General features: G+C 71.0%; 104 protein-coding genes and 2 pseudogenes (2 of these 106 only partly in view). 53 read left to right on the forward strand and 53 right to left on the reverse strand.

Features of this window, described 5'->3' with window-relative positions; all coding sequences use genetic code 11:
* The 7 genes in view from OG407_RS43625 to OG407_RS43655 are tightly spaced (at most 60 nt apart) and all read left to right on the forward strand, a layout consistent with a single transcriptional unit that may run on beyond the window.
* Nucleotides 1-333, forward strand: partial view of a sugar ABC transporter ATP-binding protein gene (locus tag OG407_RS43625; protein ID WP_405866124.1) — the final stretch only. The gene continues 1173 nt to the left of window position 1, outside the view; only the last 333 of its 1506 coding nucleotides appear in the window; its start codon lies off the left edge, out of view; its stop codon occupies nt 331-333.
* Nucleotides 326-1354 carry an ABC transporter permease gene (locus OG407_RS43630; RefSeq protein ID WP_405866126.1) on the forward strand — a complete coding sequence of 343 codons (1029 nt, stop codon included), beginning with the start codon at nt 326-328 and terminating at the stop codon, nt 1352-1354. The genes OG407_RS43625 and OG407_RS43630 overlap by 8 nt, the downstream gene beginning before the upstream one ends.
* 60 nt (nt 1355-1414) lie before the next feature.
* Nucleotides 1415-2755 (forward strand): L-fuconate dehydratase, encoded by a 1341-nt coding sequence (locus OG407_RS43635; RefSeq protein ID WP_405866128.1) that lies wholly within the window; start codon nt 1415-1417, stop codon nt 2753-2755.
* Complete coding sequence (locus OG407_RS43640) at nt 2752-3507, forward strand: SDR family NAD(P)-dependent oxidoreductase (RefSeq protein WP_405866130.1); 756 nt, start codon at nt 2752-2754, stop codon at nt 3505-3507. Before OG407_RS43635 ends, OG407_RS43640 begins: the two co-directional genes overlap by 4 nt.
* A complete protein-coding gene (locus tag OG407_RS43645; RefSeq protein WP_405866132.1) occupies nt 3504-4493 on the forward strand; it encodes an aldo/keto reductase in 990 nt (329 codons plus the stop codon). The genes OG407_RS43640 and OG407_RS43645 overlap by 4 nt, the downstream gene beginning before the upstream one ends.
* Complete coding sequence (locus tag OG407_RS43650) at nt 4490-4804, forward strand: L-rhamnose mutarotase (protein WP_405866134.1); 315 nt, start codon at nt 4490-4492, stop codon at nt 4802-4804. The genes OG407_RS43645 and OG407_RS43650 overlap by 4 nt, the downstream gene beginning before the upstream one ends.
* Nucleotides 4801-5640, forward strand: a complete 840-nt coding sequence (locus tag OG407_RS43655) for an amidohydrolase family protein (protein WP_405866136.1) — start codon at nt 4801-4803, stop codon at nt 5638-5640. The genes OG407_RS43650 and OG407_RS43655 overlap by 4 nt, the downstream gene beginning before the upstream one ends.
* On the opposite strand, the gene OG407_RS43660 is transcribed toward OG407_RS43655, so the two are convergent.
* The gene (locus OG407_RS43660) at nt 5628-7049 is read right to left on the reverse strand and encodes a lipase maturation factor family protein (RefSeq protein ID WP_405866138.1); all 1422 of its coding nucleotides are present in this window, start codon (nt 7047-7049) and stop codon (nt 5628-5630) included. The two genes, OG407_RS43655 and OG407_RS43660, sit on opposite strands and share 13 nt — an antisense overlap.
* Before the next feature lie 157 nt (nt 7050-7206).
* Here OG407_RS43660 and OG407_RS43665 point away from each other — a divergent pair, with 157 nt between their 5' ends.
* From OG407_RS43665 to OG407_RS43675, 3 genes are all read left to right on the forward strand, one after another.
* On the forward strand, nt 7207-8553 hold the full coding sequence (locus tag OG407_RS43665) for a DUF6777 domain-containing protein (protein WP_405866140.1): 1347 nt from the start codon (nt 7207-7209) through the stop codon (nt 8551-8553).
* Between the two features lie 68 nt (nt 8554-8621).
* Complete coding sequence (locus OG407_RS43670; RefSeq protein WP_405866142.1) at nt 8622-10688, forward strand: SpoIIE family protein phosphatase; 2067 nt, start codon at nt 8622-8624, stop codon at nt 10686-10688.
* A gap of 46 nt (nt 10689-10734) precedes the next feature.
* On the forward strand, nt 10735-11598 hold the full coding sequence (locus OG407_RS43675; RefSeq protein ID WP_405866144.1) for an Fpg/Nei family DNA glycosylase: 864 nt from the start codon (nt 10735-10737) through the stop codon (nt 11596-11598).
* Here the strand turns inward: OG407_RS43675 and OG407_RS43680 are convergent, their stop codons facing one another.
* Nucleotides 11599-12315 (reverse strand): SDR family oxidoreductase, encoded by a 717-nt coding sequence (locus OG407_RS43680; protein ID WP_405866146.1) that lies wholly within the window; start codon nt 12313-12315, stop codon nt 11599-11601.
* A 104-nt stretch (nt 12316-12419) separates the two neighbouring features.
* On the opposite strand from OG407_RS43680, the gene OG407_RS43685 reads away from it, so the two are divergent.
* Nucleotides 12420-13241 (forward strand): helix-turn-helix transcriptional regulator, encoded by an 822-nt coding sequence (locus OG407_RS43685; protein WP_405866148.1) that lies wholly within the window; start codon nt 12420-12422, stop codon nt 13239-13241.
* Here the strand turns inward: OG407_RS43685 and OG407_RS43690 are convergent.
* From OG407_RS43690 to OG407_RS43700, 3 genes are all read right to left on the reverse strand, one after another.
* Nucleotides 13228-13878 (reverse strand): zf-HC2 domain-containing protein, encoded by a 651-nt coding sequence (locus OG407_RS43690; RefSeq protein WP_403586355.1) that lies wholly within the window; start codon nt 13876-13878, stop codon nt 13228-13230. The two genes, OG407_RS43685 and OG407_RS43690, sit on opposite strands and share 14 nt — an antisense overlap.
* Nucleotides 13879-14017: 139 nt before the next feature.
* The gene (locus OG407_RS43695; RefSeq protein WP_405866150.1) at nt 14018-14539 is read right to left on the reverse strand and encodes a hypothetical protein; all 522 of its coding nucleotides are present in this window, start codon (nt 14537-14539) and stop codon (nt 14018-14020) included.
* Nucleotides 14540-14694: 155 nt separating this feature from the next.
* The gene (locus OG407_RS43700; protein ID WP_033279046.1) at nt 14695-15240 is read right to left on the reverse strand and encodes a sigma-70 family RNA polymerase sigma factor; all 546 of its coding nucleotides are present in this window, start codon (nt 15238-15240) and stop codon (nt 14695-14697) included.
* A gap of 223 nt (nt 15241-15463) precedes the next feature.
* On the opposite strand from OG407_RS43700, the gene OG407_RS43705 reads away from it, so the two are divergent.
* Nucleotides 15464-16606 (forward strand): CapA family protein, encoded by a 1143-nt coding sequence (locus OG407_RS43705; protein ID WP_405866152.1) that lies wholly within the window; start codon nt 15464-15466, stop codon nt 16604-16606.
* Between the two features lie 9 nt (nt 16607-16615).
* Here the strand turns inward: OG407_RS43705 and OG407_RS43710 are convergent, their stop codons facing one another.
* Nucleotides 16616-17101, reverse strand: coding sequence for a MarR family winged helix-turn-helix transcriptional regulator (locus OG407_RS43710; RefSeq protein WP_403586368.1), 486 nt, complete (start codon nt 17099-17101; stop codon nt 16616-16618).
* Nucleotides 17102-17159: 58 nt separating this feature from the next.
* On the opposite strand from OG407_RS43710, the gene OG407_RS43715 reads away from it, so the two are divergent.
* Complete coding sequence (locus tag OG407_RS43715; RefSeq protein WP_405866155.1) at nt 17160-17996, forward strand: alpha/beta fold hydrolase; 837 nt, start codon at nt 17160-17162, stop codon at nt 17994-17996.
* Between the two features lie 475 nt (nt 17997-18471).
* On the opposite strand, the gene OG407_RS43720 is transcribed toward OG407_RS43715, so the two are convergent.
* On the reverse strand, nt 18472-18933 hold the full coding sequence (locus OG407_RS43720) for a universal stress protein (RefSeq protein WP_405866157.1): 462 nt from the start codon (nt 18931-18933) through the stop codon (nt 18472-18474).
* A 90-nt stretch (nt 18934-19023) separates the two neighbouring features.
* Here OG407_RS43720 and lysX point away from each other — a divergent pair, with 90 nt between their 5' ends.
* Together lysX and OG407_RS43730 are read left to right on the forward strand one after the other, a co-directional pair.
* Complete coding sequence (gene lysX, locus OG407_RS43725) at nt 19024-22296, forward strand: bifunctional lysylphosphatidylglycerol synthetase/lysine--tRNA ligase LysX (protein ID WP_405866159.1); 3273 nt, start codon at nt 19024-19026, stop codon at nt 22294-22296.
* 91 nt (nt 22297-22387) lie between these two features.
* Nucleotides 22388-23230 (forward strand): polysaccharide deacetylase family protein, encoded by an 843-nt coding sequence (locus tag OG407_RS43730; protein WP_405866161.1) that lies wholly within the window; start codon nt 22388-22390, stop codon nt 23228-23230.
* A gap of 30 nt (nt 23231-23260) precedes the next feature.
* Here OG407_RS43730 and OG407_RS43735 read toward each other — a convergent pair whose 3' ends face one another.
* The gene (locus OG407_RS43735) at nt 23261-23932 is read right to left on the reverse strand and encodes a class F sortase (RefSeq protein WP_327399548.1); all 672 of its coding nucleotides are present in this window, start codon (nt 23930-23932) and stop codon (nt 23261-23263) included.
* 332 nt (nt 23933-24264) lie between these two features.
* On the opposite strand from OG407_RS43735, the gene OG407_RS43740 reads away from it, so the two are divergent.
* Nucleotides 24265-24771 (forward strand): hypothetical protein, encoded by a 507-nt coding sequence (locus OG407_RS43740; RefSeq protein WP_328675962.1) that lies wholly within the window; start codon nt 24265-24267, stop codon nt 24769-24771.
* A 94-nt stretch (nt 24772-24865) separates the two neighbouring features.
* Here the strand turns inward: OG407_RS43740 and OG407_RS43745 are convergent, their stop codons facing one another.
* The 3 genes from OG407_RS43745 to OG407_RS43755 all read right to left on the reverse strand — a co-directional run bounded on the left by OG407_RS43745 (nt 24866) and on the right by OG407_RS43755 (nt 27032).
* Nucleotides 24866-25414 (reverse strand): hypothetical protein, encoded by a 549-nt coding sequence (locus tag OG407_RS43745; protein ID WP_328675961.1) that lies wholly within the window; start codon nt 25412-25414, stop codon nt 24866-24868.
* A 222-nt stretch (nt 25415-25636) separates the two neighbouring features.
* Nucleotides 25637-26401: a DUF4239 domain-containing protein gene (locus OG407_RS43750; RefSeq protein WP_405866164.1), complete on the reverse strand. Its 765-nt coding sequence runs from the start codon at nt 26399-26401 to the stop codon at nt 25637-25639.
* Between the two features lie 16 nt (nt 26402-26417).
* The gene (locus OG407_RS43755) at nt 26418-27032 is read right to left on the reverse strand and encodes a hypothetical protein (RefSeq protein WP_405866168.1); all 615 of its coding nucleotides are present in this window, start codon (nt 27030-27032) and stop codon (nt 26418-26420) included.
* 271 nt (nt 27033-27303) lie between these two features.
* Between OG407_RS43755 and OG407_RS43760 the strand changes: the two genes are divergently transcribed.
* The 4 genes from OG407_RS43760 to OG407_RS43775 all read left to right on the forward strand — a co-directional run bounded on the left by OG407_RS43760 (nt 27304) and on the right by OG407_RS43775 (nt 32466).
* Complete coding sequence (locus tag OG407_RS43760) at nt 27304-28266, forward strand: SCO0930 family lipoprotein (protein ID WP_405866170.1); 963 nt, start codon at nt 27304-27306, stop codon at nt 28264-28266.
* Nucleotides 28267-28607: 341 nt separating this feature from the next.
* On the forward strand, nt 28608-29420 hold the full coding sequence (locus OG407_RS43765; RefSeq protein ID WP_405866172.1) for an SAM-dependent methyltransferase: 813 nt from the start codon (nt 28608-28610) through the stop codon (nt 29418-29420).
* Entirely contained in the window at nt 29417-31552 is a 2136-nt protein-coding gene (locus OG407_RS43770; RefSeq protein WP_403586402.1) for a putative bifunctional diguanylate cyclase/phosphodiesterase, read from the forward strand. Before OG407_RS43765 ends, OG407_RS43770 begins: the two co-directional genes overlap by 4 nt.
* 134 nt (nt 31553-31686) lie before the next feature.
* Nucleotides 31687-32466, forward strand: coding sequence for an SDR family NAD(P)-dependent oxidoreductase (locus OG407_RS43775; protein ID WP_405866174.1), 780 nt, complete (start codon nt 31687-31689; stop codon nt 32464-32466).
* 225 nt (nt 32467-32691) lie between these two features.
* Here OG407_RS43775 and OG407_RS43780 read toward each other — a convergent pair whose 3' ends face one another.
* Nucleotides 32692-33573, reverse strand: a complete 882-nt coding sequence (locus OG407_RS43780; protein WP_405866176.1) for a LysR family transcriptional regulator — start codon at nt 33571-33573, stop codon at nt 32692-32694.
* 120 nt (nt 33574-33693) lie between these two features.
* On the opposite strand from OG407_RS43780, the gene OG407_RS43785 reads away from it, so the two are divergent.
* From OG407_RS43785 to OG407_RS43810, 6 genes are all read left to right on the forward strand, one after another.
* Nucleotides 33694-34365, forward strand: coding sequence for a succinate dehydrogenase (locus OG407_RS43785; protein ID WP_403586959.1), 672 nt, complete (start codon nt 33694-33696; stop codon nt 34363-34365).
* Between the two features lies 1 nt (nt 34366).
* Complete coding sequence (locus OG407_RS43790) at nt 34367-36319, forward strand: fumarate reductase/succinate dehydrogenase flavoprotein subunit (RefSeq protein ID WP_405866178.1); 1953 nt, start codon at nt 34367-34369, stop codon at nt 36317-36319.
* Entirely contained in the window at nt 36316-37065 is a 750-nt protein-coding gene (locus tag OG407_RS43795; protein WP_405866180.1) for a succinate dehydrogenase/fumarate reductase iron-sulfur subunit, read from the forward strand. Before OG407_RS43790 ends, OG407_RS43795 begins: the two co-directional genes overlap by 4 nt.
* Before the next feature lie 214 nt (nt 37066-37279).
* Nucleotides 37280-38053 carry a GNAT family N-acyltransferase gene (locus OG407_RS43800; RefSeq protein WP_327399536.1) on the forward strand — a complete coding sequence of 258 codons (774 nt, stop codon included), beginning with the start codon at nt 37280-37282 and terminating at the stop codon, nt 38051-38053.
* Nucleotides 38053-38985 (forward strand): lysophospholipid acyltransferase family protein, encoded by a 933-nt coding sequence (locus OG407_RS43805; RefSeq protein WP_405866182.1) that lies wholly within the window; start codon nt 38053-38055, stop codon nt 38983-38985. Before OG407_RS43800 ends, OG407_RS43805 begins: the two co-directional genes overlap by 1 nt.
* 120 nt (nt 38986-39105) lie before the next feature.
* Nucleotides 39106-40236, forward strand: a complete 1131-nt coding sequence (locus tag OG407_RS43810) for an alanine--tRNA ligase-related protein (protein WP_405866184.1) — start codon at nt 39106-39108, stop codon at nt 40234-40236.
* A gap of 49 nt (nt 40237-40285) precedes the next feature.
* Here the strand turns inward: OG407_RS43810 and OG407_RS43815 are convergent, their stop codons facing one another.
* Nucleotides 40286-42664, reverse strand: coding sequence for an ATP-binding cassette domain-containing protein (locus OG407_RS43815; protein ID WP_405866186.1), 2379 nt, complete (start codon nt 42662-42664; stop codon nt 40286-40288).
* Nucleotides 42665-42798: 134 nt separating this feature from the next.
* On the opposite strand from OG407_RS43815, the gene OG407_RS43820 reads away from it, so the two are divergent.
* Nucleotides 42799-45270, forward strand: a complete 2472-nt coding sequence (locus OG407_RS43820) for an ATP-dependent Clp protease ATP-binding subunit (protein WP_405866188.1) — start codon at nt 42799-42801, stop codon at nt 45268-45270.
* A gap of 34 nt (nt 45271-45304) precedes the next feature.
* On the forward strand, nt 45305-46327 hold the full coding sequence (locus OG407_RS43825; RefSeq protein WP_405866190.1) for an alcohol dehydrogenase: 1023 nt from the start codon (nt 45305-45307) through the stop codon (nt 46325-46327).
* On the opposite strand, the gene OG407_RS43830 is transcribed toward OG407_RS43825, so the two are convergent.
* The 3 genes from OG407_RS43830 to OG407_RS43840 all read right to left on the reverse strand — a co-directional run bounded on the left by OG407_RS43830 (nt 46317) and on the right by OG407_RS43840 (nt 48036).
* Complete coding sequence (locus tag OG407_RS43830; RefSeq protein ID WP_405866192.1) at nt 46317-47312, reverse strand: LLM class flavin-dependent oxidoreductase; 996 nt, start codon at nt 47310-47312, stop codon at nt 46317-46319. The genes OG407_RS43825 and OG407_RS43830 overlap by 11 nt on opposite strands.
* Before the next feature lie 42 nt (nt 47313-47354).
* Nucleotides 47355-47525, reverse strand: coding sequence for a 50S ribosomal protein L32 (rpmF, locus tag OG407_RS43835; protein WP_328675944.1), 171 nt, complete (start codon nt 47523-47525; stop codon nt 47355-47357).
* Nucleotides 47526-47613: 88 nt separating this feature from the next.
* The gene (locus OG407_RS43840) at nt 47614-48036 is read right to left on the reverse strand and encodes a (2Fe-2S) ferredoxin domain-containing protein (RefSeq protein ID WP_403586435.1); all 423 of its coding nucleotides are present in this window, start codon (nt 48034-48036) and stop codon (nt 47614-47616) included.
* A 72-nt stretch (nt 48037-48108) separates the two neighbouring features.
* Between OG407_RS43840 and OG407_RS43845 the strand changes: the two genes are divergently transcribed.
* Entirely contained in the window at nt 48109-48600 is a 492-nt protein-coding gene (locus OG407_RS43845; RefSeq protein WP_405866195.1) for a hypothetical protein, read from the forward strand.
* 21 nt (nt 48601-48621) lie between these two features.
* Here OG407_RS43845 and OG407_RS43850 read toward each other — a convergent pair whose 3' ends face one another.
* From OG407_RS43850 to egtA, 5 genes are all read right to left on the reverse strand, one after another.
* On the reverse strand, nt 48622-48837 hold the full coding sequence (locus tag OG407_RS43850) for a dodecin (RefSeq protein WP_328675941.1): 216 nt from the start codon (nt 48835-48837) through the stop codon (nt 48622-48624).
* 94 nt (nt 48838-48931) lie between these two features.
* Nucleotides 48932-49894, reverse strand: a complete 963-nt coding sequence (egtD, locus tag OG407_RS43855; RefSeq protein WP_405866197.1) for an L-histidine N(alpha)-methyltransferase — start codon at nt 49892-49894, stop codon at nt 48932-48934.
* The gene (gene egtC, locus OG407_RS43860; protein ID WP_405866199.1) at nt 49891-50670 is read right to left on the reverse strand and encodes an ergothioneine biosynthesis protein EgtC; all 780 of its coding nucleotides are present in this window, start codon (nt 50668-50670) and stop codon (nt 49891-49893) included. The genes egtD and egtC overlap by 4 nt, the downstream gene beginning before the upstream one ends.
* Nucleotides 50670-52010 (reverse strand): ergothioneine biosynthesis protein EgtB, encoded by a 1341-nt coding sequence (gene egtB, locus OG407_RS43865; RefSeq protein WP_405866201.1) that lies wholly within the window; start codon nt 52008-52010, stop codon nt 50670-50672. The genes egtC and egtB overlap by 1 nt, the downstream gene beginning before the upstream one ends.
* Nucleotides 52007-53317, reverse strand: coding sequence for an ergothioneine biosynthesis glutamate--cysteine ligase EgtA (gene egtA, locus OG407_RS43870; RefSeq protein WP_405866203.1), 1311 nt, complete (start codon nt 53315-53317; stop codon nt 52007-52009). The genes egtB and egtA overlap by 4 nt, the downstream gene beginning before the upstream one ends.
* Nucleotides 53318-53597: 280 nt before the next feature.
* On the opposite strand from egtA, the gene OG407_RS43875 reads away from it, so the two are divergent.
* A complete protein-coding gene (locus OG407_RS43875) occupies nt 53598-54422 on the forward strand; it encodes a TIGR02452 family protein (protein ID WP_405866205.1) in 825 nt (274 codons plus the stop codon).
* Between the two features lie 27 nt (nt 54423-54449).
* Here the strand turns inward: OG407_RS43875 and OG407_RS43880 are convergent, their stop codons facing one another.
* The 4 genes from OG407_RS43880 to OG407_RS43895 form a co-directional block, all read right to left on the reverse strand.
* Nucleotides 54450-54896 (reverse strand): type II toxin-antitoxin system PemK/MazF family toxin, encoded by a 447-nt coding sequence (locus OG407_RS43880; RefSeq protein ID WP_405866207.1) that lies wholly within the window; start codon nt 54894-54896, stop codon nt 54450-54452.
* A 62-nt stretch (nt 54897-54958) separates the two neighbouring features.
* Nucleotides 54959-56440 carry a flotillin family protein gene (locus OG407_RS43885; protein ID WP_405866209.1) on the reverse strand — a complete coding sequence of 494 codons (1482 nt, stop codon included), beginning with the start codon at nt 56438-56440 and terminating at the stop codon, nt 54959-54961.
* Nucleotides 56441-56583: 143 nt separating this feature from the next.
* A complete protein-coding gene (locus tag OG407_RS43890) occupies nt 56584-56802 on the reverse strand; it encodes a hypothetical protein (protein WP_234444330.1) in 219 nt (72 codons plus the stop codon).
* A gap of 26 nt (nt 56803-56828) precedes the next feature.
* Nucleotides 56829-58250, reverse strand: coding sequence for an amidase (locus OG407_RS43895; RefSeq protein WP_405866211.1), 1422 nt, complete (start codon nt 58248-58250; stop codon nt 56829-56831).
* Between the two features lie 248 nt (nt 58251-58498).
* Here OG407_RS43895 and OG407_RS43900 point away from each other — a divergent pair, with 248 nt between their 5' ends.
* Together OG407_RS43900 and OG407_RS43905 are read left to right on the forward strand one after the other, a co-directional pair.
* Nucleotides 58499-59887, forward strand: coding sequence for a glycoside hydrolase family 43 protein (locus OG407_RS43900; RefSeq protein ID WP_405866213.1), 1389 nt, complete (start codon nt 58499-58501; stop codon nt 59885-59887).
* A 78-nt stretch (nt 59888-59965) separates the two neighbouring features.
* The gene (locus OG407_RS43905; protein WP_405866215.1) at nt 59966-61225 is read left to right on the forward strand and encodes a glucarate dehydratase family protein; all 1260 of its coding nucleotides are present in this window, start codon (nt 59966-59968) and stop codon (nt 61223-61225) included.
* Here the strand turns inward: OG407_RS43905 and OG407_RS43910 are convergent.
* From OG407_RS43910 to OG407_RS43930, 5 genes and pseudogenes are all read right to left on the reverse strand, one after another.
* On the reverse strand, nt 61198-62613 hold the full coding sequence (locus tag OG407_RS43910; RefSeq protein WP_405866217.1) for a Fic family protein: 1416 nt from the start codon (nt 62611-62613) through the stop codon (nt 61198-61200). The two genes, OG407_RS43905 and OG407_RS43910, sit on opposite strands and share 28 nt — an antisense overlap.
* Before the next feature lie 61 nt (nt 62614-62674).
* Nucleotides 62675-63988, reverse strand: coding sequence for an MFS transporter (locus tag OG407_RS43915; protein ID WP_405866219.1), 1314 nt, complete (start codon nt 63986-63988; stop codon nt 62675-62677).
* Nucleotides 63989-64295: 307 nt separating this feature from the next.
* Nucleotides 64296-64427 carry a hypothetical protein gene (locus OG407_RS43920; RefSeq protein ID WP_405866221.1) on the reverse strand — a complete coding sequence of 44 codons (132 nt, stop codon included), beginning with the start codon at nt 64425-64427 and terminating at the stop codon, nt 64296-64298.
* A 27-nt stretch (nt 64428-64454) separates the two neighbouring features.
* Nucleotides 64455-65114 (reverse strand): carbohydrate ABC transporter permease, encoded by a 660-nt coding sequence (locus tag OG407_RS43925; protein WP_405866223.1) that lies wholly within the window; start codon nt 65112-65114, stop codon nt 64455-64457.
* Nucleotides 65115-65181: 67 nt separating this feature from the next.
* Nucleotides 65182-65648: pseudogene (locus OG407_RS43930) on the reverse strand (substrate-binding domain-containing protein); the annotation flags it as partial.
* 114 nt (nt 65649-65762) lie between these two features.
* Here OG407_RS43930 and OG407_RS43935 point away from each other — a divergent pair.
* The gene (locus OG407_RS43935; RefSeq protein WP_405866225.1) at nt 65763-66602 is read left to right on the forward strand and encodes a BTAD domain-containing putative transcriptional regulator; all 840 of its coding nucleotides are present in this window, start codon (nt 65763-65765) and stop codon (nt 66600-66602) included.
* Here OG407_RS43935 and OG407_RS43940 read toward each other — a convergent pair.
* The 6 genes from OG407_RS43940 to OG407_RS43965 all read right to left on the reverse strand — a co-directional run bounded on the left by OG407_RS43940 (nt 66556) and on the right by OG407_RS43965 (nt 74859).
* Nucleotides 66556-67617, reverse strand: a complete 1062-nt coding sequence (locus OG407_RS43940; protein WP_405868910.1) for an MsnO8 family LLM class oxidoreductase — start codon at nt 67615-67617, stop codon at nt 66556-66558. The genes OG407_RS43935 and OG407_RS43940 overlap by 47 nt on opposite strands.
* 2 nt (nt 67618-67619) lie before the next feature.
* Nucleotides 67620-68888, reverse strand: a complete 1269-nt coding sequence (locus OG407_RS43945) for an MFS transporter (protein ID WP_405866227.1) — start codon at nt 68886-68888, stop codon at nt 67620-67622.
* A complete protein-coding gene (gene lanKC, locus OG407_RS43950) occupies nt 68885-71644 on the reverse strand; it encodes a class III lanthionine synthetase LanKC (RefSeq protein ID WP_405866229.1) in 2760 nt (919 codons plus the stop codon). Before lanKC ends, OG407_RS43945 begins: the two co-directional genes overlap by 4 nt.
* A gap of 106 nt (nt 71645-71750) precedes the next feature.
* Complete coding sequence (locus OG407_RS43955) at nt 71751-71873, reverse strand: hypothetical protein (protein ID WP_365299204.1); 123 nt, start codon at nt 71871-71873, stop codon at nt 71751-71753.
* Nucleotides 71874-71976: 103 nt separating this feature from the next.
* Nucleotides 71977-73581 (reverse strand): purple acid phosphatase family protein, encoded by a 1605-nt coding sequence (locus tag OG407_RS43960; RefSeq protein ID WP_405866232.1) that lies wholly within the window; start codon nt 73579-73581, stop codon nt 71977-71979.
* Nucleotides 73582-73668: 87 nt separating this feature from the next.
* A complete protein-coding gene (locus OG407_RS43965) occupies nt 73669-74859 on the reverse strand; it encodes an MFS transporter (protein WP_405866234.1) in 1191 nt (396 codons plus the stop codon).
* 132 nt (nt 74860-74991) lie between these two features.
* Here OG407_RS43965 and OG407_RS43970 point away from each other — a divergent pair, with 132 nt between their 5' ends.
* On the forward strand, nt 74992-76071 hold the full coding sequence (locus tag OG407_RS43970) for an AraC family transcriptional regulator (RefSeq protein ID WP_405866236.1): 1080 nt from the start codon (nt 74992-74994) through the stop codon (nt 76069-76071).
* Nucleotides 76072-76117: 46 nt separating this feature from the next.
* On the opposite strand, the gene OG407_RS43975 is transcribed toward OG407_RS43970, so the two are convergent.
* Genes OG407_RS43975 through OG407_RS43985 form a run of 3 tightly spaced genes read right to left on the reverse strand, consistent with a single transcriptional unit; the run spans nt 76118 to nt 79727 of the window.
* Complete coding sequence (locus OG407_RS43975) at nt 76118-77530, reverse strand: aldehyde dehydrogenase family protein (RefSeq protein ID WP_405866238.1); 1413 nt, start codon at nt 77528-77530, stop codon at nt 76118-76120.
* Nucleotides 77527-78408, reverse strand: coding sequence for an SDR family NAD(P)-dependent oxidoreductase (locus OG407_RS43980; RefSeq protein ID WP_405866240.1), 882 nt, complete (start codon nt 78406-78408; stop codon nt 77527-77529). Before OG407_RS43980 ends, OG407_RS43975 begins: the two co-directional genes overlap by 4 nt.
* Complete coding sequence (locus OG407_RS43985) at nt 78405-79727, reverse strand: flavin-containing monooxygenase (RefSeq protein WP_405868912.1); 1323 nt, start codon at nt 79725-79727, stop codon at nt 78405-78407. Before OG407_RS43985 ends, OG407_RS43980 begins: the two co-directional genes overlap by 4 nt.
* 462 nt (nt 79728-80189) lie before the next feature.
* Here OG407_RS43985 and OG407_RS43990 point away from each other — a divergent pair, with 462 nt between their 5' ends.
* Nucleotides 80190-81152: an SMP-30/gluconolactonase/LRE family protein gene (locus tag OG407_RS43990; protein WP_405866242.1), complete on the forward strand. Its 963-nt coding sequence runs from the start codon at nt 80190-80192 to the stop codon at nt 81150-81152.
* Between the two features lie 62 nt (nt 81153-81214).
* Here the strand turns inward: OG407_RS43990 and OG407_RS43995 are convergent, their stop codons facing one another.
* Entirely contained in the window at nt 81215-82846 is a 1632-nt protein-coding gene (locus OG407_RS43995; RefSeq protein WP_405866244.1) for an MFS transporter, read from the reverse strand.
* A 147-nt stretch (nt 82847-82993) separates the two neighbouring features.
* Here OG407_RS43995 and OG407_RS44000 point away from each other — a divergent pair, with 147 nt between their 5' ends.
* Nucleotides 82994-83989 (forward strand): Lrp/AsnC family transcriptional regulator, encoded by a 996-nt coding sequence (locus OG407_RS44000; protein WP_405866246.1) that lies wholly within the window; start codon nt 82994-82996, stop codon nt 83987-83989.
* Between the two features lie 109 nt (nt 83990-84098).
* Here the strand turns inward: OG407_RS44000 and OG407_RS44005 are convergent, their stop codons facing one another.
* The 3 genes from OG407_RS44005 to OG407_RS44015 form a co-directional block, all read right to left on the reverse strand.
* Nucleotides 84099-85439 carry a jacalin-like lectin gene (locus OG407_RS44005; RefSeq protein WP_405866248.1) on the reverse strand — a complete coding sequence of 447 codons (1341 nt, stop codon included), beginning with the start codon at nt 85437-85439 and terminating at the stop codon, nt 84099-84101.
* 298 nt (nt 85440-85737) lie between these two features.
* Nucleotides 85738-86829, reverse strand: a complete 1092-nt coding sequence (locus OG407_RS44010) for a helix-turn-helix domain-containing protein (protein ID WP_405866250.1) — start codon at nt 86827-86829, stop codon at nt 85738-85740.
* Nucleotides 86830-87117: 288 nt separating this feature from the next.
* Complete coding sequence (locus tag OG407_RS44015) at nt 87118-88095, reverse strand: alpha/beta hydrolase (RefSeq protein WP_405866252.1); 978 nt, start codon at nt 88093-88095, stop codon at nt 87118-87120.
* A gap of 208 nt (nt 88096-88303) precedes the next feature.
* Between OG407_RS44015 and OG407_RS44020 the strand changes: the two genes are divergently transcribed.
* Together OG407_RS44020 and OG407_RS44025 are read left to right on the forward strand one after the other, a co-directional pair.
* Nucleotides 88304-89260 carry a TerC family protein gene (locus tag OG407_RS44020; RefSeq protein ID WP_405866254.1) on the forward strand — a complete coding sequence of 319 codons (957 nt, stop codon included), beginning with the start codon at nt 88304-88306 and terminating at the stop codon, nt 89258-89260.
* A gap of 98 nt (nt 89261-89358) precedes the next feature.
* A complete protein-coding gene (locus tag OG407_RS44025) occupies nt 89359-90240 on the forward strand; it encodes an LLM class F420-dependent oxidoreductase (protein ID WP_405866256.1) in 882 nt (293 codons plus the stop codon).
* 80 nt (nt 90241-90320) lie between these two features.
* Here the strand turns inward: OG407_RS44025 and OG407_RS44030 are convergent, their stop codons facing one another.
* The gene (locus tag OG407_RS44030) at nt 90321-90884 is read right to left on the reverse strand and encodes an NADPH-dependent FMN reductase (protein ID WP_405866258.1); all 564 of its coding nucleotides are present in this window, start codon (nt 90882-90884) and stop codon (nt 90321-90323) included.
* A gap of 103 nt (nt 90885-90987) precedes the next feature.
* Here OG407_RS44030 and OG407_RS44035 point away from each other — a divergent pair, with 103 nt between their 5' ends.
* On the forward strand, nt 90988-91668 hold the full coding sequence (locus tag OG407_RS44035; protein WP_405866260.1) for a TetR/AcrR family transcriptional regulator: 681 nt from the start codon (nt 90988-90990) through the stop codon (nt 91666-91668).
* A gap of 20 nt (nt 91669-91688) precedes the next feature.
* On the opposite strand, the gene OG407_RS44040 is transcribed toward OG407_RS44035, so the two are convergent.
* Together OG407_RS44040 and OG407_RS44045 are read right to left on the reverse strand one after the other, a co-directional pair.
* Nucleotides 91689-92828 (reverse strand): FAD-dependent oxidoreductase, encoded by a 1140-nt coding sequence (locus OG407_RS44040; protein WP_405866262.1) that lies wholly within the window; start codon nt 92826-92828, stop codon nt 91689-91691.
* A gap of 32 nt (nt 92829-92860) precedes the next feature.
* Nucleotides 92861-93535, reverse strand: a complete 675-nt coding sequence (locus OG407_RS44045) for a TetR/AcrR family transcriptional regulator (protein ID WP_405866264.1) — start codon at nt 93533-93535, stop codon at nt 92861-92863.
* Nucleotides 93536-93675: 140 nt separating this feature from the next.
* Here OG407_RS44045 and OG407_RS44050 point away from each other — a divergent pair, with 140 nt between their 5' ends.
* Complete coding sequence (locus OG407_RS44050) at nt 93676-94710, forward strand: LacI family DNA-binding transcriptional regulator (RefSeq protein WP_405868914.1); 1035 nt, start codon at nt 93676-93678, stop codon at nt 94708-94710.
* Nucleotides 94711-95379: 669 nt separating this feature from the next.
* On the forward strand, nt 95380-96816 hold the full coding sequence (locus tag OG407_RS44055; RefSeq protein ID WP_405866266.1) for a benzaldehyde dehydrogenase: 1437 nt from the start codon (nt 95380-95382) through the stop codon (nt 96814-96816).
* A 40-nt stretch (nt 96817-96856) separates the two neighbouring features.
* Here the strand turns inward: OG407_RS44055 and trxA are convergent, their stop codons facing one another.
* Nucleotides 96857-97243, reverse strand: a complete 387-nt coding sequence (trxA, locus tag OG407_RS44060; protein WP_033278987.1) for a thioredoxin — start codon at nt 97241-97243, stop codon at nt 96857-96859.
* A gap of 122 nt (nt 97244-97365) precedes the next feature.
* Between trxA and OG407_RS44065 the strand changes: the two genes are divergently transcribed.
* Nucleotides 97366-98796, forward strand: coding sequence for a dihydrolipoyl dehydrogenase family protein (locus OG407_RS44065; protein WP_405866268.1), 1431 nt, complete (start codon nt 97366-97368; stop codon nt 98794-98796).
* 36 nt (nt 98797-98832) lie between these two features.
* Here the strand turns inward: OG407_RS44065 and OG407_RS44070 are convergent, their stop codons facing one another.
* Nucleotides 98833-99477: a peptide deformylase gene (locus OG407_RS44070; protein ID WP_405866270.1), complete on the reverse strand. Its 645-nt coding sequence runs from the start codon at nt 99475-99477 to the stop codon at nt 98833-98835.
* Nucleotides 99478-99648: 171 nt separating this feature from the next.
* Between OG407_RS44070 and OG407_RS44075 the strand changes: the two genes are divergently transcribed.
* Nucleotides 99649-101040 (forward strand): PepSY-associated TM helix domain-containing protein, encoded by a 1392-nt coding sequence (locus OG407_RS44075; RefSeq protein ID WP_405866272.1) that lies wholly within the window; start codon nt 99649-99651, stop codon nt 101038-101040.
* Nucleotides 101041-101109: 69 nt separating this feature from the next.
* On the opposite strand, the gene OG407_RS44080 is transcribed toward OG407_RS44075, so the two are convergent.
* Genes OG407_RS44080 through OG407_RS44090 form a run of 3 tightly spaced genes read right to left on the reverse strand, consistent with a single transcriptional unit; the run spans nt 101110 to nt 102435 of the window.
* Entirely contained in the window at nt 101110-101457 is a 348-nt protein-coding gene (locus OG407_RS44080) for a tetratricopeptide repeat protein (protein WP_033278983.1), read from the reverse strand.
* A gap of 49 nt (nt 101458-101506) precedes the next feature.
* Nucleotides 101507-101950, reverse strand: a complete 444-nt coding sequence (locus OG407_RS44085) for a MarR family winged helix-turn-helix transcriptional regulator (protein WP_405866275.1) — start codon at nt 101948-101950, stop codon at nt 101507-101509.
* The gene (locus OG407_RS44090; protein WP_405866277.1) at nt 101947-102435 is read right to left on the reverse strand and encodes a MarR family winged helix-turn-helix transcriptional regulator; all 489 of its coding nucleotides are present in this window, start codon (nt 102433-102435) and stop codon (nt 101947-101949) included. The genes OG407_RS44085 and OG407_RS44090 overlap by 4 nt, the downstream gene beginning before the upstream one ends.
* Nucleotides 102436-102595: 160 nt before the next feature.
* On the opposite strand from OG407_RS44090, the gene OG407_RS44095 reads away from it, so the two are divergent.
* Entirely contained in the window at nt 102596-103561 is a 966-nt protein-coding gene (locus OG407_RS44095) for a pirin family protein (protein ID WP_405866279.1), read from the forward strand.
* 634 nt (nt 103562-104195) lie between these two features.
* Here the strand turns inward: OG407_RS44095 and OG407_RS44100 are convergent.
* Complete coding sequence (locus tag OG407_RS44100) at nt 104196-104390, reverse strand: transposase family protein (protein ID WP_405866281.1); 195 nt, start codon at nt 104388-104390, stop codon at nt 104196-104198.
* A 430-nt stretch (nt 104391-104820) separates the two neighbouring features.
* Here OG407_RS44100 and OG407_RS44105 point away from each other — a divergent pair, with 430 nt between their 5' ends.
* Nucleotides 104821-105372, forward strand: coding sequence for a hypothetical protein (locus OG407_RS44105; RefSeq protein ID WP_405866283.1), 552 nt, complete (start codon nt 104821-104823; stop codon nt 105370-105372).
* A gap of 122 nt (nt 105373-105494) precedes the next feature.
* On the opposite strand, the gene OG407_RS44110 is transcribed toward OG407_RS44105, so the two are convergent.
* Nucleotides 105495-105617, reverse strand: coding sequence for a hypothetical protein (locus OG407_RS44110; protein WP_405869008.1), 123 nt, complete (start codon nt 105615-105617; stop codon nt 105495-105497).
* A 117-nt stretch (nt 105618-105734) separates the two neighbouring features.
* Here OG407_RS44110 and OG407_RS44115 point away from each other — a divergent pair.
* From OG407_RS44115 to OG407_RS44150, 8 genes and pseudogenes are all read left to right on the forward strand, one after another.
* Nucleotides 105735-105863: pseudogene (locus OG407_RS44115) on the forward strand (pirin family protein); the annotation flags it as partial.
* Nucleotides 105864-106094: 231 nt separating this feature from the next.
* A complete protein-coding gene (locus OG407_RS44120; RefSeq protein WP_405866285.1) occupies nt 106095-107378 on the forward strand; it encodes an ROK family protein in 1284 nt (427 codons plus the stop codon).
* A 111-nt stretch (nt 107379-107489) separates the two neighbouring features.
* Entirely contained in the window at nt 107490-108926 is a 1437-nt protein-coding gene (locus OG407_RS44125) for an aldehyde dehydrogenase family protein (RefSeq protein ID WP_405866287.1), read from the forward strand.
* Nucleotides 108899-109588: a ThuA domain-containing protein gene (locus OG407_RS44130; RefSeq protein WP_405866289.1), complete on the forward strand. Its 690-nt coding sequence runs from the start codon at nt 108899-108901 to the stop codon at nt 109586-109588. The genes OG407_RS44125 and OG407_RS44130 overlap by 28 nt, the downstream gene beginning before the upstream one ends.
* Before the next feature lie 293 nt (nt 109589-109881).
* Complete coding sequence (locus OG407_RS44135; RefSeq protein ID WP_405866291.1) at nt 109882-110283, forward strand: hypothetical protein; 402 nt, start codon at nt 109882-109884, stop codon at nt 110281-110283.
* Between the two features lie 581 nt (nt 110284-110864).
* On the forward strand, nt 110865-112172 hold the full coding sequence (locus OG407_RS44140) for an ABC transporter substrate-binding protein (protein WP_405866293.1): 1308 nt from the start codon (nt 110865-110867) through the stop codon (nt 112170-112172).
* A 140-nt stretch (nt 112173-112312) separates the two neighbouring features.
* Nucleotides 112313-113242 carry a carbohydrate ABC transporter permease gene (locus OG407_RS44145; protein WP_405866295.1) on the forward strand — a complete coding sequence of 310 codons (930 nt, stop codon included), beginning with the start codon at nt 112313-112315 and terminating at the stop codon, nt 113240-113242.
* Nucleotides 113239-114124: the 5' portion of a carbohydrate ABC transporter permease gene (locus tag OG407_RS44150; RefSeq protein ID WP_405866297.1), read on the forward strand. Its footprint extends 17 nt past the window's final position; the window shows 886 of its 903 coding nt (coding positions 1-886); the start codon lies at nt 113239-113241; its stop codon lies off the right edge, out of view. Before OG407_RS44145 ends, OG407_RS44150 begins: the two co-directional genes overlap by 4 nt.

The following is a 114124-nucleotide window of genomic DNA, read 5'->3' on the forward strand; positions in this document are numbered from 1 at the left end:
ACCGAGGGCCCCGAACAGCCCGTCTCGGACCTGTCCGGCGGCAACGCGCAGAAGGTCGTCATGGCCCGCGCGCTGGCCTCCGATCCGAGGCTGCTGGTCCTCATCAACCCCACCGCGGGCGTCGACGTGAAGTCCAAGGAGTCACTGCTCGCCCGCATGGACAGCGCCCGCGACGACGGCACCGCCGTGCTCGTCGTCTCCGACGAACTCGACGACCTGCGGCGCTGCGACCGCGTCCTCGTCCTCTTCCACGGCCGTGTCGTCGCCGAGCACCCGGCGGGCTGGCGCGACCACGAGCTGATCGCCTCCATCGAAGGAGTGGACCATGGCTGACACCAAGGCGGCCCCGCCGCTCGCCGCCCCACGCGTCACCGGGGCGGGCTCGGCCCGGACGGTCCTGCTCCGCCGGGCCCGTGAACTCGCCCTCGTACCGGCCCTGTTGGTGCTCCTGGTGCTCGGCGCGATCGTCAACGACTCGTTCCTCACCGAACGGAACCTGATCTCCATCCTGGGCGCCTCCGCCGCGCTCGCGATGGTGGTCCTCGCCGAGTCGCTGATCCTCATCACCGGCAAGATCGACCTGTCGCTGGAGTCGGTGGTCGGCATCGCGCCCGCCATCGGCGCCCTGCTGGTCCTGCCGACCGCCGAGTCCGGCTGGGGCACGGAATGGTCGGCCCCGCTCGCCCTCGTCGCGATCCTTGTCGTGGGCGGGATCATCGGCGCCTTCAACGGCATCCTCGTCGTGAAGTTCAAGCTCAACGCCTTCATCGTCACCCTCGCCATGCTGATCGTGCTGCGCGGTCTGCTGGTCGGCGCCACCAAGGGCAAGACGCTGTTCGGCATGCCCGACTCCTTCTTCACCCTGGCCACCAGCACGTTCCTGAACGTCCCGATGTCGGTGTGGCTGGCGGCCATCTGCTTCGCGATCGCCGGGTTCGTGCTCAAGTACCACCGCGTCGGCCGCGCCCTCTACGCGATCGGCGGCAACCAGGAGGCGGCCCGCGCGGCCGGCATCCGCGTCGACCGAATGCTCCTCGGGGTCTCCGTCGTCGCCGGCGTCCTCGCCTCGGTGGGCGGCATCATGCAGACCGGCTACGTCGGCGCGATCAGCGCCAACCAGGGCAACAACATGATCTTCACCGTGATGGCCGCCGCGGTCATCGGCGGCATCAGCCTCGACGGCGGCAAGGGCACCATGTTCGGCGCCCTAACGGGCGTACTCCTCCTCGGAGTCGTCCAGAACCTCCTCACTCTCGCCCAGGTCCCGTCCTTCTGGATCCAGGCCATCTACGGCGGGATCATCCTGGTCGCCCTCATGATCGCCCGCGTGACGACCGGCCGCGCCCAGGACTGACCCACCGGCCTCCGGCACCCGCACGGCACCGGATCCCTGTTCCCGACCGAAAGGCCCTCCGTGTCCCCGACCCCCGCCCGCGTCATCGCGGTCGACACCTACGACATCCGTTTCCCCACCTCGCGCGAGCTCGACGGCTCCGACGCGATGAACCCGGACCCCGACTACTCGGCCGCGTACGTCGTGCTGCGCACCGACGCGGCCGACGGGCACGAGGGGCACGGGTTCTCCTTCACCATCGGGCGGGGCAACGATGTCCAGGTCGCCGCGATCGACGCGCTGCGGGACCACGTGATCGGCCTGTCCGTGGACCAACTCTGCGCGGATCCCGGGACGTTGAACCGCGAGCTGATCGGCGACAGTCAACTCCGCTGGCTGGGGCCCGAGAAGGGCGTGATGCACATGGCGATCGGCGCCGTGATCAACGCGGCCTGGGACCTCACCGCCAAGCGCGCCGGCAAACCGCTGTGGCAGCTCCTCGCCGACGCCGACCCCGAATGGCTCGTCGGCCAGATCGACTTCAGGTACATCACGGACGCGCTCACCCCGGCCGAGGCCCTCGACCTCCTGCGCCGCGGCAGGGCGGGCGCGGAAGGCCGCAGGAACATCCTGCTGGAGCGCGGCTTCCCCGCCTACACCACCTCCCCCGGCTGGCTCGGGTACGACGACGAGAAACTCACCCGGCTCGCGGTGCAGGCCGTCGCCGACGGCTTCCGGCAGATCAAGCTGAAGGTCGGCGCGGACCTCGACGACGACATCCGCCGTTGCCGGGTGGCCCGTTCGGTGGTCGGCCCCGACATCCGGATGGCGATCGACGCCAACCAGCGCTGGGACGTGGCCGAGGCGATCCGCTGGACCAAGGCACTCGCCGAGTTCGACCCGTACTGGATCGAGGAACCCACCAGCCCCGACGACGTGTTGGGCCACGCCACGATCCGCGCGGCCGTCGCCCCGGTCAAGGTCGCCACCGGCGAACACGTCCAGAACCGCATCGTCTTCAAGCAGTTGCTCCAGGCCGGCGCCCTCGACATCCTCCAGATAGACGCGGCCCGCGTCGGCGGCGTCAACGAGAACCTCGCGATCCTGCTGCTCGCCGCGAAGTTCGGCATCCCCGTCTGCCCGCACGCGGGCGGGGTCGGACTGTGCGAACTCGTCCAGCATCTCTCGATGTTCGACTACCTCGCCGTCTCCGGGACCACCGACGACCGCGTCATCGAGTACGTCGATCATCTGCACGACCACTTCCTCGATCCGGTGGTGATCCGCGAAGGTCACTACATGGCACCCAGCACACCCGGGTTCTCGGCCACCATGCGGCCCGAGTCCATCGCGCGCTACACGTTCCCCGGCGGCACCTTCTGGGCCGCCGACCTCGACCGCCAGAAGGGACACGCGGCATGACCGACTTCGAGGGCCTCAAGGTCCTGGTCACCGGAGGCGCCTCCGGCATCGGCCGGGCCACCGCCGAACTCCTCGCCGAACGCGGCGCGTCGGTCGCGGTGCTCGACCTCGACCCCTCCGGCGTCGAGAAGCCGCTGCTCGGCTACCGCGCCGACGTCACCGACGACGCCTCCGTACGCCAGGCCGTGGCCGCCGCCGTCGCCGACCTCGGCGGACTCGACGTGGTGGTCAACAACGCGGGCATCGGCGCGCAGGGCACCGTGGAGGACAACGACGACGAGGAGTGGCACCGCGTCTTCGACGTGAACGTTCTCGGCATGGTCCGCGTCGCCCGCGCCGCGCTCCCGCATCTGCGCGAGTCCTCCCACGCGGCGATCGTCAACACCTGCTCCATCGCGGCCACGGCCGGACTGCCCCAACGCGCCCTGTACAGCGCCACGAAGGGCGCCGTGTACTCCCTCACCCTCGCCATGGCCGCCGACCACCTCCGCGAGGGCGTCCGCGTCAACTGCGTCAACCCCGGTACGGCGGACACCCCTTGGGTCGGCCGACTCCTCGACTCGGCCTCCGACCCGGCCGCCGAGCGCGCCGCCCTGGCCGGCCGTCAACCCTCAGGACGCCTCGTCTCGGCAGCCGAAGTCGCGGGCGCCATCGCCTACTTGGCGAGCCCGCTGTCCGGCGCCACCACCGGCACGTCGCTCGCCGTGGACGGCGGCATGCAGGGCCTGCGGCTGCGGCCGGTGGGCCAGTGAGCGCCCTCGGGGCGAGCGGGGTCGAGGTCAGCGGGCTGGGCTTCGGCGGCGCCGCGATCGCCAACCTGTACACCGAGGTGAGCGACGACCAGGCACACCAGGCCGTCAACACGGCCTGGCAGCAAGGCATTCGCTACTTCGACACCGCACCGCACTACGGCCTCGGGCTCTCCGAGCGGCGCCTGGGTGCGGCCCTGCGCGAGCACCCGCGCTCGTCGTACACGATCTCCACCAAGATCGGACGGCGCCTGGAACCCGTGGAGACGGCGACCGGCGACGACCTCGCCAACGGCTTCGCCGTGCCTGCGACTCAGCACCGCGTGTGGGACTTCAGCGCCGACGGAGTACGCCGCACCCTGGACGCCAGCCTGGAACGGCTCGGCCTCGACCGCGTCGACGTCGTCTACCTCCACGACCCCGACGACCACGCCGAACAGGCCTTCCGCGAGGGCTATCCGGCCCTGGAGAAGCTCCGCGCGGAGGGTGTCGTCGGGGCGATCGGCGCGGGCATGAACCAGGCCGAGATGCTCACCCGGTTCGTCCAGGACACGGACGTGGACGTGGTGTTGTGCGCGGGCCGCTACACCCTGCTCGACCAGAGCGCCCTCGCCGAACTGCTCCCGGCCGCCGTCGCACGCGGCAAGTCGGTGGTCGTCGGCGGGGCCTTCAACTCCGGTCTGCTGGCGGACCCGAAGCCGGACGCGACGTACAACTACGCCCAGGCACCGGCGGAGTTGCTGGACCGCGCCCTGCGCATGAAGGCCGTGGCCGAGCGGCACGGCATCACCCTGCGCGCCGCCGCCCTGGCCTTCTGCGCGGCCCACCCGGCCGTGGCGAGTGTCCTGGTCGGCGCCCGGTCGGAGGCCGAAGTACGGGACTGCGCCGAGCAGTTCGCCCTCCCCGTGCCCGCCGCGTTCTGGCAGGAACTGCGGGACGCGGGCCTCCTGCCGACGGACGCCCCCGTCCCCACCCAGGAGCCGTCATGAGAGTCGCCCTGCACACCAAGGTCCGCCCCGACCGCATCGCCGAGTACGAGAGCGCCCACCTCGACGTCCCCAAGGAACTCACCGCCGCGATCCGCGCCGCCGGTGCCACCTCCTGGACGATCTGGCGCAGCGGCACCGACCTCTTCCACGTCCTGGACTGCGACGACTACGCCCGCCTGCTCGCCGAGTTGGACCAGCTCCCGGTGAACGTGGCCTGGCAGGCCCGCATGGCGCAGCTCCTCACCGTGGTGCACGACTACTCCGGCGAGGGCGCCGACGCCGGCCTGCCCGTCGTGTGGGAGCTGCCATGACCGTCGACGCCCACCACCACGTCTGGGACCTCTCGGTCCGCGACCAGGACTGGATCACCGGCCCCGAACTCCAGCCCCTGCGCCGGGACTTCACCGTCACCGACCTCGCACCCGAGGCCCGGGCGGCCGGCGTCGACCGGACCGTCCTCGTCCAGACGATCACCGTCGCCGAGGAGACCCCGGAGTTCCTCGCCCTCGCCGACGCGCACGACCTGATCGCCGGAGTCGTCGGCTGGACCGACCTCACCCGCCCGGACATCACCGACGAACTGGCCCGCCTGCGCGAACTCCCCGGCGGCCACTACCTCAAGGGCATCCGCCACCAGGTACAGGGCGAGCCCGACCCGAACTGGCTGCTGCGCCCGGACGTGCGCCGAGGCCTGACGGCAGTCGCCGACGCGGGACTCGTCTACGACCTGCTGGTCCTGCCCCACCAGTTCCCGGCCGCCGTGGAGGTGGCCGCCGCCCTTCCCCAACTCACCCTCGTTCTCGACCACTTGGGCAAACCACCCATCGCCTCGGGGCAGTTGGAACCCTGGGCGACCTCCGTGCGCTCCCTCGCCGCGCTCCCCAACACGTACTGCAAACTGTCCGGCCTGGTCACGGAGGCCGACTGGAAGACCTGGAGCACGGAGGACCTCCACCCCTACGCGGACACCGCACTCGACGCCTTCGGCCCGGGCCGCCTGATGTTCGGCTCGGACTGGCCGGTCTGCACGCTGGCGGCGACGTACGGCCAAGTAGCGGATGCGGCGGGTGAGTTGACGGACGACCTCAGTGCGGCCGAACGCGCAGAGGTCCTCGAAGGCACGGCCATCCGCGTCTACGGCCTCTGAGTATCCGCCGCCAACCGCGTCGGCGGCAGGTACTCCCGCACGAACGTCCGCTCCCAGCACGCGCCCGTCTCCCGCAACTCCCGCCAGCTCGTGTAGCGGTAGCGGAAGAGACGGGCGCGGACGAAGTGCGGCGGTGCGTCGGGCGGGAACGGGGAGCGGCGCAACAGCCGTAGCGTGTCCCGGTCGTTCTCCAGGAGGCGTTCCACCAGGGCGCCGAACCACGGGTCGGCGTAGCGGGGGGAGAGGGCCGCGAACCACATCATCCAGTCCAGCCGCAGATGGTACGGCGCGAACTGGCGTGGCCAGCGCCGCGGATCGCCCGGCTTGCCCCTGAACTCGTACTCCCGCCAGTCGGAGTCCTCGCGGGGTACGGCGTCCGTCGTGCCCTCGACCACCACCTCGTGGCGGATGCGGCTGACGGTGCCGAACGCGCCGTAGGAATTGACCAGATGGAGCGGGTCGAAGGAGCGGTTCATGATCTGGCGGCGGGAGATCATGTTGCGGACCGGGCGGTGGCTGAGCCGGAGCAGGAGGGCCGCCACGGCGAGGACCACGACCTCGTACCAGAGGGGTGGGTCCTGCACGGGCGGTGGTGTGTGCGGGAACCGGATCGCGGAGAGGGCCAGCACGATCGTGATCCAGTTCAGCCAGGAGAAGTTGCCGGACAGGACCAGCCACAGCTGGGTGGCGATCATCAGGGACGCGGCGGCCGTCGCGATCGGCTGAGGGGTGAACAGCAGCACGGGGATGATGAGTTGGGTGACGTGGTTGGCCGCGACCTCTACCCGGTGCAGTGGTCGGGGGAGGTGGTGGAAGAACCAGCTCAGCGGGCCCGGCATCGGCTGTGTCTCGTGGTGGAAGTCCAGGCAGGTCAGCTTCCGCCAGCAGGCGTCGCCGCGCAGCTTGATCAGGCCCGCGCCGAACTCCACCCGGAACAGGATCCAGCGGAGCAGGAACAGCACCACGACCGGCGGGGCCACCTCGTCGTTGCCGAGGAAGACGGCGAGGAAGCCGACCTCCAGCAACAGTGACTCCCAGCCGAACGCGTACCAGGTCTGGCCCACGTTGACGATCGACAGGTACAGCACCCACGGCACCAGCCACAGCAACATCCCGGCCCAGAGCGGGAGTTGGGAGTCGAGCCCGGCCGCGAGCGCTGCCGACACCGCGCAGCCCGTCCAGGCGCAGGCCGCGAAGAAGCGGTCCGTGTAGTGGAGTTGGAAGATGCCCGGGGCCTGGCGGAACGGCGTCCGGGAGAGGAGGCGGGGGACCGGCAGCATGCCGCGTTCGCCGATCAGCGCGCGGAACTGGCGGGCCGCCGTGAGGAACGCGACCAGGTAGACGCCGGCCAGAGCCCGCTGGAAGACCAGTCGGCTCAGCCAGTAGTCGGGTGCGGTGAACCATGCCATGGCCGTGCGTTCCTCCCTCCGTCGTCGCGCCTGACACGCTTCGTCGTCACGCCTGAAAAGGCCTTCACTCTCCGTGTTTCATGCCTCCGGTTGCGTAACCCAAGTGAGTGAAGCAGACAATAGTGGCGAATCACCCGGCTTGAGGCGGGAGAGCACGGTGCGCATATCCACCGGAACCATCGCCACTGCCTGCGCGCTCTCGGCGACGCTCCTCGTCGCCGGGTGCGGCGGCGACGGCGGCAAGGACACGAAGTCGAGCGGCGAGGTCTTTCTGCAGCCCGTCGCGGCACAGGGCCCCGACCCCTTCACGGACTCCACGGCCACCGCGCCGAGCGTCCCACCACGGGTCACCCGAACGCCGCAGTCCACACCTCGGAAGTCTCCGCCTCCGCGGGTGACACCCACGGGGACCGTGTCCATGCCCTCCGGCCGTATGCGTTCCGTCTCCGGCGCCACGCCCGGCCTGTACGGCGGGACCGCGCGGACGGGCAGTTGTGACGTCGAGCGGCAGATCTCCTATCTCACCCGCGACCAGGCCAAGGCCCGTGCCTTCGCGCAGGCCGAGGGGATCTCCCCGGGCGGGATCCCCGGCTATCTGCGCGGGCTGACCTCGGTCGTGCTGCGTGCCGACACCCAGGTCACCGATCACGGGTTCCGGGACGCTCGGGTGACCGGGTTCCAGTCGGTGCTGCAGTCCGGTACCGCCGTGCTCGTCGACAACCGGGGCGTGCCCCGGGTCCGCTGCGCCTGCGGCAACCCGCTCAAGGCGGGCGCTGCGAGCCAGGGTGCGATGGCTGACAACGGGCGGTCCTGGTCCGGGTTCCGGCCCGCCGAGGTGGTCGTGGTGACCCCGGCGCCGCAGGTGATCACCAACATCACGATCATCAACATCGTCGACAACACGTGGATCGAACGGCCCCTCGGTCATCGCGGGCCCCATCACGACCACGTCGTACCCCGGCCGCCGCACGTGACGCCGACGCCGACACCGTCCCGTACGGGTCCGTCGCCGCGACCGCACGACAGCGGGGCCAGTGCCTCGCCCGGCGACACGAGTCCGTCGCCGAGCAGCAGCGCGAGTACGTCCCCGGGCATCTCTCCGAGCGACGAGAGCGTGTCCCCGAGCGACGGCCAGAGCCCTGCCCCGGAGAAGTCCGCCACCGACTGTGTCACCCCGACCGTCACGGTCACCCCGGGCGCGACCGGCAACGCACCGGGCGAGGCACCCTCCCCGGGGCCCACCGACTGCCCCGCCGCCACCGTCACGGCGACCCCGACGACCAGCCCGCCCGGCAGCACGTCCACGCCCTCGCCGCGCGGAGCTACCCCGAGCGCCGAGGCGCCCTCCGCGTCGGAGCCCTCCCAGGGCCAGGACTCCCCGGACGAGATCGGTCCGCCGAGCGTGCCGGAGACCCCTGACCTGCCCGACGGCGGCGGGCTGATCCCCGACGACACCACCACCGGCAGCATCTTCGACAGCCCCACGAACGTGTTCGACGGCTGACCGGACAGGTGCCGCCGTAGCGCTCGGACAAGTCGAAGAATCGGGCAAATCCTGGCAAGGTGGGCCGCATGGTTGATCGGGGAGCGAGCGCCCTGTCACTCCCGGACGACTGGCCCGCCCACCCGGACCCGATCCTGGCGCTCAACCGCATGGGCAGCTTCGACTGGGACCTGGACAACGGCCTGTTCCACATGGACGCCCAGGCCCACGAGGTCTTCGACCTGCGCCCCGACGAATACGACGGCCGCCCCGAGTCACTGGCGATCCGGGTACCGCCGCCCGAGGGCTACCGGCTGGACGGGCTCGTCTCCCAGGCCCTGAAGGACGGCAGCGAGAACTACGGCGCCTACTTCCGGATGCGGCTGCGCGACGGCACCCTGCGCTGGACCCACACCCAGGGCTACATCCGGCGCGACGAGACGGGCCGCCCGCGCCGGATCATCGGCATCGTCCGGGACGCCACGCGGGAACTCGCCGAGAGCGCGGCCCGCCGTGAGCAGGCCGCCCAGGACGCTGCACTGCGCCGGCAGACCAACGTCGTGCAGCTCACCACCGCCGCCCTCGCGCACGCCCGGACCGTCCAGGACGTGATCGACGTCCTCAGGGACACCCACGGTCTCGTCCACCTCGGCGCGACCAGACTGATCATGGGGCTGGTCGAAGCCGGCCGTATCCGCCTGGTCGCCGAGGGAAGCGTCGTGCCCGGCCGGGATGTCATCCGGATCGACGAGCCGTACCCGATGGCGGACGTCGTACGGACCCTCAGCCCGGCGTTCATCGAGTCGCCGGAGGAGTTCGCCGAGCGGTACCCGCTGCTGTGGCAGCACATCACCGATCTGCACATCACCGCGGCCGCCTATCTGCCGCTGATCGCCCAGGCCCGGCCGATCGGCGCGATGGGGCTGCTCTACAACGACCGGAGCGGGTTCAGCGCCGACGAGCGTAATGTGCTCGTCGCGCTGGGCAGCAGCATCGCGCAGAGCCTCCAGCGCGCCATGTTCTACGAGCAGGAGAAGGACCTCGCGCAGGGTCTTCAGCAGGCGATGCTGCCGCGCGCGATCCCGAGCGTCCCGGGCGCCGATGTCGCCGTCCGCTACCGGTCCGCGAAGCTCGGGCGGGACATCGGCGGTGACTGGTACGACCTGATCCCGCTGCCGGGCGGGCGGGTCGGCGCGGTCATCGGCGACGTCCAGGGGCACGACACGCACGCCGCCGCCGTCATGGGGCAACTGCGCATCGTCCTCAAGGCGTACGCCGCCGAGGGGCACACCCCGGCCACCGTGATGGCCCGCGCCTCCGTCTTCCTCCACGAACTCGACACCGAGCGCTTCGCCACCTGCCTCTACGCCGAGGTCGACCTGTCCACCGGAGTGGTGCAGGTGGTCCGGGCCGGTCATATCGACCCGCTCGTGCGGCAGTTGGACGGGACCAGCCGTCGGATGACCGTCGTCGGCGGGCTGCCGCTCGGGCTGTCCGCCGAGTTCGGGCGGCTCGAATATCCCGTCTCCACCATCGAACTCGACCCCGGCGAGACCCTGTTGCTGTGCACCGACGGCCTCGTCGAACAGCCCGGGGCCGACCTCGACGACGGCATGCAGACCCTCGCCGCGCTCATCGCCTCCGGCCCCGACGACGTACACGACCTCGCCGATCTGCTCATCGACGTGGCCGAGGAACGCGGCGGCGAGGACGACGTGGCGCTGCTCCTGCTGCGCCGGCGCGGGCTCGACGCCCCGCAGCCCGGCGGGCGGCTCCAGCAGCATGTGGCCCCCGGCGACTCCGAGGCCCTCACCGAGGCGCGGCACATGATCCGGGCCGCGGTCCGCGCGTGGGGCGCGGGCGAGCGTTCCGACGAGGTGGAGCTGGTCGCCGACGAGCTGATCACCAACGCGCTGATGCACACCGAGGGCTCCGCGATCGTCACCCTCAGGGTCCTCAACGGCACCGAACGGCGGCTGCGCGTCGAGGTCGAGGACTCCTCCAGCGCCCTCCCGCGCCGCCGTGAGGCGGGCGAGAACGGTGTCTCCGGGCGCGGCCTGCTCCTCGTCGACCTGCTCACGGACGTGTGGGGCGTGGAGGCGCGCGGCAGCGGCAAGTGCGTGTGGTGCGAGTTCCTCTTCCCGGACCGCACCTGATCCGGCACGACCTGACCCCACGGGCCGCTGATGGCACCCTGGACGTATGCCGGAACTCCCCGAGGTCGAAGCGCTGAAGGACTTCCTGACCGAACACCTCGTCGGCCACGAGATCGTACGGGTGCTGCCCGTCGCCATCAGCGTCCTGAAGACGTACGACCCTCCGCCCACCGCGCTGGAGGGACACGAGGTGGTGGCCGTGCACCGTCACGGCAAGTTCCTGGACGTCGAGACGTCCGACGGCCCGCACTTCGTGACCCACCTCGCCCGCGCGGGCTGGCTGCACTGGAAGGACCGCCTCCCGGACGGCCCGCCCCGCCCCGGCAAGGGCCCCCTCGCGCTCCGCGTGGCCCTGGAGACGGGCGAGGGCTTCGACCTCACGGAGGCGGGCACCCAGAAGCGCCTCGCGGTGTACGTCGTCGCCGACCCGCAGGAGGTCCCGGGCGTCGCCCGCCTGGGCCCCGACCCGCTCGCCGACGACTTCGACGAGACACGCTTCGCCGCACTCCTGAAGGACGAACGCCGCCAACTCAAGGGCGCCCTGCGCGACCAGATCCTGATCGCCGGGGTGGGCAACGCGTACAGCGACGAGATCCTGCACGCGGCGAAGATGTCCCCGTTCAAGCTCGCGGCATCCTTGACCCCCGCCGAGACGCACACGCTCTACGAGGCCCTGCGCACGACTCTCAAGGAGGCCGTCGAACGCTCCCGAGGCGTGGCGGCAGGCCGCCTGAAGGCGGAAAAGAAGAGCGGCCTGCGCGTCCACGGCCGCACCGGCCGGCCCTGCCCGGTCTGCGGCGACACCATCCGTGAGGTCTCCTTCAGCGACTCGTCGCTCCAGTACTGCCCGACGTGCCAGACGGGGGGCAAGCCGCTGGCGGACCGGCGGATGTCGAAACTGCTCAAGTAGCTACCAGGGCACCCCCGTCCCGTCCCACGACAGGAACCGCCCCGTAGGCCCGTCGTCCCCCAGCAACGCCAGATCCACCGCCCCCCGCGCCGCCTCCGCCGGATCCCCGGCGCTCGCCGCAGCCCGTGCGTTGAGGTCCGTCGCCCGTAGTCCCGGGGCCAGCGCGTTCACCTTGAAGCCCGCTGCCGCGAGGGACTGGGCGTAGAAGAGGGTCAGGGCATTGAGGGCCGACTTGGACGAGCGGTACGCGGCGCCCGCCCCCGCGTGGAGGGCGAACTCGCGGTCCGGGTCGGCGCTCCAGGTCAGGGAGCCGGTGCCGCTGGACACGTTCACGATGCGGGGGTGCGGGGAGCGGCGCAGGGCCGGGAGGAAGGCGTTGGTGACGGCCAGGACTCCGAAGACGTTCGTCTCGTAGGTGCGGCGGAAGTCGTCGAGGGTCGCCTCGGGTGCGGGGCTGCCGCCGGCCATGATGCCCGCGTTGTTGACCAGGACGTCCAGGGCGTTCACCTGCCGTGCCGCCGTCGCGATGCTGTCGGGGTCCGTGACGTCGAGGGTCAACAGCCTTGCGCCGCCGCCCAGTTCCTCGACGGCCCGTTCGCCCCGGCCTGCGTCGCGCGAGCCGACGTAGACCGTGAAACCCTCGGCTACGAGCAGGCGGGCGATCTCCTTGCCGATGCCCTTGTTCGCGCCGGTGACCAGTGCTGTGGAATCGTTCATGAGGACGACGATTCCGCAGCCGAGGCCGCCGAACCAGGGACAACCGATCCCTGGCAGCCGGAGAGCGGGCAGAAGGTGGCGGCCGGCTGTCGGAGGGAGGCACCGTGAGCGGCAAGCAGGAGCTGGCCCGATTTCTGCGGGGGCGGCGGGAGTTGCTGGTGCCCGCCGATGTGGGGTTGGCCGGTGAACCGTCCCGGCGGACCCTCGGGCTGCGGCGGGAGGAGGTCGCCGAGTTGGCCCACATGTCCGTCGACTACTACGCCCGTCTGGAGCAGGGGCGCGGGCCGCGTCCGTCACCCCGCATCCTCGACGCCCTCACGGGAGTGTTCCGGCTGACCCCGGCCGAGCGGACCCATCTGTTCCGGCTGGCGGGGACGCAGGTGACGCCGCTCGCCGCGCCGGTGCGGACCGTCCGGCCGCATGTGGCCGCCCTGTTGAGCCGTATCCCGGACACGGCGGCCATCGTCACCGACGCCACCTACGACGTCATCGCCTGGAACCCGCTGGCGGGTGCCGTCCTCGGCGGCGATCTCGACGCGCGGCCGAACCTGGCGCGTCGGCGGTTCCTGGGGCGGCCCCAAGAGAGCTCCAGCGCCGAGGAGTTCGGCGACATCGTGGTGTCCCGGTTGCGGCGCGCCGCCGACCGCTACCCCTACGACCCGGGACTCGCCCGTCTGCTGGCCGAACTGCGCGCCGGGAGCGAGGAGTTCAGGGCGATCTGGGAGACCGACCCCGTGCACGCCCCCGGCCACCGCACCAAGACCCTCACCCACCCGGAGGCGGGCCGGCTCCGGGTGAACTGCGATGTGCTCACCGTCCCGCACGACGACCAGCAGGTCGTCTTCGTCACCGCGGACCCGGGGACCCCCTCCGCACGGGCCCTGCGGCAACTCGCCGCCGCGGGACGGGACTTCAGTGCGAGGTGAGCCGTACCAGCCGCTGTCCGTCGGCCGTCCGCACGTCGTAGTGGTCGATCTCGGCGGGGTGCATCGCCGAGCCCCCCTGCATCGTGATCATCGTCGCGTCGTGCTCGGGCACCATCCAGCTCGTCACGGTCTGCTCGGAACCGTCGCGGCCGACGACCACGAGACGACAGGAGCGAGGGCCCGCACCGTCCTTGATCTTCAGGGACACATCACTGCCGTAGTTCTCGTTCGCGGCCGTGACCTGCGCCCACACGCCCGACTTGGCGTCGGTCGCCGTGAGTTGCACGGCACCGTCGCCGTGCGCGGCGAGGGTCGCCACCGCGGGACCGCCCACGGCGAACACCACCGAGGCGGCCACGGCGTACAGAAACCGCCGCCGTCCGGCCCGATGGCGCGTGGCCACCTCGCCGAGCAGCCGGTCCAGTAGCCGCGGACCGGGTTGTGCCATGGGGTGCACAGAGCGCGGCGTCGCACGCCGGTACAGCATCAACTGCCGTGAGGCGGGACCGAATTCGGTCACATGAGCCGCGCAACTGGTGCACTCCATGAGGTGATCCTCGAAGCGGAAGGCGTCCGCCTCGTCCAGCACGCCGAGCGCGTACGCGCCGACGTCGCGATGCCTTTCCAGGGACCTCATGCCGAATCCTCGTGCCGTTAGGTGCGGGTGGGGTTACTCCTTGCTCCCATCGGTACGCACCAGACAGTCGAATCACTCAAGGCACACAGAATCCCAAGCAACTGATTCGGAGCGGTCGGGCCCCCGGATTGGTCCCATCTCAAAAAAGATGGATGGCGAGATGGCCGAGCGGCAGACCCAGCTGCCAGGCGGGCGTCCAGACCTTCGGCCCGTCGTCCTCACCGGCCACCGGACCGCCTCCCGGCCCCGGTACCGCGTCCAGGTCCGGCGCGAGCAGTTCGGTCTCCTCCAGCCAGCGCCAGGCGGCCTCCGCGAGCGCCAGGTCCGGTGCGTCCGCGCCGGATGCGGCGGCCTCGGCCGTCAACCTGGACATACGTTCGGCGACCCAGTCCTGCCACGGCTGGTCGTACGCCGTGAGCGAAAGCCAGGTCTCCAACTGGGTCACCACACGGATACCGGACAACTCGCCGTCCGTGTCGGACAGGAAGATGGTCAGCGCCAGCGCGTCCCGACCCGCGCGGAACTCGAAGGACGTCGGCGGCATCAGGTCGCCGGTCCGCAGCAACTCGTCGGCGATGTACTCGGCGTACAACCACGCCATGGGGACGGTGAGTTCACCGCCACCGGTGCCGTCCGTGCTCTCTTGACCTCTGTGCAGCATCCCTTCCTGCCTTCCTCCGGTGCGTGCGCGTCGCCCGGCCCGGGGCTCCGTCAGGAACCCCGGGCCCCCCAGTCCGGAACACGGATGAGGACAGCCGATTACTCAACCGGGTTCGGGGCAAGGCGCTTTACGGAGGTTTGACCAATGGATTGGTTTCACCGCAGGTCGGCCGCATAACCCGGAAGCACCCGGCGAAGGGCGCGCAGCGCGTAGTACGCGCGGGACTTCACCGTACCGGGCGGAATCCCGAGGGCCGCCGCGGCCTCCGCCACACTCGCCCCGTGGAAATACACCAGCACCAGGACTTCCCGGTGCTCCGGAGTGAGTGTCTTCACAGCCTCCCGCACATCGAGCGTCGCCGCCGACCGTTCCGCGTGATCGGCACAGACGCGTGCGTTCTCCAGCACCGCGTCCCCGACCTCCGGCGGTCGCGCCTGCCGGGCCCGGCGCGCGTCGATGGCGAGCCGCCGGCCCACCGTCAGCAACCACGGCCGTACGGACTCGAAGGCGTCGGCGCGCAGCGCCTCGGGGTGCTGCCAGGCCCGGACGAGGGTCTCCTGGACGAGGTCCTCGGCGCGCTGGCGGTCGCCGTCGCAGAGCCGGAGCAGCAGCGCGAAGAGCGGCCTGCCGTGCTCGCGCTGCAGTGCGGCGAGCTCGTGCTCGGCGGTCGTTCCGTCTCTGAGCGTGGGTCCGGCCGTCATGGCCGTATGGCATCGCAGGGGGGCGTTCGGGGACAGGGGGCGCACGAGGGGCTTGCGGCGGACGGTCGATCGCGTCGACGAACGGTGCGACGAACGGTCCGCGTCACCGGGCGATCCGCCGCACGCGCACACCGGACGGGTCATCAGAGGCCGGAAGTCGTTTGCGGGGGCGGTGAAGTTCATACCTATTGGTGGGTAAATATGACCACAGTGGGGTGAATTGATGATCGCACGCAGACAGCAGGTGGCCCTCGCCGTCGCCGGCCTTCTCACCGCGGCCGCCGCCTGCCAGGCCCAGCACCACGACTCCAAGGCGTCCGGCCGCCCGGCGCCCCCCGCCGCCCGCGGCTTCACCCTCGTCGCCGCCGGTGACATCCTCCCGCACAGCGCCGTCATCGACCGTGCCCGCTTCGACGCCGGCGGCACCGGTTACGACTTCCGGCCGATGCTCGCCGCGGTCCAGCCCCTCGTCTCCCGCGCCGATCTGGCGCTGTGTCACGTCGAGAGCGTCTACGGCGACTCCGCCACCGGCACCGCGGCCCTCACGTCCCCGCCCGAGGCGGCCCAGGGCCTCGCCGCGACCGGCTACGACAGCTGCTCGACCGCGTCCGACCACAGCCTCGACCAAGGCACCGTCGGCATCCAGCGCACCCTCGACGCCCTCGACCGCGCGGGCGTACGGCACGCGGGAACAGCGCGCACCGACGCCGAGGCGCGCACGGTCACCCTGCTGCGCGCCGGTCCGGCGAAGGTCGCCCACCTCGCCTACACCGCCGACACGAACGGCGTCCCGCTCCCGCCGGCCGAGCCCTGGGCCGTCAACCTCCTCGACCCCGCCCGCGTCCTCGCCGACGCCCAAGCCGCCCGCCGCGCGGGCGCCGACGTGGTGGTCGTCTCCCTGCGCTGGGGCACGGCGGGCCAGAACGCCCCCGACCCGCAACAGCTCGCGCTCGCCAGGGAACTCACCGCCGCCCGCGCCGACGGCCGCCCGGACATCGACCTCGTCCTCGGCACCCAGGCCCACACCCCGCAGGCGTACGAGAAGGTCAACGGCACCTGGGTCGTCTACGGGCTCGGCGACCAGATCACCGGCGAGATGTACGACAACGCGGGCACCCAGGACCCCGGCGGCAACCTGAGCACCCTCGGCCGCTTCACCTTCGTACCGCCCGCCCGGCCCGGAGGGCGCTGGGAGGTGACGAAGGCGGAGTTCGTCCCGCAGCTGTTCGACATCGACGCCGGCCGGGTCGTCGACATCAACCAGGCGATCGGCCAGGGTGCCGACCTGACCGGCGACCGCGACCGCGTCCGCGAGGTGGTGCTGAGCCGGGGCGCGGCGAAGGACGGGCTGGTGATGGGGAAGTAGCCCCGGGGATCAGTCGACGTCGACGTGCGCGAAGGTCTCCAGCATCTGGGCGAGCACCTTCGCGCAGGCGCGGACGTCGGCCTCCGTCAGCTCGCCGCCGACCTGGCGCATCAGGTAGTGCTCGCGGCCCAGCACGTCGGCGACGGTCGAGCGGCCGGTGTCGGTCAGCCGGATCAGGGAGGACCGCTGGTGTGCCGGGTTCGGCACGCTCTCGACCCAGCCGTGCGCCGCCGCGTCGTTGACCATGCGCTGCACGAACTGCCGGCTCAGCGCCTGGTCGCGGCCCATCTGAGGAACCGTCATGGGTCCGTGCAGGCGCAGCAGGTTCAGGACGGCGCGTACGCCCGCGGACACGCCCTCGACCGGTTCGGCCTGCTCCACCTTGCGCGCCGCGCGCCGGTAGAGCGGGCCGACGAGGTCGAACACCTCGGTGAGGCGGTGGCCGAGTTCGTCGGGGGAGAGGGGAGCGGGAGCCGGGGGAGGGGAGTCGTTCACGGCCTCATCATGACACCTGGGTTGCCAAATCCATGCCCAAGATGACACCTTGGTTGTCATGACAGCTGCTTCGGAACTGAGCTTCTTCGCATCTGCCGACGGGGACCTGGCCTACCGCGACGTGGGCACCGGCGACCCCGTGGTCCTCCTCCACTCCGGCTTCGCCGACCACCGCGTCTTCGACGACCAACTGCCGTCCCTCGCCGCCGACTTCCGCGTCATCGCGCCCGACATCCGGGGCCACGGCTTCTCGGCCAACGCGAGCGGGCCGTTCCGCTGGGCCGACGACCTGGCGGGTCTCCTGCGCCACCTGGACCTCGGCCCCGCGGTCCTGGTCGGCCTCTCCATGGGCGCGGGCGTCGCGACCGACACCGCGCTGGAACACCCTGAACTGGTCCGCGCGATCGTCGTCAGCGGCGGCGGCACCAGCGCGTTCGAGTACCAGGACCCCGAGCTGCTCGAACACACGGCCCGCGCCGGGCAGTTGCTCGCCACCGGCGACATCCCGGGCTGGCTCGACCAGTTCACCCAAGGCGTGGCGGGCCCGCGCCGAACGGTGGCCGAAGTCGCCCCGTCCGTCATCCGCCGCCTGCGCGAACTGACCGCCCACACGATCTCCAAGCACACCCCGGGCGAGAAGGACTGGTACGTCCCCCTGACCGACCCGTGGTCCGGCGTCCCCAAGCTGGACGTCCCGGTCCTCGCGATCCACGGCGCCGCCGACTGGCCCGACAGCATCGCCATGGCGGAACGCCTCGCGCGGACGGTCCCGAACGGCCGCTCCACGACCATCGAAGGCGTCGGCCACTACCCGAACATGGAGAAGCCGGAGCGCTTCAACGAGATCCTGATGGACTTTCTCGGCGCGCTCCGACAGAGCGAGGCGGAGGGCTGACCACGGCACAACGGCCGACGGCTACGGCATCACCGCCTGGCTACGCACGGCCGCCGGTGGCTACGGCGTCACCGCCCGGCTCCGGCCCATCGCCACCGGCTATGGCACTACCGCCGGCGGTTACGGCGTCCCCGCCGGGCTGCGGCACGGCCGTCGGCGGCTTGGACGTCACCGCCCGGCGAGCGCTCCACTTCACCATCTACGGCACGGCCGCCGGCGGGCAGGGGGTCACCGCCCGGCCAACGCCCCACCTTCACCATCTTCGGCACGGCCGTCGGCGGCTTGGGCGTCACCGCCCAGCCACCGCTCCGCCCCCACCGGCTACCGCACGACCGCCCGGCGGTTACGGCATCACCGCCGGGCCACGGCACCACCGTCACCGGCTACGCGGTCACCGCCCGACGATCACCGGCGACCACCCCACCCCCACCGGTGACGCCACCACCGTCACCGGCCACCGCCCGACCGCCGGAGGCTACGGCACCACCGTCACCGGCCACCGCCCCGCCTTCACCAACCGCACCGCCACCGAGCCGATGATCCGGTGCCCCGCCTGCTCCGAGGCGCCCACGATGACCGCGTCGGCCTTGAGTTCGTCGGCCGCCTTGACCAGGCCGCCGTAGGGGTCGCCGCGGAACGTGTGGAATTCCCAGCGGACGTCGAATATCCCCTTCACGCGCTCGGTCTCGTGGCGGATCTGGGCGACGAGGTTCTCGGCGATCTCGTCGGTCGTGTCGGCGACCGGTGCCCCCATGGCCGCGCCCGCCGCCAGCACCGGCTGCACGTACACGAGGGCGAGCAGCGCGCCCTGCCGCCTGGCCAGGCCCGCCGCATAGGACGCGGCCCGGAGGGAGGAGTCGGAGCCGTCCACTCCGGCCACGATCACCTTGGGCCCGTCCGTGCCCCGCTCGAACTGGGTTGAGTGCTGTTCCGTCACGGCCGTGAGGTTATCGGAACCCGCAGGTCCTGAACCCGCCCGGGAGCGCTCGACGGGCGCGCCGCCCGCCCTGTTCCTACAGTCGGAATCATGACTGCCACGGTGGAGGCCGCCAGGCCCAAGGACACCAAGGGTCCGATACGGCCGCCCGGCAACGGGTTCCTCGGCCGGGTGCCGGAGGGTTTCGCGACCTTCTTCGGCGCCCTCGGCCTGCTCTGCGTCCTGCTCGCGTTCATCGCCCCGCTGCGCCGCGTGCTGCGCCCGGTGGTCCGCTTCCTCGACCTGCTGATCGTCCCCGTCAGCGCCAACCTCGCCTACGCCGTCTTCCTCTTCCTGCTCGCCGCCGCGACCGCCGCCCGCAAGAAGATCGCCTGGTGGCTGGTCGTCGTCTACCTCGGCCTGCTCGTCCTGACGGACATCCTCGGCGTGGCCCTGGGCCTGTACGCCGAGTCCCTCCCGTCGCTCATCGTGTGCGCCCTGCTGCTGGTCCTGCTGATCGTGGCGCGCGGACAGTTCTACGCCGCCTCCCGCCGCGCGGCCGTACGACGGGCCCTCGCCGTCCTCCTGGTCGGGCTAGCCGTCGCGATCCTCGCCGGCTGGGGACTGGTCGCCCTGTTCCCCGGCACCCTCCCCACGAGCCAGCACCTCGGCTGGGCCGCCGACCGGGTCTGCGGCGGCCTGGTCTCCGGCCGCTCCTTCGACGGCCGCCCGCCCCGCGCCCTGTTCTTCCTCCTCGGCCTGTTCGGCGCGCTCGCCCTCCTCAACGCGGCCACCGTCCTCTTCCGCTCCCAACGCCTCGAAGCCGCCCTGCACGGCGACGAGGAGGACCGCATCCGCGCCCTCCTGAAGGCCTACGGCGGCCAGGACTCCCTCGGCTACTTCGCCACCCGGCGCGACAAGGCCGTCGTCTTCTCGCCCAGCGGCAAGGCCGCCGTCACCTACCGTGTCGAGGCCGGCGTCTGCCTCGCCAGCGGCGACCCGGTCGGCGACCGCGAGGCCTGGCCGCACGCCATCGCCGCCTGGCTGGACCTCGCCCGCCGCCACGCCTGGGCCCCTGCCGCGATGGGCGCCTCCGAGGACGGGGCAAAAGCCTTCGCCCGCGCGGGACTTGGTGCCCTCCAGCTCGGCGACGAGGCCATCCTGCACGTCGCCGACTTCGACCTCGCCGGCCGCGACATGCGCGTCACCCGCCAGGCCGTGAGCCGCGTGCGCCGCGCCGGTGCCACCTGCCGCATCCGCCGCCACGCCACCCTCACCGACACGGAGATGGAGGAGGTCGTCGACCGCGCCGACGCCTGGCGCGACACCGAGACCGAACGCGGCTTCTCCATGGCCCTGGACCGGCTCGGCGACCCGGCGGACGGCGACTGCCTCCTCGTGGAAGCCCTGGGCGAGGACGGCAAGTTGCTCGCCCTGCTCTCCCTCGTCCCCTGGGGCAGCGACGGCGTCTCCCTCGACCTGATGCGCCGCGACCGCACCGCCCCCAACGGCGTCATGGAGTTCATGGTCGCCGAACTCTGCGCCGCAGCACCGAAGTTGGGCGTCCACCGCATCTCCCTCAACTTCGCCGTGTTCCGCTCGGCCTTCGAGGAGGGCGCCCGCATCGGCGCGGGCCCGGTGCTCCGCCTGTGGCGCCGCCTCCTGCTGTTCTTCTCCAAGTGGTGGCAACTGGAGGCCCTTTACCGCTCCAACGCCAAGTACCACCCCGAGTGGTACCCCCGCTTCATCTGCTACGGCGAGACCGCCTCCCTGGCCCGCATCAGCCTCGCCTCCGGCATCGCCGAGGGCTTCGTCTCCGTACCGTCGCTCCGCCAACTCTGGGGAAAGGGGCACCAGAAGAGCGGCCCGCGCCCCGCGAGCACGGCAGGTCTGCCGCCCCTGTCGGCGCTCGGCCTCGACAGTGAGGACGAGGCCGACGGCCCGGACAGCGGCCTGCCCGAACAGGTCCGCGTCCGGCACCACAAACTCGACCGCCTCCGCGCCGCCGGCATCGACTCCTACCCGGTCGGCGTCCCGCAGCGCACCCACACCCTCGCCGAGGTCCGCGCGGGGGACCAAGTCACCGTCGCCGGGCGGGTGATGCTCGTGCGCGACCTCGGCGGCATCGTCTTCCTCACCCTGCGCGACTGGTCCGGCGACCACCAACTCGCCCTCACCCGCGCCGAGTCGGGCCCCGCCCTCGACCGCTTCGTCACGGACACCGACATCGGCGACCACATCACCGCCACCGGCCGCGCGGGCACCAGCGACAAGGGCGAACCCACCGTCTTCGTCACCTCCTGGCAGCTCACCGGCAAGTGCCTGCGCCCGCTGCCCGACAAACACCGCGGCCTGACCGACCCCGAGGCCAAGGTCCGCATGCGCTACCTCGACCTCGTCGCGAGCCCGGCGGCCCGTGCCGTCGTCCGCGCCCGCTCCACCGCCGTACAGGCCCTGCGCCAGGGCCTGTTGGAGCGCGGGTACCTGGAGGTAGAGACCCCGATGCTGCAACAGATCCACGGCGGCGCCAACGCCCGCCCCTTCACCACCCACATCAACGCCTACGACCTCGACCTCTATCTGCGCATCGCCCCCGAGCTGTACCTCAAGCGCCTCTGCGTCGGCGGCATGGAGAAGGTCTTCGAGATGGGCCGCACCTTCCGCAACGAGGGCGTCTCCTACAAGCACAACCCCGAGTTCACCATGCTGGAGGCCTACCAGGCGTACGCGGACTACGACGTGATGCTCGACCTCGTCCGCGAACTCATCCAGGGCGCTGCCATCGCGGCCTTCGGCTCCGCCGTCGCCCGCAAGGACGGCCAGGAGTACGACATCTCCGGGACCTGGCCCGTCAAGACCGTCCACGGCGCGATCTCCGAGGCGCTCGGCGAGGAGATCGACGCCGACACCGAACTGGCCCGCCTGCATCGACTGTGCGACCGCGCGGGCGTGCCGTACGGCGCCGACGACGGGCGCGGGGACGTCGTACTGGAGATGTACGAACGGCTCGTGGAGGAACCGACCCGGCTGCCCACTTTCTACAAGGACTTCCCGACCGACGTCTCCCCGCTCACCCGCCAGCACCGCACCGACCCGCGGCTCGCCGAACGCTGGGACCTGGTCGCCTTCGGCACCGAACTCGGCACCGCCTACTCCGAGCTGACGGACCCCGTCGAGCAGCGCCGCCGCCTCACCGCCCAGTCGCTGCTCGCGGCCGGGGGAGACCCCGAGGCGATGGAGCTCGACGAGGACTTCCTCGACGCGCTCGAATACGCGATGCCGCCCACCGGCGGACTCGGCATCGGCGTCGACCGACTCGTCATGTTCCTCACCGGTCTGACGATCCGTGAGACGCTGCCGTTCCCCCTCGTCCGGCGCCGCTGAGCACGCGAACACTGGGCCGGGCGGGTGTTTTCCCGCCGCCGCACCGGTGTTGCCGTGGGGCGGCGGGGCTCGCGCGGGCGACTGATGAGTCATGAAGAAGGATCAGTTGCTCACGCGCCGACGGGCCCTGCTCGCCGGCGCCGCCGCCGTCGGGGCGGCCGGTACCGCCGGTCTGCTGTACTCCGGACTCGCGGACGACGCCCCCGCCCGGACCATTGCCCCCGCCGCCGGGCCCCCGCCACGCCTCGCGCGCAAAGCCTCCTCCTACCGCCTCCAGCCCGTGGCCGGATACGGCGCACCCCACGCCGCCCCCGCCCACGTCCCGGTACGGCACGAACCCTTCCTGCGCATGTCCGGACGCGGCAACACCATGGTGCTCACCTTCGACGACGGACCCGACCCCCGCTACACCCCGCACATCCTCGACACCCTCGCCGAGTACGACGTCCGCGCCACGTTCTTCGTCTGCGGCGAGATGGCCGACTGGAACCGCGACCTGCTCGCCCGCATGTCCGACGAGGGCCACATCGTCGGCAACCACACCTGGTCCCACCCGCTCCTGACGAAGATGACCCGCGGTCAGATCCGCTCGGAGATGGAACGCACCAGCGACGTCATCGAGGACGCCTACGGGGAGCGCCCGCAGTGGTTCCGCGCGCCCTACGGCGCCTGGAACCGGGCCACCTTCCAGCTCGGCTCCGAGATGGGCATGGAACCCCTCGCGTGGACCGTCGACACCCTCGACTGGGACACCCCCGGCGTCCGCCACATCGTCGACGCGGTCGAGGACGGCGCCGCCCCCGGCATCGTGGTGCTCTCGCACGACGCCGGGGGCGACCGGACCCAGAGCGTGAAGGCGCTGCGCGAATACCTGCCGCACCTGCTCGACTCCGGCTACCACATGACACTGCCGCGCCGCCGCACCACCACCTGACGGGACTTCGCCCGCCCGGCCGGGGACCGCTCAGCGGACCTCGACCAGGCGGGCGAAGACGACGACGTTCCCGTCGTAGCCGTTCTGCTTGGAGAAACCGCCGCCGCAGGTGATGACGCGGAGTTCCGGAGTTCCCTTGGACGCGTAGACGCGGTCGCCGGGGAAGTCCTTCTTCTCGAAGACCTCGATGCCGTAGATCTCGAACACGGCGGTCTTTCCGTCCTTGCGCTCGACCTCGACGCGATTTCCCTTCTTGAGGGCCCCCAGTCCGTAGAACACGGCGGGGCCCATTTTGTTGTCGACGTGGCCGACGACGACCGCCGTGCCCTTTTCGCCGGGGGAGACGGCGCCGGTGAACCAGCCCGCCAGGTTCGGGTCCTCCGGCGGCGGAGCGCCCACCCAGCCGTCCGCGTCCAGGCCCACCGGCATGACCGGGGCGTCGACCCGGATCGCGGGGATCCGCACCCGGTCGGCGACGGAGTACGGCAGCGGGGCCGGGACCTTGCCGAACGTGGTGTGGCCGGTCCGGGCGTCCGCGGCAGCGGCGGAGGCCGGCTGCGGCGGCCCGATGTCGAACTCCCCGGAACCATTCCGAATGAGCGCGAGACCGGTCAGCAGAACAAGCGCTATCACTCCCCACGGGGCGCGCTTCTTCTGCCGCTCCTCCTCTTCGGCAAGCTCGGACAGCTCCGACGCAGACATTCGCCATCCCCTCTCGACGCGGCCGTCGCCCCGTCAATCGCGCATACGAGAACGCTAAGTCCCGAAGCCGGAACCGGCGACGGGGAAAGCGCGAACGGGTGGCCCGGACATCCTTATGTGCGCCATACGAGTTGACGCCCACAGGAATTTTCTGACGGTCCGTGACCTGCGGCAATATCCGATTGTGCGCTTTTCCCCCGGCGTGTCCTCTCACCAGGACGGACCATTCTCGAAATGCGGGCGCGCGCAAGGCATCTGAGGGTGCGTCTGGGAGGCGTTTTCTCGCCGATCGACCGGGGACGGGTCCCGGGGCGCCTTCCGCGGAGGATGACATGCGTACTACTCGTGCCCTGGCTGCCGCCGGTGCCGCGGTGGCCGTCCTGGGGCTCGCCGCCCCGGTGGCCGTCGCGGACGGCATGGGCGCCAGCCCCAGCAACATCGTCGCCCTGCCCAGCGTGATCGCCCGCGGCGGCCAGCTCACCGTCACGGTCGACGGCTGCTTCAGCGGCGGCAACGCCATCGCCACCTCGCCGGGGTTCGAACGCCCCGCCAACCTGTCCCTGCTCGGCAACTCCGGCACGACGTCCAGCGGAACGGCCAGGATCAGCCGCTCGGCCACCCCGGGCGCGTACAGCATCACGGTCCGCTGCTCCAACGGCTCCTCGCTGACCCGTGACGACGCCTACACCGTCATCGGCGGGGTCCGGGGCGGGCTCGGCGGCAGCAGCAGCGCGGGGGCGACCCCGACCGACATGGCGATCGGCGGCGGCCTGGTCGCCGCGGCCGTCGTGGGCGGCGGGGTGTTCTGGATGCGCCGCCGCACCGAGCGCGGGATCTGACCTCCTCCCCTTCGGAGTTCAGGCACATGTGACAGGCCTTCGCCCCGGACCCTTGCGGGTTCCGGGGCGAAGGCCTGTGCGGGTGGCGCCGTGGTCAGACGCCGTCCTCCCCGGTACGGCGGCGGGAGAAGTGGTACGCCGCGCCCACCGAGCCCGCGATGAGGGCCGCGCCGATGCCGAGCTCCTTGAGGTCGAAGCCGGCGATGCTGCCGCCCTCACCGGCGTGGACCCCCCGGGGAATCTGCTGGGCCGGCTGGAGCGGCTGGATGTTGTTGTTCGTGCGGCCCGACGCGATGGTCAGACCCGTGGAGCCGCTCACGCCGTCACACGTGAACGTCACCTGGTACACCGCGCCCGGCCTGGCGTCCCAGTCGACCATCGCCGTGGCGGAGGACTGCCCCGGCGAGATCCTGACGGTGTCGAAGACCCCGGAGGAGACCGTGGCGGAGCCCTTGCAGCCGCCCTGGTCCCGGTCGAGCTGCAGGGTCACCTGACCGCCCGCCGCGATCGTCGAGGGCAGGACGCTGAAGCCGAACGGCGTGATGTTGTGGTTGCCGTCGCCCTTCGCGACGGCGACCGGCGCGGACAGGGCGAGGGCGCTGATGCCCAGCAGTGCGGCCGAAGCGACGCGTATCGCGCGCATGGTGATTCCTCCGGGTCCCCGAGGAGCAGCAGCGGACCTTTTCCGCTTGCGCCGTAAATGCACCTCGATGACCGAAACGCTAGGAACATGTGTGCGCTCCCGCGATCGCAGTCGCGCGAATGGGGCAATCGTGTGGGCCGCACAGGGGACCCCGTTCGTGCGACCGGGGGACGCCCGCGGCGTGGCGGACGTCCCCCGATGACCGGCTCCGGTGAGGGGCCGTCAGTCCTTGATATGCGGGAAGAGGTTCAGGAACGGCTGCGCCGAGGCCGTGATGCCGCGGCTGTACGGCGCGTCGAAGTCCCAGATCAGGAACAGCAGGAAGGCGATCAGCGCCGAGAACAGCCCGGCGAGGATCAGCTCCCGTGTCGTACGCCGGATCTGCAGCGCGAACACCATGCCGATGGTGATCACGGCCCCGGCGAGCAGCCCGAACCACACCACCGACGGCATGGTCGCCCCGGTGGAGTCCGAACGGGCGTTGCGTGCCGCGTCCACGGCGGTCACCTGGTCGACGAGCGGCTGGTAGGCCTGCGCCTGGAAGTCGGTCGTCGGCTGGTAGTCGGTGACGTCCGCGCGGATGCGATTCAGGAGGTCGGTGCCGCGCTGGGTGAGCTTCTCGTGGTCGGCCATCGTCTTCCACTCGACGTTGACGACCTGTGAGACATAGGCCTCGACGTCGGCCCGGACGCGGTCACGCTCGGCCGGCGGATAGACCCGCACCCGCTCCGAGATCTCGTGCAGCGCCTGCGCCTCCGCCTGTACGTGGTCCTGGGCGGCGCTGCGGGCCTCCCAGACACCGGCGATCGCGAGGCCCAGGACGATGGCGTACACCACGCCGATCCACATCGTCATGTACTCGATGACGTCCGGGGTCTCACTGGGGTCCTCGTCCTCGGACGCCGCGCGTTCGCGCAGGAAGGTGACGATGACGACGACGACACAGGCCGCCGCCATCGCGAGGGCGAGAACAAGCCATTCCGACAAGAGGTTCCTCCGGGGATCAGCGCGGACGCAGCGCGACGATGGCGATCACCGCGGGCACGGTGATGAGCAGGACGTAGACGACCGGCGACGTCCGACCGGGCGTCGGCCGCTGGCGCGGCTGGGCGTGGTACTTCGGATAACTCACCGGGGACGCGGAGGGATGCGGGGTCGGCCTGGGCGACGGCTTCGGAGTCGGGGTCGGGGTGGGTGTCGGAGTGGGCGTGGGGGTCGGGATCACCCGGGGCAGCGGCGCCGCGGGTGCCGGACGCGGCGCCGGGGCGGGCGGTGGCGGGGTGGGCTTCGGGGTGGGCCGCGGCTTCGGCGTCGGCTTGGGGGTCGGGGTCGGGGTGGGTTTCGGCGGGGGAGGCGGTGTGGGCTTCGGCGGTGGCGGGGTGGGCGTCGGGGAGGGGCAGGGCGGCGGCGGGGTCGGCTTCGGGCAGGCCGGGGGAGTCGGCCAGGAGCCGTCGCCGGCCACCGCCACCGCCTCCGTGCCGTCCGGCCCCGTCGAGGCGTACGCACAGGCGTCGGCCGCTGCCAGGCCCGCTGGTGCGCCCGCCAGCAGCCATGTCAGCGTCACCAGGGTCAACACCCTTGCGGCGAGGGCGGTTCGGGTCGGTTCGGGTCCATGCACGACGGAGATCATGAGCCCTCGCGGGCGGGGGCGCGCCGGGGCGCGGGAGGAATGCCCCGAAGGAGTGGAAGACGGGGTACGGCCGTTTGACGAACCGGCCGCCGGACACGGCCGGATGCGCACGGGCGTACGAGAAGGAGCCGCCGTGTCACAGGGGTCGGAAAGAAATTTGTGCGGCGGTTGAACACTTCCGTGGTCCCCACCCGTACATAGGACCGTGCGGCGGCACAGACGGGCGCTGCAACATCCAGGTGATTATGGGGAGTTGACGATGAAGACCTCCTGGCGGAGCGCCTCACTCGCGGCGACGGCCGTGTCCGTCATGGCGTTGACGGCGGCGTGCGGTTCGGACAATGCGCCCACGCCTTCTTCTGCGGCACAGAACGTCGGTGCCACGGCGGCGGCCGGAGGTTACGGAAGCGTCGGTGCGGCCACTTCGAGCCCCAGCACCGGCGCCGGCAACGGCTACGGAGCCGACGGCCAGCAGGCCGCGGCCGCCGAGCCCGCGGGCCAGCTGACCGTTGCCAACAACCCCGACCTCGGCAAGGTGTTGAGCGACGGTGCGGGTCTCACCCTCTACCGTTTCGACGCCGACACGGCCAATCCCCCCAAGTCGAACTGCGACGGCGACTGTGCCACCGCCTGGCCGCCGGTTCCCGCGGACGACGCCACGGCCGGCGCCGGTATCGACAAGGCTCTCCTCGGCGAGGTGACCCGCACCGACGGCACCAAGCAGCTGACCGTCGGCGGCTGGCCCGCCTACCGCTACGCCAAGGACGTCAACGCCGGTGACGTCAACGGCCAGGGCGTGGGCGCCAAGTGGTACGCGCTCGCCCCCGACGGCAAGAAGGCGACCCTTGCCAGCCTGCCCGGTCTGTCCGTGAAGAAGGACGCCAAGCTCGGCGACATCGTCGTCGACAAGAACGGCCACACGGTCTACCGCTTCCTCAAGGACAAGGCATGGCCGAAGTCGGTGTCGAACTGCCTCGGCGACTGCGCGAAGAAGTGGCCGGCCGTCGGCATCGTCTCGGCGAACGACACCAAGGGCGTGCAGAAGAAGGGCCTCATGGGCTTCACCCGCCCCGACGGCGTCAAGCAGATGACCGTCAACTGCTGGCCCATCTACACCTTCTCCGGTGACACGGCCGCCGGACAGACCAACGGACAGGGCGTGGGCGGCACTTGGTACGCCGTCTCCCCTGAAGGCAAGCCGGTCGGCGCGCCCGCGGAGTAGCGAGAACCTCCCCAGGGTTGATCGCCCCCCGCCCACTCGGCACCGAGACGCGGAAGGGAGGGTCGCGGGCAAGCGACAGAAATGCCGAACAGCACAGCAGCGCGCGCGACCTCAGGTCCGCCCCCTCCGCACCGCACGGAGGGGGCGGGCCGCTTTGGCGTAATCCGGCCGCCAATTCCGGCATTCTCCGCGCCTCTCCGCATGTCCCCGCACGTCAATTCGGCATGTGACGCGGGCAGTGACCGGGAACGGATGGTCAATTTCCGTTTCCGCTCGCTCCTTTGGCGGGCGATCAGTAGCCTCAGCTCGAACACCGGATCGCCTACGCCTTGGAGAGATACATGGAGCGTCCCGCCTGGGCACCACGAAGCATCGACATCTCGGTGCCGAGCGTTTCGCGTATCTACGACTACTACCTGGGCGGTTCGCACAACTTCGAGGTCGACCGGGAAGCGGCCCGCAAGGCCATGGAGTTCCTCCCGGGACTTCCCAAGATCATGCAGGCGAACCGGGCGTTCATGCGTCGCGCCGTACGATTCGCGGCCGCCGAGGGCATCACCCAGTTCCTCGACATCGGCTCCGGAATTCCCACCTTCGGAAACGTCCACGAGGTGGCCCAGGCGGCCGTCCCCGGCGCCCATGTCATGTACGTCGACCACGATCCGGTGGCGGTCGCGCACAGCCAGGCCGTCCTGGCGGGCAACGCGACCGCGGACGTCGTCGCGGCCGACCTCCGCAAGCCCCAGGAGATCCTGGCGAGCGCCGAGGTGCAGCGGCTGATCGACGTGAATCGGCCAGTGGCCTTACTTCTCGTTGCCATACTGCACTTCGTGGAAGACACGGACGACCCGTACGGAGCGGTGGCACAGCTGCGCGAGGCACTCGCGCCCGGCAGCCTGCTGATCCTCACCCATGCCTCGTACGAGGGAATCCCGTTGCCACCGGAGCGGGCGGAGGGCGCGGTGGACGTGTACAAGGACATTCGCAATCCGCTGATCATGCGCTCGCGCGACGAGATCGCGCGGTTCTTCGAGGGGTACGACATGGTGGAACCGGGACTGGTGCCGATGCCGGAGTGGCGGCCGGACACGGTGCTGGAGGACGAGGATCCGTACTCCTTCTCCGGATTCGCCGGCGTAGGACGCGCGGCGTGACCGCGGAGCCGGACGGGCCGGAGGGCAGACTGCGCAGGTTCGCGACCATCTGGAGCCGGGCGGTGTTCCCGGCGACCTCCACGTCGCTGACCCGGCCCGAGTTCGAGGAGCTGCTCCTGCCGCTGGCACGGCGGTTGAGCGAGGCCCTGCGCGCCAGGACCTTCGAGGCCGAGGAGGGCAAGGCGGTCGGCGTCGCCCTCGTCTCCGCGCACTGCACCGACCCCGACGCCCTCACCCGCACCCTGGAGTGCGTCGACGCCTACCTGGTGCTCTACTGCGGCGGCGACGGCTCCCAGGAGGACCTGCGGATCCGCTCGGCCCGCCTCCAGCACGCCATGGCCGCCGGCTTCGCCCAGGCACTGCGCGAGCGCACGCTGGCCGAGCAGGAGGCCATCTCCGTGGCCGCGCTCCAGGCCCAGGGCGTCGTCGCCCAGGCCCTGCACGCGACCGAGGCCCGCTTCCGCGCGGTCTTCGAGGGCGCGGCCATAGGTATCGGCATGGCCGACCTCGACGGCAACATCCTCCAGGTCAACGGCGCGCTGCTGCGCATGTTCGGGATCTCCGACCAGACCATGGGCGGCCGCAACGTCCGCGAGTGGACCCACCCGGACGACGCCCCCCAGACCTGGACCCTCTACGACGAACTCGTCCGCGGCGAGCGCGAGCACTACCACGTCGAGAAGGCGTTCTACCGACCTGACGGAACGGTCCTGTGGACCAACCTCACGGTCTCCCTGCTGCGCGACGCCGACGGCGACCCGCAGTACCAGCTCGCCCTCATGGAGGACACCACCGAGCGGCGGCTGCTCAACCTGCGGCTGCGCTACGAGGCGACCCACGACGCGCTCACCGGCCTCCCGAACCGCACCCTGTTCTTCGAACGCCTGGAGAAGGCCCTCGGCGCGGGCAACAACCAGCGGTTCGGCCTGTGTTACCTCGACCTCGACGGCTTCAAGACCATCAACGACAGCCTCGGCCACGCGGCCGGCGACCGGCTGCTCGTCGAGGTCGCGGACCGGCTGCAGTCCTGCGCGACCGCACCTGGCGAGATGGTCGCCCGGCTCGGCGGCGACGAGTTCGTCGCGCTGACCACCGGCCCCGACACCGAGCGTGAGGTCGACGAACTCGCGGGCCGCATCATGAACGCCCTGATCACCCCCGTCAGCATCGACGGCCGCGACCTCACCGTGCGCGGCTCCATCGGCATCGTCGAGGGCCCGGCCGGCGAGCGCGGCCCCGCGGAGGTGCTGCGCAGCGCCGACATCACGATGTACCGGGCCAAGTCCGCGGGCGGCAACCGCTTCGAGCTGGCCGACCCGGAGGCCGACGCCCGAGCGATCACACGCCACGGCCTGACGACAGCACTTCCGGCAGCCCTGGACCGCAACGAGTTCTTCATCGAGTACCAGCCGCTCGTCCACCTCGGCGACGGCAGCGTGCGCGGCGCCGAGGCCCTCGTCCGCTGGCTGCACCCGCAGCACGGCGTGCTGGGCCCCGACCGCTTCATCCCGCTCGCCGAACACACCGGCCTGATCGTCCCGTTGGGCCGCTGGGTCCTGGAACAGTCCGTACGCCAGGCCCGCGCCTGGCGCGAGACCTACGGCGACGGCATCCCCCTGCGCATCAACGTCAACCTCTCGCCCTGCCAGCTCACCCACCCCGGCCTGGTCCAGGACACCGTCGACATCCTGGAGCGCACCGGCGTCGCACCCGACGCGCTCTGCCTGGAGGTCACCGAGTCCGCGCTCATCGGCGCCGACGACGACCTCCTGAAGCCGCTGCGCCGCCTCGCCGAGATGGGCGTCGACATCGCCCTGGACGACTTCGGCACCGGCTACTCCAACCTCGCCAACCTCCGCCGTCTGCCGGTGAGCATCCTCAAGCTGGACCGCTCCTTCACCCAGAGCATGCAGCAGTTCCCGGCCGACCCCGTCGACCTCAAGATCGTCGAGGGCATCGTCTCCCTGGCCCACAGCCTGAACCTCACGGTGACGGTCGAGGGCGTCGAGACCGGCGCGCAGGCCGAACAGCTCCGCATACTCGGCTGCGACACGGCCCAGGGTTGGTTCTACGCCCGCCCGGGACCGCCGGAGCGGCTGCACGAACTGGCGCTGGTGGACGCGACGGGGTGAGGCGGTGACCCCGGGTTCCGGACTTGCGCGGCGTCTTCTTGGCGGCTGCGCAAGGATGGCCCGGGGCGGACGCACGCCCGGTCGGCGGGCTGCCGTCCTGACATGCAGGCCTCGTCGCGAAGGAGCCGGACTCCATGAGTACCGAACTGCAGGGCCGAACCGCCGTGGTGACAGGCGCCAGCAAGGGCATCGGACTGGCGGTCGTGGAGGCGCTGGCCGGTGCGGGCGCGAGCGTCGTCGCCGGGTCCCGTACGACCACCGAGGGGCTGGACGCGCTGGTCAAGGAGGGCTCCGTCACCTGGGTGCCGGTCGACCTCGCGGAGCACGGCGCGGCCGAGCGGCTGATCGAGGCGGCGGGCGGGCGCGTCGACGTCCTGGTGAACAACGTCGGTACGGCACCGCCCCGCACCGGCGGCTTCCTGTCCGTGACCGACGAGGACTGGCAGCGCACCCTCGACCTGAACCTCCTCACGGCGGTACGCGTCACCCGCGCCGCCCTGCCCCTGATGCTGGCGGCCGGCCGGGGCTCCGTGATCACGATCGGCTCGGTCAACGCGACCCTGCCCGACCCGCTGGTCATCGACTACAGCGCGGGCAAGGCCGCCCTGGTCGCCTTCTCCAAGGCCCTGTCCAAGGAGGTCGGCCCGAAGGGCATCCGCGTCAACACGGTCAGCCCCGGCCCGGTCGAGACGGAACTGTGGCTCGGCGGCGGCGGAGTCGCCGCGACCGTGTCGGCCGCCACCGGCCTCACCCCGGCCGAGGTCGCGGCCAAGGCCGCCGCCGCCACCGTCACCGGCCGCTTCTCCCGCCCCGCCGAGATCGCCGACGTAGTCCTCTTCCTGGCGGGCGACCGCGCAGCCAACCTCACCGGCAGCGACCTAGTGATCGACGGCGGCCTGATCCCGACCTGGTGACCCACCCAGGCACCGACGAACGATGAACTCCCGTACGGCGACGCCCGGTTGCCGCCACGTCTACGGCGACTGCGGCAACCGCCATCAGCACCGGCGACCGCGTGGCCGACCGCTCCCACCGCACGTGCCGCGATCGGCATCAGCCGCAGCGCCCGGGTGAGGCGCTGCGGCTCACCGGTCCTGCGGCATGCGCATCGGGGTCTCGCCGAGCCCGCGCACCTCACCTCACCGCTCCAACAACATTCGCTGCAACTCCCGAGCCGCCCGAGGCGGAGCCACGTCGCTTCGATGCGCGAGCGCGATCGTCCGGTGCAGCCCGGGCCGCGCCAGCGGGGTCACCCGTAGCCCCCGCCCGGACTTCGTCGCGACCATGCGCGGGACTACGGCCACGCCGAGCCCCGCTCGGACGAAACCGAGGACCGCGTCCATCTCGCCGCCCTCCACCGCGAAGTCGGGCTCGAAGCCCTCGGCGCGGCAGGCGGCGACGGTCAGTTCGCGGAGGTCGTAGCCGTGGCGGAACATCACCAGGCGCTCGCCCTCCAGGTCGGAGATCCGTACCGTGCGGCCGCGGCCCGGTGCCGGTGCCTCCGGTGAGGAGACGATCACCAGGTCCTCGCGGAGCAGCTCCACCGTCGTCAACGCCGGTGAGGGGGTGGGCAGCGGCAGGACCACCAACGCCAAGTCGAGGGCGCCGCGCGCGAGTTCGCGTACGAGGTCGTGGGAACCGCCCTCCTCGATCAGCAGCCGGATGCCCGGATAGCGGTCGTGGAAGGCGCGGAGCACGTCCGGGAGCAGGCCCGTGCACAGGCTCGGGGTCGCGCCCAACCTGATCCGGCCGCTGCGGAGTTGGGCCAGCTCCTGCACCTCGTGCCGGGCCGTGTCCGCGTCCGCCAGGATCCGCCGGGCCAGCGGCAGCAGCGCCTCGCCCGCGTCCGTGAGCGTGATGTTGCCCCGGGCCCGCAGGAACAGATCCGCGCCCAGCTCCCGCTCCAGCGCCTTGATCTGCTGGGACAGCGACGGCTGCGCGACATGGACCAGATCGGCGGCCCGGGTGAAGTGCCGGGTCTCGGCGACCGCCACGAAGTACTGGAGCTGCTGGAACTGCATACACCCACGATAGCCGTGACCTATCGAAACCAGGCAGATCATGTCTTGGACCGATCGACTCTCTCGCGTCTAACGTCCGTAGACATGGCTCTGGCAACGCGGACGGACCGACGGCCGTCGATGGCGCGCACGGTGTGGGACAGCTCCGTCGGCAAGAAGACAGTGATGGCCGTCAGCGGCCTGATCATGCTGCTGTACCTGGTCGTCCACATGATCGGGAACCTGAAGATCTTCTTCGGCGCGGGCGAGTTCAACCACTACGCCCACTGGCTGCGCACCGTCGGCGAACCCTTCATGCACTACGAGTGGACGCTCTGGCTGATCCGGATCGTCCTGGTCGTCGCCGTGATCGCCCACGCCGTCTCCGCGTACCAGCTCAGCCGCCGCGACATCAAGGCGCGCCCCAGCAAGTACGCGCACAAGAAACGCCGGGCGACCTACGCCACCCGCACCATGCGCTGGGGCGGCATCATCCTCGCCCTGTTCATCGTCTGGCACATCCTCGACCTGACCACCGGCACCGTGCACTCCGGCGGATTCCAGGAGGGCCACCCGTACCAGAACGTCGTGGACACCTTCTCCACCTGGTACGGCGACACCATCTACATCGTCGCGATGCTCGCCCTCGGCCTGCACGTCCGGCACGGCTTCTGGAGCGCCGCGCAGACCCTCGGCGCGGGCAGCCGCAGCCGCGACCGCGCCCTGAAGACCGTGGCCAATGTCCTCGCGCTGCTGCTCACGGCCGGCTTCATCGCCGTACCCGTGGGCGTCATGACCGGAGTGGTGAGCTGAAATGGCCCTTGAATACACCGACTTCACGACCGGGGAACCCGTCACCGACACCAAGTCGCCCACCGGCCCCATCAACGAGCGCTGGGACACCCGCCGTTTCGAGGCCAAACTGGTCAACCCCGCCAACCGCCGCAAACACACGGTGATCGTCGTCGGCACCGGCCTCGCGGGCGGCTCGGCAGGCGCCACCCTCGCCGAACAGGGCTACCACGTCGTCCAGTTCTGCTTCCAGGACTCCCCGCGCCGCGCCCACTCGATCGCCGCCCAGGGCGGCATCAACGCGGCGAAGAACTACCGCAACGACGGCGACTCCGTCCACCGCCTCTTCTACGACACCGTCAAGGGCGGCGACTTCAGGGCCCGCGAGTCCAACGTCCACCGCCTGGCGCAGATCTCGGTGGAGATCATCGACCAGTGCGTGGCGCAGGGCGTGCCGTTCGCGAGGGAGTACGGCGGCCTGCTCGACACCCGCTCCTTCGGCGGCGTGCAGGTCTCCCGCACCTTCTACGCCCGCGGCCAGACAGGACAGCAACTCCTCCTCGGCGCCTACCAGGCACTCTCCCGGCAGATCGCCGCCGGGAACATCGAGATGCACCCGCGCACCGAGATGCTCGACCTGATCGTCGTGGACGGGAAGGCGCGCGGGATCGTCGCCCGCGACCTGATCACGGGCCGTATCGACACGTACTTCGCGGACGCCGTCGTCCTCGCCAGCGGCGGCTACGGCAACGTCTTCTACCTGTCGACGAACGCCATGAACTCCAACGCCACGGCCATCTGGCGGGCCCACCGGCGCGGAGCCCTGTTCGCCAACCCGTGCTTCACGCAGATCCACCCCACCTGCATCCCGCGCACCGGCGACCACCAGTCCAAACTCACCCTGATGAGCGAGTCGTTGCGCAACGACGGCCGGATCTGGGTGCCGAAGGCGCAGGGCGACGAACGCCCCCCGAACCAGATCCCCGAGGACGAGCGCGACTACTACCTGGAGCGCATCTACCCGGCCTTCGGCAACCTCGTGCCCCGCGACATCGCCTCCCGCGCCGCGAAGAACGTGTGCGACGAGGGGCGCGGGGTCGGTCCCGGCGGGCAGGGCGTCTACCTCGACTTCGCCGACGCCATCGGGCGGTTGGGGCGGAAGGCCGTCGAGGAGAAGTACGGCAACCTCTTCGACATGTACGCCCGGATCACCGCCGAGGACCCGTACACGGTCCCGATGCGGATCTACCCGGCCGTGCACTACACGATGGGCGGTCTCTGGGTCGACTACGACCTCCAGACCACGATCCCGGGCCTGTTCGCGATCGGCGAGGCCAACTTCTCCGACCACGGCGCCAACCGCCTCGGCGCCTCCGCGCTGATGCAGGGCCTCGCCGACGGCTACTTCGTCCTCCCGGCGACGATCAACGACTACCTCGCCCGGCACCCAGGACACGAGGGGATAGACGTCCAACACCCCGCCGTACAGGAGGTGTTGGCGGAGACCGAGGACAGGCTCAACCTCCTCCTCGCGGTGGACGGCGACCGCACCCCCGACTCCTTCCACCGTGAACTCGGCGAACTCATGTGGGAGTTCTGCGGCATGGCCCGCACCGACAGCGGACTGCGCAAGGCACTGGAACGCATCCCGCAGATCCGCGAGGAGTTCTGGCGGCGCATCAAGGTCCCGGGCACCGGCGAGGAGTTCAACCAGTCCCTGGAGAAGGCGAACCGGATCGTCGACTACCTCGAACTCGCCGAGCTGATGTGCCTCGACGCACTCAACCGCGCCGAGTCCTGCGGCGGCCACTTCCGCGAGGAGTCCCAGACGCCGGACGGCGAAGCGGAGCGCAGGGACGAGGAGTTCGGCTACGCGGCGGCCTGGGAGTTCACCGGCACCGGTTCATCTCCCGTACTGCACAAGGAAGACCTGGTCTTCGAGTACGTCCACCCCACTCAGCGGAGCTACGCATGAAGCTCACCCTGCGCGTCTGGCGGCAGCAGAACGCCGACGCCGAAGGCGCCATGTCCACCTACCAAGTGGACGGAATCTCCACGGACATGTCGTTCCTGGAGATGCTCGACACCCTCAACGAGGAACTCATCCTCAAGGGGGAGGACCCGGTCGCCTTCGACCACGACTGCCGCGAGGGCATCTGCGGCGCGTGCTCCCTCGTCATCAACGGCGACGCGCACGGCCCCGAGCGCACCACCACCTGCCAACTCCACATGCGGTCCTTCGAGGACGGCGACACGATCGACATCGAACCGTGGCGCGCCTCCGCGTTCCCGGTCGTCAAGGACCTCGTGGTCGACCGCTCGGCCTTCGACCGCATCATCCAGGCCGGCGGCTACATCACCGCCCCCACCGGCGCCGCCCCCGAGGCCCACGCCACCGCCGTCCCCAAACCGGACGCCGACTTCGCCTTCGAGCACGCCGAGTGCATCGGCTGCGGAGCGTGCGTCGCCGCGTGCCCGAACGGCGCCGCGATGCTCTTCACCTCCGCCAAGGTCAACCACCTCAACGTCCTCCCGCAGGGCGCCCCCGAGCGCGAGACCCGCGTCCTCGACATGGTCGCGCAGATGGACGAGGAGGGCTTCGGCGGCTGCACGCTGGCCGGCGAATGCGCCACCGCCTGCCCGAAGGGCATCCCGCTGTTCTCCATCACCGGCATGAACAAGGAATGGCTGCGGGCGACCCGCAAGGTGGCCAAGCGCTAGACGTCCCAGCTCACCGAACGTTCGCCGGCAGGGTGCGGACGGGCGGAGCCGCAGTGGTGCTCAACCCCGGCTCCGCCAAGCACCCCTGGCATTCAACAACCCCACATCGTCTCTCTCTTCGCGGGTCACACCACGGACAGCCGGCGTCGGCACAACAGGTATGGCGGCACCGCTCGCCGCTGAGCCGTCCCCGGCCCGTGACCAGGAGAGAGCCATGACCGGCGTTTCCACCCTCGACCGCCCCTCGCAGCCCGCCGCGCCGACCCGCTACACCGTCACGCTCGCCCGCGACGAGGACGAGGTGCGGGCCGCGCAGCGGCTGCGGCACGACGTCTTCGCCGGGGAGATGGGCGCCCACCTCTCCAGCCCGCAGCCCGGCCTGGACGTCGACGCCTTCGACGCCTACTGCGACCACCTCCTCGTCCGCGACACGGTCACCGGGCAGGTGGTCGGCACCTACCGGCTGCTGCCGCCCGAGCGGGCCGCGGTCGCCGGACGCCTCTACTCGGAGAGCGAGTTCGACCTCGCCCCCCTCGACTCGATCCGCCCGGGCCTGGTCGAGGTCGGCCGCTCCTGCGTCCACCCCGACCACCGCGACGGCGCCGTCATCGGCCTCATCTGGGCCGGCATAGCCCGCTACATGGTCGACCGCGGCCACGAATGGCTCGCCGGCTGCTGCTCCATCCCGCTCGCCGACGGCGGCACCCTCGCCGCCGGCACCTGGGACCGGGTCGGCGCCAAGCACCTCGCCCCCGAGGAGTTCCGGGTACGACCGCTGCTGCCCTGGAGCGCCGACGGCGTGACCCGCCCCGCCGGACGCGTCGAACTCCCGCCGCTGCTGCGCGGATACGTCCGCCTCGGCGCCTGGGTGTGCGGCGAGCCCGCCCACGACCCGGACTTCGGGGTCGCCGACCTGTACGTGCTGCTGTCGATGCGCCGGGTCAACCCGCGCTATCTGCGGCACTTCCTCTCGCTCGTCCCGGCGTGATGAGCGGCTGGCTGCCCAGCGCGCCCTGCACCCCCAGGTCGTGCATCGAGTCGAAGGGGTCCGTCACAGCCGTACCGCGCGCCGTGCTGCGCTTCGTGACCGTCCTGGTCGTGGTCGCCGCCGGGGCCGCACTCACCCCCGTCGGAGGACGGATCCCCGCCCGCGCGGTGCGCTGGTGGTGCCGGACGATCGTCCGGTCCGCCGGCATCCGGCTCCGCATCACCGGCACCACCACGCCCACCGGGGGACTGCTGCTCGTCGCCAACCACATCTCCTGGCTCGACATCCCGCTGCTGGCAGCCGTACGCCCCGCCCGCATGCTGGCCAAGGCCGAGATCCGGCACTGGCCCGTCGCGGGCACGCTCACCGCGGGCAGCGGCGCCCTGTTCATCGACCGCGACCGGCTGCGCGCCCTGCCCGAGACGGTCGCCTCCATCGCGGGCGCCCTGCGCGCGGGCGGGGCGGTCGCCGTCTTCCCCGAGGGCAGCACCTGGTGCGGCCGGGCCCAGGGCCACTTCCGGCGGGCCGTCTTCCAGGCCGCACTCGACGCCGGAGTGCCCGTCCAGCCGGTCGGCCTGCACTACCTCACCGACGGCACCGCCAGCACCGCCCCCGCCTTCGTCGGCAGCGACTCCCTGCTCACCTCGGTGTGGCGGGTCGTGTCGACGCGCGGGCTCGTCGCCGAGGTGGAGGTCGGCGAGACCATCGCGCCCGGCAGCCACCCCGACCGCCGCTCCCTCGCCCACGCGGCGCAGGCCGGGGTGACCGCTCAGCCGCAGCATCAGGACCACTGCACGTCGGTGCCGCAGGCCCCGGTGAAAATCCGCAGGACGGCGCGGAGGCGTCCTGTTAGCGTTGCGTCCATGAGGATCATCAGGCACACCGGCACCGCGACCGCGCGAGCGACCAGCTCGCCGGCTGCCGACGCCTGAACCTCACTGACCTCTCCCGGCGGCCGGAAACGGACCGCCGGGTGTGTCGTTTCCAGCTCCCTTGCAGGCTGCCGCGCGGTCCCTTCCGGTCTTCACCCGACCCGCGAAGGACTCACCGCCATGAACACCGACGACATCGTCCGCACGTTCCTCGACTTCTACCGCGAACGCGGGCACGAGGTGATCACCGGCAGCACACTCCTGCCACCGCCCTCGGACCCGGTCCTCTTCACCACGTCCGGCATGCACCCGCTCACGCCGTACCTCCAGGGACGCCCACACCCACAAGGGCGACGGCTGGTCAACCTCCAACGCTGTCTGCGCACCACGGATCTCGACGAGATCGGCGACCTCACCCACCTGACCGTGTTCGAGATGCTCGGCTCATGGTCGTTGGGCGACTACGACCATCCGCAGAGCCTGCGTTGGGGGTACGAGCTGCTGCGGGACGGCTTCGGTATCCCGCGCGAGAAGTTGTACGTCACTGTCTTCGGCGGTGATGAGCAGGTCGGGCCCGATCTTGAATCGCTGTACACCTGGCGGGAGTTGGGGCTGCCGGTCGAGTCGACGCAAGACGAGAACTGGTGGTCCAACGGGCCCGTGGGTCCCTGTGGCCCTGACTCCGAGATCTTCTACTGGACCGGCGACGGCCCGCCGGAGGGGAGCCCTACCGGTGATTCGCGCTGGGTGGAGATCTGGAACCACGTGAACATGCGGCTTGAGCGTGGTGAAGACGGTGGGCTCGTTTCGTTGCGGCAGGTCAACGTCGATACGGGGATGGGGTTGGAGCGGCTTGTGTCTGTTCTTCAGGGGCGGCGGTCGGTCTACGAGACGGACCTGTTCGAGCCGTGGATGAGGACGGTTCCGCTGTTGTGGGATCTGGACGAACGCTCGGTGCGGGTGGTCTGTGATCATCTTCGGTCGAGTGTTGTCGTCCTGGAGGAGGGGGTACGGCCTTCCAACACCGGGCGTGGATATGTGCTGCGGCGGTTGATTCGGCGGCTGCTCACGGTTCTGTGGCGGGGCGATGACTCGCGTACGTTGTGCGATCTGCCGGGGGAGCTTCTCGGTACCGGCACTGTGCGGGAGGTGTTGCTGGATGAGGAGCGGCGGTTCTCTCAACTGCTTGAGCGGGGGCGGCGGGTGTTGTCTCGGCCGGAGTTTCGGGGGCCGTTGAGTGACGAGGACTATCGCTACCTTCATGACACTCATGGGTTGCCCCGGGAATGGGTTGGCGGTCTTCAGAGGTAGCTGGTTGGGTGCGGGTGTGCGGGGGCTGGTCGCGCAGTTCCCCGCGCCCCTAAGAAGTTGCCATTGCCCTTGCTAGAAAATGTGCCGTGGTGCTTCCGGCCGCCCTCGCCACCTCACCCGGCGGGCCCGCCGCCACGATCCTCCCGCCCTTCTCTCCTCCACCCGGGCCCAAGTCGATGACCCAGTCCGCGCCCGCCACCACCGCCATGTCGTGTTCGACCACCACCACGGTGTGGCCCGCGTCGACCAGGCCGTGGAGTTGGCGTAGGAGGACTTCGACGTCGGCCGGGTGGAGGCCGGTGGTGGGTTCGTCGAGGAGGTAGAGGGTGTGACCGCGTCGGCCGCGCTGCAACTCCGTGGCCAGCTTGATGCGTTGGGCCTCGCCGCCGGACAGCTCGGTGGCGGGCTGGCCCAGGCGCAGGTAGCCGAGGCCCACGTCCAGCAGTGCGGTCAGGCTGCGGGTCACGGATGGAGTGTCCGCGAAGAAGGCCGCCGCGCTCTCCACCGTCAGGTCGAGGACCTCCGCGATGTTCCGTCCCTGGTACGTCACTTGGAGTGTCTCGGGGTTGTAGCGTGCCCCGCCGCAGTCCGGGCAGGGCGCGTACGTGCTCGGCAGGAAGAGCAGCTCTACGCTCACGAAGCCCTCGCCCTGGCAGGTCTCGCAGCGACCTCCCCCAGAGGGGGCACCCCCAGTCACGTTGAAGGAGAACCGGCCTACGCCGTAACCCCGTTGGCGTGCCTCGTCCGTGGCCGCGAAGACCTTGCGGACGACGTCGAAGAGGCCGGTGTACGTCGCCAGGTTCGAGCGGGGGGTGCGGCCGATCGGTTTCTGGTCCACCGACACCAGGCGTTCCACGCCCGGGAGTTCCTCGGTGATCTCGCCGATGAGTGTTGACTTGCCGGAGCCCGAGACGCCGGTGACCGCGGTGAACACGCCCAGGGGGAATTCGGCCGTCACGTCGCGCAGGTTGTGCCGCGTCACCGGGCCCACCTTCAACTCGCCTCGCGGTGAGCGGACTTCGCGGGCCGGCGTGGGGGAGTCGTCGAAGAGGAAACGGGCCGTCGCCGATTCCGCCACGGCCGCGAGTTCCGCCACCGGTCCGCTGTGCAGTACCCGTCCGCCGTGCTCGCCGGCCAGCGGGCCCACGTCCACCAGCCAGTCGGCGGCGCGCATGACGTCCAGGTGGTGCTCCACCACGAACACCGAGTTGCCCGCTGCCTTGAGTCGGTCCAGGACCGTGAGCAGGGCCTTCGTGTCCGCGGGGTGCAGTCCGGCGGACGGTTCGTCCAGGACGTAGACGACTCCGAAGAGGCCGGACCTCAACTGGGTTGCCAGGCGCAGGCGTTGGAGTTCACCGGGCGAGAGGGTGGGGGTCGCGCGGTCCAGGCTGAGGTAGCCGAGGCCGAGTTCGAGGATCGGGGCGATGCGGGAGGTGAGGTCCTCGGTGAGGACGCGTGCCGCCTCCGATGTGCCGTGGAGGGTGTTCGCCAACTCCGCGAGTGGTAGCGCGGCCAGGTCGGCGATCGTGCGGCCCGCGATGGTTACGGCGAGGGATTCGGCGCGCAGTCTGCTGCCTCCGCAGACCGGGCAGGGGGAGCTCGTCAGGAAGCGTTCCGCCTTCACCCGTAGGGTCGGGCTCTTCGTGTCCGAGAAGGTCTTCATGACGTAGCGGTGGGCGCTCATGTACGTGCCCTGGTAAGGGCGTTGGATGCGGTTCGCGTCCCGGACCGGGTGGACTGTGACCACCGGTTGGTCGTCCGTGAACAGGATCCACTCCCGCTGTTCGGCGGGGAGTTCACGCCACGGCACGTCCACGTCGTAACCGAGCGTGTCGAGGATGTCGCGCAGGTTCTTGCCCTGCCAGGCGCCCGGCCACGCGGCGATCGCGCCCTCGCGGATCGACAGCGAGGGGTCGGGGACGAGCGACTCCTCGGTTGTGCGGTGGACCCGGCCGAGGCCGTGGCACTCCGGGCACGCGCCCGCCGCCGTGTTGGGGGAGAAGGCGTCGGAGTCGAGGTGTGCCGCGCCGGGCGGGTAGTCGCCCGCTCGGGAGAACAGCATCCGGAGCGAGTTCGAGAGGTTGGTGACCGTGCCCACCGAGGAGCGGGAGGTGGGGGTCGAGCGGCGCTGCTGGAGGGAGACCGCCGGGGGGAGGCCGGTGATCTCGCCGACCTTCGGGGCTCCTACCTGGTGGATCAGTCTGCGGGCGTACGGCGCCACCGACTCGAAGTAGCGGCGCTGAGCCTCCGCGTAGATCGTGCCGAAGGCGAGGGACGACTTTCCGGAGCCGGAGACGCCTGTGAACACGGTCAACACGTCCCGCGGGATGTCGACGTCGACGCCCTGGAGATTGTGCTCGCGGGCGTCGCGGACACGGACGTAGGAGTCGGGGACGTGAGGGGCGCGGGGGGTGCCGGGGCTGTGCATGACCCGGCGAGTCTATGCGAGCACTCCGTGTGTCGCCCGGTGACCTGCGGGGGTGCGGGGGCGTCCGGGCTGTGCCACGTTGGAAGACACGGATGCCAGTAGCCGCACAGTCGCCGCACGGAAGGTCCGTGGTCATGAGTACTCCCGGATTCGGTTTCGGACGCAGCCCCTTCGAGGAATTCGACGAGCTGATGTCCCGGTATTTCGGCGGTTCGGGGCCGGCGGCGCCAACGCGCCGGACCCAGCGCGTCGACATCGGCAGCCTGCTCTCCGAACGGGCCCGTGAGCTGGTCGCCCAGGCGCGGGACATCGCCGCCGTCGAGGGCAGCGAGGAACTCGACGCCCGGCATCTGCTCGCCGCCGCCACCGAGCAGGAGTCGACCCGACGGCTGCTCGCCGAGGCGGGCGCGGACCCCGACCGGATCCGGGAACGGCTGACCGCAGGCGCGGACGGCGGCCCGAAGACCGAACCCACCACACTCACCCCGGCCGCCAAGCGGGCACTGCTCGACGCGTACCAGATCTCCCGCGCCGAGGACTCCTCGTACATCGGCCCCGAACACCTGCTGCGGGCCCTGGCCGCCAACCCCGAGTCGGCCGCCGGACAGGCCCTCGCGGGCAGCGGCTGGGAGGGGGACCGGGTGCCCACCGGTGCCGAGCCCGAGCGGAAGCGGCCCAGCAGCACGCCCACCGTCGACGAGTACGGGCGTGACCTCACCGAGGACGCCCGGGCCGGGCGGCTCGACCCGGTGATCGGGCGGGACGACGAGGTCGAGCAGACCATCGAGGTGCTGTCCCGGCGCAGCAAGAACAACCCCGTCCTCATCGGCGACCCCGGCGTCGGCAAGACCGCCGTCGTCGAGGGCATCGCCCAGCGCATCGTCGCCGGTGACGTGCCGAAGACCTTGGCGGGCAAGCGGCTCGTGTCGCTGGATCTCGCCGGGATGGTCGCCGGCACCAAGTACCGGGGCGAGTTCGAGGAGCGGCTGAAGAAACTCCTCGACGAGGTGAGCGAGCACAGCGACGAACTGGTGCTGTTCCTGGACGAGTTGCACACCGTCGTCGGCGCGGGTGGCGGTGGCGACGGTGCACTCGACGCCGGCAACATGCTCAAACCCGCCCTGGCCCGCGGGCAGTTGCACCTCATCGGTGCCACCACCGTCGACGAGTACCGCAAGTACATCGAGAAGGACTCGGCGTTGGAGCGCCGCTTCGCGCCCATCCTGATCGGCGAACCGACCGTCGACGACACCATCGAGATCCTGCGTGGCCTGCGCGACCGTTACGAGGCCCACCACCAGGTCCGTATCACCGACGAGGCCGTCGTCGCGGCGGCCGAACTCTCCGACCGCTACGTCACCGCCCGCTTCCTGCCCGACAAGGCCATCGACCTGATGGACCAGGCCGCGGCCCGGGTACGGCTGCGTGCCAAGACCCCGCTCTCCGACAACCGTGAGGTCGAGGACCGGCTCGCCGCCCTCAACCGGGAGAAGGACCAGGCCGTAGCCGACGAGGAGTACGAGCGGGCCAAGGAGATCCGCGACCGGATCAAGGACACCGAGGCCGAGTTGAAGGCGGGCGGTTCCGCCGAGGAGCGGGCGCCCAAGGTCACCGCCGAGGACATCGCCGAGGTCGTCTCCCGCACCACCGGCATCCCGGTCGCCCAGCTCACCGAGGAGGAACGCGCCCGGCTGATGAAGCTGGAGGAGCACCTCCACGAGCGGGTCGTCGGCCAGGACGAGGCCATCACCGCCGTCGCCCGCGCCGTACGCCGTGCTCGCGCCGGCATGAGCGATCCGAACCGGCCCATCGGCAGCTTCCTCTTCCTCGGCCCGACCGGCGTCGGCAAGACCGAACTGGCCCGCGCGCTCGCCGCCGCCCTCTTCGGCGACGAGAGCCGCATGATCCGCCTCGACATGAGCGAGTTCCAGGAGCGGCACACCGTCTCCCGCCTGGTCGGAGCGCCTCCCGGATACGTCGGCCACGACGAGGCCGGCCAGCTCACCGAGGCCGTCCGCAGGCAGCCGTACGCCGTGCTGCTGCTCGACGAGGTCGAGAAGGCGCACCCCGACGTGTTCAACACGCTGCTGCAACTCCTCGACGACGGACGGCTCACCGACTCGCAGGGGCGCACGGTCGACTTCAAGAACACCGTCGTGATCATGACGTCGAACATCGGCGCCGACCGCATCCTCGCGGCGGGCGTCGACGACTACGCCAAGGTCCGCGAGACGGTGATGCCGGTCCTGAACCAGCACTTCCGTCCCGAGTTCCTCAACCGGATCGACGAGATCATCGTCTTCCGCGGCCTGGAACGCGCCCAACTCCGCGACATCGTCGACCTGTTGCTGGAACACACCCGGCGCAGGCTGCACGCCCAGGACGTCACCCTGGAGGTCACCGACGCGGCGGCCGACCTGCTCGCGAACCTCGGCTACCAACCCGACTTCGGCGCCCGCCCGTTGCGCCGCACCATCCAGCGCGAGGTCGACGACCGGCTTGCCGACATGCTCCTCGCCGGTGAACTGAACGCGGGCGACCAGGCCCGGGTCGACGCGAGCGACGGCACGATCGAGATCAGCGCACGCCAGCCGGCCACGCACTAGCCGGACCGCATTCGCATCCCTCAGGGAGACAGGCATGAGCAGTTATCGAGTCGCGCAAGTGGGCGCGGCCGGCGGCGAGTTCACCATCGCCGAGCGGGATGTGCCGGAGCCGGGACCGGGCCATGTGCGGATCGCCGTGGAGGCCTGCGGAATCTGCCACAGCGACACCTTCTTCGTGAACGCCGGAGTGCCGGGCGTACGGTTCCCGCTCGTCACCGGGCACGAGATCGCCGGGCACATCGACGCGCTCGGCGAGGGTGCCTCGGACAGCGGCTGGCGGGTCGGCGACCGGGTGTCCGTCGGCTGGTTCGGCGGCAGCTGCGGCCACTGCATCCCGTGCAGGCAGGGCGACTTCATCGTCTGCGAGAACCTGAAGGTGCCCGGCTGGGCGTACGACGGCGGCTTCGCGGAGATGACCGTGGCACCGGTCGACGCGCTCGCCCGGATCCCCGACGGTCTGTCGGCCAGTGCCGCCGCGCCCATGGGCTGTGCGGGCGTGACCACGTTCAACGGGCTGCGGCGCAGCTCCGCGAAGCCGGGCGACCTGGTCGCCGTACTCGGACTCGGCGGCCTCGGTCACCTGGGCGTGCAGTACGCCGCCGCGATGGGATTCGAGACCGTGGCGATCGCGCGGGGTCCCGAAAAGGCCGACTTCGCCAAGCAGTTGGGCGCGCACCACTACGTCGACAGCACGGCGGACACCGATGTCGCGGACGCGCTGAAGGCGCTCGGCGGCGCCAAGGTCGTGCTGGCCACGGCGGGCAACTCCGACGCCGCCACGGCGACCGTGGAAGGGCTGAGGCACCGCGGCGAACTGGTCGTCATCGGGGCGGACACCGCGCCGTTGGGGATCAGCCCGCTCCAACTCCTCATGAGCGGCAAGGTGGTTCGGGGCCACCCGTCCGGCACGGCGCAGGACGTGCAGGACACGCTGGCCTTCAGCGCCTTGCACAACATCCGCCCGATGGTCGAGACCGTACCCCTGGACCAGGCCGGCGAGGCCTACGAGCGGATGCTGTCCGGTGCGGCGCGCTTCCGGATGGTGCTCACGCCATGAGCGAGGCTAGCCGCCGGTAGGAGTCCAGCAGGGCTTCGCGGTCGTAGGTGCTGGTGGTGACGAGGACCTCGTCGGCCGCCGTCTCCTTCAGCACCGTCTCCAGCTCGTGGGCCACCTGTTCCTCGGTGCCCGCGAGCTGTCCGCCGAGCCCGGCCTCGTAGAAGCCGAACTCCTTGTCGGTCATGGGCAGTTGCTCCACGCGTTCGGCGGGCGGCAGCGGCGGGAAGGTGCCGTGGGTGCGCGAGTACGCCATCGACCAGGCCTCCGGGACGAGCAGGCGCCGGGCCGCCTCGGGGGTGGCGGCCACCGCGACCGTGCCCGAGATGACGACGTACGGCCGCGCGGCCCACGGGGAGGGGCGGAAGCGGGCGCGGTACTGGTCGATGCCGCGCCGCATCTTGTCGCGGTTGCGGAGGTCGCCGATCACCATCGGCAGACCGGCCCGGGCCGCGATGTCGGCTCCCTCGCCCATCGCGAGCACGAACGGCGGGACGCTCAGGCCCTCGGAGGGCCGCGCGTGCGCGCCGGTGGGTGACGTACCGCGGAACCAGTCGAGGAGTTCGTCGAGTTGCCCGGCGAAGTCGTCGGCGTCGTCCTTGTCGCGGCCCAGCGCCTTGCGCACACCGCCGGTGAAGCCGACCGAGCGGCCGAGGCCCATGTCGATCCGGCCCGGGAACAGCGACTCCAGCACCCCGAACTGCTCTGCCACGACGAGGGGTTGGTGATTGGGCAGCATCACCCCGCCCGTCCCGACCCGGATGCTCCGGGTGGCCGAGGCGACGGCGGCGGCCAGCACGGTCGGCGCGGAACCGGCGACCCCCGGCACGCCGTGGTGCTCCGACACCCAGAACCGGTGATAGCCCAGCTCCTCGACCTCCCGCGCGAATCGCACGGTGTCACGCAGCGCCTCGGCGGGCGGGTGCCCCTCGCGGGTGCGGGACCGGTCGAGGACGGAGAAGGGGGTCGAGGCGATCACTGAACTCACATCAGTGTCAACGCCCGGGAGACCTCGGCATTCCCGCGGCGGTCAGTTCTCGGGACGCAGCAGCCCGCGCTCGTACGCCTTCGCCAGCCGCTGCGGGACGAGGTGGCGCACGCCGTCGACGGTGACCGGCACGAGCGTGGGCGTCGTGGCCTTCCACTGGGCGCGGCGGTGGCGGGTGTTGCTGCGGGACATCTTCCGCTTGGGGACGGCCATGGGGATTCCTTCTCGGTGGGTGGGCAGGCACCGAGGACGCTATATGAAAATGGATCCCATTAGCAATCGGGGGTCGCGTGCGCGGCCCTCATCGCCGGGACCGGACGCGGGCGTCCCGGGGCGGGTCGATGAACTGCAGCTCCAGCGTGACGGGCGGCGCGGCGATGCCCGGCCCGCCCGCGGCCGCCCACTCCAGCACTTCCTCCGTGCAGTCGTCGTCCATCGCGAACCCGACCCAGGTCGGCCGCCCACCGGCCCGGCGTCCCGCGGCCGACGGCTGGACCACGATCACGTTGGCCTGGTCGCAGGGGCCCAGGCAGTCCGTCGTACGCACCGCGAAACCGTGCTCGGCGGCACCCGCGCGCAGCCGTTCCAGCTGCCAGGCGTGGTCGGTGCCGGGGTGTTTGCGCGGGTCGCCGCAGCAGCAGCCCCGGCACACGACCAGGGTGCAGGGCCGCTCGCGGGCGGCGCCGACGAGGAACGTACGAGGGGCGGGAGTGGCGGCAGACATGCAAGAAGCATGAGGCCAGGCCTCTTGCGGGCCGTTGCCGGGGTGGCGGGACCGGCTGTCTAGGGTGGGCGGGTGACTGCCGACAACAAGCGCCCGCTCGCCGTGTTCGACCTCGACAACACCCTCGCCGACACGGCGCACCGGCAGCGGTTCCTGGAGAACAAGCCGCGCGACTGGGACGGCTTCTTCGGTGCCGCCGCGCAGGACCCACCCCTGTCGGAGGGCATCGCGCTCGCGCTGGAGAGCGCCGAGGAGTGCGAGGTCGTCTACCTGACCGGGCGGCCCGAACGCTGCCGGCGCGACACGCTCGCCTGGCTCGCCTTGCAGGGACTGCCCGAGGGCCGGGTCTTCATGCGGCGCAACGACGACCGCAGGCCCGCCCGGCGCACCAAGCTGGAGAAACTCAAGCAGCTCGCCCGCGACCGAGACATCCGGGTCCTCGTGGACGACGACGAACTGGTCTGCGACGACGCCGAACGCGCCGGGTTCAGGGTCGTGCGGGCCCGCTGGACCTCCCCCTCCGCCGCGTTGGAGGCGGCACAGGAGGGGGAGGGCCGGACCTGAGGGCTCTCGTCCTTACGGAGGTCAGTCCTCGTCCTCGATGCGGAAGCCGACCTTCAGGCCGACCTGGAAGTGCTCGATCTGACCGTTCTGGATCTGGCCCCTGACCTGGGTCACCTCGAACCAGTCCAGGCTGCGCAGGGTCTGCGCGGCGCGGGCGACGCCGTTGCGGATGGCCTGGTCGATGCCCTCGTGAGAGGTGCCGACGATCTCGGTGACCCGGTACGTGTGCTCGGACATGCGGGTACTCCTCTCGGCCGTGACGGGCGCGTCACGCGTTACTCCACCGTGCCCCACGGCGCGGCAGTGCGCGAGACGGCCCGTCACCGGTATGTCAGCGCACCACGCTCAGCGACAGCGCGAAGCGTCCTTCCCTGTCGGTCCACCAGTGGGCCAACTCCAGCCCGGTCGCGGCCAGTTCGGACCGTACGCCCTCCTTGCGGAACTTCGCGGAGATCTCGGTGCGGAGTTCCTCGCCGGCCGTGAAGTCGACGGCGAGATCGAGCGCGGGGATCTTCACGGTCTGGTCGGTGCGGGACCGCAGCCGCATCTCGATCCACTCGTTGTCCGTGTCCCAGAGGGCTACGTGGTCGAAGGCGTCGGCGTCGAAATCGGCGCCGAGTTCGCGGTCGACCACGGTCAGGACGTTCTTGTTGAACGCGGCCGTCACACCGGCCGCGTCGTCGTACGCCCTGACCAGGACCTCCTCGTCCTTCACCAGGTCCGTGCCGAGGAGCAGCGCGTCGCCGGGGGAGAGGAGCGAGCGGAGGCCGGCGAAGAACGTGGCGCGTTCCGCCGGGAGCAGGTTGCCGATCGTGCCGCCGAGGAACGCCAGCAGGCGCGGGCCCGGGGTCTCCGGCAGGGTGAGATCGCCGGTGAAGTCGGCGATCAGGGCGTGCACGTCGAGGCCCGGGCGCTCCTCGATGAGGGCGTGCCCGGCCTGTGTGAGCGCGCTCTCGCTGACGTCGACGGGGACGTACACGGCCAGGCCGGTGAGCGCGTCGAGCAGGTGACGTGTCTTGTCCGAGGACCCGGAGCCCAGCTCGACGAGGGTGCGGGCGCCGGTCGCGGCGGCGATCTCGCCGGCCCGGTCGACGAGGATCTCCCGCTCGGCGCGCGTGGGGTAGTACTCGGGCAACTCGGTGATCTGCTCGAAGAGTTCGCTGCCGTGGGCGTCGTAGAACCACTTCGGCGGGAGGGTCTTCGGGGTGCGGGTGAGGCCCTCCAGGACGTCGGCGCGCAGGGCCGCGTCGGTGGCGTCCTCGGGGAGGGTGCGGGTGAGAAGGAACGGGCTCACGTGCGGGGCTCCTTCGACGGTGCGGGTGCTAGGTCCTTCAGGGGGGTCAGGAGGACCTCGGTGCGGGTCGCGGTGAGCAGAGTGCGGTCGGGGGCCTCCTGCCAGTGCGGGTCGTCGTCGTAGGGCTCGGAGGCCACGACCGTGCGGCGGCCGGGTTCCGAGAGGTACCAGAGGGTGTCGCCCCAGGCCGTGGCGGCGATCGTCTCGCCGTCGGTGAGAAGGAGGTTGAGGCGGGAACCGGGGGCCGCATGAGCGACCTCCGTCACCGTGTCGGCCAGCGCCTGGCCCTCCTCGTCACCGGCCCGCAGCCGGCTCAGGACCAGCGCCCAGACGAACGCCGAGTCGCAGCGGGCATCGAGGGACAACAGGTCTACCGGCGGCAGGCGTTGGGCCAGGGCCGCCATGGTCCGCGGCCAGCCGGTGACCGCGCCGTTGTGGCTGAACAGCCAGGGGCCCGCGGCGAACGGCGCCGCCGCGGCCTCCCCGTCCGCACCCGCGAACGTCGCGTCCCGTACGGCGGCCAGCAGCGCCCCCGAGCGGATCACGCGGGCCAGGTCGGCGAAGGACTGGTCGCCCCAGATGGGCACGGCCCGCCGGTAGCGACCCGGCACCGGGTCGCCCTGCGCGTACCAACCCACCCCGAAACCATCGGCGTTGACCGTCCCGTGCCGCTGCCGCCGGGGCTCCCAGGACTGGCGGTACAGGCTGTGCTCCGGGTCCACGAGGAGCCGGCCCAGCGACTCCTCGGGTCCCAGGTACGCCAGGTGACGGCACATCAGACGGCCCCCGAGCGGGCGGTGCGGAAGCCGGAGAAGATCTGCCGCCGGATCGGGTAGTCCCAGTTGCGGAACGTGCCCCGGCAGGCCACCTCGTCCACGGCGAACGAACCGCCCCGCAGCACCTTGTACTCGGGGCCGAAGAACACCTCCGAGTACTCCTTGTACGGGAACGCCTTGAAGCCCGGGTACGGGAGGAAGTCGCTCGACGTCCACTCCCACACGTCACCGATCAACTGGCGTACGCCGAGCGGTGATTCGCCCGCCGGATAGCTGCCTGCGGGGGCCGGGCGCAGGTGCCGTTGGCCGAGGTTGGCATGCTCGGGTGCCGGGTCGGCGTCGCCCCACGGGTAGCGCATCGAGCGGTCGGCCGTCGGGTCGTGCCGGGCCGCCTTCTCCCACTCGGCCTCGGTGGGCAGCCGGCGTCCGGCCCAGCGGGCGTAGGCGTCGGCCTCGTACCAACAGACGTGCACCACCGGCTCGTTCGGCGGTACGGCCTCCGTGACGCCGAACCGGCGCCGCAGCCACTGGCCCGCCTCACGGCGCCAGAACTCCGGCGCCGTGAGGGAGCTGCGGCGGACGTGCGCCCAGCCCTCCTTCGTCCACCAGCGCGGGTCGTCGTAGCCGCCGTCCTCGATGAACGCCAGATACGCGCCGTTCGTCACCGGAGTCGTGTCGATGTAGAACGGCGCCACCTCCCGCCGGTGCGCGGGCCGTTCGTTGTCCAGCGCCCATGGTTCGGTGGAGGTGCCCATCGTGAACGGGCCACCGGGGACCAGGACTTCGGACGGGCCGGTGAACAGCGGTACCGGCTCCGGGTCCGGGGCGGTCAACGCCTGCGGGCCCGTGCGGAGCTGATGGGTGATCAACATCGTCTCGTCGTGCTGCTGTTCGTGCTGGGCGACCATCCCGAAGGCGAAGCCCATGTCGGTGAGCCGGGTCCCGCGGAATGCGTGGCTCTCCAGTACGTCCGTCACCCGGCCGCGCACCTCGGCCGCGTACTGCCGGGCCTCCGCGGGCGGCAGCAGCGGCAGCGAGGGGCGTTCGGAACGCGGGTGCTCGAACGCGTCGTAGAGGCCGTCGATGTCGGGCCGCATCGCGTCCCGGCCGCCGACGGCCCGCAGCAGCCACAGTTCTTCCTGGTTGCCGATGTGTGCGAGGTCCCAGACCAGCGGGGACATCAACGGCGAGACCTGCGCGGTGAGTTCGGGCTCGTCCACACAGCTCGTGAGGAGCGTGGTGCGGTCCCGGGCCGTGGTCAGGGTGGTCAACGCCCGTTGCCTGAGCGCCTCGATATCGATGTCAGCGGAGGTGTCGGCGGCGGTGTCGGCGTCGGTCATGTGCGGATGTCCTTCCCGTGCGGGCGGCTGTCCGTGCCGCGCACGCGGTCGAGCAGGTCGTCGGCGGGGCAGCGGCCCCGGACGACATAGCGGTCGAAGTACGCGCGGACGGCGTCCGTGACCCCGGCGGTCGCGCCGAGCCGGGGCAGGGCCTCCAGGGCCGCCGCGAAGCAGACGAGGGCGACCTCGTGCAGCTCCGGGTCGGACAGCCCGTAGCGGGCCGCGTCGATCCACAGCGGATTGTGCGGCGCGGGCAGCCCCTGGGTCCGTTCGGCCAGCGGCTTCACGGCCCGGTACGCGGTCTCGGCGGCCTCGGGGTCGTCGAACAGCGCGGTCGTCACGGCCAGCGGGACGATCCAGCCGTCGTCGCCGGGCTGCGCGTCGATCATGCGCAGTTCGAGATGGCCGCGTGGTCTGACCGGCGGGAACAGCGTCGAGACGTGATAGTCGAGATCCTCGCGGGTCGGCGGCCTGGGCGCCCCCGACCTGATCCACTCCCGGAACGTCAGCTCCTCCGGGACCTCCCACGGACCGCTGTCCTGCCGTATGCACATCACCGGCGAGTCCAGGACGTGATCGGTCCACGCGTCGCGCGGCTGCGCGTCCAGGGTCGGACCGCCCGCGCGGCCGGGGCCGATCTCCATCCAGATCAGCTGCCGGGTGGAGCGCCAGCCGGTGGGGCTGCGGCCGACCAGCGGGGAGTTGGCGAACGCGGCCACCAGGACCGCGCCCAGTTGGTGCGCCAGCCACCAGCGCCGCCCGAGGCCGAGCGGACCCGGTTCCTCGTAGCCGGCGTCCAGACACACCTGCACGGACGCCGAGGTGCACATCATGCGGCGGCCGGCGGGGCCGGTGCGGTCGAGGCAGCGCTCCATGGCGTCGTAGCGCGGCTCGTGCAGGAACCGGCGCGGCGGGTGCCAGGGATCATGGCCGACACCGACCAGTCCCAGGCCGTCACGGCGCAGCACCGCGCGGACGGCGTCGAGATCTTCGGAGACGGAACCGATGCACTCCATCAGGGAGGCGGCGGGCGACGAGCTGAGTTCCAGCTGGCCGCCGGGCTCGACGGTGAGCGCCGACCTCAGAGGCACGGTCTTCAAAGCGGCGTAGGCCGCTTCGAGTCGTTCGGGTGTCACGGGGAGCTGCGGCAGGCGCAACTCGTGGACGAGCCATTCCACTTCGACCCCGAGCGTTCGGGGCGGACCGGTCTTGAAGCAGATGCCCCTGACCAGGGCTTCCACCTCGGGTTCGGTGACCGCGGTACGGGGCTCCGTACAGTCGCTACAGTCACTTGCCGTATCGGACATGTCGGGATCCTCCTGAGATTCCACCATGCCACCGGCCCGGTTTCGGTTGGGCCCGGGTCGGCACACTCGTACCACCCAAGACCCTCGTGCCGCGTCGCACAAGGGTGCGTATCGCCACGTTCGGGATCGGTAATCTCCGGTTCTCCGGCTGTTCGCGGGGCCCGGAAACTCCGTTGCACCGCACGACCAGCATCGCTCAGGATGCAGGTATGAGCACGACGGGGGAGAACACGGGGGAGATCGCGGGGCGCGCGTTCATGGCGTACACGGGGGTTATGCCATGAGCGCGCGCCTGCGCGGCATCGCGCAGCAGACCGAGCGGATCGTCGCGGCCGGAGGCTATCGCGCGGCTGACGGGCGCGAGGTGTCCATCGCCGCCGAGACCGGGGCGGCCCGCGCGGACACGCGCCTGTACGGCCCGGAACCGGTGCGGACACCGCCGTTCTCGCCTGCGGAGACGGTCTTCGAGGTCACCGGCGAGAGCAGCCTGGAGGCCGCCCGCCGCCTGACCGGCCCGGTCGCCGTCCTGAACTTCGCCTCCGCCCGCAACCCCGGCGGCGGCTTCCTCAACGGAGCGCAGGCCCAGGAAGAGGCCCTCTGCCGCGCCTCCGCCCTGTACACGTGCCTGCTCGAAGCCCGCGGTTTCTACGACCATCACCGCGCCCACCGCGACCCGTTCTACACGGACCGCGTCATCCACTCACCGGCCGTCCCCGTCTTCCGCGACGACAAGGGCCGCCTCCTGGACGAGCCGTACACGGCCGGATTCCTGACCGCCGCCGCACCGAACGCCGGGGTCGTCCTGCGCACGGCACCCGAGCGCGCGGCCGAGCTGCCGGACGCCATCGCCGTACGGGCGGAGCGGGTGCTGGAGACGGCCGCCCTGCACGGCTACCGGCGACTGGTCCTGGGCGCCTGGGGCTGCGGGGTGTTCCGGAACGACCCGGCGCAGGTCGCGGGCGCCTTCCACGCGCTGCTCGGGCCGGGCGGACGGTTCGCCGCGGCCTTCGAGCACGTGGTGTTCGGCGTCCTGGACCGCACACCGGGTGCCACGGTCCGGGACGCCTTCGTACGGGCCTTTCCGGAGCGTCAGCTCCAGAGCTAGCCCCTCAGGCCAAGCAGCGCCGGCCGCTCAGGTCCAGCCGTAGCGCTCGTGCAGCCGGTGCCGGACGAGGTTGAAGCGCATCTGGTCGATCGCGCAGGCCTCCCGGCGCATGCCGTCCTCGTGCAGGCGCAGGACGCGGTCCACGTCGACCCACGAGTCGCGGCCGGACTTGTCCCACGGGCCGCTGCCGATAGCCACCCACTCGCGGTCGGCGTCGTGGCGCTTGCTGGACAACTGGACGGCGAGCAGGGTCCCGCCGGGCTCACGGGCCACGACGAGGACCGGGCGGTCCTTGCCCCGGCCGTCGTTCTCCTCGAACGGCACCCAGGTCCAGACGATCTCGCCGGGATCGGGGTCGCCGTCGTGCGCGGGGGAGTACTCGGTACGGACCTTGCCGACCTCGCGCGGGTCGGCCTCGGTGGTGGCGGAGGGGCCGAAGCGGCCCGGAACGTTCTCATCGGTAAAGGCGGTCACGGAGGCACCTTAGAACGTGCCTCCGTGACCCCGGACGCCGGGCGCCCGTCAGACGATCACCGCTACTCCCTCTCCACCGGCACCTTCTGCGACGGCGGTGCCGTGACTCCGTTCAGGGCCGAAGTCCCGCTCGGGGTCGGCCCGTTCTGGTTCATCGAGGAGAGCAGCTGGCGGGCCAGACCGAGGCCCGTGCCGCCCATGGTGAGTGCCTTGGCGAGCATCTCCGCCATGCCGTCGGCCCCGTTGAGGACCACCATGTTGTCGATGCTGCCGAACGCGGACGCGCCGGCCTTCACGATCTCCGGCCAGTTCTCGGCGAGTTGCTGCGCGACCACGGCCTCCTGGTTCTCGGCGAGAGCCGCGGCCCGCGCCTTGATGGCCTCCGCCTCGGCGAGACCCTGGGCCCGGGTCGCCTCGGCGGCGGCCAGACCCTTCGCCTGGGCGGCGGCGGCCTCGGCCTCACCGGTGGCCCTGGTCGCCGTCGCGGCGGCCGCACCCCGTGCCTGGGTCGCCTCGGCCTCGGCGAGCGCGGCCGTCTTGATCCGGCTCGCCTCGGCCGTGGCCGCCAACTCGGTCTCCTTGGCCTTGGCTTGAGCCGCTGAGATCCGCGCGTCGCGCTCGGCCTCGGCGCGGGCCCGGGTCTCGTACGCCTGGGCGTCCGCGGGCTTGCGGACGTCCGCCTGGAGCTGCTGTTCCCGGCGCAGGGCGTCGAGTTCGGCGATCCGGGTCTCCTGGACGACGACGTCCTGCCGGGCGGCGGCGTCCGCGAGGGGTCCGGCCTGTCGGGCCTTCGCCGCCGCCTTGTCGCGCTCGGCCTGGTAGCCGGCCTGGAGGATCTCGCTGTCCCGGGTGGCCTCCGACATCCGTGCCGCGGCCTTCTGCTCGGCCTCGGTGGCCAGCCGGTTGGCCTCGGCCTGCGCGATGCGCGCGTCCCGCTGTACGGCGGCGGCGTGCGGCATCGCGAGGTTCTTGATGTACCCGGTCGGGTCCTCGATCTCGTGGATCTGCAACGAGTCCACGATCAGACCCAGTTTCTCCATCTCCGTACCGCACGCGGCACGGGTCTGCCCCGTCAGCTTCTCGCGGTCGCGGATCATGTCCTCGACCGTCAACCCGCCCACGATGGACCGGAGATGACCGGCGAACACGTTGTGCACCCGCTCCGACATCATCTTCTGCTGATCCAGGAAACGACGTCCCGCGTTGGCGATCGACACGAAGTCGTCGCCCACCTTGAAGATGACCACGCCCCGCACCTTGAGCGGAATGCCCTGGGTGGTCACACAATCCACGTGCAGCTCGGTCTCGTTGAGGTCGAGCGAGATCTTGCGCACCGCCTGCACACCGGGCAGCACCAGCGTGCCGCGCCCCGTGACGATGCGGAACCCCATGCCCTCTTCAAGGCCTTCGGTGCGGTGCTTGGAACCCGAGATGATGAGTGCCTCGTTGGGCTCCGCGACCCGCCACATCGACTTGAACAGACCGATCAGTACGAGAACGGCGAGAACCGCCACCCCCGCTACGACGCCGATGACCATCGGCATACGCCCCCTTTTGATGGTGCCCTTTCGGCACCGAACGAAGGGAGTGTGCGCCTGCGCGACACCGGGGTACAGACGCTGACGGATCCTTGTTGCAATCTTGACGCATACGCACCTGAAACGCTCTCACCTGCGAGGGAGGCAGCTCAACTGTCGTATGCCTGCGTGACGTAGACCGTCCTCGGCGGCAGGTACTCCACCACCATCACCACGGTTCCCCGCTCGATCCGGTCCGTGCCCGTGGCGGCGTACGCGAGGAAGTGCTCGGCGCCCCCGCGCACCCGGACGATCACCTCGCCGACGAGCCCGGGCCCGACCGTCCCGGTGACCCGCCCCATCAGCCCGACCATCGACGCATCCTGCATGGTCACAGGGTACGGGCCCAACCCGCCTATGCCGCCGGGGAATCCGCGATGACCGGCTCCGGCCACCGCTCGTGCCAGCGCAGGTCCGCCTCCAGCTGCGCGGCGAGGGACAGCAGCAGAGGCTCGCTGTTCGACGGGCCCAACAGCTGGGCGCCGACCGGGAGTCCGCCCGCCACGAAGCCCGCGGGGACGTTGACGCCGGGCCAGCCGAGGATGTTCCACGGCCAGGCGTAGGGGCAGGCGGCGACCATCGCGCGGTCGGTGGCCAGGCCGCCCAGGTCGAGCATCGCGCCAACGAGGGGCGGGGGAGCGGCAGTTGTCGGCGCGAGGACCACGTCGTACCTCCCGAAGAACGCCCCGAAGCGGTCGTGCAGGGTCGCCTCCGCGCGTCGCGCCGCCCGCAGCGCGGCCCCGCCGAGCCGTCGGCCCAGGCGCGCGGCCTCCAGGGTGCGGGGGTCGAGGAGTTCGGGGTGCGGAGCTTCGCGGACCCGCTCGGCGATACCGGCGGTGGCGCGGGGGAGGAAGGTCAGCCCGATCTGCCCGTACGGCGGGTCGTCCTCTACGACCGTGTGGCCCAACTGGGCGAGTCGCTCGGCGAGTTCGAGGACCCGAGCCCGCACTTCCGGTTGGAGCCGGGCGGGCAGCGCGGTGAACGGCGGCTTCAGGGAGAGGGCGATGCGCAGTCGGCCGGGGTCGCGGCCGACCGCCTCCGACAGGGTGAGCGCGGGCGGGCGGTGCAGGTCCCCCGCGTGGTTGCCGCCGGCCGCGTCCAGGAGCAGGGCGGCGTCGGCGACCGTACGGGCGAGGGTGCCGTTGACGGTGATGCCCTGGAAGGACTCGCCGCGCGGCCAGGTCGAGATGCGCCCGCGCTGGGGTTTGACGCCGATGAGGTGGGTCCAGGAGGCGGGGATGCGCACCGAACCGGCGCCGTCCGAGCCGAGCGCGGCCGGGACCAGCCCCGCGGCGACCGCCGCCGCCGATCCACCGGACGAACCCCCGGGCGTATGAAGGGAGTTCCACGGATTGCGGGTCGCGCCGAACGCGGGGCCCTCGGTGAACGGCCACTGCCCGAACTCGCAGGTGTTCGTCTTCCCGACGATCACGGCCCCGGCCGCCCGCAGCCGTCGTACCGCCTCGCCGTCCTCGGTCACCGGCGGGAACTCGCCCCGGCAGCCGAACGCGGTCGGTTCGCCCGCCACGTCCATGTCGTCCTTGACGGCGACCGGCACGCCGAGGAGCGGCTTGCGGACTCCGGCTGCCAGTTCCTTGTCGGCGGCTTCGGCCTCGGCGAGTGCCGCCTCCCGCCGTACGATCCGAAAGGCGTTGAGGGAGGCCTGAGTCGACTCGATCCGCGCCAGGGCCTCCTCGGTCAGGGCCCGCGCGGTCACCTCCCCGGCGGCCAGCGCACGGGCGGACTCGGCCAGGCCTGCGGAACGGTCGGGCGTCATACGGCACCTCCGGAAGCGCGTGGTCTACCGAACGGTAACGACCGGGCGGCCCGTGCGCTCCGGATGCGGCAACTTCCCGCGTGGCGAGGGCGATTCGCCGCGCACCGGCCGTACGCCACAGGCGTCCCACAGAGATCATCCAGCATTGCGCAAACCATTGACGTGCCCCTGTCCCACCCCTACTTTCTGACCGAATTCACGAACCCCGTTCGACATCACGAACATCCGAGTCTCCGGGAGAGCCGCCCGTGACCACACGTCCCCCCATGCCGTCCCGCCGCACCCTGCTGCGCGCGCTGGCCGTGCTGCCCGCCTCGGCGCTCGTCCTGGGCGAGGCACCCGGACTGCTCGGCACGGCTCTGGCCGCCGCCCCGTCGAACGGCTACGCCACCCGCTACACGATCGTCCCGTTCCTCAACAGCGACGACGGCACCGTCAACGTCTACCAGTCCGACGACGCCACCGACTTCCGCCTCGTCCAGGCCTCCGCCTACACCCCGCCGAGCAACCGCATCCGCGACGCGAGCGTGTTCAAGCACACCGACGGCTCCTACTACCTGACGTACACCACCCACACCTGGGAGGACGTCAGCACCACCATCGGCTTCGCGCGCAGCGCCGACCGGGTCAACTGGACGTTCCTGTACGACTACACGGTCCCGATCACCGACCTGTCCCGGGCGTGGGCGCCCGAGTGGTTCGTCGACGCCGACGGCAGTGTCAACGTCATCGTGTCCTGCTCCACCACCGACGACGAGTGGATCTTCACCCCCTATCGGCTGAAGGCGGCCAACTCCGCACTGACGGCGTGGAGTTCACCGGTCGCCCTGTCCGGCATCGGCTCCAACCACATCGACACGTACATCGTGCGAATCGGCTCGACCTATCACGCCTTCACGAAGAACGAGACGGCGAAGTACATCGAGTACGGCACCGCCACCAGCCTCACCGGCCCCTACACGATCTCGCGGACCGGCGACTGGGCCGGCTGGGGCAGCTACCGCGAGGGCCCCTCGGTGGTGCGGCTCGACAACGGCGGCTGGCGGATCTTCTTCGACGGCTACGGCGACGGCACCTACTACTACAGCGACAGCTACGACACCTTCGCCACCTGGTCAGCGCCGACCGCGCTCACCACGCTCTCCGGTACGGCACGGCACTTCACGGTCATCAAGGAGACGGTGTCCGGCGGCCCGAGCCTCGCGACCGGCGTCACCCGCTCCTTCCAGTCCGCCAACTACACCACCCGCTACTGGCAGGAGGTCTCCTCGCTGCTCAACCTGCCGGTGGTGACCAGCTCCAGCACCACCGTCCTGAAGCAGGCGTCCACGTTCACCGTCGTCACCGGCCTCGCCGACGCGACCGGCTTCTCCTTCCGGGACGCGGCAGGCAACTACCTGCGCCACTACGACTTCCGGGGCCGTTTCGACGCGAACGACGGCACGGTGACCTTCGCCGGGGACGCCACGTTCTACGCCCGGACCGGCGCCACCACCGGTGCGCTGCGCTTCGAGTCGTACAACTACCCGGGCTACTACCTCCGCCACTACAACTACCAGCTGCGGGTGGACCCGACGGACGGCACGGACCTCTTCCGGACGGACAGTTCGTTCGTGCCCGTGACGGCCTGGGCCTGAGACACACGACTGTGATCCACCGGAACGGGGCAGAATGCGAACGACATTGATCAGCCATGGCCTGGAGGCGCTGGGCGCATGAGCAGTACGGCAGCGACACGGATCCGCGAGCTGATCGTCACCCCGATCGCCTTCCGCGACCCGCCCCTCCTCAACTCGAACGGCGTCCACGAGCCGCTCGCCCTCCGATGCGTCCTCCAACTCGTGCTGGAGGACGGCACCGTGGGCCTCGGCGAGTCCACGGGCGGCACGGTCCGGCTGGAGCGACTTGAGGCGGCGGCGAAGGTCGTCGTGGGGATGGACGTCTTCGACACGACGGCCCTCGTCGCCGCGATCGACGCCGCCCTGCTGCCGACCGTCCCCAGCTCCCACGAACGCGGCTGGACCGGCTCGGCGGTGGAGGTCGCCTGCCTCGACGCACAGGGCAAGCTGCTCGGACGCCCGGTCAGCGACCTGCTCGGCGGCAAGGTGCGCGACGCCGTGCCCTTCGCCGCGTACCTCTTCTACAAGTGGGCCGAACACCCCGCCCTCGACGGGGGACCCGCGGTGGGCGACGACTGGGGCGAGGCGCTGGACCCGGCCGGGATCGTCGAGCAGGCCCGGCTGATGCAACAGCGGTACGGCTTCCGGTCGTTCAAGCTCAAGGGCGGTGTCTTCCCGCCCGACGAGGAGATCGCCGCGATCAGGGCACTGGCCGAGGCCTTCCCGGGCCAGCCGCTGCGGCTCGACCCCAACACGGCCTGGACGCCGGAGACCTCGACGTACGTGGCCCGTCAACTGGACGGCGTCCTGGAGTACTTGGAGGACCCGACCGCCACCATCCCCGGCATGGCGCGGGTCGCGAAGGAGTCACCGCTCCCGCTCGCCACCAACATGTGCGTGATCGCCTGGGAGCATCTGCGGCCCGCGATCGAGCAGCGCGCGATCCAGGTCCTCCTCACCGACCACCACTACTGGGGCGGGCTGCGCCGGACCCGTGAACTGGCCGTCGTCTGCGAGGTGTTCGGGCTCGGACTGTCCATGCACTCCAACTCGCACCTGGGCATCAGCCTCGCCGCCATGACCCATGTCGCGGCGGCCATCCCCAACCTCGACCACTCCTGCGACACGCACTACCCGTGGAACTCGGCCGACGACGTCGTCGTCCCCGGGGTGCTGGAACTGCGGGACGGCGCGGTCAGGGTTCCCACCGGTCCCGGCCTCGGTGTGGAGCTCGACCACGACGCCCTCGACCGGCTGCACCGGCTCTACCTCGACTCGGGTGTGCGCGGCCGGGACGACACCGCGTATATGCGGCGGGTCCGGCCCGACTACGAGCCGAGACTCCCCAGGTGGTGAACTCGCCGTACCTGGGCGGTGATTGAGGCGGCGCGGCGCCGGGTCTCCGTGAGGTAGGAGCCGACGTACCGGGCCATGATCACCCCGCTCTGAGGGTTGTCGGCCTCGTGGCTGACACAGCGGAGCAGGGTGACCCCGTCCAGGGCGACGCCCTCGCGGGCCAGCACGAAGACGAGGGCCAGGAAGGCGGACCGGGCGTTCCCGTCGTCGAAGGGATGGAAGAAGCACACGTCGAGACAGACACGGGCGGCCCGGGCGGTCAGCGGGAGGGGCCGGCCGGCGTCCCGTGTGCTCTCGGCCAGGCACACGTCGAGGCGTTCACGGGTGTCGGGGCCGATGCCGTAGCGCTCGCTGCCCTTCTTGGCGAAGGCCGGCAGGGTGCGGAACGACGGTGGTTCGGGTGTGCCGAGGACGTGCTGCTGCCAGCCGCGCAGCAGCTCGAAGTCGAGCCGGGCACCGCGCGCCGCGTCGGCCCGCACCAGGTCCAGGGCGGTGAGCAGGCCCTCGCCGCGAGCGGCCGACACGGTGTGGTCGAAGGCGCGTATGTACTCCGCCGCGCCGTCGCGCGACGGAACGACCGGCTCGTCCCCGCCGCCGTCCGGCGCGTCCATCCACGGCGCGGTCTCGCGTATCGCGAGCCAGCTCCGCAGATGGTCCGGCAGGGGGCCGGAGGCGGGCGGGCGTACGGTGTCGTCGGGCCGTAGCGAGAGCGCGAGGCGCTCCGAGATGTCGTCGAGCAGGACCCGGTCGGGGCCGGTCCAGCTCCTGAACCGCCCGTCGATCGCCTCGTCGACCAACTCCCGTGCCACATCGGGGTCGACGTGCCAGCGGCTGAGGAACCAGGTGAGCACCTGACGGCAGTGCCCGTACCAGGCACTGCCGGCGCCGGTGCGGTCGACCACCTGGAGGATGAGGTTCCGGGCGGCGCACTCCCACAGGATTCGCTGGTCCGCCACGTCGGTCAGGTCCAGCGGGTACACCTCGAAGAGATCGGCGAGCCGCTCCAGCCAGCCGCGCCACTCGCACAGCCCGGAGACCACCCGGTCGAGGGTCTCCTCCGACGTGGTGAACGAGTACCTCGCACGGGACCAGCTGCCGACGGGCCCGCCGTCGAAGTCCCCCTCGTCGTGCGCCCAGCGCCAGCCCACGGCCCAGTCGCCGTAGTGCTCGGCGAGGGCGTACGACATGGCGTCGGCCCAGGGCTCCGCCACCTCCCAACTCCAGTCGCGCAGCACGGGATCGCCGTAGCCGACGTCGGGGCGGGTCGGCATCCGGCGGGCGGGTCCGAGTGAACGCACCACCTCCGCCGCCGAATCGGGGTCGAAGGGATGACGCGCGGGGTCCACCTCGGCCCAGTCCAGATCACGCGGGTTCAGTTCCCTCTGCACCGCGCAAGCCTGCACGCCGGGCGGGTGTGCGTTCAACCGAATTACCGCAGGCCACCGACCGTCAACGCGGCGTCGTCGAGGGCTCGTTGGGGAGCATGGCGTGGGGTGGCCGGTGGGCGGACGCGCGTAGCGTCGGCTCGTTGCGCAGCCGGACGAAGGTGATGGCCAGGGCGACCGCCTGGACGAGGGCGCAGCACAGGACGACCGTGTCGAGGTGGGTCGGCGGAGTGACGGCGACGAGAATGCCGGCCACCGGGAAGGGCAGCAGCAGGAGCAGCATGGTCAGGGAGAGCGTGGTGCCGAAGGCCGTGGCGGGGATGACCAGCGAGCGCAGCGTGCGCAGGACGACGGTGAGGCCGCCGTCGCCCGCCATGAACAGCGCGATGAGGACCATGTAGGCGGCGTAGGAAGGGGCTTGGGGCAGAGCGAGGCAGGCGGCGGAGGCGAACGTCGCGCAGACGACTCCCACGCCCCACAGGTCGACGCGGCTCAGGGCGAGGCGGCAGCAGGTGACGGCGAGGAGGGTCGCGGCCGCGGCGGCGGACCACAGGGTGCCGACCTCGGCGGAGGAGCGGCCGAAGTTCTCGACCACGATGATCGGGCTCGCGGACTGGAGCAGGCCGAGGGCGAGATTGGAGCAGGCCAGGCCCGCCACCAGCCAGCGCAGGGCGGGCAGTTTACGCAACATGCGCAGCCCGGTCCGCAGACTGCCGGGTCCGTGTTCGCCGACCGGCCGCCCGGCACGCAGCGGGGTGGGCGGGGTCTGGAGTCCGAGTACGGCCGCCAGCAGGGACAGCCCGGTCAGGCAGCCGAGCATCCAGCCCGGGCCGACCAGCAGCAGGAAGCCCGCGAGCAGGGGGCCGACGAGCATCGCGGACTGGTCGATGCCGATGAGGACCGACTGCACGCCGTGGGGCCGGTTCTCCGCCCGCCGGGTGACGATCGCGCCCACGGCCTCGTTGGCGACGAAGCTGAACTGGGTGAGGGTGCCGGTCACCGCGGCCAGCACCAGCACGGTCACCGTCTCCGCGGTGCCGCGCGGCAGCATCACCAGCGCCACGGCCGCCCCCGCGAGGACCAGGGCCCGCAGCAGCGAGGCGAGGAAACACACGATCGCCGCGCCGCGCCGGTCCACCACCTTGCCCGCCAGGACGAACGCGGCGATCCGCGGTGTCCACTCCAGGGCGAACGCCAGGCCCGTCAGCGACGAGGACCGGGTGATCGCCAGGACCAGCAGCGGCATGGCGTACGTCGACATGGAGAACGCCAGGGCGTCGCTGGTGCGCGGTGCGTAGATCCGTCGGAACAGGCTGCCGGACGGAACGGCTGCATGGCGACCGGCGGGCGGCCGGTCCTCGTGCAGGGTGATGGCCACGGAATGGAAAGCTTTCAGTGAGGCGTATCACGGAGGGGGAAACGATGGGTACCGACCAGAGCGAAATGAATTCGCGGGGGCGGGGAGAGGGGAAAACGCCTATGGGCAAGCGGAGTTGAGGCGTGAAATATAGCGCAGTCAAATGAGATTTGGCATATCCGGTGCGGACATCTCCTCGGGGCGTACGCCGTACCTCCCCGTACCCGGAAGACAGCGGGCGGAAGAAAACCACTTTGTCGCCCATAGGGCACGGGGAGGCGAGGCAGCCACGGCATTTCCCGTCCCGTCTTCGGGTGCCGCCTTCGGGTCACATCTTCGTGGCGCCCGCCGCGAGGTCGCGCGGGAAGTGCCGGGCGCCGACGAGGAACACCACGATCAGCGGGATCACGCTCATCAGGGCGCCTGCCATCACCACCGGGCAGTCGGTGTCGCAGGTCACGTTGAGGTTGGCCAGGGCGACCAGGGGTCAGATGCAGTCGTTCCAGAGCTGGATGAACGTGAACATGCCGAGGAAGGCGTCCAGGAGTTCGTCGGGCCGTGAGTTCTGGGCATACTGACGCATCCAGAATATTCCGAACGCGTTGGCCGCCCCGGGTATCACGAGGACCTTGAGCGAACCGGCCCAGCCGAAGTCGGCCATGGTGACGAACTGGGGCACGAGCGAGAGCCGGCCGGGAATCATGTACGTCGCCAACAGGATGCCGAACAGCGGCTTCCGTGCCGGGAACTCGTACTTGGCGAAGGCGAACGCGGCAAGGGAGTCGAAGAACAGCACCAGTACCGTGCCCGCCACCGAGACGACGACAGTGTTGAACGGCGAACCGAAGAAATCGATCCGGTGGCTCACCTGCCGCATGTTCTCCCGGAGATGGGCCCCTGGCACCAGCCGGGGCGGGAACCGGAGGATCGCCTGGGTGGTGATCGACGCCATCACCACGAGCCAGCAGAAGGGGAACAGCGACACCGGTACACCGGGCGGCGGCAACACCCGCACGGCGACACGGGAGCGCCTGCTGCCGGAACCGATGGCGATCCAGCACCGACGGCGGTCGTCCGGTCCGCGGCCATTGCGGGTTCCCTTGCGCTGGGCGATACGGGGACGGTCGGCGCGCCCGGAGCCGGACACCGGCCGCCAGTTGATGATCGCGAACAGCGCGATGATCGCGAACAGGGGCCTGCCGATCGCGCCGGGGCTACGCCGAGGCCCGCACGACCAGTGGGGGAATCACCCATGCGTCGGCGCCGGTCAACGACGCCTGTCCCGCGCTGAGTCGGGCGGCCTGCTCGACGGCGAGCCGGCCCAGGTGCCGCTTGTCGATGTGCGGGGTGCTGAGCGCCGGCTCCACCAACTCGCCCAGGGACAGCCCGTCGAAGCCCAGCACGGCCAGGTCGTCGGGCACCCGCGGCCCACGCCTCCGGGCCGCGCGTCGAGCAGTTGACCCATGGCCGCCTCACCGCCCGCCACGCTGTGCTCGGGACTGGGTGCGACCCAGCTCCCGTCGACGGGGAGTTGGTGCTGCCGTACGGCGGCCGGAAAGGCCTCTCTGCACGGCCCGGGGGCGTCGATCCGATCGCCGTCGAGCATGCCGATCCGGCGGTGCCCCGCACGCAGCAGATGGGCCATGCCCTGCGCGACACCGGCGGCGGCGTCGATGCCGAGGAAGGGAGCCTGGCCGTCGACCGGTCGTCCGGTTCCGTTCAACGGAACCGGACGCGACAGGTGCGGTTCCGGGGATCACTCTTTCGTCCTGTGGTCCGACAGTTGGGGGTACAGATGCGTGCAGGGGCGGCCGATCAGCGGCCCGGCCAGGTTCGGTTCTCCGTATTGGGTCCGCTGTCCGTCACCGGCGGAGGCGAGGACGAAGGGCCCCTTCCGCTCGGGCCGCTCAAGCAGCGCATGCTTCTCGCCATGCTGTTGTGCCGTCCCAACACCCTTGTCTCCGTGGATGTGTTGACGGACGCCCTGTGGGACGGCGGACCGCCCAGGACGGCACGGAAGAACGTCCAGGTGTACGTCTGGGCGCTGCGGCGGCTCCTCGCCGACAGCGGCGCGGGCGGACGGCTGGTCCGTGGGGTGGGCGGCTATCTGCTGTCGGTGGGCGAGGAGGAACTGGACTCGCTACGGTTCCGGAGCCTCGCCGCCGCCGGACGCGGGGCGGCGGACGATGGTGAACTCGCCGGTGCCGCCCGGCTGTTGAACCGGGCGCTGCACCTGTGGAGCGGACCCGCGCTGCCGGAACTCCGATGTTCGAGGTCCTTGTCCGACGAGGCGGACCACCTCGACAAGCAGTACCTCCAGGTCTACGAGGACTGGGCGGAGGCCGAGTTGTGGCTGGGCAACGCGCGGGCGGTCGTCGGCACGATCGCCGATCTGACGGTGCTGCATCCGCACCGCGAGCGGCTGCGGGCCGCCCACATGAACACGCTGTTCCAACTGGGGCGCCAGACCGAGGCGTTCGCCGTCTACGACGAGTACCGGCAGCTCCTGGCCGGGGAGTTCGGCCTGGGCCCCAGCCCGGTCCTCGAAGCCCTGTACCGCTCCATGCTGACCGGCGGCACGGACCTGGTCAGCCGACCGGGGCGGGCGGCGAGGTCGACGCCCGTCGGCCCGTGAGCATACGCAGGGTCCGGCCGCGTTCCGTTCCGGTGAGGTCGATGGGGACGAGCATGATCTCGTCGGCGTCCAGCGTGCCCGCCACATGGTCGATGGCCTTGACCACCGTGTCCCGGGCGCCGTGCACCACCTGCTGGTCCTCCAGGAACCTGTGGGCGAGGAACTCGTCCCGGGCCGGCGGCACGGCCTCGTCCGGGGCGGTGCCCCTGCGTTGCCGCACGGTCCGACGGGCGGCGTGCAGGGCCAGCCGCTCGGCCTCGTCGTCGCTCTCCGCGCACAGCACGTTGAGCGAGGCGATGACGTAGGGCCGGGCATCGTGCGGGCCGGGGACGAACGCCTCCCGGTAGCGTTCCACCGCCGCCGGGCGGCACTTGGAACGGCCCAGGTGATGGCCGTAGACGAACGGCAGTGAGCGTTCGGCGGCGGTGCGGGCCGAACTCTCGCCGGCTCCCAGGACGTAGAGCCCGGGCGGTGCGGGGACCCTGGGGGACAGGAACAGGGTCGAGTCGGCCGGTTGGTTCTCCGTCAACGGGTGGAGGAAGCCGGTCAGTTCGTCGATCAGGGCGGGGAATTCGGTCGTCGCCCTGTCGTCGCGTCGGAGTGCCGCCTTCAGCAATGCGCCGTAGGTCCCGGTGCCCGCCGTGCTCGATGAGCGGCCCAGGCCCAGGTCGATCCGGCCGGGGTGCAGGGCGCCCAGTGTGGCGAACTGTTCGGCCACGACGTAGGGGGCGTGGTTGGGGAGCATCACCCCGCCCGAGCCGACCCGGATGTGCCGGGTGACGGCCGCTATGTGGGCGATCAGGACCGGCGGCGCGCTGCTGACGAGGTCGGGCGAGCCGTGGTGCTCGGCGACCCAGAAGCGGTGGAACCCGCACTCCTCGCTGACCCGGGCGACGTCGGCGATCTCCTGGACGACCTGCGCGGCCGGCAACTGGCCGTCCGTCGCGCCGATTTCCAGCACGGAGAGGAGGACGGAGGGACTGGCGCCGTCGGCGCCGGGAGGGGACTGGGGCATGCTCACGAGGAACTCCTGTCCTGGGCTGGGGTGATGGGCTGCGTGGGCGCGGGCAGGGCGAGGGGGACACCGGCCAGCAGGGCCAGTGCCACCGCGAGGACCCCGGCGGTCGAGGGCAGCGACAGCCGGGCCAGCAGCAGTCCGGCGGCCAACGGCCCCAAGGGCTGGAGGAGTTGGGCGAGCAGGCTGCTGGTGGTGGTGACCCGGCCGTAGATCTCCTCCGGTACGGCGACGGCCATGATCGTGGCGAACGTCGCCGCGGTCACCGGGGTGAGCAGGCACAGCGCGCAGAAGCCGGCGACGAACGCGACGGTGCCGCCGCCCGCCCAGGCGAGGGCCAGCAGGGCGGCCCCGAGTGCCGGCGCAGCCGAGAGGGTCGCCTTCAGGGGGATGTGCCGCTGGAAGAGGGGGGTGAGCAGAGAGCCGGCCAGGCCGACAACCGCCGCCGCGCTCATGGCCGTTCCCACCATGACCGCTCCGTGGGGCTCCCTGCCCACGCCGAGGATCAGCGCGAACGCCAGGGCGGAGAACGCCACGTTGATGCCGGCGAAGTACGCGGCGGAGCAGCGCATGAACGGGTCCCTGATCAAGTACCGCCAGCCCGCGGTGAATTCGGTCCGGAAGCGCTCGCGTTGGGGGCGTGTGCTCGTGTGTGTTCCAGTGGTGCGCCGTGACCGGACCGCCGCCGCCACGCACAGCGCCGAGGCGCCGAAGGTCAGCGCGTCCACCGTGAACGGCACAGAGGGTGAGAGCGACAGCAGCAGCCCTGCCGCCGCCGGTGCGGCGATGTCGGCGCCGTAGGCCCGCGCCTGGTTCAACGACAGGGCAGCGCCCAGCTGTTGGGGCGGGACGATCCGTCGGATCACCTTGTTCTGGGCCGGGCGGAACACCTCAAGGGCCGCGTCCGACACGATCACGGTCGCCAGGGCGAGCGCGATCGGCACGGGGCGCAGCAGCACGTACAGCGCCACCGCCCCTACGGCGACCATCCGGAGCAGGTCGCAGAGCAGCATCAGCGTGCGCTGGTCGTAGCGGTCGCTGAGGTAGCCGGCCGGGAGCCGGGTCACCAGGGCGACGACCAGGGAGGCCGTGCCGATGGTCGCGGCGACCGTGGCGGAGTAGCCCGCCGCCAGCAGCACGAGGGGCATGACGATGAACGTCATCGACGAACCGAAGTCCGACAGCGCCTGGCCGATCCACAGGAGCCGGAACTCCCGATTGCGGCTCAGCCGGGGCGTGTTGACCGCGTTCAGGGGCACGGTGGCGGTCATGCGTCGGTCCGGGACGGCGAAAGAAGGTCGTCCAGAAGGAAGTTGGTGTTGGTGCGCGCACCGGGGCTCGTTCTGCGGAACCGGTCCAGGAAGAGCGCGACACCGGCCGAACCGGTGGCCAGGTCGCAGCTCTCCCGCACCGTTTGCTCACCCGGGAACACCACGCCCTCCGGCCGTCGCACCGCGCTGCACAGCACCGCCTCGGCCGCGCGCTCCGCGTCGCCCAGCAACTCCGGGTCGCCCAGGAACTCGTACGCGTCCAGCAGCGCGTTGCCGAGGCCGCTGACCCCGTGGAACAGCTGCGGGAACGTCGTGTACTTGCGCCGTACGTCCGGCAGCAGCTCCTCGATGTGCTTGCCGAGGGTCTCGTCCCCGGTCACGTGGTGGTAGCGCAGCAGCGTGGTCAGGATGCCCGCGGTTCCCTCGTCCCAGTAGTGGCGCAGTACGGCGATCGGCTCGTCCGGGTCCGCTACGGCGGGGAAGGACAGCAGGCCGCTGGGCGCGTACGTGCCGCAGGACAGGTCGAACTCCAGCCCCGCGCGCCCCAGTTCCAGCACGGCGGGGTCGCCGGTCGCCGCGTGCAGGCCCAGCAGGAACATGGCGACACCGGACGCGCCCTCGCCGTAGCCGACGGGGACGTGCTTGCCGGAACCGGGCCAGTGCGCCCGGCCGCTCTCGTGCCGCGCGGTCCGTGCGAAGTGCTCGCCGATCTCGCGGGCACGGTCGAGGAACTCGGGGAGACCGGTGTCGCGCCACAGCCGCAGACAGGCCATGCCGTGGCCGGCGGCGCCGGTCAGCACGCCCGGCTCGGCGTACAGCAGGGGGTGTCCGGCGGCGTCGCGCAGGACGCGGGCGGCGATGTCGCGGTGGCCGAGCGCCGACAGGACCCAGGCGACGCCCGCGGAGCCGTAGTACAGGCCGGGCGGCAGGGACTTGTGACCGGTCGGCTTGCGCAGGGCCCAGGACAGGAGGGTGTCGGGCACCGTGTCACCCGTGGCGTGCAGCGCGTAGAGACAGCCGTAGGCGCCGTGCGCGACGGAGAGCGGGTTGGTCTCGAAGACCAGCACGTCCGCCGGGAAGAGCCGGTCCTCGCGCTGGAGGTCGGCGGTGTCGCGCAGGTACTTCGCCACGCCGTCGAGCGTGGCCGCGATCCGCCGGTGCAGGTCGGCGCCGGATTCCGGGTCGGGGCTCACGCGGTGTGCCAGTGGCGGGAGTTGGCGCCACGCGGTGGTGAACGGCAGGTCGGTCAGGCGTCGGCGCAGGGCCGCCGGGTCGGGCAGCGGCGCGTCCTCGTCGTAGAGATCCTTGATCAGGGCGACCAGTTCGGCGGGCAGTGCGAGATCGGCGGCCACCGCGTCGAGGAGGCGCAGGGGTACGGCGTGGTCGACCAGGTCGTTCTGCTGGCAGGTCAGGACGCAGCACAGCATGATGCCGCCGAGCGCGTAGTAGTCGGAGCGCCGGTCGCCGCGGCCGGCGGCCATCGCCCGCCGGGTGACCGCCCCCGGGGTGCCCAGGCCCGCGCCGCCCCCGCGGTCCTCGTGGAAGGCGGACTCCAGGTCGATGACGCGGATGCGGTCGTCCGCGGTGACCATGATGTTCGTCGGCGACAGGTCGCCCAGGACGATGCCGCGTTCGTGGCAGGCCGCGATGGCGTCCGCGACCTGGAGCCACAGCAGCCGGAACCGGTCGTAGTAGTCGGTCAGCCGGGCCGGGGTCAGGTCCAGGCCGTACAGCGGGTTGTGGGTGACGCTCAGATGGCCGAGGTGACCGCCGTCGATGTGGTCCTCGGCGATGAACGCGTGCTCCCACTGCTCGAAGAACGCGACGGGGCGTACGAACAGGCCGGTGTCGGCCAGCTCCGTCAGCAACTCGTACTCGTGGCGCAGCAGTTGCACCGCGTCGATGCCCTCGGGGCCCACCTCGACACCGGGCCGGGCCTCGCGCAGGACGACGTCCGCGCCCGTCTCGGTGTCCACGCCCCGGTAGATGCCGCCGCGGTTGCTGAACGCCAGCGCGCTCTCGACCTTGAACCGGCCGTGCAGCAGGCCCTGACCGCTGCCCGAGGTGCTGCTCGTGGCCGTGCCCGTGGGCTCGGGTTTGGGTGCCACGGGCTCCGCGTCGGCGTACGGGTCCTGTGCCCAACTCGGCGCGTACCAGAAGGGGGTGCGCAGATCCGGGACCAGCGAGCCGTCCGGGGTCCGGATCATCAGGTCCCGCAGGCCCAGCGGTTCGAGTTCGAAGCGGCTGATGAACCCGCCGTAGCGGTAGGACACCACCCTCGACCCCGGACAGCGCCGGTCGGACAGGACGTACGGTCCGTCCAACTCCCCCAGCGCTTCGGTGAGTTCGGCGGCGAGGGCGAGGAACCGCGCGTCGTCCTCGGGGTAGACCGTGATGAACTTCCCGCTCGAAGCACGCGGGAACGACTTCCCGTTGGCCTCCCGCACCGCCATGGGATCCATCAGGAACTTGAAGCGCACCCCCGCGTCGCGCAGCACCGGCAACGACCGCCGCAGTGTCTCGGCACTGGTGCGCGAGGTCGCCGAGACGTGCAGCTTCCAGCCCTGGCCGACCACGGGCGCGTCCGGGGGTTCGGCGATGACCCAGTAGCCGCGCCGCCAGGTGCGCCAGGTGTCGGGCACGACCGCCTGGTAAGCACGCAGGTGCTCGCCGCTCGGCGCGCGTCGGGTGAAGTCCTCGAACCACCGCGGATCGTGGTTCATGTACGACAGCACGTTCTCCCATGGCAATTGCATGTCCGACCGCCCCTTTCGGCCTTGTGTGGTCAACCCGGTGGGCGGTCCCGGACGGGGCCACCGCGCTGTGGCCGATGCCGTCCGGGACCGCCGAGTTCAGGTCCGGTCAGCAGCTGGTGATGCCGCAGGAGCTGCAGCTGAAGACGATGGAGCTGGTGGGGGTCTCGATCTCCATGCCCTGCAGCGACAGGACGAACTCGGCGTCGACGGACTCGATGTCCTTGGCCATGACGGTCTCCTTCTTCAGTCGATGCCGGCGGGATACGCCGACATCTCCCAGGCTGGAGAGAGCCGCTTCGGAAACGGCATGGCGATGGTTCGGATCCGGTATGTCAGTAGCCGTGCCCGGCCTTCTTCACCTTGCGGGACACCGTGAACCGGTCGACCTCGGCGCCGGTCGCGGCCAGCGCCCGCACGGTGAGGGTCGTCGTACGGCCGGGGGTGGCCGGTTCGACGTCGACGCGGATGAACGAGTAGCCGGTGTAGCGGACCCGGGACCAGTCGACGTTCTCGGTGACCTGGCCGTCCTTGCCCGTCCAGTACGTCGGCACCGAGTCGATCGTGGCCTCGTGGCCCTCGTAACTGTCGGCGACGGGGAAGCTGTACACGCTCTCGCCGCCCGCGCCCGCCGTCACGTAGACGACACCGCCGCGGGTCGGCTCGTGGGTGCCGCCGATGGGCAGGGTGCGGACGGCCTTGTCCTGGACGACCGGGTCGGTGCGCTCGTAGACGTGGTTGTGGCCGTTGACCACCAGGTCCACCTGGTGCTTCTCGTACAGCGGCACCCACTGCTCGCGCACCCCGCCCTCGGAGGCGTGCGAGCTGGTGGTCGAGAAGGCGCAGTGGTGGTGGAAGACGACGATGAAGTCGACGTCCGTACGGGCCCGGAGTTCGGTGAGCCGCTTGTCGAGCCAGGCGGTCTGCTTGCCGCCGGTGTAGCCCTTGTTGGCGGGGATCTCGTACGACACGTCGTTCGCGTCGACCGAGACCACGCCCACGTTGCCGTGGACGAAGGAGTAGACGCCGGGGGCTGACGTGGCGTCAAAACCGTTGCCCGGCAGGGTGAATCGGGCCTCGTTGCCGCCGTAGCCGTTGGGGGAGTACCAGGACTCCATGTCGTGGTTGCCGAACGCCACCATCCACGGCACCCGGCTCGACAGCGGCTCGATCTGCGCGAGGAACGAATCCCACTGGCGGGCGTCGTAGTTGCTCGCGTCGGCGGGCAGCCCGTGCCCGGTCTCCTCCGCGTAGCAGATGTCGCCCGCGTGCAGATGGAACGCCGGATTCTGCGCCTGGACAAGGGCGTTGAGGCCGATCGAGGTGTAACTCGGGTTCTGGTCACCGAAGGCGGTGAACGTGAACGGCCGGGTGCTGTGCGTCCGGGGCGCGGTCCTGAAGGAGTAGACGGTGTGCGCGGCACCCGCGTCGGCCGGGTCGAAGCCGTCGTGGCCGACGCCGTAGTAGTACGTGGTGTCGGGGCTCAGGTTGTCCAGCGCGGCGTGCACGTAGTACTGGTCGATGTCCGCGCTCTTGCCGATCCCGGTCGGCGTGAACAGGTCGCGCACCTCCGCCGGTATGCGGTGGCTCAGGTCGAGGGGGCTGCGGCCGATCCGGAGGAAGGGTTTCCTGACCGGGAGCGGCACCTGCCACGACACCCGCATCTGCGTCCGCGGATCGGCGCCGTAGGCGATGTGCCGCCCGAACGGCGCGACCAGCGAACCGTGCACAGCGGCGGTGGCGGAACCCGGCACCAGCGTGGGCGTCGCCGCCGCCGCGGCACCGGCGGTGCCGCCCGCGAGGGCGACCCCGGTCGCGGCTACCGCGCCACCGCGCAGCAGACCGCGGCGGGAGAAGGCGCGGCGGAGGTATTCGTGTTGCTCGGGCATGCTCAGGGTGTCGGCGAGCCGGTCGGGAAGGCCCATGCGAGGAGTGTTCATGGGCGCGACGCTGGCAGTGCCGGTTGAACGACCGATTGCGGCCTGCCCATGGGATGGCCATATCCCGCCCATTGCCTGGCTCGTTTCCTATGTCTCGGATGTCCCCGGGGGCCGCGTGAAGTGGCGGGCACCGGTCAGGACGAGCACCGCGAGCGCGGCCGGTGCCGCGTACGCGAGCCGGAACTCGCCGGTGGAGCCGAGGAGTCCGCTGACAGCGCCGCCGGTGACGACGCCCGTGTAGTTGAAGAGGTTCAGCCGGGCCAGCACCGTCTCCGAGGCGGCGGGCCGCAACCGCGCTGCGGAGGCCAGACACAGCGGGGCCAGCACCGATGCCCCCAGTCCCACAACTCCCGCCGCGAGTACGGCGACCGGCCAGCTCGGCGCCGTGGCCATGCCCGCCAGGCCACCCGCCACCACCAGGGCGGCCGCCCGGACGACGGCGACGGTACCGACCCGCTGCACCAGCCGGTCCACGGTCGCCCGCCCGACGACCGTGCCCGCCTGGTACGCCGCGTACGCCAGCGGTGCCACCGTGAGCGACGCGTCGAGGGTCTGCCGCAGATACACCGACGACCACGCGGACACGGTCGAGTCCACGACGTAGACGATGAGAAGGACCAGCCCGAAGGGGAGGAGCCGCAGCCACAGACCGCGCTCCAACGGCGGCTGCGCGGACGGCACTTGGGAGGAGGGAAGGGCGTGCGTGCGCATGCAGACGGCGACGGCCAACAGCACGCCCGCCTGCACGGCGAGGCCCTCGCCCACCGGCCGGTCCAGCCGGGCGGCCCCCGCGGTGAGCAGCGCCGCGAGCACGCCACCCACGCTCCACGCCGTGTAGAAGGACCCGAAGACGCTACGGCCGTAGGCGCGTTCGATCGCGGCGGCCCGGGTGTTGATCCCGACGTCGAGGGTGCCGGCCGCGAGGCCGAAGAGGACGTACGCGCAGATGACCGTCTGCGGGCCGGGCGCCCAGCCGACCAGCGTGAGCGCGATGGCGGCGGTGAGCAGCGCTCCGCGCATCGTGGCGACGGGTCCGGCGACGCGGACCGCGGCCAGCCCCAGGAAGCTGCCGACTCCCGCCGTCAGGGCCACGCCGACCAGCGTGGCGGTGGTCAGGAGCGGCGACAGCCTCAGGTGTTCGGTGACGGCGGGGACGGTCGTGTACACGGCGGCGACGGACAGGCCCTGCGCGGCGAACGCGAGGGTCGTCGCCCTTCGGGCACCGGCGCGGTCGGCGGGGCGCCCGACACGGGCCCGGCCCGGAGTACTGACTGACATGCACAGACCGTAGTCAGCGGTGGCGGGGCGAACGCAGGACGCCGGGGGCCGTTGAGGGGACTTCGGCGGCCAGTCCGTGCGACCGCTGCCGTCCGGATGCTTACGGTGGTCGCCCACGAGGAGGTGAGTGCGATGTTCCCTGCCCCCGCCGCGGCGGACCCGCCCGGGACCAGCCGCAGCACATCGGCGACGATCCAGCCGAACATCCTGCGCTATCTCGTCGTCGTCGCCGACGCCCGCGGCCTCGACCTACGGCCCCTGCTGAGCGAGGTCGGCCTGGACGAGACCCTCATGCGCTCCGCCGCACTGCGGGTGTCGTACCGCCAGGGCAGCGCGGTGATCCGGCGCGCGGTGGAACTCACCGGCGACGAGCGGCTGGGCCTGCGGGTCGGCGCGGCCCAACACCTCACCGCCTGGGGCCTGCTGGGCTTCGCACTGCTGGCCGACGACACACTCCGGCACGCCATCGAGACCGGCGTGAAGTACCAGAACCTGTCCGGCGCGATGACCGTGTGGTCCACCCTCGTGGACGAGGACGGCGCCTTCGTCCTGCGCGCCGACCTCCCCGACCCCGCCGTCGACCCGAGTGTGGCGACCTTCCTGATCGAGGAGGGGTTCGCCTCCGTGATCACCCTCTCCCGACTCGCCGTCGGCCCGGACTTCACCCCGCGCGTGGTCGAGTTCTCCTCGCCACCACCCCGTCAACGCGAGCTGTACGGCGACCTGTTCGGCTGCCCGGTCCGGTTCCGCGCCCCGGCCGACCGCATCGTCATCGACCCCGCGTGGGCCCGCGCCCGGATGCCCGGCCGGGACCCGGTGACCTACGCCTCGACCCTGGAGACCCTCGACGCCCAGCTCGCCTCCCGCACCGACCAACAGGACCTCCTCGAAGTCCTGGAGGTGTCCGTCGCGCAGAGCCTCCCGGTGATCCCGTCCTTCGGCGAGCAAGCGCGACGGCACGCGACGAGCGAACGGACCCTGCGCCGCAGACTCGCCGACTGCGGCACGACGTACGAGGCACTGGCCGAGGGAGTACGCCGGGAGCGCGTCGAACAACTGCTGCTCCGCCCGGAGTTGACACTCCGTGAGATCGCCCGCCGCGCGGGATTCTCCGACGAACGAGCCCTGCGCCGCGCGGTACGCCGCTGGCACGGCACCTCACCGGTCCAGCTGCGGGAGCAGTTGCTCCGGGCGGCGGCGCACCGCGAGTGACCGGTCAACGGGCGTGGATCCAGGGCGGGTTCGTCCGTCGATCGGGTCAACGGGTGCGGATCCAGACCGTCTTCTCCCGCGTCCACTGGTCGAAGGCGTTCGTCGACTTCTCCGCGCCGCCGAACCCGGACTGCTTCCAGCCGCCGAACGGGGTGGTGATGTCGCCCTCGCTGTACGCGTTCACCGAGACCACGCCCGCCTCGATGCCCCGGGCCAGCCGCAGCGCGGTGTCGAGGTCGCGGGTCCAGACCGAGGCGGCGAGCCCGTACTCGGTGGCGTTGGCCATCCGCACCGCCTCGTCCTCCGAGGCGAAAGCCTCGACCGTGACCACGGGACCGAACAACTCCCTTGTGAGTACGGCGCTTTCGGCGGGCGCGCGAGTGATCACGGTGGGCGGGTAGTAGGCGCCGCGCGCGGGCAGCCCGTGGGGGAGCCCCGCGGTGTGGATCTGGGCGCCGCCCGCCCGAGCGGCATCGACGGCACCGGCGACCCGGTCGAAGGCGGCGCGATTGATGAGCGGTCCCTGCTGGGTGCGCGGGTCGGCCGGATCGCCGATAACGAGATCCCGCGCGGCGGCCGTGAACCGCTCCACGACCTCCTCGGCGATGCTGTGGTGCACCAACACCCGTGAACCGGCGGTGCAGTTCTGCCCCATCGTCAGGAACGCGGCCTCGATCATGTCGCCGATGAGCGCGTCGCCGTAGGAGAGCGCGTCAGCCATCAGGATCTGGGGGCTCTTGCCGCCCATCTCCAGGGAGACGCGCTTGAAGTTGCTGTCGGCGGCGGCCTTGAGGATGCGGCGGCCGGTGGCGGTGGAGCCGGTGAAGGAGAGGGCCTGGACCAGGGGGTCGCGGGCGAGGGCCGCGCCGGCCTCGTCGCCGTAGCCGGGGAGGACCGTGAGCACACCGTCCGGTAGGCCGGCCTCGGTGGCGAGGGCGGCCAGGTGCAGGGCCGATCGCGGGGTCGCCTCGGCGGGTTTGAGCAGGAGGCAGTTGCCCGCGGCGAGGGCGGGGCCGATCTTCCAACTGGCCATCGCCAGGGGGTAGTTCCAGGGGAGGATCGCCGCGCCTACCCCGACCGGCTCCCGGGTGATGAGGCCCAGGCCGTCGGGTCCGCTCGGTGCGATCCGGCCGAAGACCTTGTCCGCCGCCTCGGCGAACCAGCGGATCGACTCGATCGCGCCCGGCACATCCCCCGTACGGCACTCCGTGATCGGCTTGCCCGCGTCCTCGCTGTCCAGCCGGGCGAGGATCTCGGCGTCGCGTTGCATGAGGTCGGCCAGGCGGAGCAGCACGGCGGCACGTTCACGGACGGGCCGGCGTGACCAAGTCCCCGTGTCGTAAGCGAGTTGGGCCTGTTCGGCGGCCTTGGTGACGTCGTCGGCGCTCGCCGCCGGGAGGGTGGTGATCGGTTCGCCGGTGGCGGGATTGACGATGGTCAGCGTCTCGTTCGTGGTCATGCTTCCTCCACCAACTCCCAGCGCCCGTCGGTCTGTCGGGCCAGTCCGCGGCGGCGGAGCTCCTCCAGATAGCGGGCCATCCCTCGGTCGCCGCGCTTGCGGAACAGGGGGAAGATCCGGGGCAGGAGGTTCGGCACGAGCATCGCGCACCGCACGAGACGGGACTCGCCGGAGCGGGGGTAGGCCTCCAGGCGAGGCCTGTCCAGGAGGCTCACGACAGCCGTGACGACGTTCGCTGGCTGCTGCGGCTGGTCCTGGAACTGCATGGAGTTGCCGCCGTCCACGGCCTCCTGGCGCAGCATGCGGGTGTCGGTCGCCGAGGGCAGCACCGATCCGGCCAGGATGCCCTTGCTCCGCAGGTCGAGGCCGATGGCGAGCATCGCGCCGCGCAGCCCGAACTTGGACGCCGTGTAGATCGGGGTCTCGCCCAGCGGGAAGATCCCGCCGAGAGAGACCGTGGTGACCACGCGGGCGTCCCGGGAGGCCTTCAGCAGGGGGATCGCGATCCGGGTGGCGACCAGCGGGGAGGTCAGGTTGAGGGTGATCTCCCGCTCGATGCTCTCGACGCTGCGGACGTCGAAGCGCTCCGTGCTGGTCATCCCCACGTTGTTCACCAGCACGTCGAGGCGGCCGTAGTCATCGGCGATCCGCTCGAACAGCTGCTCCACGGCGGTGCGTTGGAGCAGATCGCACCCGATGCCGGTGTGTCCGGCGCCGGGCAGCTCGGCGGCCACCTTCTCCGCGCGGACCTCGTCGATGTCCACGACGACACAGCGTGCGCCGGCCGCGGCGAAGCGGTGGCACAGCGCGCTGCCGATGCCGCCCGCGCCGCCGGTGACCAGCATGACCTTGTCGGTGAAGTCGAACCTCCTGCTCATGCCGTCGCCTCCACGCGTTGCGCGGCGGACCGCACCGGCGGAGCCTGGCCCTCGGTGCGCCAGCCCATCTGGCGGGCGACCTTGCCGAGGTACTTCACGAACGCCCCGCTGTCGACGTAGCCGGTGTGACGCGGCGAGGCGACGAACTTCAGCCCGCCGGACAGATCGGGTCGATCGGCGCGGATCATCTGGGTGAACCGCTCGGCGTTGGGCAGACCGTGACGCGCGTCGTTCAGGTACCCGGCGATCAACTGCGCCTGGCTGTCGAAGAGTTGGTAAGCGCCGGAGTTGGTCTCCACGAACCCGATCCCGAACAGCCCCCGGTGCTCCCGCGAGAACGACGACAGATACAGGTCGGGATGCTGCTCGTCGCCGAAGTACCGCTGGGCGACCGGGACTTTGTGGACGTAGCCCGTCGCCAACAGGATGAGATCGAAGTCGTCGCTGGTGCCGTCCGTGAAGTGCACGGTGCTGCCCTCGGCGCGGGCCATGCCGGGCCTGGCGGTGATGTCGCCGTGCTGGAGGTGGTGGATCAGCATCGAGTTGATGGCCGGGTGGGTCTCGAAGAGCTTGTGGTCCGGCTTCTGCAGGCCCAGGCGGGTCGGGTCGCCGTTGACGATCCGCAGGAGTCCGCCGAAGACGCGCTGCGCCAGCCACATCGGCAGATGCGGACCGCTGTTGGCGATGGTGTCCACCGGGTGCCCGAACAGGTGCTTCGGGATGAACCAGTACCCGCGCCGCATGCTGATCACCGCGTGGCCCGCCGTCCGGGCCGCGTCGCACGCGATGTCGCAGCCGGAGTTCCCCGCACCCACGACCAGCACCCGCTTGCCCCGCAGCTCCTCCGCACTGCGATAGCCGGCGGTGTGCCGGACCTCGCCGCTGAACTGCCCAGGAATCTCAGGGATGTTGGGGTGCCACTGCGAACCCGTGCACACCACGACCTGCCCGTGCAGGCTCTCCTGCCCGTCGGCCCGGACGACCGTCCAGGTGCCGTCCGCGTTCTTCTCGACGCTCTCCACCCCGACGCCGAACTCGATCCGGTCCGTCAGCCCGTAGGCGTCGGCGAAGGACCGCAGGTACGACAGGATCTGCCGGTGCGGCGGATAGTCCGCGAAGTGGTCCGGCATCGGGAAACCGCCGAAGCCCGACAGGGTCCGGCTGGAGATGAAGTGGGCCGACTCGTACATCGGGCCGCCCGGGTTCTCGATGTCCCAGATACCGCCGAGCCCGGAGTGCCGCTCCAGATGCGTGTACGGCAGGTCCCGCTCGGCCAGGGCCCGGGCGACGGCCAGCCCGGCGGGCCCCGCTCCGATCACACACGTGTCCAACTGGCTGTCTTCCTTCACGAGCCTGCCTCCTCGGTCGTCCCGTTCTGCGGTGGTGGAGGAAACGTATGCACTCGCTGAGCTGCGGGAACTGACCCGCGCGGCCAGGGACCGGACCACAGCGGCCGAGGCGCGGTCACGGGCGTCGAACCATGCGAAAGCCGATTCGCCCTTGCTGCCGGCGTGGCCGTCGACGCCTCCGCGGTCCGCATGATGCTCGTACCGGCGGAGCGTGGGGAACACGAGCCCGCAGTTGCGGCTGGGTTGGGTGGGAACTCCGGGGAGTGATGGAACGTTACGCAAATACCGGGCCTTGGGGCGGAGTTGAAGAAGATTTCACCCGAGCCCCGAACCCGGACCCCTGAACTCCGGGGCTCACCAGAGTTGCCGAGTTCGCCCAACCACCGTTCCACCAGCCCCCGTTCACCCCACTCGTCCTCGGAGGCCAGAACGATGACCCGGATCCACCCCCACCCCCACGCGCACCCCACCCGGCGCACCCTCCTCGGCGGCGCCGCCCTGACCGCCCTCGCCGTGACAACCGGTACCGGCACGGCAAGCGCCAACCCGCCCACTGCCCCGGCCGGTTGGCCGACGGAGTTCGCGCTGCCCAACGGCTTCCTCCCCGAGGGCATAGCCATCGGCAGCAGGCCGTACGCCTACCTGGGCTCCCGGGCGAACGGCGCCATCCACCGCACCGACCTGCGCACCGGCGAGGGCGAGATCCTGTCCGAGGGCGCCACCGGCCTGGTGTCGGTCGGGCTGAAGCTTGACCACGACGGCCTGTTGTACGTCGCGGGCAGCACCGGGGTCGCGCGAGTCGTCGACTCACGCACCGGTGACGTACTGACGACCTATCAACTCACGCCCAGTACCGGCCACTTCATCAACGACGTCACGCTCCTCGGCGATCGCGCCTGGTTCACCGACTCGCTCGATGCCGTGCTCTACGGTGTTCCCCGCGGCCGTGCGGGCGAGGTCACCGCCCTCCCGCTCACCGGCGACTGGGTGCAGACGCCCGGCGTGAACAACGCGAACGGCATCGTGGGCACCCCGGACGGGCACGGCCTCATCGTGGTGAGCAGCACCCCCGGCAAGCTCTACAACGTGTCCCTCAGGACCGGCCACGCCACCGAGATCGCCTTGAGCGGGGCGTCGGACGTGGCCAACGGGGACGGGCTGTTCCGGATCGGGCGGACGCTGTACGTCGTCCAGAACCGGCTGAACCGGGTCGGCGTGTTCGACCTCGATGCCAAGGTCACCACCGCGACCCTGCGCCGTACGGTCACCGACCCGCGCTTCGACGTCCCGACGACCGCCGCCCGCTTCGGCAACCGGCTCTATCTCGTCAACGCCCGCTTCACCAGCCCGCAGACGCCGGACACGACGTTCACCGCTGTCGCCGTGTCGATCTGAGGGGACAGCGGGCGGGGCCCAGGAGACGCGCAACGGGGCCCCGCCCATGGGTAGTTCGTGCCTCAGCGGTTCGGTGCAGGGTCAACCGCCGCTGTGACGGCGGCTGTTGGCGTCCCGGAGGCGGTGGCGTTCCCTCCCGTCACCGGGGCCGCCGTAGACGAGGAAGCCTGTCGCGGGCGGCGCAGCAACAGCACGCAGACCAGGGCTGCGAGGAGGGTCAGCGAGGCGGCCACCACCAGGCACAGGCGCATGCCGTCCAGGAAGGAGTCGCTCAGGGCGGCCAGGGCCCGACCGGTGTCCGGGCCGAGGTTCAGGTGGGCGACGGCGCTGAGGCCGTCCGCGTCGGCGGTCGAGACGATGTTCTGCCGCGTCGCGCCCGTCACTCCGGCGTCGGTGAGGTGGCCGGGCAGGGTGTCGAGGGCCTTGGTGGTGAGCAGGGTGCCCAGGACGGCCGGGCCGAGCGCGCCGCCGACCTGGCGGAACGCGTTGTTTCCGGCCGCGGCCATCCCCGCCTGGTGATACGGCACGGAGGCCACGGCGGTCGCGGTCATCGGTGTCATGACGGTCCCGATGCCCAGGCCGAGCAGCGCCAGCCGCCAGGCGATGGACGCGAACGAGGTGTCGGCGTCGACACCGGTCAGTGAGAACAGCGCGCCGGAGATGAGCAGCAGACCACCGGTGATCAGGACGCGCGGGGTGACCCGGTGCATCAGCCGGCCGACCGGCTGGCCGACCACGATCGCCGCCCCGGTGACCATGAGCAGCCGCAACGCCGCCTGAAGCGTGTCGAGTTGCTGCACCAGGCCGAAGTAGAGGCTGAGCAGGAAGAAGAATCCGATCAGTGCGAGGAAGGTGATCATCGCGACCAGCGTGGTGGCGGTGAACGCGGGGCTGCGGAACAGTGTCAGGTCCAGCATGGGGCTGTCGCTGCGCCGCTCGGCGAGCACGAACGCGACCCCGCCGACCGCCGCGGTGAACAGCGCCACCATGACCTTGACGTCCGTGAAGGAACCGGCGCCGCCCTCGATCACGCCGTAGACGAGCGCGGTGATGGAGAGGGCGGCGGTGAGCTGGCCGGGCCAGTCCAGCTTGCGTCCGTGCGGGGCCCGGGAGTCGGGCAGCAGGCGGGCGGCGACGCCCAGCGCGATCAGCGGGACGGGGACGGAGACGAGGTAGATCCAGCGCCAGGCGGCGTGGTCGAGGATGACGCCGGCGATCAGCGGGCCGACGGCCAGCGCCGCCATCAGCGCGGTCGCCCACAGGCCGATGAACTTGCCGCGCTCCCGGTGGTCGGGCACCGCGTGGCTGATCAGTGCCAGGGTGGTCGGCAGCAGGGTCGCCGCGCCGAGACCGGCCAACGCCTGGCCGAGCCACAGGACGTGGACCGACTGCGCGGACAGGGCCACGGCCGCACCGGCGGCGGAGAACAACAGGCCGGCCTGGAACACCTTCTTGCGTCCGTGCACATCGCCGAAGACGCCGGCGGTGAGGATGAACGCGGCCATGGGCAGCACGAACGCGTCCTGGACCCAGGCCAGTTGGGAGGTCGACGCGTTCAGCGCTGTCTGGATGGCGGGCAGGCTCACGGCGACCGTGGTCACCGGCAAGTAGGCGACGAAGACGCCGAGGCAGGCCATGACGAGGGTGGCCGCCCGCCGATCGGGCCGCCCGCTCGCCGGGGTCGTGACGTTCACGGGGAACTCTCCTTCTCGAATGCGGTGCCCTCGAACTCGAACAGGCACGCGCCCCAGGATCAGCTCCGCCATGGACAATCTCCAACGCACGGCCGGGAAGCGGCGAGAAACCTCTATGCAATGCCTCGGCGGTGGCACACTTCCCTCATGATTGACGAAGTCGACGGGAAAATCCTCCGCGCGCTGCAGTGCGCGCCACGTGCCTCGTTCCGGCAGATCGGCGAGGTGGCCGGGGTCTCGGAGCAGACCGCCGCCCGTCGCTTCCACGCCCTGCGCCGCTCCGGGGTGATGCGGGTGGTCGGCCTGGTGGACCCCGCCGTCCACGGCGACGCGCGCTGGGTCGCCCGGATCCGCTGCCGCCCCGACCGGGTCGGCCCGCTCGCCGACGCGCTCGCCCGCCGGCCCGACATCGCCTACGCGGGCCTCGCGTCCGGCGGTTCGGAGATCATCTGCGTCATCAGCGCGCCGGTGCACGTGACACGCGACGACGTCCTGCTGCGTCAACTGCCCAAGTCCGCATCGGTACTTGACGTGACCATCGACCTGCTCATCCACCCCTTCGGCACATCAGGACCGAGCGACTGGACGGGCTACGGCGGTCGCCTCACGCCCGAGCAGATCCGTCAACTCGTGGGCGAGCGGCCGGACGTCCCCTCCGGACCGCCCGTACGCCTCACCGACGAGGACACCCCGCTGCTCGACGCCCTCGCGGAGGACGGCCGCGCCACGCACACCCAACTCGCCGACGTCACCGGCTGGTCCACGGCCCGCGTGGCCCGCCGACTGGACGCCCTGGAGAACTCGGGGGCGCTCGCCTACGACGTCGAACTGCTCTCCGCACGCCTCGGGTTCGCGCTCAACGCCACTCTGTGGCTGCGCGTCGCCCCGGCCCGCCTCGAACGCGTCGGCGAGGAACTCGCGGACCACGACGAGGTCGCCTTCGCCGCCGCCGTCAGTGGCGACTCCAACGTCATGGTCGTCGTCATCTGCCGCGACACGGAGCACCTGTACCGGTACCTGACCACCAAGGTCGCCGCCGTCGCGGGCATCGACGGCTACGGCGTGAGCATCCACGTCCACCGCCTCAAGCAGGCCGCGTCACTCATCTCACGCGGGCGACTGGTGCCCCCGGCGTTCGCGTAGGGGGGCCGGAACGCAGCGAGCCGGACCACCCGCGACGGCGGATGATCCGGCTCACAACTGCCGTACGGTGCACGGCACTTCGTAACTGCGGCAGGTCGGCGGTGGCGGGTCAGCGCTTCGTGTAGATGAAGCCGACCTTGTCCAGCTCGTCGCCGGAGCGCCCGTGGAAGCCGGCGATCTGCCAGCCGGACGGGGCGGTGCGGGTCACGCAGTCCGAGGTGGTGGTGCCACCGGCCAGGGTGTTGCCCAGGTTGGTGGTGAACTTGGCGTAGAAGATCCGCGTGGTGTCGTTGTACTTGCTCTCGCACAGGTAGGCCGTCGTCACGTACTCGCCGCTGCCCAGCGTCAGTGAGGACGCGGTGCCGCCCGTGCCGCCATGGGTGAGGGTGGTGCCGTTGGCGAGGGTGATGCCGACCTGGTCGACGCGGGAGCCGGCCCGCAGCGAGATCGTGGTGGCGCGGGCGGCCGCCGGGACACTGTTGATGTCCTGGTAGTAGTCGCCGTGGGGGCCGCCGAACTGGTCGCTGAGCTGGTAGTCCGCGCTCTGCGACCAGGTGAAGCCGACCGTGATCGGGTCGTGGTCGGAGAGCATCAGGCCGTCCGAGGTCAGGAACTTGGCGTGCTCGTTGTTGTACGACGTCGCGTTGAGCGTGACCAGCTTGCTGCTGCGGTAGAGGACCTTGTCCACGACCTCGCAGGTGTTGGGCACGGTGGCCCCGGTCTGGTCGCACACCAGCGCGTCGCTGCCCTTGACCGGCGCGACGCCGCCGCGGATCAACTTGACCCAGGCGTCGGTGAGTCCGTTGGCCGCGCCGAACTCCGCGATGGTGTCGGCGGAACGGGTGTAACGGGTGTTGGTGTCACCCATGACGACGACCGCGTTGCCGGCGGAGTGGGACTGGATGAACGTGGTGAGCTGGCTGAGGTTGTCCGCGCGGGAGGCCTCGTCGCCGTCGTTCGTACCCGCGTTGGTGTGCAGGTTGTAGAAGTCGACGTACACCCCCTCGGACAGCCGCTCCCGCATGAAGGTGAAGCCCTTCGGCGTCAGGCAGTCGCCCGAGTCGATCTGGCAGGAGTTCCAGTGGACGCGCTCGAAGTCGTCGCCGTCCCAGGCGTAGTTGGAGACGGTGTTGAGCCCGCTGCCGATACCCGCGCCGCCGCTGGTCGCGGTGCGGTACGGGTGGGTGTCGGTCGAGTACAGGTAGGCGTGGTAGTTGAAGTCCTCCTGCACGTTCACGATGTCGTACGGGGCGATGCGCGTGCCAATCGCGGTGGTGCTCGTGTCGCGCGGCGTGGAGGCGCTGGACAACGACTCCGGGAGCCCGGCGACGTTGTAGCTGAGCACGCTGAAGCTGCCCGACGTTGCGGCGGCGGCCGGTGTCGCGACGGCCACCGTGAGCCCGCCCAGGGCCGCGGCTGCGGCCGCCAGACAGGCGAGAAGTCTGCGCATGGGGAAGTGCCTCCTGCGGAGTGACAGAGGGGGAGGGTGATGCGGCGAGCATGTCAAAATGTAGCGACAAGCGCTTGCTATGACTCCCCTTCGGCCGCACCGAATCAGGAATTCCGCGTGGCGTCGAGATGGCCAACTCCCCTTGCGTGCCCGTTTGTTGTCGGTGCGGGGGGATACGGTCCATAGTTGGGGGACAGGGCGTCCACATCACCTGAGTCAGTTGCCGGAGAACGGGCGGCGAGGTGGGGGCGGGAACCCGCTCTCTGCCGACCGCCGCCCCTGACCGCTACGGCTGCCGCTACGGCCGCGCCAAGTGCCGCATCGTCAGCGCCAGTTGCAGCCGCAGTCGCCCCTGCGGAGTACGTACCGGCCAGCCCAGGAGGGACTCCGCGTGGGTCAACCGGTCCTGGAGTGTGGAGTGGTGGACATTGATCTCGATGGCCGCCGCGCGCAGGCTGGTCGTGGTGGCGACGGCGTTCAGAGTGGCCAGCAGCCAGGGCGCGTTGGCCGCCGCGGCCTCCACGTCGTGGACGTCGGGCGGTGGTTCGGCACCCGGTGCGACCAGTCCGGCGAGGAGGGCGATGCCGCCCAGCTCGTCGGCGTGCACGATGCGGTGGCCGGGGTCCTGTGCGGTGCCGTCGGCGGTGAAGCGCAGGGCGGTGCGGGCGGCGGCCCAGGAGCGGGGCAGGTCCAGTACGGGAACGGCGGGGCCGATGCCCAGGCGGCCTGCGGGCAACTCGGCGTCCGCGTGCGGTGGTTGAGGGCAGAGGCCGTCCGGGGCTGCCTGCGGATCACTGTCCGACACGGGTCGCGGGCCGGACGTACCCGTCGTCTCCCGTGGCGCGGCGACGACCCGGGGCGGTCCGTCGAGCGGGGCGACGACCCTGGCCCGGGTCGCGGGGTCGGCCGGGTCGAGGCCGAGGCGGCGGGCCGCGTGCAGCCGGGCCGCCTCGGGAGCGGTCGCGTCGAGAAGGGTCTCGACCAACTCCGGGTCGTCGGCGGGAACCCGACCCCGGGTGCGGTCGAGCACGAGCCGTACGGCACCGGCGGCCCGCTCCAGGATCACCGCGTCGACGACACTGGGCGCGGCCTGAGCCGTACGCTCCAGCCAGAGCGCGGAAGCCCCGCCCGGCGTCAGCGCGGCGGACGGCCAGGCAGGATCCGGCGGCGTCGCGCTGTCCCTGCGCGTACCGTCCGCCTCCACCCGCACCCGGACCCGCCGCTCGGCGTCGACCAGCCGCGCGGCACAGCCGGCCAGCACCGCCGCCCCACGCACCAGCGCCTCAAGCCCGGCCCGCGACTCGGCGAGCCGATCGAAGTACCCGATGACCCGCACGGCGGCACCGGCGTCCGGATCCAGCGCGGTCAGGCGCCCGGCCAGCTCTTTCATATGCCTATGGTGCGGCATGCCACCGGCGGAGAGGAGGGACAGGACGCGGGTATCCCGCACGGGCCGTCCCTGGAGGGCGGCGGCTGAGGAGCTTCCCTGGTGTGCCGCTCGTGCACGCAACGCCGTGCGTCACGGCGGCCGTGCTCCCACGCCGCCGTCAGCTCACATGCCCTGCCTGAGCCGCCCGCGCAATCGCCGCCTGCGGCGAGAGGCCTACGAGGCCGCGGAAGCCCCCGGCCAACCCGGAGCCCCGCGGCACACCCCTGTCACCCCAGCCGTACCCCCCTCTCAACCCGCCCCCAACAACCTCCGGAGCCAACTCACATGCGCCGCCCGCGCCGCCTGCGAAACCGCCGCTTGCGGAGCGAACCCGTCGAAGCCGTGGAAGCCGCCCGGCCAGACATGGAGTTCGGCGATGCCGCCCGACTGCCAGAGGCGGGACGCGTACGTGACCACCTCGTCGCGGAAGGTTTCCGCCGAGCCGACGTCCAGGAAGGCCGGGGGGAGACCCGTGAGGTCCTCTGCTCGGGCCGGCGCCGCGTACGGCGATACGTCGGGGGTGCCGCGGCGGTCGCCGAGGAGGGCCGTCCAGCCGGTCTCGTTGGCTGTGCGGTCCCAGACGCCGACGCCGGCCATCTGATGGGCGGACGGGGTGTCGTTGCGGTCGTCGAGCATCGGGCAGAGCAGGAGCTGGCCGACGGGGCGCGGGCCGGCGCGGTCGCGGGTGAGGAGGGCCAGCGCGGCGGACAGACCGCCGCCGGCGCTCGCGCCCATGATGACGATCCGCTCCGGGTCGCCGCCGATCTCCTTCGCGTGCTCCGCCGTCCACAGCAGACCGGCGTACACGTCCTCGATCGGCGCGGGATGAGGGTGTTCGGGCGCCAGCCGGTACTCCACCGACACCACCACCGCGTCCAGTTCGCGTGCGTAGTCCAGCGCTCCGGTCACCCCGACCCGCCGGTCGCCGAGCACCATCCCGCCACCGTGCACGTGATAGATGACGGGCAGCGCCCCCGCCGTGGCCGGTGCGGTCGGACGGCAGATCAGCAGCGAGATCGCGGGCGCGCCTACCGGACCCGGCACCTCCCGGTCCTCGATGTCGAAGGCCCCGCCCATCGTCAGATCCAGCTCGGCGGACTGCGTGATCATCGGGCCCCGGCGGATCTCGTCGATGTCCTCCATCGTCATCCCGGGCGAGATGAACTCTCTGATCAACTCCAGCGCCGCGGCGAGTTCGGGGTCGAACGGGGGCGGGGTGGACGTCATGTGCTTCTCCTGACGCTGGGCGCTGCGGCTCGTACGGCCATACTCCGCGCGTCTGCCCGCGATCCGCCTACCGCCGTCCGGCGGAACCTCCCCGCCGTCCGGCGGGTGCCTTGCCAGGACGTGACCTGTTGTTCACCTTCGGGACGTGGAAGGGATCATCCGTGCCAACAACGATGTCAAGATCCCATATGCACCAGGAGCACCACCCGTGAACATCTCCCTGACCGTCTGGCTGCTGACGATCGCCGCCCTGTGCGCCCTCGTCGGCGTCGACTTCCTCATCGGCCGCAAACCGCACGACGTGTCCATCAAGGAAGCCGGCGTCTGGACCGTCGTCTGGGTCGTCCTGGCCTGCCTGTTCGGACTCGGACTGCTGGTCTACGGCGGGAGCGGGCCGACCGGGGAGTTCTTCGCCGGGTACATCACCGAGAAGTCGCTGAGCGTCGACAACCTCTTCGTCTTCGTGCTGATCATGGGCAAGTTCGCGGTGCCGTCCCAGTACCAGCAACGGGTGCTCATGGTCGGCGTCCTCGTCGCCCTGGTGCTGCGCGCCGGCTTCATCGCGGCCGGCGCCGCGATCATCTCCACGTTCTCCTGGGTGTTCTACCTCTTCGGCGCGTTCCTGATCTGGACCGCCTGGAAGCTCGTCCAGGACGCCCGCAAGGGCCACGGGAACGACGAGAACGACGAGTACGAGGAGAGCAAGCTCCTCAAGATCGCCGAACGCCGCTTCGGCGTGGCCGACCGTTACCACGGCACCAAGCTGTTCATCCGGGAGAACGGCAAGCGGATCATGACGCCGATGCTGGTCGTGATGCTCGCCATCGGCTCCACCGACGTGCTCTTCGCGCTCGACTCCATCCCCGCGATCTACGGCCTCACCCAGGACCCGTACATCGTCTTCACCGCCAACGCCTTCGCCCTGATGGGCCTGCGCCAGCTGTACTTCCTGATCGGCGGCCTGCTCAAGAAACTCGTCCACCTCAGCTACGGCCTGTCGATCATCCTCGGCTTCATCGGCGTCAAACTCGTGCTGCACGCCCTGCACGAGTCCGGCGTGCACGTCCCGCAGATCTCCATCCCCTTCTCCCTCGGCTTCATCGTGCTGGTCCTCGCGGTGACGACGTTCACCAGCCTGCGCGCCACGAGGACGCAAAGCGCTTGACTTCGAGAGCGCTCGAAGACCTACCGTCACGAGGGACGGTGAAGGTCCGGGTGGACCGCGAAGTGCACTGAGAAGTGGACCGTGAAAGGGAGTCGGGCATGCGGGTCGGCGTACACATCAACCGGTTCAACCATCCCGGAGGGCCGGCGTCGGTCGGGCCCGAGCTGGCCGCCGCGGGCGCCGCGGCCGAGGCGGCGGGCGTCAGCTGGCTCTCGGTGATGGACCACTACTTCCAGATGGAGTTCAACGGCGGCGCCGAGGACGACATGCTGGAGGCCTACACGACCCTGGGCTATCTCGCGGGCCGCACGTCCACGGTCCAACTGGGCGCGCTGGTCACGGGAGTGACGTACCGTCAGCCCGGACTCCTCGCGAAGATCGCGACCACGCTCGACGTCCTGTCCGGCGGCCGGGCCACGCTCGGCATCGGGGCGGCCTGGTACGACCGCGAGCACCACGGTCTCGGCGTGCCGTACCCGCCGGTCGCGGAGCGGTTCGAGCGGCTGGAGGAGACCCTGCGGATCTGTCTGCAGATGTGGGACCCGGAGACGAACGGCCCCTTCGAGGGCAAGCACTACCGGCTCGCCGAGACCCTGTGCGTCCCCGCGCCGATCAGCAGCCCGCACCCCGAGATCATGATCGGCGGCGGCGGGGAGAAGAAGACCCTCCGGCTGGTCGCCCAGTACGCCGACGCGTGCAACCTGATCGTGTCGACGCCGGACGAACTGCGGCACAAGCTCGACGTGCTGCGCGGTCACTGCGACAACCTGGGGCGCGACTACGACCGTATCCGCAAGACGATCGTCCACACCGGGGAGTCGGTCACCACGGGCGACCTCGACGCGTTCCTGCGGGAGATCGACGGCTTCACGAAGCTCGGCGTCGACACGGTGATCCTGGGCCCGCGCACGGGCGAACCGGTCGAGTGGATCGAGCGGTTCGTGGCACCGGCGGTGCCGCGCCTGGCCGAACTGGACTGACCGGAGCGGCCGTTGGGACACGAAGGGGCCGGAGTCCATATGGACTCCGGCCCCTTCGGCGGTGCGGCGGGGTGCCTGGATCAGGCGGCGACGATCTCGCCCGCGTGGCCCTTGAGCTGGGAGAGGACCTCGGTCAGCTGGGCGACGACCTCGGCGTCCTCGGACGGGTGGGTCTCGGCGAAGCGGGTCACGGAACCGGGGATCGAGAGCTTGATCTCCTCGATCACCTTGCCGCCGGCGATGCCCACGGCCTTGCGGGCCTCGTCCTGCGCCCACACGCCGCCGAACTGGCCGTATGCGGTGCCGACCACGACGACCGGCTTGCCGCCGAAGCCGCTGGCGCCGTAGGGGCGGGACAGCCAGTCGATGGCGTTCTTCAGGACGGCCGGGATGGTGCCGTTGTACTCGGGGGAGAAGAAGAGGAACGCGTCGGCGGATCCGGCGGCCGCGCGGAGCTTGGCGGCGGCGGCCGGAACGTCGCCCTCGACGTCGATGTCCTCGTTGTAGAACGGGATCTCGGCGAGACCCTCGAAGATCTCGATGTCGGAGCCCTCGGGCGCGAACTTCACGGCGGCCTCGGCGAGCTGGCGGTTGTGCGAGCCGGCACGCAGGCTGCCGACGAGCGCGAGGATACGAACAGACATGGGGGACTCCAAGGGGGGCTGAAACACTGCTGTAACGATCCGGACCGAGGTCCGTTTAAAAGTTGTACCAGGCTAAGCGGACCGCGGTCCAGTTCTGTTCCCAGTGCTTTACGCTGTCTTCATGTCCAGCGCCCTGCCGCCCTTTCCGAAGCCCGAGGAGTCGATAGGCGAACCCCAGTTGCTGGAGGTCCGCTCCTACGCCGACGAGCCCTGCCTGCGTGCCGACGCGGCCCGCAACCGCGCCAAGCTGCTGGAGGCCGCCGCCCGGCTGATCGCCGAGCACGGGGTGGCCGGTGTGACCATGGAGGCGGTGGCCGCCGCCGCCCAGGTCGGCAAAGGAACCGTCTTCCGCCGCTTCGGCGACCGCACCGGCCTGTTGATGGCGCTGCTCGACCACTCCGCGCAGACGCTCCAGGCCGACTTCCTCGGCGGCCCGCCCCCGCTGGGCCCCGGAGCCCCGCCGGTCGAGCGGCTGCGGGCCTTCGGTGTCGCTGTGCTGTACCGCCATGCCGAGCAACTGGACCTGCAGATGGCCGCGCAGCCGGAGGCCGCCCGCCGGTTCGCCCACTCCGCGCTCCGGGCCCTGCGCACCCACGTCACGATGCTGCTGCGGCAGATCCTCCCGGACGCCGACTACGAGCTGCTGTCCCAGACGCTCATGGCGTATCTGGACCCGGCCCTGATCCACCATCTGACCCGGCAGTGCGGGATGCCCATGGAGCGGCTGGAGGCGGGCTGGATCGACCTCGTCGCGCGAGTGACCCGCACCGAATCGCCCTGCTGAACTCCCTTGCCGCGCCCGGCTCAGCCGCCCATGCCGGCGAAGAAGTCGAGCATGCCCTGCGGGGCGTCCTCGCCGAACATCAGGATCCCGTTCGCCGCGGACTCCGCCGCCGACTCATCGCTGCGCGGGAACAGCTTCTCCTCGTAGGCGGCCAGCGCGGCCTCGGTGTCGCCCGGGTGCGCGGCCAGCGCCTTGCCCAGTTCGGCCCCGTCGAACATGGCCAGGTTGGCGCCCACACCCGCGAACGGCGACATCAGATGGGCCGCGTCGCCGAGCAGCGTCACCCCGGGGATCCGCTCCCAGCGGTGCCCGGTCGGCAGGGCGTGGATGTGCCGCGGGGTCAGCGGCCCGTCCGCGTCGGCGAGCAGCGCCCGCAGGCTCTTGTCCCAGTCCGCGAAGTGCCCCAGGGTGTACGCCTTCCCCGCCTCGGTGTCCGTGAAGTCGACGCCGTCGAACGCGTCCTCGGGGACCGCCAGCGCCACGTAGATGTGCAGGCTGCCGTCGGTCTCGCGGTGGGCCAGGAAGCCCTTGCCCGCGCCGAGCGCCATCATCATTCCGCCGCCGACGACCTCGGCGCTCACGGGATGCCGTACGTCGGCGTCCGGCAGGTCCACCTCGACGAACGAGATGCCGACGTACGCGGGCTTCGCGTCCGAGAGCAGGGGCCGCACCCTGGACCAGGCGCCGTCCGCGCCGATCAGCAGATCGGTGGTGAAGGAGGTGCCGTCCGCGAGTGTCACCTCGTGCCGGCCGCCGTCGAGCGGTCGGGCGCCGGTGACCTTCGCGCCCCAGCGGACGGTGCCCGCGGGCAGCGAGCCGAGCAGCAGGTCGCGCAGCTGGCCGCGGTCCACCTCGGGGCGCCCGCCGGTGCCGTCGTCGGGGTCGTCCACGAGGACCGTGCCGGTTTTGTCGAGGACACGGGTGCTCTCGCCGCCCGGGTGGACCAGCGCGCGGAACTCCTCGTACAGGCCCGCCGCGCGCAGTGCCGGCTGGCCCGAGTCCTCGTGGATGTCGAGCATGCCGCCCTGGGTGCGGGCGGCGGGGGAGGCGTCCAGGTCGAGGACGGCGGCCTCGACGCCGTTGACGTGCAGGACCCGGGCGAGCGTGAGCCCGCCGAGTCCGCCGCCGACGATCGCGATGGGGTGATGGGGGGTGCTCATGGTGGCCTCCTTGAAGTGGGCGGTAAACAGGGTCAGTTGGGAACGGCGGTCCGCTCGATCCCGTTGATCAGCGCCTGGAACCGCCAGGACAGGCGGGCCGTCGGCGCTCCGGCGAGCAGGTCGCCGGAGCGTGCCGCGATGTGCGGGTGGGTCCGGTCGGACACGGTGCGTACGGCGTCGGTCAGGGTGTCCCAGTCGTCCCGGGCGGTGTCGTCGCCCGAGTGCTCGGCGGCCGTCGCGGTGGCCTGCTGGAGCAGCAGGTCCACGCCCCACGCGGCCTGTGCCGGTGGGACGCCGCCCTCGTCGAGCAGGGCCAGCAGGGTCTCGATCAGGTTCAGGTAGTGCGGGCCGCTGGGCCAGGCCGTCAGCGCCGAACGGGCGAGACTCGGGTGCTCGAAGAGCATCGCGGTGTACGCCGTGAGCACCTGCTCGACCCGCTCGCGCCAGGACCCCTCGGCGGGCGCCGGCCCGATCGTGCCGAGCAGCTCGTCCAGGACCGCCGCGTGCAGCTCCGCGGTGTTGCGGACGTACACGTACAACGAGGCCGGACCGGTGTCGAGGTCCTGGGCCAGCCGCCGCATGGTGACCTTCTTCAGACCTTCCGCACGCAGCACCGCGACGGCGGCGGCGACGATGCCCTCCCTGCTCAGGGCGGGTTTCGCCGGGCGGTCACGGCGGCTGCGCGGGGTGTCGGGGCGAGCTGTCATGTCTCTACGGTAACGAACATGTTCGCTCCGAACAAGTTCGTGACGAACATGTTCGTAAAATACCGGACCATGCTGCTCTCGTGACGGCCGTTCCCCCGCCGCACTCCTCGGCCCCGGCTTCTGCCAAGATGCCGTACGTCATGGTGCAGATACCGAAAACGCCCGCAGCTCCGTCGCCCGCAGCGCGCTCCGTGCCCACGAGCGCCGATGTGGCCCGCCTGGCCGGCGTCTCTCGCGCGACCGTCTCCTACGTCCTCAACAACACCAGTGCCGTACGGATCAGCGAACCCACCCGGCGCCGCGTGCACGAGGCCGCCAAGGAACTCGGGTACGTCCCGCACGCGGCGGCCCGCAGTCTGCGCGCCGGGCACAGCCGCATGGTGCTGATGCCGGCGCCGACCATGCCGGTGGGACTCCTCTACAGCCAGTTCATCAACGAGCTCCAGTGGGCGCTCAGCCGCCTCGACTACACGGTCGTGCAGCACGGGTCCGTCGGCCTGCGCGGCGACGAGGCCGCCCGCGCCTGGGCCGAACTGCGCCCGGTCGCCGTCCTGGTGCCCGGCGCCGGGCTCGGCCCGCAGGGTGTCGAGGTCCTCAAGCGCTCCGGTGCGCGGGCCGTCCTCACCCTCGGCCCCGAGAAGGTCGAGGGCGCGCACGCCCTGCTCCTGGACCACGAGGGCGTCGGCCACTGCGCCGGTGCGCATCTGTACGGCCGCGGCCGGCGCCGGATCGGCGTGGTCGTGCCCGAGGAACCCGGCATGGGGGTCTTCTCCCGGCCCCGCGTCGAGGGGGTCCGCCGCGCCCTGCTCGGCACGGACGCCACGGTGACCGAACTCCCGCTCGCCTACAGCGAGGAGAGCGCCGCCCGGACCGCCGCCCGCTGGCGCGCCCTCGGCCTCGACGCGGTGTTCACGTACAACGACGAGTACGCGATGCTGCTGATGCGCGCCCTCCAGGACGAGGGCATCCGCATCCCCGAGGACACGGCCGTGATCGGCGCCGACGACCTGATGATCGGCCGCCTGCTGCGCCCGCGCCTGAGCACCGTCCACATCCAACTGCCGTCCGGCCACGAACTGGCCGAGCTGGTCGACACCGCGGTCCGCGAACCGGGCGGGGTACCGGGCACACACGAACTCCTCGGCGCGTCGGTGGTACACCGCGACTCCAGCTGACCCGGGTCGGGGAACCGCGCCCGGGGCGAATCGGCCGTACACGACCGGGGACTGTCCGGCGGAGCGGGTCGGAGGGAAACGGCGGTGCCTGATCAGCACTGGTGAGCGGGGTGTGGTGTGCGTGCTGCCAGGCAGTGAGGGCAAGCGTGCGGCGAGGCGGTCGGCCCACGGGGGCGGTAGCGTGAGTCGACCGACTGCATCGCGCCCTCCTGGAGCGTCCCGGCAGGTTCGCCCGAGGCGTTCCGCTCGATCCGCTCGGTGACCGAGGCCGGGGTGATCCGGCCGTACATGACCAGGGACTGTCCGGCGGGGCAGGTCGAAGGGGAGTGGCGGTGCCTGATCGGCGCCGGTGAGTGGCGTGTCGGGAGTGCGGCTGGAAGGCGGCGACGGCGTCGGGGCGATTGGGCTCCTTGATCGGGCGCGGCCGAGAGCGGGGGAGTCGGTGACCGCGTCCGTCCCAAGGTCGGCGACCGCGCCCGGGGCGAATCGGCCGTAGGCGACTAGGATGTTGCGTGCTCAACCAGATGGGGATGCGTGCGGACGCCGGACGCGGCTCGCAGGTCTGTGCCGGATCGCCGTATCCCGTCGCGCGGTCGCCCAACGGGCCGCGAAGACACGGGACTTGCGCTGCCCGGGTGGGTCCCGCCGGTGATGGATCGGAGAACCGCCATGACTCTGCTCGACCCCAAGACCTGGCAGCCCCGCGCCCTCTCGGGCCCCGAGTACCCGGTCACCGAGCCCGCCACCGGCGACACGCTCGGTACCGTCACGCTCGCCGCCGCCGAGGACATACGGCCGGCCGTCCAGGCGGCCCGGACCGCGCAGGCCGAGTGGGCGCGTGTCCCGCACTTCGTCCGCGCCGGTGTGCTGCGCAGGGCCGGTGACCTGTTCGCCGCGCACGCCGAGGAGTTGCGCGAGTGGATCGTGCGGGAGTCCGGGTCGATCCCCGGCAAGGCGGACTTCGAACTGCATGTCGCCGCCCAGGAGTGCTACGAGGCCGCCGCGCTCGCCTCCCGTCCCGCCGGGCAGGTGCTCCCCACGGAGGCGCCCCGGCTGTCGTACACGCGGCGCATCCCGGTCGGGGTCGTCGGCGTGATCGCGCCGTTCAACGCCCCGCTGATCCTCTCCATCCGCTCGGTCGCCCCGGCCCTCGCACTCGGCAACGGGGTCGTCCTGAAGCCGGACCCGCGCACGGCGGTCTGCGGGGGACTGTCGCTCGCGGCGGTCTTCGCGGAGGCGGGCCTGCCCGAGGAACTGTTCCAAGTACTGCCCGGTGGCGCCGACGTCGGGGCCGCGCTGGTCGCCGACCCGCAGGTGCCCGTGATCTCCTTCACCGGCTCAACTGCCGCCGGGCGCGCGGTCGGTGAGGCGGCGGGGCGTCATCTCAAGCGCGCGCACCTGGAGTTGGGCGGGAACTCGGCCCTGATCGTGCTGGCGGACGCAGACCTGGACGCGGTGATATCGACGGCGGCCTGGGGTTCGTTCTTCCACCAGGGCCAGATCTGCATGACGACCGGCCGCCATCTCGTCCACGAGTCGCTGTACGAGGAGTACGTCGAACGGCTCGCCGCCAAAGCCGACTTGCTGGCCGTGGGCGACCCGCATCGCGCGCAGGTGCACCTCGGGCCGATCATCGACGGCGCCCAACTGGCCAAGATCCACGGCCTTGTCGAGGCCAGCACGGCAACTGGCGCCAGGCTGGCGGCCGGTGGCACCCACGAGGACCTCTTCTACCGGCCCACCGTCCTCGCCGACGTAAATGACGACACCCCCGCCTACGCGGAGGAGGTCTTCGGCCCGGTCGCGCCGGTACGGTCCTTCGCCACCCCCGACGAGGCGGCGGCGCTGGCCGCGACGGGACCGTACGGCCTGTCGCTCGGGATCGTCACGCGCGACAGCGCCCGCGGCCTGGACCTGGCCGAACGCATCCCCACCGGGATCGTCCACATCAACGACCAGACCGTGAACGACGAGGCCGTGGCCCCCTTCGGCGGGGTCGCCGCGTCCGGCACCGGCGCCCGCTTCGGCGGCGAGGCCAACCTGGAGGCCTTCACCGACGTGCGCTGGACGACGGTGCGCGGGGACGTGGCGTCGTACCCCTTCTAGGACTGACGAAGAGGCTTGGACCCAGTACTGACGAAGAGGCTTACTGGCCGTTCTGCTCGGCCTGCTCCTGCTGCTCGGCGACGGACTTGCGGACCTCGTCCATGTCGAGCTTGCGGGCCTGGCCGATGACGTCGGTCAGGGCGGCCTCCGGCAGGGCGCCGGGCTGGGCGAACACGGCGACGCGGTCACGGACGATCATCAGCGTGGGGATCGACTGGATGCCGAAGGCCTGCGCCAGCTCGGGCTGGGCCTCGGTGTCGATCTTGCCGAAGACGAGGTCCGGGTTCTCGTCGGCCGCCTTCTCGTAGACCGGGGCGAACTGACGGCACGGCCCGCACCAGGACGCCCAGAAGTCGATCAGGACGAAGTCGTTGTCCGTGACCGTCTGGTCGAAGTTCTCCTTGGTGAGCTCCACGGTGCTGCTCATGACGTGATTCCCTCTTCCTCGATGTGGGGGCGAAGCCGTCCCGGACAACACGGTCGTCCGGTCCCGTATTCCGCGCCCCTACCCGTGTGGCCTCAGCGCACACCACCCAGCAGACTGGCCCCATGACGGAAACGGAATCCATCGCGTACGACGTCGTGGTGCTCGGGGCCGGGCCCGTGGGGGAGAACGTCGCCGACCGCACCCGTGCGGCCGGTCTCTCCACCGCGATCGTGGAGAGCGAACTGGTCGGCGGCGAGTGCTCGTACTGGGCGTGCATGCCCAGCAAGGCCCTGCTGCGCCCGGTCATCGCCCGCGCCGACGCCCGCCGCGTGCCCGGCCTCGGCCACCTCGTCCAAGGCCCCCTCGACACCGCCGCGGTGCTCGCCCATCGCGACTACGAGGCCTCGGGCTGGAAGGACGACGGCCAGGTCCAGTGGCTCGACGGCATCGCCGCCGACCTCTACCGCGGCCAGGGCCGCCTCGACGGCCCCCGCAGGGTGACGGTGACGGGCCCCGACGGCGTCCGGCACGTCCTCACGGCCCGGCATGCCGTGGCGGTCTGCACCGGCACCCGCGCCCTTCTGCCGGACATGCCCGGACTCGACGAGATCAAGCCGTGGACCAGCCGCGAGGCCACCAGCGCCAAGGCCGCGCCCGGCCGGCTCATCGTGGTCGGCGGCGGGGTCGTCGCCGTCGAGATGGCCACCGCCTGGCAGGCCCTCGGCTCCCGCGTCACCCTCCTCGTGCGCGGCAAGGGCCTCCTGCCCCGCATGGAGCCCTTCGCCGGCGAACTGGTCGCCGACGCGCTCACCGAGGCCGGCGTCGACGTGCGCACGGGTACGTCCGTCGCGTTCGTGACCCGCGAGAACGGCACCGTCATGGCCTCCATCGAAGGCGGCGACCGCATCGAGGCCGACGAGATCCTCTTCGCCACCGGACGCGCCCCGCAGACCGACGACATCGGCCTCGACACGATCGGCCTGGCACCGGGCTCCTGGCTGACGGTGGACGACACCCTGCGCGTCCCGGACAGCGACTGGCTGTACGCGGTCGGCGACGTCAACCACCGCGCCCTCCTCACCCACCAGGGCAAGTACCAGGCCCGTATCGCGGGCGCCGCGATCGCCGCCCGCGCCGAGGGCGTCCCCCTCCTTGAGACCGACCCGTGGGGCGCCCACTCGGCCACCGCCGACCACGACGCGGTGCCCCAGGTCGTCTTCACCGACCCGGAGGCCGCGTCCGTCGGCCTCTCCCTCGCCGAGGCCGAACAGGCCGGCCACCGCGTCCGCGCGGTCGACGTCGAGTTCTCCTCGGTCGCCGGCGCCGGCCTCTACGCCGACGGCTACCGAGGCCGCGCCCGCATGATCGTCGACCTCGACGAGGAGATCCTGCGCGGCGTGACGTTCGTGGGCCCCGGCGTGGGCGAACTGATCCACTCGGCCACGATCGCCGTCGCCGGCCAGGTCCCGATCAACCGCCTGTGGCACGCGGTCCCGTCGTACCCGACGATCAGCGAGGTGTGGTTGCGATTGCTGGAGGCGTACCGCGGCTGAACACACCTGACGCCCATGGGTAGTTGAGCCGATTCCCTACGGCAGCTCGAAGCCGAGCGCAGCCGATGCCGCTTCCGGTGTCGGCTGCGCCCAGCGCTCCGCCATCGCCTCGTTGGACGACAGCGAGCGCAGCTCGGCCCGGTCCAGGTAGAGCAGGCCGTCGAGGTGGTCCGTCTCGTGCTGGACGATCCGCGCGGGCCACCCGGTGAAGACCTCGTCCACCGCCCGCCCGTGCTCGTCCTGCCCGGTCAGCCGCACCGAGGCGTGCCGCGCGACCACGGCCTGCCAGCCCGGCACACTCAGACACCCCTCGAAGAACGCGGCCCGGCCGTCACCGACGGGCTCGTACGACGGATTGACCAGCACCCGGAACGGCTGCGGCACCCGCCCGCGCGCCACCCGCACCTCGTCCGGCACCGGAGCCGGATCCTCGATCACCGCGATCCGCAGCCCCACCCCGACCTGCGGCGCCGCGACACCCACCCCGGGTGCCTCGTGCATGGTCAGGCGCAACGCCTCGACGAACCGGGCCAGCAGCGCGGGCTCCAACTGCCCGTCGAACGGCTCGATTCCGCGCCTGAGCACCGGGTCACCGGCCGAGACGATGGGCAACGGGCCGTCGGCGGCGAGGAGTTCCTCGACCTGCTCGGCCAGGGGTACGCGATCACTGGGATGTGCCATCGCGCCAGGATGCCACGACCCCCGGCGCCATCTGATGTGACCCACGCCATACATATCCCCGGGAACTCACGGCCCGCACGCCCCGACTACTGGACCACTACGGCCACGACACATCACCCGCCCGATTCCGCGCCCCCGTCCCCTCCTCCTCGCCCCCGGAGAAACCTGCCCATGTCCACCGCTCCCTCGACCACCACGGCCGAGGCCCCGCAAGAGCCCACCCCGGCACCGTCCCCCAGCCGCTGGGCCCCGCTGCGCCCCCTCGTCCTGCGTCTGCACTTCTACGCCGGAGTGCTCGTCGCCCCGTTCCTGCTCGTCGCCGCCACCACCGGCTTCCTGTACGCCGGTGCCTTCCAGGCCGAACGGATCGTGTACGCCCACGAGTTGACCGTCCCGGTCGGCGACCGCGAACTGCCCATCTCGCAGCAGGTGACCGCCGCCCGCAAGGCGCACCCCGAAGGCACGGTCTCGGCGGTACGACCCTCCCCGGAGGCGGGCGCCACCACCCGCGTGATGCTCTCCGGCGTCAAGGGCATAGCCGCCGACCACACCCTCGCGGTGTTCGTCGACCCGTACACCGGAAAGGTCCGCGGCGCGCTCGAACAGTACGGCTCGACCGGCGCGCTCCCGCTGCGCACCTGGATCGACGAACTCCACCGCGATCTCCAACTCGGCGAAACCGGCCGCCTGTACAGCGAGTTCGCCGCGAGCTGGCTGTGGGTCATCGCGGGCGGCGGCCTGGTGCTGTGGTTCTCCCGCCGCCGCGCTCTGCGCAAGGTGCGCGGCACGAGCGGCCGGCGCCGCACCCTCGGCCTGCACGGCACGGTGGGCGTCTGGACCGCCGCGGGCTTCATCTTCCTGTCGGCGACCGGACTGACCTGGTCGACCTACGCGGGCGCCAACATCGACCAACTCCGCACCTCCCTGGGCCAGTCGACCCCCTCGGTATCGGCAGCGGCGAGCGGCGAGCACGCGGGCCACGGAGGCTCCACCGCGACCGGCGACGCCCAACACGGCGTAGGACTCGACAAGATCCTCGCCGCCGCACGCGCCGAAGGTCTCGGCAACCCCGTCGAGATCGTTCCGCCCGCCGACGCCAAGTCCGCGTACGTCGTCCGACAGGTCCAACGCAGCTGGCCCGAGAAACAGGACGCCGTCGCCGTCGACCCCGCCACCGGCAAGGTGACCGACGAACTCCGGTTCGCGGACTACCCGTTGCTCGCCAAACTGACCCGCTGGGGCATCGACCTGCACACCGGAGTCCTCTTCGGCCTCGTCAACCAGATAGCCCTGATGCTGCTCGCGGGCTCGCTGATCCTGCTGATCGTGTGGGGCTACCGGATGTGGTGGCAGCGCGGCCGGGGTTCGTCCTTCGGCCGCCCGATCCCGCGCGGAGCCTGGGCCCAGATGTCCCCGCTGCTCCTCGTCCCGTGCCTGGCGGTTATCGCCGTACTCGGTTACTTCGTACCGCTGTTGGGGATTCCGCTGGCCGCGTTCATCGCCGTGGACGTGGTGCTGGGCGAGGTCGCGCACCGGCGAGGGCAGCGGACGTACGCGAAGTAGCGACGCACGCGTAGGGGCCCGGTTCCCCACGGGAACCGGGCCCCATCTCTGCTTGTACTCTTCCGCGTCTCAGACCTGCTCGAAGTCACCCGCGAGCGCCGAGGCGATCCGCAGGTGCGAGCCGGCCTCCTCGTGCCGCCCCTGGCGCTCCAGCGTGCGGCCCAGCATCAGCCGCGCGTAGTGCTCCACCGGGTCACGCTCCACGAGGACGCGCAACTCGGCCTCCGCGCGCCGCAGTTGGGCCGAGTGGTAGTAGGAGCGCGCCAGCAGCAGGCGCGGCCCGGTCTGCTCGGGCACCTCCTCGACCAGCCCGCCCAACACCCGCGCCGCCGCGGCGTAGTCCTTGGCGTCGAAGAACATCTGCGCGCGCTCCCAGCGCTCCGCCGGTGTCCCGTGGTCGTAGTACGTCATGTCCACTTGACCTCCTTCGATCTGCCACAACGGCCGGTGTTGGTTGAATATTCCACTACCTTCCGGTGCTGGCCAGCTCCGCGTTCGCCCGCTCGGCGACCAGGCTCAGCACGCGTCCGGCGGCCAGGAGGTCCGTCTCGGGGATGCCGCCCCAGATGCGGGCGCTCGCCGCGCTCGTCTCCTGCACGATCCGTTCGTACAGGGCCCGGCCCGTGTCCGTGATCCGCACCTCGGACGCGTCCGTCGCGACGAGTCCGGCCGCGATCAGTTCGTCGATGGTGTCCTGTACGGAGTCCTCGCCGGACTTCAGGGCCGCGACGGTGTCCGCGGTGAGCTGTCCGCGGTCGACCGGCCCGGCGGCGAGGGCGAGCGGCCGCAGGACGATCTGCTGCTGGAAGCCGAGGTCGTGGCGGGTGAGGACGCGCTCCAGAACGGCGCGGGCGGCGTAGTGGGCCAGGCCGAGCGCGCGGGCGTCCGCGGGGGGCGTGGTGGTGGTCATGACTGCTCCTTCTCGTGCTCACTCGCGGGGACAGGTGCAAGGGGTGTGTCGAGCAGGGTCGTCAGGTCCCGGCTGAACTCCCGGGCCCGGGCGCTGTCGAGACCGCCGAGCGGCTCCAGCAACTGCTCCAGGAGCCCGTGCACGACCTTGATCGCCCGCCGGGTCACCTCGCGACCCTGTTCGGTGAGGGCGAGTTGGACCGCGCGGGGGTCCCGGGGGTCCCGGGTGCGCTCGACGAGGCCGGCAGACTCCAGGGCGCGGGCCAGCTTCGAGACGTAGAGGGCTTCGAGTCCGGTGTGGTCGGCGAGGTGACGCTGGCTGGGGCGCAGCCCGGAGCGCTGCATGCCGTACAGCGACGCCATCAGGGAGTACTGCGCATGGGTCAGTCCCAGGGGTGCCACCGCGCGGTCGACCGCCACGCGCCACTTCATCGACAGTCGCCAGACCAGGAAACCGGGCGTCGCGCCCTCGGATGCCGTACTCATGGCCGATACGGTACGTAGCTATTATGTCTATGGCTACTATTTTTCGGGCGGGGGCGGCAGGAGGAGGGCGGGGGAGGCTGCGGGTGAAGGGGCTTACAGGCCTGGCCGGTGAGGAGCCCGCGGACTGACGGAACGGCCTCGGCGGGACTAGGTTGTCGCCATGAGCAATCTTGATCGCGAAGCGGTTCCGGCCCTGTGCGGCGGCCGCGGTTTCGTGGTGGCGGAGCCCGTCCGTGAACTCCTCAGCCCGCGCCGGGTGCAGCTCGGCGAGTCCACCGAAGTCCGCCGACTGCTGCCCAACCTGGGCCGCCGTATGGTCGGCGCGTGGTGCTTCGTGGATCACTACGGTCCTGACGACATCGCCGACGAGCCGGGGATGCAGGTGCCCCCGCACCCCCACATGGGCCTGCAGACGGTGAGCTGGCTGCACGAGGGCGAGGTGCTGCACCGCGACTCGACCGGCAGCGTCGCGACGATCCGCCCGCGCGAACTGGGCCTCATGACCTCCGGCCGCGCGATCAGCCATGCCGAGCAGAGCCCCAAGACGCATGCCCGCTTCCTGCACGGCGCGCAGCTCTGGGTCGCCCTCCCCGACAGCGACCGTCACGTCGAGCCGCACTTCGAGCACCACGCCGAACTGCCGGTCGTCACGGCGCCGGGCCTGCGCGCCACGATCGTCCTCGGCGATGTCGACGGCGCGGCCTCTCCCGGCACGACGTACACCCCGATCGTCGGCGCGGACCTGGCCTTGGCGGCCGGAGCGGACGTACGCCTGCCGCTGGAACCGGACTTCGAGTACGCCGTCCTCGCCATGTCCGGCGAGGCCCACGTCGACGGCGTCCCGGTCCTCCCGGGCTCCATGCTCTACCTCGGCTGCGGCCGCACCGAACTCCCGCTGCGCGCCGCGGCGGACGCGGGGCTGATGCTGCTGGGAGGCGAGCCGTTCGACGAAGAACTGATCATGTTCTGGAACTGGATCGGCCGCACCCAGGAGGAGATCCAGCAGGCCCGTGAGGACTGGATGACAGGGTCTCGGTTCGGCGAGGTGAAGGGGTACGACGGGGATCCGTTGTCGGCTCCTGAACTGCCTCCGGTGGGGTTGAAGCCGCGGGGGAGGGTGCGCTGACCTGCTGAGATATGCTGATGAGGTTGACCAGGGCGGGGGTGCGCGCACTTCCGTCTTCGTTGCCCTGGCGGCGCCGGAGGTTGCGCGAGAGCCGGGGCTTGAGGGGTCGGCGTGGGCGAGGCGTCGATTCCGTGATGTGGCTGTGCGTGGGTGGCTGTGGCAGTCCGCTTGCTGACTTCCTGATGGCGTGTCAGTAGTTGGCTGCAACTGGTGGGCGGACTTCGGTGGCGCCCGGTGCTGTGAGTTGCCATCTCGGGACCGGTGCATCGGGGGTTTCTTGGGGGTGCTCCTGGTTGGTCCGATCGGGGATGGCGTCTGGGCGTCTCGCGATTGGCAGGTACTGACAAGACGCGAGAACGGTGATGCCTTGGCTTGGTAGTCCTTGGTGTCCGCTTTCGATGTTGTGCACCAGCAGGTTCTTGGTCTGTTGGTGGCGCACACCCAATAGCTCGTTGACCTGCGGAAACATTGGAACGTGAGGTCTGAGTGGTGGAGTTGGCCCGTGTATGGTCCGGATCTTGGGTGTGGGAGGCGACTGTCGGCCTCAGCTCCTGCCGCAGTGCTTCGTCGCTCAGGGCCGATTGGTAAGCACGGCCGTCACGGGCAATATGGAGTACGGCCCGAATAGCCACGGTCAGGGTTTTGCCCACGGTGGTCGTCGCACCGGACTCGGAAGCGCTCCGGGATCGGTGGAGGCTCGGGTGATGTTGGAGCGCTTCACGCCAAACAAGCAGGCCAGTACATCGTGGGTGGTCTTGTGGCGGAGATGGACGAGGGTGGCCAGGAACCCGTCGATGAAGACCAGCCGGTGCTTCGCGCCGGCGCTCACGGCACGCCTCCGCGTCCGGCAGGCAAACCCGTGTGGAGGCGCACACGCCACAACGGTCGGACCTCGGCGACGAGTTCGGCAATCCCATCGGGCGTCAGGCCCGTGATCCGCTGGTTGCTGATGACCGCTGCACGAGTCGCGTTCCCCACCATGCAACCATGATCAACGGTCAAGGACTCGACGCCTCGCCGCCAACCATGCACGCGCTCGCTAGGTTCCGAAGACTCGTGGTCGAGTCCGGGGTACCGTCGATGTACCCCTTGTCTCCAGGCCAGTTGGTGGGGACCGTACCGCGGATGCCGCCGAAGAACAGCTACTGGCAGCGGGTGACGGTCAGGTGTCACCCGGCACTGCTTCATCGCAGGTCACGAGCAGGCGTAAACAGTTACCCCAGAAACACCCCAGTGACCTGGCGCCGTAAGTTGATCTGGTGGACGAAGACTGGTTCGAAGTAGATGACGATGTGAACGACCGGCATCAGCAATTAGTGGCTGTTGTGCGGGAATCGGCATGCTTCTGGCCGGAATGCCCGTCCAGTGCGACCTCAGTGCTCGTAAGTGAGCCGGACGAGGTCGGCGGAGCACGCCAGAGCGGCGTCGCTGGTGAGCGTGACCTCTATGACACCGCGATCGGCGAAGCACTGGCCCGCGGAGATCAGGTGCTGCTGCTGGTCGTCGACCTTCTTGACCTGGAGAGCAACCGCGTATTCGGGACCTTGGGCGCGACCGTCGCCGGCGACCGACTCTTCTGCAGCCAGCGGCACGACACCACCTATCGGCCACAGCCCAGCGACGACGTGGAAGCGCTGGAGGCGACCGGACCTCTGACGGAGCTCGGCAGGATCGCCTCTGAGTGGTTCGACGAGATCGTGCGCCGCCCCGTCATCGGTCCCGTAGGCCACGGCGCATGGTCCTTCGTAGCCCCGGGTACCGTACTTCCCCCTCGGTACCGCTGGGTCCGCAACGGTCCCGGCGCCAAGTAGGCAGGCTCGGCAGCACCCGTCGTGGCCGATTGAGAAAGGCCGAGGGCGGCGCCCTGACGGACGCCGCCCCCAAGCGAGGAGCCGGACTTACTCGGCTGGACCGGGCTGTCCGGTGACAGCCGTCATTCGTCCTCTGCGCCCATGGCGAATCCCTCGGCAAGGCCTTCCGCGTCGGCTTCCGCCATATCCTCGGCCTCGGCCGAATCCGCCATTTGTTCGGAGTAGAAACGGCCGCCCTTGGCCATCCGGGCGCCGGAGGCCCGGAACTGCTCTATTTCGTTGTTCTTCTGGCACCGTACGCAGATCTCGGTCTCGGTCCCATTGCGTCCGCGGACCGCCTCGGTGAACTGGAGATCCTTCGGGTCCAGCAGGCTCGCGAGGACTGGATGACAGGGTCTCGGTTCGGCGAGGTGGAGGGGTACGACGGGGATCCGTTGTCGGCTCCTGAACTGCCTCCGGTGGGGTTGAAGCCGCGGGGGAGAGTGCGCTGACCTGCAACGATGTTGCCGTCGACGTGCCTGGCCCACAGCTCGCTGCATGCCACCAGGCGCGGTGACCCGGCCCGATACGCCGGGACGGGCTCGCGAGTACGGCGGCAGGTCCGGGAACCGTGCGTACAGCCTGGCGTCCGCGAGGGGGTTGGGGGTACGGCCGGAGGCGGTCAGGCGGACGTGGCGGGATCCGAGGCGTCGTGGGCTGGCAGACTTCGTTCTGTGAAATCCGTGGTGAAGCGAACGACGAGCGACTTGCGGCGGCACAACCGGTCCATCCTCCTCTCCGCTCTGTACGTGCAGGGACCCACCAGCCGGAACACGCTGACCCGCGTCTCCGGCCTCAGCTCCGCGACGGTGAGCAATGTCGTCTCCCAGCTCCTCGCCGAGGGACTGATCGCGGAGGGCGGTTCGGAGGACTCCGACGGGGGCAGGCCGCGCTCGGTGCTGGAGATCCGTCCTGACTACGGCTCCGTGATCGGGGTGGACATCGGTGAGACGCACGTCCGGATCGGGCTGTTCGACTGGACCCTGTCGGTGATCGCCTCCGAGGTCTACCCGATCGCCGCGACCCGGCTCGACGCCGAGTCGGTGGCCTCGCTGGTGCTCCAGGGCATCTCCGACGTGACCCGCGCCGCGGGCGTCGACCCCGCGGACCTGCTCGGCGTCGGCGTCGGTGTGCCCGGCGCGGTCCAGCCCGACCCGCGGATTCCCGGGCGCACGCTGGTGCACGCGCCGACGCTCGGCTGGTCCGGTGTCGCACTCGGCGAGATGCTCGCCCCCGGGGTCGCCGCACCGCTCATGCTGGACAACTGCGCGCGGACCCTGGGCCAGGCGGAGATGTGGCGCGGCGTGGGGCAGGGCGCAGACCGGGTGGTCACCGCGCTCATCGGGGTCGGGGTGGGCGCGGCCCTCGGGTCGGGCACGGAGGGAGGCACCACGGGCCTGGCCCCTGCCACGATCGAGTGGGGGCACACGGTGATCTACGCCGGAGGGCTGCCCTGTCGCTGCGGTTCGCGGGGCTGTCTGGAGGCGTACGTCGGAGCCGATGCCATCCTCCACCGGTACCAGGCCACCCTGGGCAGCCAGCCGTTCCGCGCCTCCGGGACCGAGGGCCGGCTCGCGGAACTGACGGCGCGGGCGGCCACCGATCCGGTGGCCATGGAGACCCTGGAGAAGACCGGCGAGTACATCGGCATCGGGATCGGCAACCTGATCAACCTGCTCCACCCGGACCTCGTGGTCCTCTCCGGATGGGCGGGCTCGGTGATGGGCGGAGTGGTGCTGCCCACCGTGCGGGAGACGGCCGAGCGGCACGCCCTGTCGTATCTGCGGGGGCGTACTCGGATCGAGGTCGGGCGGCTGGGCCAGGAGGCGGTGGCGATGGGAGCGGCCACTCTGCGGGTGGCGTACCTGTTGTCCACGGGCGGCCGACGTCCGGAGATCGAGTCCGGGTCCGGGTCCGGGTCCGCTGTGGGGTCCGGGTCGGGGTCCGGCGCCGGGGCCTGGGTGTAGACCCGCCCGTAAATCTGCTGTGCGGTGGTGCGGTGGGACTGTTGACGTCCACGACGTTCGCCTCTTAGTTTAAGTCAAAGCCAAAGTCTCCCTGACCTCCGTGGAGTCTTCATGACGTCTCAGTTCCCCGTGGCACAGCTCTACATCGACGGAACGTTTCGGCCGGCCTCTTCAGGGCGTACCGCCGACGTCGTGGAGAAGGCCACGGGTGCCGTGATCGGTACGTACGCCCTCGGCGGGGCCGTGGATGTCGGGCGGGCGGTGGCCGCGGCCCGGGCCGCCCAGCCCGGCTGGGCGGCACTCGGCGCTCCCGAGCGCGCGGCGGGCCTGCGGCGGATGGCCGAGTTCTTCCAGGCGAACCACGCGGAGCTGGTCGAGCAGAGCATGCGCGAGACCGGCGGGGTGCGGGCCAAGGCCGAGGACGAGGTGTCCACCGGGATCCGCCAGCTGCAGATCTCCATGATCCAGGCGAGCGAGAACGCCGGTGATCTGCTGCCGCCGTACAAGGCGGGCAAGCTCTCGATGTCCCGGGCGGTGCCGCTAGGAGTGATCGGTGTGATCACACCCTGGAACTACCCGGTCAACCTGGCCATGCGCGCGGTCGCACCGGCGCTGGCCTTCGGCAACACCGTCGTGCTCAAGCCCGCCGAGCTCACCCCGATCATCGGCGGCCAGGTACTCGCCGAGGCGGCCCGGTACGCCGGACTGCCGCCGGGCGTGTTCAACGTGGTGACCGGCGACGGCCTCGACGCGGGGCACGCGCTCGCCGAGCACACCGGCCTGAACCTGCTGGACTTCACCGGCTCCCGTGAGGTCGGCCTCGCCATCGCGGCCTCCGCGGCCGCCACGCTACGGCCGGTCCGGCTCGAACTCGGGGGCAGCAACGCCTTCGTGGTCCTCGACGACGCCGACATCGACCTCGCGGCCTCGTGCGCGATGGTCGCCTCCCTGGAGTTCCAGGGGCAGACCTGTATCAGCGCCGGCCGCCACATCGTCACCCGCGCGGTGGCGGACCAGTATCTCGACGCCCTCACCCGCCGCGCCGCCGCACTGCGCGTCGGCGACCCGATGAGCGGTACGGCGGATCTGGGCCCCCTGATCAGCACCCGCCAGCGCGACCGGGTGCACGCCCTCGTGACGGCATCGGTGGAGATGGGCGCGGAGGTGCTCACCGGCGGCGCGTTCGACGGCCCCGAGGGGTTGTTCTATCGGCCCACCGTGCTGGCCAAGGTGACGCCCGAGATGCCCGCCTTCACCGAGGAGATCTTCGGCCCGGTCCTCCCGGTCACCGTGGTGGACGACCAGGAGGAGGCGGTGGCCGTGACCAACGGCCTCCCCATGCTGATGAACTCGGTGTTCTCCGCCGACCTCATACGGGGCCTGTCGGTGGCCGAGCGGCTCGACGCCGGCGAGGTGCACGTCAACGACGCCCACGCGCGGCACGGCGCGGACGACCAGATGGCGGGCTTCACGAAACGGCAGTGGATCGGCCTCCAACGCACACCACTCACCCTGCCGTCGTGGACCGCCGACCCCGCGACCCGTTGATGGCCGCGGCGCGAACGGCGCTGGTGGTCCGCGGCGGCTGGGAGGGCCACTCCCCACGGGAGTCCACCGACCTGTTCCTGCCCGCGCTGGCCGACGCCGGGTTCGCGGTTACGGTCCGGGAGGACCTGGAGGTTTACGCCGACGCGGACCTCATGGCGCGGACCGATCTCGTCGTGCAGTGCTGGACCGAGGGTCGGCTGACCGCGGAACAGAGCGCGGGGCTCGTGGCGGCCGTCGAGGCGGGCACCGGCTTCGCGGGCTGGCACGGCGGCGTCGTAGCGACGTTCCAGGACTCTCCCGCGTACCTGCGCATGGTCGGCGGCCTGTTCCTGCACCATCCGGAGGAGTTCCTGGAGTACCGGGTCCGGATCGAGCCGGAACACCGGGAGCACCCGGTCGTCGCCGGGCTGCCCGACATGACGGTGGTCACCGAGCAGTACTGGATGCTGACCGACGCGTTCAGCACGGTCCTCGCGTCCACCACCGTCGCTCCGGGCGCCGCCGGGCAGGGCGAGCGGCCGGTCGACATGCCCGTCGTGTGGACCAGGCAGTGGGGGCGGGGGCGCGTCTTCTTCTCCGCCCTGGGACACCGCCCGGACGACCTGCGCGAGCCCACCGTAAGGGCACTCACCACGCGCGGACTGCTGTGGGCGGCGCGGTGAACCAGCCGGTGGGGGGCGAGTGGCTGGTCGTGGTGACGATCATGGGCGGCCCCTGCGCGGTGCCCGGGCCAATACGTCGTCGGCATCCCCCGCAGACAGCCTCAGCCGGTCAGCGGGATGCCGGTCTTGGCGAGCACGGCACGCGCGCGTGCCGCGGCGGAATACCGGAGTCGGCGCCTCCAGCCTGAAGGCAGGTTCTCCCTCGGCGGCGGCCACGGCTCGATCTCGCGGCGCGCCTCCTCGCGGGGAACGAGCGGCCGGTCCGGCCCCGCGTGCCATGGTGCGCGGTCGCGGTGTCCGGTCACGGAGACCTGTACGGGGCCGCCTTCGAGCGGGACACGGCACGACCGGCCGGGGCCTGGGCCGACCGGGGTATCCAGGTCGCGGAGGGCACGCCGGCGATGATCCTGCTGGTCACCAGGGGCGTGCCGACAGCGCCCCGCGAGTCCCGGCAGCGCTGCGCCGATCCGTACCTGGTCCGCCGGTACTCCACCGGTACCCCGGCCATCGGCAACTATCGCCCAACGGCAGACCCGGCAGACCCGGCCGCCCCGGCAGACGCGTCGAGGATCGGGCGCCGGATGCTGGAACCACTGCGGCCGTTCGACCTGGAGGCGCTGCTCGGCGATCCGATCGTTCGTCACCGTCGGCGAGGCGGCGGCGCCCGCCCGGTCTCCCGGAGCTGTCCGCCGTAAGCGGTCCAGTCCCGCCGTACGCCCCATATGCCCCATACGCGCCCCGTACGCCCCGTCGGCCGAGGCGACGCGCGGGATGGCGGATGCCCGCCTGGCGACCTTGCTGCCGGACGGCGCCACCCCGCTCGCCACACCGCTTGCCGCCCCGCGCGCCACGGCACGCGGCGCGCTCGCGGCCCCGGCCACCCGCACAGCACGCGCTCGCTCCGCAGAGCGCACGCGGCAGGCGCCGCTGCCCTGGACGAGGTTCCGCGAGGGCTCCCGTCCCCGCACCCCGGCGCGTACGGTGCCGGGGCCAGGCGACCCTGCTGTGCGAGCCGGCCCCTGCCTCCGCCGCCCCACGCGGACTTCCTCCACAAAGAAATCGACACGTCCAAAGAAATCGACACGTCGTAAATCGGTACGTCGGCCATATTGACCCCACCTCAGCCGCGACTTAGCTTAAGTCGAAGCCAAAGTCGGAGCAGGTCGACTGCTGGTCGGCCATGGGTTCAGGTCCCAAGGGGGACCACCGGGCGACTGCCTCAGTGGCGGGACGACCGCAGCAGGCCCTCTTCTGACACGAAAGTGAGCACTGGCCAATGAAGACCAGATTCGCCGCAGTCGCAGGCGCCACCCTGGCCGCAACACTGGTTCTCGCCGCCTGCGGGGGAGGCGGCGGGGGCTCCGGCAGTGGATCGGCGCCCACCGGTGGCAAGGTCCGCCTGACCATGTGGGCCTGGGACCCGGGCATGGACAAGGTCGTCGCCCTGTGGAACTCGACGCACCCGAACATCCAGGTCGCCCTCAGCAACCCGGCCGGCGGTGACCAGCTCGTCAGCAAGATGATCACCGCGCACCAGGCGAAGACCGCCCCCGACATCGCGAAGGTCGAGTACCAGTCGCTGCCCGGCCTGGTGGCGAACGGCGTGGTCCGTGACATCACCGCCGAGACGAAGAAGGCGGTCACGGACTTCGACGCGGCGACGCTGGCCCAGACCCGCTTCCAGGGCAAGGTCTACGGCATCCCGCAGGACTTCGCCCCGCTGATGATGTTCTACCGGGCCGACCTGTTCAAGAAGTACGGCCTGAAGGTGCCCACCACCTGGCAGGAGTACGCGCAGGTGGCCGCCCAGCTGCACACCAAGGACCCCGGCGCCTCGATGACCAACTTCGACGCCGCCGACCCCGGCTGGTTCACCGGCCTCGCCCAGCAGGCGGGAGCGGACTGGTGGACCACGCAGGGCGACTCCTGGCACGTGGACATCAACGGCACGGCCAGTGACAAGGTCGCCGACTACTGGCAGGGCCTGGTCGACAAGGGGCTGGTGAAGAAGAACCCCTCCTTCTCCCCGCAGTGGAACAAGGAGATGAACAACGGCACCCTCCTCACCTGGATCTCCGGAGCCTGGGCCCCGGCGCAGATCGGCGGTATCGCCCCGTCGACCAAGGGGAAGTGGACCGCCGCGCCGCTTCCGGCCTGGACGGCGGGCGACACCACCACCGGCATCTGGGGCGGCTCGGCCATCACGGTCACCACCGACTCCAAGCACCCCGCCGAGGCGGCGGAGTTCGCGAGCTGGCTCAACACCGACGACAAGGCGGTCACGGCCCAGGTCAAGAACATCAACATCTACCCGGCCTCGACCTCGGGGCGCGCCCTGCGGATCCTCGACCAGCCGCCGGCCTTCTTCCCGAACCAGCCGGACTTCTACGCCGAGGTGAAGAAGGTCGCCCCCGGCGCCCGCAGCTTCTCGATGTGGGGCCCGAATGTCACCGTGACCTTCTCCGCGTACCGGGACGGTTTCGGCGCGGCGCTGCAGTCCGGGAGCTCGTTCACCGGGGCGCTGGACACCATGCAGAACAGCACCACGGCCAGCATGAAGAAGCTCGGGTTCACCTTGAACTAGCCCGGGCGACCCGACCGCCCGGCGCGGGCTCCTGACCCTCGCGCCGGGCGGCCGGGCCGGCTCCACCGGCATCAACCACCGAAACAACCAGTCACCGAAGCAACCAGTCACTGGCACCAGCCATTCATCCGATGAGGACGATGTCGATGGCGACAAGCATTTCGCGGCGGGGCCGCCGGGCGGGCCACAGCCGTCTGCCCTATCTGCTGGTCCTGCCCGCGATCCTGCTCCTCCTGCTGTTCGTGGTCGCCCCCGGGGGCTACGCGCTGTTCCTCAGCTTCCAGCAGCGCAAGGTCAGCGGGAGCCTGCTGGGAACAGGCAGCAGAACGGTCTTCGCGGGTCTGGACAACTACTCCACCGTGATCCACGACACCGAGCTGTGGCACAGCCTGCTCCGGATGCTCCTGGCCGGCGCGATCACCGTACCGGCGACCGTGCTGCTCGCCCTGCTGTTCGCGCTCCTCCTGGACACCGCGCGAGCCCGGCTCACCCGGTTCGCACGGCTGGCCATCTTCCTGCCGTACGCGGTGCCCGGCGTCATCGCCACCCTCCTGTGGGGCTTCCTCTATCTGCCCGCGACCAGCCCCATCGGCGGACAGCACCTCGACTTCTTCGGCAGCTCGATGGTCTACGTCTCGGTCGCCAACATCGCGGTGTGGGGCGCGGTGGGCTTCAACATGGTGGTGATGTACACGTCCCTGTGCGCGCTGCCGCCGGAGATCTACGAGGCGGCCAGGATCGACGGAGCCTCGGAACTCCAGATAGCGCTGCGGGTGAAGGTCGCCCTGATCCGTCCCGCCATCGCCATGTGCACCCTGTTCACCGTGCTCGCCGCCCTGCAACTGTTCAACGAGCCCAACACACTGCAGCCGCTGTCGAACGCCATCTCCCTGACCTGGGTTCCCCTGATGAAGATCTACACCGACGCTTTCGTCGACTCCGACATCAACCTCGCGGCCGCCACCTCGGTCGTCTTCGCGGCCGGGATCCTCGCCGTCTCGGTGGTCGTCGGACGCCTCGCGCAGACCTGGTGGGGCGCCGCCGGAGCCGTCGGCAAGGAGGGACGATGACCATCGACTCGCCCGCCCGTCCCGTGGTGTCCCCGGTGACCGCCACCCGGACCGGACGTCCCCGCCGCAGGCGGATCGCCCTGCTGCCCACCGTGGTGCTGCTGCTCGGAGCCGTCTACTGCCTGGTGCCGACGCTGTGGATCCTGATCGCGTCCACGAAGTCGCGCAGCGAGTTGTTCTCCACCGCGACCTACCTCCCGTCGTTCGGCTCGGGGCTGGTGGACAACGTCGCCGACCTCTCCTCGTACGACTCGGGCATCTTCTGGCACTGGATGCTCAACAGCTTCCTGTACGCGGGGGTCGGCGGGTTCGTGGCCACCGCCGTCTCCGCCGCGACCGGCTACGCCATCGCCAAGTACCGCTTCCGGGGCCGGACCCTGCTCTTCAACACCATCCTGGCGGGCGTCCTGCTGCCGCAGGTCGTGCTGGCCGTGCCGCAGTACCTGCTGCTGGCCCGGGTCGGCATCACCGACAGCTACTCGGCGGTGATCCTGCCCCAGCTGTTCAACCCCTACGGCATATACCTGTGCCGGATCTACGCGGCAGCCTCCGTACCCGACTCGCTGCTCGACGCCGGGCGGATGGACGGGGCGAGCGAGTGGCGGATGTTCTCCGCGATCGGGCTGCGGCTGATGGCACCCGGACTGATCACCGTCTTCCTGCTCCAGTTCATCGTCATCTGGAACAACTTCCTGCTGCCCTTCGTCATGGTGACGAACGACGACAAGTTCCCGCTGACGGTCGGCCTCTACAGCCTGCTGCGCCACGGCGCCAACCAGGCATCCCTGTACTCACTGGTGATCACCGGCACACTGCTGTCCGTCGTCCCCGTCATCGCGCTCTTCCTGTCCCTGCAGCGGTACTGGCGCATCGACCTGGTGA

It is taken from the genome of Streptomyces sp. NBC_01515, from assembly GCF_045040345.1.
Lineage (GTDB): Bacteria > Actinomycetota > Actinomycetes > Streptomycetales > Streptomycetaceae > Streptomyces.

Bases quoted from the DNA above. Each gene is read 5' to 3' on its own strand.
- OG407_RS44065 (WP_405866268.1), top strand. From the start codon at position 97,366: ATGACGGAAACGGAATCCATCGCGTACGACGTCGTGGTGCTCGGGGCC.
- OG407_RS44095 (WP_405866279.1), top strand. From the start codon at position 102,596: ATGAGCAATCTTGATCGCGAAGCGGTTCCGGCCCTGTGCGGCGGCCGC.
- OG407_RS43820 (WP_405866188.1), top strand. From the start codon at position 42,799: ATGAGTACTCCCGGATTCGGTTTCGGACGCAGCCCCTTCGAGGAATTC.
- OG407_RS43895 (WP_405866211.1), bottom strand. From the start codon at position 58,250: ATGACGCCCGACCGTTCCGCAGGCCTGGCCGAGTCCGCCCGTGCGCTG.
- OG407_RS43740 (WP_328675962.1), top strand. From the start codon at position 24,265: ATGCGTACTACTCGTGCCCTGGCTGCCGCCGGTGCCGCGGTGGCCGTC.
- rpmF (WP_328675944.1), bottom strand. From the start codon at position 47,525: ATGGCCGTCCCCAAGCGGAAGATGTCCCGCAGCAACACCCGCCACCGC.
- OG407_RS43815 (WP_405866186.1), bottom strand. From the start codon at position 42,664: ATGCACAGCCCCGGCACCCCCCGCGCCCCTCACGTCCCCGACTCCTAC.
- OG407_RS44110 (WP_405869008.1), bottom strand. From the start codon at position 105,617: ATGGCCAAGGGCGGCCGTTTCTACTCCGAACAAATGGCGGATTCGGCC.
- OG407_RS43640 (WP_405866130.1), top strand. From the start codon at position 2,752: ATGACCGACTTCGAGGGCCTCAAGGTCCTGGTCACCGGAGGCGCCTCC.
- OG407_RS43825 (WP_405866190.1), top strand. From the start codon at position 45,305: ATGAGCAGTTATCGAGTCGCGCAAGTGGGCGCGGCCGGCGGCGAGTTC.
- OG407_RS44075 (WP_405866272.1), top strand. From the start codon at position 99,649: ATGTCCACCGCTCCCTCGACCACCACGGCCGAGGCCCCGCAAGAGCCC.
- OG407_RS43760 (WP_405866170.1), top strand. From the start codon at position 27,304: ATGAAGACCTCCTGGCGGAGCGCCTCACTCGCGGCGACGGCCGTGTCC.
- OG407_RS43670 (WP_405866142.1), top strand. From the start codon at position 8,622: ATGGTTGATCGGGGAGCGAGCGCCCTGTCACTCCCGGACGACTGGCCC.
- OG407_RS44145 (WP_405866295.1), top strand. From the start codon at position 112,313: ATGTCGATGGCGACAAGCATTTCGCGGCGGGGCCGCCGGGCGGGCCAC.
- OG407_RS43660 (WP_405866138.1), bottom strand. From the start codon at position 7,049: ATGGCATGGTTCACCGCACCCGACTACTGGCTGAGCCGACTGGTCTTC.
- OG407_RS43630 (WP_405866126.1), top strand. From the start codon at position 326: ATGGCTGACACCAAGGCGGCCCCGCCGCTCGCCGCCCCACGCGTCACC.
- OG407_RS43745 (WP_328675961.1), bottom strand. From the start codon at position 25,414: ATGCGCGCGATACGCGTCGCTTCGGCCGCACTGCTGGGCATCAGCGCC.
- OG407_RS44070 (WP_405866270.1), bottom strand. From the start codon at position 99,477: ATGGCACATCCCAGTGATCGCGTACCCCTGGCCGAGCAGGTCGAGGAA.
- OG407_RS43775 (WP_405866174.1), top strand. From the start codon at position 31,687: ATGAGTACCGAACTGCAGGGCCGAACCGCCGTGGTGACAGGCGCCAGC.
- OG407_RS43680 (WP_405866146.1), bottom strand. From the start codon at position 12,315: ATGAACGATTCCACAGCACTGGTCACCGGCGCGAACAAGGGCATCGGC.
- OG407_RS43795 (WP_405866180.1), top strand. From the start codon at position 36,316: ATGAAGCTCACCCTGCGCGTCTGGCGGCAGCAGAACGCCGACGCCGAA.
- OG407_RS43885 (WP_405866209.1), bottom strand. From the start codon at position 56,440: ATGCCGATGGTCATCGGCGTCGTAGCGGGGGTGGCGGTTCTCGCCGTT.
- OG407_RS44125 (WP_405866287.1), top strand. From the start codon at position 107,490: ATGACGTCTCAGTTCCCCGTGGCACAGCTCTACATCGACGGAACGTTT.
- OG407_RS43675 (WP_405866144.1), top strand. From the start codon at position 10,735: ATGCCGGAACTCCCCGAGGTCGAAGCGCTGAAGGACTTCCTGACCGAA.
- OG407_RS43695 (WP_405866150.1), bottom strand. From the start codon at position 14,539: ATGCTGCACAGAGGTCAAGAGAGCACGGACGGCACCGGTGGCGGTGAA.
- OG407_RS43790 (WP_405866178.1), top strand. From the start codon at position 34,367: ATGGCCCTTGAATACACCGACTTCACGACCGGGGAACCCGTCACCGAC.
- OG407_RS43715 (WP_405866155.1), top strand. From the start codon at position 17,160: ATGACAGCTGCTTCGGAACTGAGCTTCTTCGCATCTGCCGACGGGGAC.
- egtA (WP_405866203.1), bottom strand. From the start codon at position 53,317: ATGTCCGATACGGCAAGTGACTGTAGCGACTGTACGGAGCCCCGTACC.
- OG407_RS43960 (WP_405866232.1), bottom strand. From the start codon at position 73,581: ATGAACACTCCTCGCATGGGCCTTCCCGACCGGCTCGCCGACACCCTG.
- OG407_RS43650 (WP_405866134.1), top strand. From the start codon at position 4,490: ATGAGAGTCGCCCTGCACACCAAGGTCCGCCCCGACCGCATCGCCGAG.
- OG407_RS43810 (WP_405866184.1), top strand. From the start codon at position 39,106: ATGAACACCGACGACATCGTCCGCACGTTCCTCGACTTCTACCGCGAA.
- OG407_RS44010 (WP_405866250.1), bottom strand. From the start codon at position 86,829: ATGAAAGAGCTGGCCGGGCGCCTGACCGCGCTGGATCCGGACGCCGGT.
- OG407_RS44045 (WP_405866264.1), bottom strand. From the start codon at position 93,535: ATGACAGCTCGCCCCGACACCCCGCGCAGCCGCCGTGACCGCCCGGCG.
- OG407_RS43875 (WP_405866205.1), top strand. From the start codon at position 53,598: ATGAGCGCGCGCCTGCGCGGCATCGCGCAGCAGACCGAGCGGATCGTC.
- OG407_RS43945 (WP_405866227.1), bottom strand. From the start codon at position 68,888: ATGACCGCCACCGTGCCCCTGAACGCGGTCAACACGCCCCGGCTGAGC.
- OG407_RS43935 (WP_405866225.1), top strand. From the start codon at position 65,763: ATGCGTGCAGGGGCGGCCGATCAGCGGCCCGGCCAGGTTCGGTTCTCC.
- OG407_RS43905 (WP_405866215.1), top strand. From the start codon at position 59,966: ATGAGCAGTACGGCAGCGACACGGATCCGCGAGCTGATCGTCACCCCG.
- OG407_RS43730 (WP_405866161.1), top strand. From the start codon at position 22,388: ATGAAGAAGGATCAGTTGCTCACGCGCCGACGGGCCCTGCTCGCCGGC.
- OG407_RS43850 (WP_328675941.1), bottom strand. From the start codon at position 48,837: ATGTCCGAGCACACGTACCGGGTCACCGAGATCGTCGGCACCTCTCAC.
- OG407_RS44050 (WP_405868914.1), top strand. From the start codon at position 93,676: ATGGTGCAGATACCGAAAACGCCCGCAGCTCCGTCGCCCGCAGCGCGC.
- OG407_RS43690 (WP_403586355.1), bottom strand. From the start codon at position 13,878: ATGAGGTCCCTGGAAAGGCATCGCGACGTCGGCGCGTACGCGCTCGGC.
- OG407_RS43965 (WP_405866234.1), bottom strand. From the start codon at position 74,859: ATGTCAGTCAGTACTCCGGGCCGGGCCCGTGTCGGGCGCCCCGCCGAC.
- OG407_RS43940 (WP_405868910.1), bottom strand. From the start codon at position 67,617: ATGCCCCAGTCCCCTCCCGGCGCCGACGGCGCCAGTCCCTCCGTCCTC.
- OG407_RS43805 (WP_405866182.1), top strand. From the start codon at position 38,053: ATGAGCGGCTGGCTGCCCAGCGCGCCCTGCACCCCCAGGTCGTGCATC.
- OG407_RS44040 (WP_405866262.1), bottom strand. From the start codon at position 92,828: ATGAGCACCCCCCATCACCCCATCGCGATCGTCGGCGGCGGACTCGGC.
- OG407_RS43700 (WP_033279046.1), bottom strand. From the start codon at position 15,240: ATGACGGCCGGACCCACGCTCAGAGACGGAACGACCGCCGAGCACGAG.
- OG407_RS44030 (WP_405866258.1), bottom strand. From the start codon at position 90,884: ATGTCTGTTCGTATCCTCGCGCTCGTCGGCAGCCTGCGTGCCGGCTCG.
- OG407_RS43840 (WP_403586435.1), bottom strand. From the start codon at position 48,036: ATGTCTGCCGCCACTCCCGCCCCTCGTACGTTCCTCGTCGGCGCCGCC.
- OG407_RS43955 (WP_365299204.1), bottom strand. From the start codon at position 71,873: ATGGCCAAGGACATCGAGTCCGTCGACGCCGAGTTCGTCCTGTCGCTG.
- OG407_RS43655 (WP_405866136.1), top strand. From the start codon at position 4,801: ATGACCGTCGACGCCCACCACCACGTCTGGGACCTCTCGGTCCGCGAC.
- OG407_RS43735 (WP_327399548.1), bottom strand. From the start codon at position 23,932: ATGTCTGCGTCGGAGCTGTCCGAGCTTGCCGAAGAGGAGGAGCGGCAG.
- OG407_RS44140 (WP_405866293.1), top strand. From the start codon at position 110,865: ATGAAGACCAGATTCGCCGCAGTCGCAGGCGCCACCCTGGCCGCAACA.
- lysX (WP_405866159.1), top strand. From the start codon at position 19,024: ATGACTGCCACGGTGGAGGCCGCCAGGCCCAAGGACACCAAGGGTCCG.
- OG407_RS43705 (WP_405866152.1), top strand. From the start codon at position 15,464: ATGATCGCACGCAGACAGCAGGTGGCCCTCGCCGTCGCCGGCCTTCTC.
- egtC (WP_405866199.1), bottom strand. From the start codon at position 50,670: ATGTGCCGTCACCTGGCGTACCTGGGACCCGAGGAGTCGCTGGGCCGG.
- OG407_RS43970 (WP_405866236.1), top strand. From the start codon at position 74,992: ATGTTCCCTGCCCCCGCCGCGGCGGACCCGCCCGGGACCAGCCGCAGC.
- OG407_RS43780 (WP_405866176.1), bottom strand. From the start codon at position 33,573: ATGCAGTTCCAGCAGCTCCAGTACTTCGTGGCGGTCGCCGAGACCCGG.
- trxA (WP_033278987.1), bottom strand. From the start codon at position 97,243: ATGAGCAGCACCGTGGAGCTCACCAAGGAGAACTTCGACCAGACGGTC.
- OG407_RS43765 (WP_405866172.1), top strand. From the start codon at position 28,608: ATGGAGCGTCCCGCCTGGGCACCACGAAGCATCGACATCTCGGTGCCG.
- OG407_RS43890 (WP_234444330.1), bottom strand. From the start codon at position 56,802: ATGCAGGATGCGTCGATGGTCGGGCTGATGGGGCGGGTCACCGGGACG.
- OG407_RS43975 (WP_405866238.1), bottom strand. From the start codon at position 77,530: ATGACCACGAACGAGACGCTGACCATCGTCAATCCCGCCACCGGCGAA.
- OG407_RS43800 (WP_327399536.1), top strand. From the start codon at position 37,280: ATGACCGGCGTTTCCACCCTCGACCGCCCCTCGCAGCCCGCCGCGCCG.
- OG407_RS43785 (WP_403586959.1), top strand. From the start codon at position 33,694: ATGGCGCGCACGGTGTGGGACAGCTCCGTCGGCAAGAAGACAGTGATG.
- lanKC (WP_405866229.1), bottom strand. From the start codon at position 71,644: ATGCAATTGCCATGGGAGAACGTGCTGTCGTACATGAACCACGATCCG.
- OG407_RS44005 (WP_405866248.1), bottom strand. From the start codon at position 85,439: ATGCGCAGACTTCTCGCCTGTCTGGCGGCCGCAGCCGCGGCCCTGGGC.
- OG407_RS44015 (WP_405866252.1), bottom strand. From the start codon at position 88,095: ATGACGTCCACCCCGCCCCCGTTCGACCCCGAACTCGCCGCGGCGCTG.
- OG407_RS44055 (WP_405866266.1), top strand. From the start codon at position 95,380: ATGACTCTGCTCGACCCCAAGACCTGGCAGCCCCGCGCCCTCTCGGGC.
- OG407_RS44025 (WP_405866256.1), top strand. From the start codon at position 89,359: ATGCGGGTCGGCGTACACATCAACCGGTTCAACCATCCCGGAGGGCCG.
- OG407_RS43980 (WP_405866240.1), bottom strand. From the start codon at position 78,408: ATGAGCAGGAGGTTCGACTTCACCGACAAGGTCATGCTGGTCACCGGC.
- egtB (WP_405866201.1), bottom strand. From the start codon at position 52,010: ATGACCGACGCCGACACCGCCGCCGACACCTCCGCTGACATCGATATC.
- OG407_RS44090 (WP_405866277.1), bottom strand. From the start codon at position 102,435: ATGAGTACGGCATCCGAGGGCGCGACGCCCGGTTTCCTGGTCTGGCGA.
- OG407_RS44000 (WP_405866246.1), top strand. From the start codon at position 82,994: ATGATTGACGAAGTCGACGGGAAAATCCTCCGCGCGCTGCAGTGCGCG.
- OG407_RS43990 (WP_405866242.1), top strand. From the start codon at position 80,190: ATGACCCGGATCCACCCCCACCCCCACGCGCACCCCACCCGGCGCACC.
- OG407_RS44085 (WP_405866275.1), bottom strand. From the start codon at position 101,950: ATGACCACCACCACGCCCCCCGCGGACGCCCGCGCGCTCGGCCTGGCC.